Origin of the sequence: Roseovarius sp. 10 (genome assembly GCF_033100315.1) — a bacterium.
Classification (GTDB): domain Bacteria; phylum Pseudomonadota; class Alphaproteobacteria; order Rhodobacterales; family Rhodobacteraceae; genus M30B80.
Window position 1 is genome coordinate 228,866 of record NZ_JAWLVH010000002.1, and the last position, 113,251, is coordinate 342,116.

General features: G+C 56.4%; 113 protein-coding genes (2 of these 113 cut by a window edge). 54 read left to right on the forward strand and 59 right to left on the reverse strand.

Translation table 11 applies throughout. The features are described 5' to 3' along the window. Positions 1-681 carry the 5' portion of a 5-dehydro-4-deoxy-D-glucuronate isomerase gene (kduI, locus tag RYZ18_RS08360; RefSeq protein ID WP_317656153.1) on the reverse strand. The gene continues 144 nt to the left of window position 1, outside the view, so 681 of the gene's 825 nt are visible here — the first part of the coding sequence; the start codon lies at positions 679-681; its stop codon lies off the left edge, out of view. Positions 682-694: 13 nt separating this feature from the next. Continuing rightward, positions 695-2,098, reverse strand: a complete 1,404-nt coding sequence (gene uxaC, locus RYZ18_RS08365) for a glucuronate isomerase (protein ID WP_317656155.1) — start codon at positions 2,096-2,098, stop codon at positions 695-697. A gap of 83 nt (positions 2,099-2,181) precedes the next feature. Here uxaC and RYZ18_RS08370 point away from each other — a divergent pair, with 83 nt between their 5' ends. The 3 genes from RYZ18_RS08370 to RYZ18_RS08380 are packed head-to-tail and all read left to right on the forward strand — an operon-like array spanning position 2,182 to position 4,746. Beyond that, positions 2,182-2,928, forward strand: a complete 747-nt coding sequence (locus RYZ18_RS08370) for a GntR family transcriptional regulator (RefSeq protein WP_317656157.1) — start codon at positions 2,182-2,184, stop codon at positions 2,926-2,928. Beyond that, a complete protein-coding gene (locus RYZ18_RS08375; protein ID WP_317656158.1) occupies positions 2,928-3,806 on the forward strand; it encodes a phytanoyl-CoA dioxygenase family protein in 879 nt (292 codons plus the stop codon). Before RYZ18_RS08370 ends, RYZ18_RS08375 begins: the two co-directional genes overlap by 1 nt. 28 nt (positions 3,807-3,834) lie before the next feature. Beyond that, complete coding sequence (locus tag RYZ18_RS08380) at positions 3,835-4,746, forward strand: AEC family transporter (protein ID WP_317656159.1); 912 nt, start codon at positions 3,835-3,837, stop codon at positions 4,744-4,746. On the opposite strand, the gene RYZ18_RS08385 is transcribed toward RYZ18_RS08380, so the two are convergent. Beyond that, a complete protein-coding gene (locus RYZ18_RS08385) occupies positions 4,743-5,726 on the reverse strand; it encodes an aldo/keto reductase (RefSeq protein WP_317656161.1) in 984 nt (327 codons plus the stop codon). The two genes, RYZ18_RS08380 and RYZ18_RS08385, sit on opposite strands and share 4 nt — an antisense overlap. Positions 5,727-5,876: 150 nt before the next feature. Between RYZ18_RS08385 and RYZ18_RS08390 the strand changes: the two genes are divergently transcribed. From RYZ18_RS08390 to RYZ18_RS08405, 4 genes are all read left to right on the forward strand, one after another. After that, the gene (locus RYZ18_RS08390; protein ID WP_317656162.1) at positions 5,877-6,656 is read left to right on the forward strand and encodes an SDR family oxidoreductase; all 780 of its coding nucleotides are present in this window, start codon (positions 5,877-5,879) and stop codon (positions 6,654-6,656) included. A gap of 78 nt (positions 6,657-6,734) precedes the next feature. Then, positions 6,735-7,667: a 3-keto-5-aminohexanoate cleavage protein gene (locus tag RYZ18_RS08395; RefSeq protein ID WP_317656163.1), complete on the forward strand. Its 933-nt coding sequence runs from the start codon at positions 6,735-6,737 to the stop codon at positions 7,665-7,667. Next, positions 7,654-8,400 carry an SDR family oxidoreductase gene (locus tag RYZ18_RS08400; protein ID WP_317656164.1) on the forward strand — a complete coding sequence of 249 codons (747 nt, stop codon included), beginning with the start codon at positions 7,654-7,656 and terminating at the stop codon, positions 8,398-8,400. Before RYZ18_RS08395 ends, RYZ18_RS08400 begins: the two co-directional genes overlap by 14 nt. A 117-nt stretch (positions 8,401-8,517) precedes the next feature. After that, on the forward strand, positions 8,518-9,774 hold the full coding sequence (locus tag RYZ18_RS08405) for a glycosyltransferase family 2 protein (protein WP_317656165.1): 1,257 nt from the start codon (positions 8,518-8,520) through the stop codon (positions 9,772-9,774). Between the two features lie 5 nt (positions 9,775-9,779). Here RYZ18_RS08405 and RYZ18_RS08410 read toward each other — a convergent pair whose 3' ends face one another. Continuing rightward, on the reverse strand, positions 9,780-10,244 hold the full coding sequence (locus RYZ18_RS08410) for a DUF1178 family protein (RefSeq protein ID WP_317656166.1): 465 nt from the start codon (positions 10,242-10,244) through the stop codon (positions 9,780-9,782). Between the two features lie 85 nt (positions 10,245-10,329). After that, the gene (locus RYZ18_RS08415; protein WP_317656167.1) at positions 10,330-10,806 is read right to left on the reverse strand and encodes an NUDIX hydrolase; all 477 of its coding nucleotides are present in this window, start codon (positions 10,804-10,806) and stop codon (positions 10,330-10,332) included. 181 nt (positions 10,807-10,987) lie between these two features. Between RYZ18_RS08415 and RYZ18_RS08420 the strand changes: the two genes are divergently transcribed. Further along, entirely contained in the window at positions 10,988-11,521 is a 534-nt protein-coding gene (locus RYZ18_RS08420; RefSeq protein ID WP_317656169.1) for a glutathione peroxidase, read from the forward strand. Positions 11,522-11,526: 5 nt separating this feature from the next. Next, the gene (locus RYZ18_RS08425; protein WP_411567100.1) at positions 11,527-12,660 is read left to right on the forward strand and encodes an acetoin utilization protein AcuC; all 1,134 of its coding nucleotides are present in this window, start codon (positions 11,527-11,529) and stop codon (positions 12,658-12,660) included. 54 nt (positions 12,661-12,714) lie between these two features. Here the strand turns inward: RYZ18_RS08425 and RYZ18_RS08430 are convergent, their stop codons facing one another. Both RYZ18_RS08430 and RYZ18_RS08435 read right to left on the reverse strand, forming a co-directional pair. Further along, positions 12,715-14,202 carry an NAD(P)(+) transhydrogenase (Re/Si-specific) subunit beta gene (locus RYZ18_RS08430; RefSeq protein WP_317656170.1) on the reverse strand — a complete coding sequence of 496 codons (1,488 nt, stop codon included), beginning with the start codon at positions 14,200-14,202 and terminating at the stop codon, positions 12,715-12,717. Positions 14,203-14,220: 18 nt separating this feature from the next. Then, positions 14,221-15,795, reverse strand: a complete 1,575-nt coding sequence (locus RYZ18_RS08435; RefSeq protein ID WP_317656171.1) for a Re/Si-specific NAD(P)(+) transhydrogenase subunit alpha — start codon at positions 15,793-15,795, stop codon at positions 14,221-14,223. A 235-nt stretch (positions 15,796-16,030) separates the two neighbouring features. Between RYZ18_RS08435 and kynU the strand changes: the two genes are divergently transcribed. The 3 genes from kynU (at position 16,031) to moaA (ending at position 19,675) form a co-directional block, all read left to right on the forward strand. After that, positions 16,031-17,221, forward strand: a complete 1,191-nt coding sequence (kynU, locus tag RYZ18_RS08440; RefSeq protein ID WP_317656173.1) for a kynureninase — start codon at positions 16,031-16,033, stop codon at positions 17,219-17,221. A gap of 127 nt (positions 17,222-17,348) precedes the next feature. Further along, positions 17,349-18,623: a DUF3422 family protein gene (locus RYZ18_RS08445; RefSeq protein WP_317656175.1), complete on the forward strand. Its 1,275-nt coding sequence runs from the start codon at positions 17,349-17,351 to the stop codon at positions 18,621-18,623. 41 nt (positions 18,624-18,664) lie between these two features. Beyond that, positions 18,665-19,675, forward strand: a complete 1,011-nt coding sequence (gene moaA / locus RYZ18_RS08450) for a GTP 3',8-cyclase MoaA (protein ID WP_317656177.1) — start codon at positions 18,665-18,667, stop codon at positions 19,673-19,675. A 10-nt stretch (positions 19,676-19,685) separates the two neighbouring features. Here moaA and RYZ18_RS08455 read toward each other — a convergent pair whose 3' ends face one another. Beyond that, a complete protein-coding gene (locus tag RYZ18_RS08455) occupies positions 19,686-20,849 on the reverse strand; it encodes a M20 aminoacylase family protein (RefSeq protein ID WP_317656178.1) in 1,164 nt (387 codons plus the stop codon). An 85-nt stretch (positions 20,850-20,934) separates the two neighbouring features. Next, positions 20,935-22,293: an exodeoxyribonuclease VII large subunit gene (gene xseA, locus RYZ18_RS08460; RefSeq protein WP_317656180.1), complete on the reverse strand. Its 1,359-nt coding sequence runs from the start codon at positions 22,291-22,293 to the stop codon at positions 20,935-20,937. Between the two features lie 86 nt (positions 22,294-22,379). Here xseA and purD point away from each other — a divergent pair, with 86 nt between their 5' ends. Beyond that, the gene (gene purD / locus RYZ18_RS08465) at positions 22,380-23,642 is read left to right on the forward strand and encodes a phosphoribosylamine--glycine ligase (protein WP_317656182.1); all 1,263 of its coding nucleotides are present in this window, start codon (positions 22,380-22,382) and stop codon (positions 23,640-23,642) included. 21 nt (positions 23,643-23,663) lie between these two features. Here the strand turns inward: purD and phaR are convergent, their stop codons facing one another. The 3 genes from phaR to phaC all read right to left on the reverse strand — a co-directional run bounded on the left by phaR (position 23,664) and on the right by phaC (position 26,754). Further along, the gene (phaR, locus tag RYZ18_RS08470) at positions 23,664-24,224 is read right to left on the reverse strand and encodes a polyhydroxyalkanoate synthesis repressor PhaR (RefSeq protein ID WP_317656183.1); all 561 of its coding nucleotides are present in this window, start codon (positions 24,222-24,224) and stop codon (positions 23,664-23,666) included. A 170-nt stretch (positions 24,225-24,394) separates the two neighbouring features. Then, positions 24,395-24,850, reverse strand: coding sequence for a Phasin (locus tag RYZ18_RS08475; protein ID WP_317656184.1), 456 nt, complete (start codon positions 24,848-24,850; stop codon positions 24,395-24,397). A gap of 131 nt (positions 24,851-24,981) precedes the next feature. Further along, complete coding sequence (phaC, locus tag RYZ18_RS08480; RefSeq protein WP_317656185.1) at positions 24,982-26,754, reverse strand: class I poly(R)-hydroxyalkanoic acid synthase; 1,773 nt, start codon at positions 26,752-26,754, stop codon at positions 24,982-24,984. Between the two features lie 158 nt (positions 26,755-26,912). Between phaC and phaZ the strand changes: the two genes are divergently transcribed. Beyond that, positions 26,913-28,169 (forward strand): polyhydroxyalkanoate depolymerase, encoded by a 1,257-nt coding sequence (gene phaZ, locus RYZ18_RS08485; RefSeq protein ID WP_317656187.1) that lies wholly within the window; start codon positions 26,913-26,915, stop codon positions 28,167-28,169. Here phaZ and RYZ18_RS08490 read toward each other — a convergent pair. Further along, on the reverse strand, positions 28,166-28,936 hold the full coding sequence (locus tag RYZ18_RS08490) for an alpha/beta hydrolase (RefSeq protein WP_317656188.1): 771 nt from the start codon (positions 28,934-28,936) through the stop codon (positions 28,166-28,168). The genes phaZ and RYZ18_RS08490 overlap by 4 nt on opposite strands. A 135-nt stretch (positions 28,937-29,071) precedes the next feature. Between RYZ18_RS08490 and thrS the strand changes: the two genes are divergently transcribed. Then, a complete protein-coding gene (gene thrS / locus RYZ18_RS08495) occupies positions 29,072-31,024 on the forward strand; it encodes a threonine--tRNA ligase (RefSeq protein ID WP_317656190.1) in 1,953 nt (650 codons plus the stop codon). A gap of 1 nt (position 31,025) precedes the next feature. Here thrS and RYZ18_RS08500 read toward each other — a convergent pair whose 3' ends face one another. Continuing rightward, positions 31,026-31,355, reverse strand: coding sequence for an arsenate reductase family protein (locus tag RYZ18_RS08500; protein WP_317656191.1), 330 nt, complete (start codon positions 31,353-31,355; stop codon positions 31,026-31,028). Between the two features lie 227 nt (positions 31,356-31,582). Between RYZ18_RS08500 and RYZ18_RS08505 the strand changes: the two genes are divergently transcribed. Continuing rightward, complete coding sequence (locus tag RYZ18_RS08505) at positions 31,583-31,789, forward strand: cold-shock protein (RefSeq protein ID WP_317656193.1); 207 nt, start codon at positions 31,583-31,585, stop codon at positions 31,787-31,789. Between the two features lie 50 nt (positions 31,790-31,839). On the opposite strand, the gene RYZ18_RS08510 is transcribed toward RYZ18_RS08505, so the two are convergent. From RYZ18_RS08510 to RYZ18_RS08520, 3 genes are all read right to left on the reverse strand, one after another. Then, a complete protein-coding gene (locus RYZ18_RS08510) occupies positions 31,840-32,244 on the reverse strand; it encodes a DUF2177 family protein (protein WP_317656195.1) in 405 nt (134 codons plus the stop codon). Positions 32,245-32,313: 69 nt separating this feature from the next. Beyond that, a complete protein-coding gene (locus RYZ18_RS08515) occupies positions 32,314-32,790 on the reverse strand; it encodes a dihydrofolate reductase (RefSeq protein WP_317656196.1) in 477 nt (158 codons plus the stop codon). Positions 32,791-32,800: 10 nt separating this feature from the next. Next, positions 32,801-33,619, reverse strand: coding sequence for a thymidylate synthase (locus tag RYZ18_RS08520; RefSeq protein ID WP_317656197.1), 819 nt, complete (start codon positions 33,617-33,619; stop codon positions 32,801-32,803). Positions 33,620-33,780: 161 nt separating this feature from the next. Here RYZ18_RS08520 and RYZ18_RS08525 point away from each other — a divergent pair, with 161 nt between their 5' ends. The 4 genes from RYZ18_RS08525 (at position 33,781) to RYZ18_RS08540 (ending at position 37,444) form a co-directional block, all read left to right on the forward strand. Continuing rightward, positions 33,781-34,209 (forward strand): VOC family protein, encoded by a 429-nt coding sequence (locus RYZ18_RS08525; protein WP_317656198.1) that lies wholly within the window; start codon positions 33,781-33,783, stop codon positions 34,207-34,209. Next, entirely contained in the window at positions 34,176-34,874 is a 699-nt protein-coding gene (locus tag RYZ18_RS08530) for a DUF1194 domain-containing protein (protein ID WP_317656200.1), read from the forward strand. Before RYZ18_RS08525 ends, RYZ18_RS08530 begins: the two co-directional genes overlap by 34 nt. 81 nt (positions 34,875-34,955) lie before the next feature. Beyond that, positions 34,956-35,411, forward strand: a complete 456-nt coding sequence (locus RYZ18_RS08535; protein ID WP_317656202.1) for an Lrp/AsnC family transcriptional regulator — start codon at positions 34,956-34,958, stop codon at positions 35,409-35,411. Between the two features lie 62 nt (positions 35,412-35,473). Beyond that, positions 35,474-37,444 (forward strand): cation:proton antiporter, encoded by a 1,971-nt coding sequence (locus tag RYZ18_RS08540; RefSeq protein WP_317656203.1) that lies wholly within the window; start codon positions 35,474-35,476, stop codon positions 37,442-37,444. Here the strand turns inward: RYZ18_RS08540 and cobT are convergent. Next, the gene (gene cobT, locus RYZ18_RS08545; protein WP_317656204.1) at positions 37,441-38,451 is read right to left on the reverse strand and encodes a nicotinate-nucleotide--dimethylbenzimidazole phosphoribosyltransferase; all 1,011 of its coding nucleotides are present in this window, start codon (positions 38,449-38,451) and stop codon (positions 37,441-37,443) included. The genes RYZ18_RS08540 and cobT overlap by 4 nt on opposite strands. Before the next feature lie 87 nt (positions 38,452-38,538). Here cobT and RYZ18_RS08550 point away from each other — a divergent pair, with 87 nt between their 5' ends. Beyond that, complete coding sequence (locus RYZ18_RS08550) at positions 38,539-39,303, forward strand: adenosylcobinamide-GDP ribazoletransferase (RefSeq protein ID WP_317656205.1); 765 nt, start codon at positions 38,539-38,541, stop codon at positions 39,301-39,303. Positions 39,304-39,360: 57 nt separating this feature from the next. Here RYZ18_RS08550 and RYZ18_RS08555 read toward each other — a convergent pair whose 3' ends face one another. The 5 genes from RYZ18_RS08555 to RYZ18_RS08575 form a co-directional block, all read right to left on the reverse strand. Continuing rightward, entirely contained in the window at positions 39,361-39,873 is a 513-nt protein-coding gene (locus tag RYZ18_RS08555) for a CarD family transcriptional regulator (RefSeq protein ID WP_317656207.1), read from the reverse strand. A gap of 318 nt (positions 39,874-40,191) precedes the next feature. Next, positions 40,192-40,527, reverse strand: a complete 336-nt coding sequence (gene fdxA, locus RYZ18_RS08560; protein ID WP_317656208.1) for a ferredoxin FdxA — start codon at positions 40,525-40,527, stop codon at positions 40,192-40,194. 57 nt (positions 40,528-40,584) lie between these two features. Further along, positions 40,585-40,959 carry an RNA-binding S4 domain-containing protein gene (locus RYZ18_RS08565; protein ID WP_317656209.1) on the reverse strand — a complete coding sequence of 125 codons (375 nt, stop codon included), beginning with the start codon at positions 40,957-40,959 and terminating at the stop codon, positions 40,585-40,587. Next, the gene (locus RYZ18_RS08570; protein WP_317656211.1) at positions 40,956-43,754 is read right to left on the reverse strand and encodes a helicase-related protein; all 2,799 of its coding nucleotides are present in this window, start codon (positions 43,752-43,754) and stop codon (positions 40,956-40,958) included. Before RYZ18_RS08570 ends, RYZ18_RS08565 begins: the two co-directional genes overlap by 4 nt. A gap of 46 nt (positions 43,755-43,800) precedes the next feature. Then, a complete protein-coding gene (locus RYZ18_RS08575) occupies positions 43,801-44,400 on the reverse strand; it encodes a tetratricopeptide repeat protein (protein WP_317656213.1) in 600 nt (199 codons plus the stop codon). Between the two features lie 89 nt (positions 44,401-44,489). On the opposite strand from RYZ18_RS08575, the gene RYZ18_RS08580 reads away from it, so the two are divergent. Beyond that, positions 44,490-44,783: an SCP2 sterol-binding domain-containing protein gene (locus RYZ18_RS08580; protein WP_317656214.1), complete on the forward strand. Its 294-nt coding sequence runs from the start codon at positions 44,490-44,492 to the stop codon at positions 44,781-44,783. Further along, the gene (locus RYZ18_RS08585) at positions 44,780-45,697 is read left to right on the forward strand and encodes an alpha/beta fold hydrolase (RefSeq protein WP_317656215.1); all 918 of its coding nucleotides are present in this window, start codon (positions 44,780-44,782) and stop codon (positions 45,695-45,697) included. The genes RYZ18_RS08580 and RYZ18_RS08585 overlap by 4 nt, the downstream gene beginning before the upstream one ends. On the opposite strand, the gene RYZ18_RS08590 is transcribed toward RYZ18_RS08585, so the two are convergent. The 9 genes from RYZ18_RS08590 to RYZ18_RS08630 all read right to left on the reverse strand — a co-directional run bounded on the left by RYZ18_RS08590 (position 45,694) and on the right by RYZ18_RS08630 (position 54,216). Beyond that, positions 45,694-46,386: an ABC transporter ATP-binding protein gene (locus RYZ18_RS08590; protein ID WP_317656216.1), complete on the reverse strand. Its 693-nt coding sequence runs from the start codon at positions 46,384-46,386 to the stop codon at positions 45,694-45,696. The genes RYZ18_RS08585 and RYZ18_RS08590 overlap by 4 nt on opposite strands. Further along, complete coding sequence (locus tag RYZ18_RS08595; protein ID WP_317656217.1) at positions 46,379-47,692, reverse strand: lipoprotein-releasing ABC transporter permease subunit; 1,314 nt, start codon at positions 47,690-47,692, stop codon at positions 46,379-46,381. The genes RYZ18_RS08590 and RYZ18_RS08595 overlap by 8 nt, the downstream gene beginning before the upstream one ends. A gap of 33 nt (positions 47,693-47,725) precedes the next feature. After that, positions 47,726-48,298: a peroxiredoxin gene (locus RYZ18_RS08600; RefSeq protein WP_317656218.1), complete on the reverse strand. Its 573-nt coding sequence runs from the start codon at positions 48,296-48,298 to the stop codon at positions 47,726-47,728. 11 nt (positions 48,299-48,309) lie between these two features. Next, entirely contained in the window at positions 48,310-49,665 is a 1,356-nt protein-coding gene (gene proS / locus RYZ18_RS08605) for a proline--tRNA ligase (RefSeq protein WP_317656219.1), read from the reverse strand. A 110-nt stretch (positions 49,666-49,775) separates the two neighbouring features. Further along, positions 49,776-50,102 (reverse strand): DMT family transporter, encoded by a 327-nt coding sequence (locus RYZ18_RS08610; protein ID WP_317656221.1) that lies wholly within the window; start codon positions 50,100-50,102, stop codon positions 49,776-49,778. Between the two features lie 30 nt (positions 50,103-50,132). Then, entirely contained in the window at positions 50,133-51,341 is a 1,209-nt protein-coding gene (locus RYZ18_RS08615) for a peptidoglycan DD-metalloendopeptidase family protein (protein ID WP_317656223.1), read from the reverse strand. A 132-nt stretch (positions 51,342-51,473) separates the two neighbouring features. Continuing rightward, positions 51,474-52,115 carry a protein-L-isoaspartate(D-aspartate) O-methyltransferase gene (locus tag RYZ18_RS08620; protein WP_317656224.1) on the reverse strand — a complete coding sequence of 214 codons (642 nt, stop codon included), beginning with the start codon at positions 52,113-52,115 and terminating at the stop codon, positions 51,474-51,476. Between the two features lie 6 nt (positions 52,116-52,121). After that, positions 52,122-52,907, reverse strand: coding sequence for a 5'/3'-nucleotidase SurE (surE, locus tag RYZ18_RS08625; protein WP_317656226.1), 786 nt, complete (start codon positions 52,905-52,907; stop codon positions 52,122-52,124). A gap of 91 nt (positions 52,908-52,998) precedes the next feature. After that, positions 52,999-54,216, reverse strand: coding sequence for a multidrug effflux MFS transporter (locus RYZ18_RS08630; RefSeq protein ID WP_317656228.1), 1,218 nt, complete (start codon positions 54,214-54,216; stop codon positions 52,999-53,001). 214 nt (positions 54,217-54,430) lie between these two features. Between RYZ18_RS08630 and RYZ18_RS08635 the strand changes: the two genes are divergently transcribed. The 5 genes from RYZ18_RS08635 to RYZ18_RS08655 all read left to right on the forward strand — a co-directional run bounded on the left by RYZ18_RS08635 (position 54,431) and on the right by RYZ18_RS08655 (position 59,343). Beyond that, a complete protein-coding gene (locus RYZ18_RS08635; protein WP_317656229.1) occupies positions 54,431-55,963 on the forward strand; it encodes an acyl-CoA carboxylase subunit beta in 1,533 nt (510 codons plus the stop codon). 159 nt (positions 55,964-56,122) lie between these two features. Next, positions 56,123-56,269 carry a hypothetical protein gene (locus RYZ18_RS08640; RefSeq protein ID WP_317656231.1) on the forward strand — a complete coding sequence of 49 codons (147 nt, stop codon included), beginning with the start codon at positions 56,123-56,125 and terminating at the stop codon, positions 56,267-56,269. A 54-nt stretch (positions 56,270-56,323) separates the two neighbouring features. After that, positions 56,324-56,698 carry a hypothetical protein gene (locus tag RYZ18_RS08645; RefSeq protein ID WP_317656232.1) on the forward strand — a complete coding sequence of 125 codons (375 nt, stop codon included), beginning with the start codon at positions 56,324-56,326 and terminating at the stop codon, positions 56,696-56,698. Positions 56,699-56,978: 280 nt separating this feature from the next. Further along, a complete protein-coding gene (locus RYZ18_RS08650; RefSeq protein WP_317656234.1) occupies positions 56,979-57,185 on the forward strand; it encodes a hypothetical protein in 207 nt (68 codons plus the stop codon). 112 nt (positions 57,186-57,297) lie between these two features. After that, a complete protein-coding gene (locus RYZ18_RS08655; protein ID WP_317656236.1) occupies positions 57,298-59,343 on the forward strand; it encodes an acetyl/propionyl/methylcrotonyl-CoA carboxylase subunit alpha in 2,046 nt (681 codons plus the stop codon). A 21-nt stretch (positions 59,344-59,364) separates the two neighbouring features. Here the strand turns inward: RYZ18_RS08655 and RYZ18_RS08660 are convergent, their stop codons facing one another. Further along, entirely contained in the window at positions 59,365-59,796 is a 432-nt protein-coding gene (locus RYZ18_RS08660) for a DUF4174 domain-containing protein (protein ID WP_317656237.1), read from the reverse strand. A gap of 134 nt (positions 59,797-59,930) precedes the next feature. Here RYZ18_RS08660 and scpA point away from each other — a divergent pair, with 134 nt between their 5' ends. From scpA to RYZ18_RS08690, 6 genes are all read left to right on the forward strand, one after another. Beyond that, the gene (scpA, locus tag RYZ18_RS08665) at positions 59,931-62,060 is read left to right on the forward strand and encodes a methylmalonyl-CoA mutase (RefSeq protein ID WP_317656238.1); all 2,130 of its coding nucleotides are present in this window, start codon (positions 59,931-59,933) and stop codon (positions 62,058-62,060) included. Positions 62,061-62,156: 96 nt separating this feature from the next. Continuing rightward, complete coding sequence (locus RYZ18_RS08670; RefSeq protein ID WP_317656239.1) at positions 62,157-63,224, forward strand: AI-2E family transporter; 1,068 nt, start codon at positions 62,157-62,159, stop codon at positions 63,222-63,224. 1 nt (position 63,225) lies between these two features. Further along, positions 63,226-63,900, forward strand: coding sequence for a DnaA ATPase domain-containing protein (locus RYZ18_RS08675; RefSeq protein ID WP_317656240.1), 675 nt, complete (start codon positions 63,226-63,228; stop codon positions 63,898-63,900). Between the two features lie 52 nt (positions 63,901-63,952). Beyond that, positions 63,953-66,130: an RNA degradosome polyphosphate kinase gene (locus RYZ18_RS08680; protein WP_317656242.1), complete on the forward strand. Its 2,178-nt coding sequence runs from the start codon at positions 63,953-63,955 to the stop codon at positions 66,128-66,130. 33 nt (positions 66,131-66,163) lie between these two features. Then, on the forward strand, positions 66,164-67,750 hold the full coding sequence (locus tag RYZ18_RS08685) for a Ppx/GppA family phosphatase (protein WP_317656244.1): 1,587 nt from the start codon (positions 66,164-66,166) through the stop codon (positions 67,748-67,750). Next, positions 67,747-68,196, forward strand: a complete 450-nt coding sequence (locus RYZ18_RS08690) for an NUDIX domain-containing protein (RefSeq protein ID WP_317656246.1) — start codon at positions 67,747-67,749, stop codon at positions 68,194-68,196. The genes RYZ18_RS08685 and RYZ18_RS08690 overlap by 4 nt, the downstream gene beginning before the upstream one ends. On the opposite strand, the gene RYZ18_RS08695 is transcribed toward RYZ18_RS08690, so the two are convergent. Genes RYZ18_RS08695 through RYZ18_RS08705 form a run of 3 tightly spaced genes read right to left on the reverse strand, consistent with a single transcriptional unit; the run spans position 68,193 to position 71,874 of the window. Continuing rightward, positions 68,193-69,062: a DMT family transporter gene (locus tag RYZ18_RS08695; protein WP_317656248.1), complete on the reverse strand. Its 870-nt coding sequence runs from the start codon at positions 69,060-69,062 to the stop codon at positions 68,193-68,195. The genes RYZ18_RS08690 and RYZ18_RS08695 overlap by 4 nt on opposite strands. Next, positions 69,059-70,201 (reverse strand): alpha-D-ribose 1-methylphosphonate 5-triphosphate diphosphatase, encoded by a 1,143-nt coding sequence (locus RYZ18_RS08700; RefSeq protein ID WP_317656249.1) that lies wholly within the window; start codon positions 70,199-70,201, stop codon positions 69,059-69,061. Before RYZ18_RS08700 ends, RYZ18_RS08695 begins: the two co-directional genes overlap by 4 nt. A 5-nt stretch (positions 70,202-70,206) precedes the next feature. Further along, positions 70,207-71,874: an NAD+ synthase gene (locus tag RYZ18_RS08705; protein ID WP_317656250.1), complete on the reverse strand. Its 1,668-nt coding sequence runs from the start codon at positions 71,872-71,874 to the stop codon at positions 70,207-70,209. A 173-nt stretch (positions 71,875-72,047) separates the two neighbouring features. Between RYZ18_RS08705 and RYZ18_RS08710 the strand changes: the two genes are divergently transcribed. Then, entirely contained in the window at positions 72,048-73,532 is a 1,485-nt protein-coding gene (locus RYZ18_RS08710) for a 2-isopropylmalate synthase (protein ID WP_317656251.1), read from the forward strand. A 2-nt stretch (positions 73,533-73,534) separates the two neighbouring features. On the opposite strand, the gene RYZ18_RS08715 is transcribed toward RYZ18_RS08710, so the two are convergent. Then, positions 73,535-75,241, reverse strand: a complete 1,707-nt coding sequence (locus RYZ18_RS08715) for a bifunctional sulfate adenylyltransferase/adenylylsulfate kinase (protein ID WP_317656252.1) — start codon at positions 75,239-75,241, stop codon at positions 73,535-73,537. A 209-nt stretch (positions 75,242-75,450) separates the two neighbouring features. Continuing rightward, positions 75,451-76,416 (reverse strand): thioredoxin-disulfide reductase, encoded by a 966-nt coding sequence (gene trxB / locus RYZ18_RS08720; RefSeq protein ID WP_317656253.1) that lies wholly within the window; start codon positions 76,414-76,416, stop codon positions 75,451-75,453. Between the two features lie 245 nt (positions 76,417-76,661). Here trxB and RYZ18_RS08725 point away from each other — a divergent pair, with 245 nt between their 5' ends. Further along, positions 76,662-77,162, forward strand: coding sequence for an Lrp/AsnC family transcriptional regulator (locus tag RYZ18_RS08725; protein ID WP_317656254.1), 501 nt, complete (start codon positions 76,662-76,664; stop codon positions 77,160-77,162). A gap of 11 nt (positions 77,163-77,173) precedes the next feature. On the opposite strand, the gene RYZ18_RS08730 is transcribed toward RYZ18_RS08725, so the two are convergent. The 4 genes from RYZ18_RS08730 to lgt form a co-directional block, all read right to left on the reverse strand. Next, positions 77,174-77,314 carry a hypothetical protein gene (locus RYZ18_RS08730; protein ID WP_317656256.1) on the reverse strand — a complete coding sequence of 47 codons (141 nt, stop codon included), beginning with the start codon at positions 77,312-77,314 and terminating at the stop codon, positions 77,174-77,176. A 128-nt stretch (positions 77,315-77,442) separates the two neighbouring features. Beyond that, complete coding sequence (pgeF, locus tag RYZ18_RS08735; protein ID WP_317656257.1) at positions 77,443-78,219, reverse strand: peptidoglycan editing factor PgeF; 777 nt, start codon at positions 78,217-78,219, stop codon at positions 77,443-77,445. 1 nt (position 78,220) lies between these two features. Further along, positions 78,221-79,309: a class I SAM-dependent methyltransferase gene (locus RYZ18_RS08740; protein WP_317656258.1), complete on the reverse strand. Its 1,089-nt coding sequence runs from the start codon at positions 79,307-79,309 to the stop codon at positions 78,221-78,223. After that, positions 79,309-80,235: a prolipoprotein diacylglyceryl transferase gene (gene lgt, locus RYZ18_RS08745; protein ID WP_317656259.1), complete on the reverse strand. Its 927-nt coding sequence runs from the start codon at positions 80,233-80,235 to the stop codon at positions 79,309-79,311. Before lgt ends, RYZ18_RS08740 begins: the two co-directional genes overlap by 1 nt. Positions 80,236-80,376: 141 nt before the next feature. On the opposite strand from lgt, the gene RYZ18_RS08750 reads away from it, so the two are divergent. The 4 genes from RYZ18_RS08750 to RYZ18_RS08765 all read left to right on the forward strand — a co-directional run bounded on the left by RYZ18_RS08750 (position 80,377) and on the right by RYZ18_RS08765 (position 82,590). Further along, on the forward strand, positions 80,377-80,622 hold the full coding sequence (locus RYZ18_RS08750) for an accessory factor UbiK family protein (protein ID WP_317656693.1): 246 nt from the start codon (positions 80,377-80,379) through the stop codon (positions 80,620-80,622). 280 nt (positions 80,623-80,902) lie between these two features. Further along, entirely contained in the window at positions 80,903-81,406 is a 504-nt protein-coding gene (locus tag RYZ18_RS08755) for a YbjN domain-containing protein (RefSeq protein WP_317656260.1), read from the forward strand. A gap of 30 nt (positions 81,407-81,436) precedes the next feature. Beyond that, a complete protein-coding gene (gene proC, locus RYZ18_RS08760; protein WP_317656261.1) occupies positions 81,437-82,249 on the forward strand; it encodes a pyrroline-5-carboxylate reductase in 813 nt (270 codons plus the stop codon). Between the two features lie 5 nt (positions 82,250-82,254). Further along, positions 82,255-82,590 (forward strand): tRNA-binding protein, encoded by a 336-nt coding sequence (locus tag RYZ18_RS08765; RefSeq protein ID WP_340243381.1) that lies wholly within the window; start codon positions 82,255-82,257, stop codon positions 82,588-82,590. On the opposite strand, the gene RYZ18_RS08770 is transcribed toward RYZ18_RS08765, so the two are convergent. After that, on the reverse strand, positions 82,582-83,172 hold the full coding sequence (locus tag RYZ18_RS08770) for a thymidine kinase (RefSeq protein ID WP_317656263.1): 591 nt from the start codon (positions 83,170-83,172) through the stop codon (positions 82,582-82,584). The genes RYZ18_RS08765 and RYZ18_RS08770 overlap by 9 nt on opposite strands. Before the next feature lie 141 nt (positions 83,173-83,313). On the opposite strand from RYZ18_RS08770, the gene RYZ18_RS08775 reads away from it, so the two are divergent. Continuing rightward, positions 83,314-83,760 carry a YHS domain-containing (seleno)protein gene (locus RYZ18_RS08775; protein ID WP_317656264.1) on the forward strand — a complete coding sequence of 149 codons (447 nt, stop codon included), beginning with the start codon at positions 83,314-83,316 and terminating at the stop codon, positions 83,758-83,760. 8 nt (positions 83,761-83,768) lie between these two features. Here the strand turns inward: RYZ18_RS08775 and carB are convergent, their stop codons facing one another. The 4 genes from carB to RYZ18_RS08795 all read right to left on the reverse strand — a co-directional run bounded on the left by carB (position 83,769) and on the right by RYZ18_RS08795 (position 89,109). Beyond that, on the reverse strand, positions 83,769-87,098 hold the full coding sequence (gene carB, locus RYZ18_RS08780; RefSeq protein ID WP_317656265.1) for a carbamoyl-phosphate synthase large subunit: 3,330 nt from the start codon (positions 87,096-87,098) through the stop codon (positions 83,769-83,771). A 175-nt stretch (positions 87,099-87,273) separates the two neighbouring features. After that, on the reverse strand, positions 87,274-88,350 hold the full coding sequence (locus RYZ18_RS08785; protein WP_317656267.1) for a 5-(carboxyamino)imidazole ribonucleotide synthase: 1,077 nt from the start codon (positions 88,348-88,350) through the stop codon (positions 87,274-87,276). Further along, positions 88,340-88,831 carry a 5-(carboxyamino)imidazole ribonucleotide mutase gene (purE, locus tag RYZ18_RS08790; RefSeq protein WP_317656268.1) on the reverse strand — a complete coding sequence of 164 codons (492 nt, stop codon included), beginning with the start codon at positions 88,829-88,831 and terminating at the stop codon, positions 88,340-88,342. Before purE ends, RYZ18_RS08785 begins: the two co-directional genes overlap by 11 nt. 59 nt (positions 88,832-88,890) lie before the next feature. Then, positions 88,891-89,109, reverse strand: a complete 219-nt coding sequence (locus RYZ18_RS08795) for a YdcH family protein (protein WP_317656269.1) — start codon at positions 89,107-89,109, stop codon at positions 88,891-88,893. Positions 89,110-89,314: 205 nt separating this feature from the next. Here RYZ18_RS08795 and RYZ18_RS08800 point away from each other — a divergent pair, with 205 nt between their 5' ends. Next, on the forward strand, positions 89,315-89,770 hold the full coding sequence (locus tag RYZ18_RS08800) for an Hsp20 family protein (protein ID WP_317656271.1): 456 nt from the start codon (positions 89,315-89,317) through the stop codon (positions 89,768-89,770). Continuing rightward, positions 89,767-89,994 (forward strand): DUF1150 family protein, encoded by a 228-nt coding sequence (locus RYZ18_RS08805; RefSeq protein ID WP_317656272.1) that lies wholly within the window; start codon positions 89,767-89,769, stop codon positions 89,992-89,994. Before RYZ18_RS08800 ends, RYZ18_RS08805 begins: the two co-directional genes overlap by 4 nt. A 91-nt stretch (positions 89,995-90,085) precedes the next feature. Here RYZ18_RS08805 and groL read toward each other — a convergent pair whose 3' ends face one another. Both groL and groES read right to left on the reverse strand, forming a co-directional pair. Beyond that, positions 90,086-91,729, reverse strand: a complete 1,644-nt coding sequence (groL, locus tag RYZ18_RS08810) for a chaperonin GroEL (protein WP_317656273.1) — start codon at positions 91,727-91,729, stop codon at positions 90,086-90,088. Between the two features lie 53 nt (positions 91,730-91,782). Further along, complete coding sequence (gene groES / locus RYZ18_RS08815; protein ID WP_317656274.1) at positions 91,783-92,070, reverse strand: co-chaperone GroES; 288 nt, start codon at positions 92,068-92,070, stop codon at positions 91,783-91,785. A gap of 272 nt (positions 92,071-92,342) precedes the next feature. Between groES and RYZ18_RS08820 the strand changes: the two genes are divergently transcribed. The 6 genes from RYZ18_RS08820 to RYZ18_RS08845 all read left to right on the forward strand — a co-directional run bounded on the left by RYZ18_RS08820 (position 92,343) and on the right by RYZ18_RS08845 (position 97,343). Then, positions 92,343-93,266, forward strand: a complete 924-nt coding sequence (locus tag RYZ18_RS08820) for a manganese-dependent inorganic pyrophosphatase (RefSeq protein WP_317656276.1) — start codon at positions 92,343-92,345, stop codon at positions 93,264-93,266. 110 nt (positions 93,267-93,376) lie between these two features. Continuing rightward, positions 93,377-94,267, forward strand: a complete 891-nt coding sequence (locus RYZ18_RS08825) for a TIGR01459 family HAD-type hydrolase (RefSeq protein ID WP_317656277.1) — start codon at positions 93,377-93,379, stop codon at positions 94,265-94,267. A 124-nt stretch (positions 94,268-94,391) separates the two neighbouring features. Further along, on the forward strand, positions 94,392-94,844 hold the full coding sequence (locus tag RYZ18_RS08830) for a MaoC family dehydratase (RefSeq protein ID WP_317656279.1): 453 nt from the start codon (positions 94,392-94,394) through the stop codon (positions 94,842-94,844). Positions 94,845-94,915: 71 nt separating this feature from the next. Then, the gene (locus RYZ18_RS08835) at positions 94,916-95,842 is read left to right on the forward strand and encodes a bifunctional riboflavin kinase/FAD synthetase (RefSeq protein ID WP_317656281.1); all 927 of its coding nucleotides are present in this window, start codon (positions 94,916-94,918) and stop codon (positions 95,840-95,842) included. Beyond that, positions 95,839-96,291 carry a YcgN family cysteine cluster protein gene (locus tag RYZ18_RS08840; protein ID WP_317656283.1) on the forward strand — a complete coding sequence of 151 codons (453 nt, stop codon included), beginning with the start codon at positions 95,839-95,841 and terminating at the stop codon, positions 96,289-96,291. Before RYZ18_RS08835 ends, RYZ18_RS08840 begins: the two co-directional genes overlap by 4 nt. Next, the gene (locus RYZ18_RS08845; RefSeq protein ID WP_317656285.1) at positions 96,288-97,343 is read left to right on the forward strand and encodes a threonine aldolase family protein; all 1,056 of its coding nucleotides are present in this window, start codon (positions 96,288-96,290) and stop codon (positions 97,341-97,343) included. Before RYZ18_RS08840 ends, RYZ18_RS08845 begins: the two co-directional genes overlap by 4 nt. Here RYZ18_RS08845 and RYZ18_RS08850 read toward each other — a convergent pair. Then, positions 97,340-97,939: a 2-hydroxychromene-2-carboxylate isomerase gene (locus RYZ18_RS08850; protein ID WP_317656286.1), complete on the reverse strand. Its 600-nt coding sequence runs from the start codon at positions 97,937-97,939 to the stop codon at positions 97,340-97,342. The genes RYZ18_RS08845 and RYZ18_RS08850 overlap by 4 nt on opposite strands. Before the next feature lie 104 nt (positions 97,940-98,043). Here RYZ18_RS08850 and RYZ18_RS08855 point away from each other — a divergent pair, with 104 nt between their 5' ends. Next, positions 98,044-99,072 carry a ribose-phosphate pyrophosphokinase gene (locus RYZ18_RS08855; RefSeq protein ID WP_317656288.1) on the forward strand — a complete coding sequence of 343 codons (1,029 nt, stop codon included), beginning with the start codon at positions 98,044-98,046 and terminating at the stop codon, positions 99,070-99,072. A gap of 106 nt (positions 99,073-99,178) precedes the next feature. On the opposite strand, the gene RYZ18_RS08860 is transcribed toward RYZ18_RS08855, so the two are convergent. The 6 genes from RYZ18_RS08860 to RYZ18_RS08885 form a co-directional block, all read right to left on the reverse strand. Next, positions 99,179-99,595 (reverse strand): F0F1 ATP synthase subunit epsilon, encoded by a 417-nt coding sequence (locus RYZ18_RS08860; protein ID WP_317656289.1) that lies wholly within the window; start codon positions 99,593-99,595, stop codon positions 99,179-99,181. Between the two features lie 12 nt (positions 99,596-99,607). Then, positions 99,608-101,032: a F0F1 ATP synthase subunit beta gene (gene atpD / locus RYZ18_RS08865; protein WP_317656290.1), complete on the reverse strand. Its 1,425-nt coding sequence runs from the start codon at positions 101,030-101,032 to the stop codon at positions 99,608-99,610. 18 nt (positions 101,033-101,050) lie between these two features. Further along, a complete protein-coding gene (locus tag RYZ18_RS08870) occupies positions 101,051-101,929 on the reverse strand; it encodes a F0F1 ATP synthase subunit gamma (RefSeq protein ID WP_317656291.1) in 879 nt (292 codons plus the stop codon). 12 nt (positions 101,930-101,941) lie between these two features. Further along, the gene (gene atpA, locus RYZ18_RS08875) at positions 101,942-103,480 is read right to left on the reverse strand and encodes a F0F1 ATP synthase subunit alpha (RefSeq protein ID WP_317656293.1); all 1,539 of its coding nucleotides are present in this window, start codon (positions 103,478-103,480) and stop codon (positions 101,942-101,944) included. After that, complete coding sequence (locus RYZ18_RS08880) at positions 103,480-104,040, reverse strand: F0F1 ATP synthase subunit delta (protein WP_317656294.1); 561 nt, start codon at positions 104,038-104,040, stop codon at positions 103,480-103,482. The genes atpA and RYZ18_RS08880 overlap by 1 nt, the downstream gene beginning before the upstream one ends. A gap of 296 nt (positions 104,041-104,336) precedes the next feature. Continuing rightward, the gene (locus RYZ18_RS08885) at positions 104,337-105,125 is read right to left on the reverse strand and encodes a methyltransferase domain-containing protein (protein WP_317656295.1); all 789 of its coding nucleotides are present in this window, start codon (positions 105,123-105,125) and stop codon (positions 104,337-104,339) included. A 63-nt stretch (positions 105,126-105,188) separates the two neighbouring features. Between RYZ18_RS08885 and gloB the strand changes: the two genes are divergently transcribed. The 3 genes from gloB (at position 105,189) to RYZ18_RS08900 (ending at position 109,460) form a co-directional block, all read left to right on the forward strand. After that, a complete protein-coding gene (gene gloB, locus RYZ18_RS08890; protein ID WP_317656695.1) occupies positions 105,189-105,977 on the forward strand; it encodes a hydroxyacylglutathione hydrolase in 789 nt (262 codons plus the stop codon). Positions 105,978-106,140: 163 nt separating this feature from the next. Beyond that, positions 106,141-108,477, forward strand: coding sequence for an ATP-dependent Clp protease ATP-binding subunit ClpA (clpA, locus tag RYZ18_RS08895; RefSeq protein WP_317656296.1), 2,337 nt, complete (start codon positions 106,141-106,143; stop codon positions 108,475-108,477). Positions 108,478-108,515: 38 nt separating this feature from the next. Then, on the forward strand, positions 108,516-109,460 hold the full coding sequence (locus tag RYZ18_RS08900; RefSeq protein ID WP_317656297.1) for a M23 family metallopeptidase: 945 nt from the start codon (positions 108,516-108,518) through the stop codon (positions 109,458-109,460). Here the strand turns inward: RYZ18_RS08900 and RYZ18_RS08905 are convergent. From RYZ18_RS08905 to RYZ18_RS08915, 3 genes are all read right to left on the reverse strand, one after another. Next, positions 109,457-110,950 (reverse strand): peptidoglycan -binding protein, encoded by a 1,494-nt coding sequence (locus RYZ18_RS08905; protein ID WP_317656299.1) that lies wholly within the window; start codon positions 110,948-110,950, stop codon positions 109,457-109,459. The genes RYZ18_RS08900 and RYZ18_RS08905 overlap by 4 nt on opposite strands. Then, positions 110,950-112,152: a biopolymer transporter ExbB gene (locus RYZ18_RS08910; protein ID WP_317656300.1), complete on the reverse strand. Its 1,203-nt coding sequence runs from the start codon at positions 112,150-112,152 to the stop codon at positions 110,950-110,952. Before RYZ18_RS08910 ends, RYZ18_RS08905 begins: the two co-directional genes overlap by 1 nt. Positions 112,153-112,232: 80 nt before the next feature. Continuing rightward, positions 112,233-112,799 (reverse strand): gamma-glutamylcyclotransferase, encoded by a 567-nt coding sequence (locus tag RYZ18_RS08915; RefSeq protein WP_317656302.1) that lies wholly within the window; start codon positions 112,797-112,799, stop codon positions 112,233-112,235. 59 nt (positions 112,800-112,858) lie between these two features. On the opposite strand from RYZ18_RS08915, the gene RYZ18_RS08920 reads away from it, so the two are divergent. Continuing rightward, positions 112,859-113,251, forward strand: partial view of a DUF2125 domain-containing protein gene (locus RYZ18_RS08920; protein WP_317656303.1) — the start only. The gene runs 615 nt beyond the window's last position; only the first 393 of its 1,008 coding nucleotides appear in the window; it begins with the start codon at positions 112,859-112,861; the stop codon falls past the right edge of the window.

The window sequence follows — 113,251 nt, forward strand, 5'->3', positions numbered from 1 at the left end:
CACAACCAGATGACGGGTTTCTTGCGGTTCCCCCATCAGATGCAGCACCCGCGCCTCGGGCGCCATATCCCAATAAAGATAGGCTTCCATGCGCCGATCATGCGTGTGTGGCGGCATCGTGTTCCAGACTGATCCTTGACCCAAAGTGGTATAACCCATGACCAATTGGCAGCTTTCCATCACCAAAGGATGGATGAATTGGTTGATCACGCGCTCATTGGCCGTCTCAGCCGCGCCCAAGGCCACGCGGTTGCTGTCTTTCGGTGTGAGATGACGATGTGGATAGCGGTGATGCGCGGGGGCGGAGGTAATGTAAAACCGCCCTGCCCCTGAGAAGGTCACATCACCCGCACCCATGCCCAGATAAAGCACATCGCCCTGCGCCATCTCCCACAGCTGACCATCCGCGCTGACTTGGCCTGTGTCCCCAATATTGACGATGCCCATTTCACGGCGCTCCATGAAACTGGCCGTGCGCGTCTGTGCAATTTTATCGAGGCGCAGACTGCCACCGTTAGGCACAGCGCCGCCAAGGGTGAAGCGGTCATAATGCGTGTAACACAGCTTGATCTTGCCGCTCTCAAACAAACCTTCGACCAAAAAGGACGCGCGCAACATTGCCGTGTCCATACCCTTTGCGTGATCAGGGTGAATGGCATGGCGGGTTTCAACCTCGATCATCAGGGCAGTCCTTTCAAAGTTTATAAGCACGGCGCGTTAGCCCCGTGGTTAATTCCTGCATCAGATCACCCGCTTCGCTTTCGTCCAAGCGTCCCGTGACAATCAATTCCGCCAAATAGGCCGCATCGACCCGCCGGGCGACATCGTGGCGCGCGGGGATCGAGCAAAAGGCACGCGTGTCATCATTGAACCCTGCAAGGTTATAGAAGCCTGCGGTTTCCGTAACCGAACGGCGAAAGCGCATCATCCCTTCATAGCTGTCATGGAACCACCAAGGCGGGCCGAGAAACAGACAAGGATAGACCCCCGCTAAAGGTGCCAGTTCGCGGGCGTAGCTGCTTTCGTCCAAGGTGAATAGGATCAGGTGAAATCCGTCCGCGCGGCCAAATTCCTGCAACAAAGGGCGCAGCGCGGTGACGTAATCGGTGCGTTGTGGGATGTCGTAACCCTTATCCCGACCAAAGCGCGCCAAGACCCAATCGGAATGATTGCGCTGTGATCCTGCATGTATTTGCATCACCAAACCATCTGCAACCGACATGCGCGCCATCTCTGTCAGCATTTGCGCGCGAAACAACTCGCGCGTGGCGGGATCAGCCTTGCCTGTCATGACATCGTCAAACAGGGCCGCGGCATCGGCCTGCGAGAGATTGGCGGTGTTGGCCGTTGGGTGGCCATGATCAGTCGCAGTTGCACCCAAAGATGCAAAATACGCACGGCGCGCATGATGGGCCGCGAGATAACTCTCCCATGTTACAGCACCGCCACCATGCGCACAGAAAGCTTCGACATTGCCTGTGAACCCATCAAAATCGGGATCAATAACCGCGTCAGGCCGATAGGTGGTGATTACACGACCCTGCCATCCGCTGTCGCGGATCCTGCGGTGATGGGCCAAGTCATCAAGCGCGCTTTCCGTGGTTGCGAGAACCTCTAAGTTGAACCGCTCAAATAGGGCGCGGGGCCGAAAGGCGGGGCTTGCTAATTTCTCGTTGATGGCATCAAAATCCGCGTCTGCCGTCTCTGGCGATAGTCTTTGATCTAGGCCAAACAAATCTTGCAGCGCGTGGTCAATCCACATCCGCGAAGGGGTCGCTGCAAAAAGGCGATAGTGCCGCGCAAACAACCGCCAGATTTTGCGCGAGTCCGTTTCGACCGCACCACCATCGGCACGCGGCACGCCTAAATCGTCTAGCGCGACACCTTGGGAATGAAGCATCCGAAACACATAGTGATCGGGCGTGATGAACAGTTTGGCGGCGTCTTCAAAGGGTTCATTCTGCGCGAACCACTGGGGGTCGGTATGACCATGGGGTGAGATGATCGGCGCATCTTTGACCTGCGCATAAAGCGCACGGGCCAGCGACCGCGCTGTAGGCTCTGAAGGAAACAGGCGGTCTTCGCTTAAAAAGCCCATAGGCGGCCCCTTTTGGTTAATCTTCTTGCAAACTGATATGCTAGTATATAACCTAGGTCAATCAGACAGGGATTGGTCCTGAAATGACCCAAGATATGCCACTCATATCGCTTGACCGAACCGCCCGCCCTGCGATCGCGGATTTGGTCTATGGGGAATTGCACAAACAGGTGCTCAACCTTGACCTGAAACCCGGTGAGAAGCTGTCAGAAGCTGAGATCGCAAAACGGTTTGAAGTCTCCCGTCAACCCGTGCGCGATGCGTTCTACAGGCTTTCGAAAATGGGCTTCCTGCTGATCCGCCCGCAACGCGCCACATTGGTGTCGTTGATCTCCACCCGGGCGGTGATGCAGGCCCAGTTCATTCGCATCGCGCTTGAGGCTGAGGCCGTGCGCCATGCGGCCACGCGGCTTACTGCGGCAGATATTCAAGCATTGGAGGGGCTGATCGCAGAACAGGCCGCCGCCAAAGACGCGGGCGACAAGCTGCGGTTCCATGCCGCCGATGACGCCTTCCACCGCGAAATCTGTTTGCGGGCGGGGCTAGAATTTACATGGGATCTGATTGCCGAAAACAAAGGCCATATGGATCGGGTCAGAATGCTGTCTTTGGCGTTTTCATCGCAAACGGCATGGGATGATCATATCGCGCTGACCCGCGCCTTAGCTGATCGTGATCCTGATGGCGCGGCAGAGATCATGCGCGCGCATCTCTCCCGCATTCATGAACAACTGATCCGTATTCGGGCCGAGCATGAAGCCTATTTCGAAGATGACGACCCAAGCGAGGCATCCCTGCCCCTTGGATTACGGGAAAAGAGGATGCCCTGATGCAAGAACCTGCCGCACGCAACGGAACCCATCTCGCCCCTGATATGATCGCGCGCTACTGGGAGGATGGGTTTCTTTTTCCAATAGATGTTCTGTCACGCGATGAGGCGCAAACCTATCGTACCCAACTAGAATGGGTCGAGCGCGATTGGTTAGAGGGTGATTTGCCCCTGCCCCTGAACACCTATAAGCGCGTCAATGCGCAACTGGTGATGCCCTTTGTGCATGAGATCGCCACCAAACCACAGGTTTTAGATGTGATTGAGGGCATCCTCGGCCCTGATATTTTGATCTACAGCGCAGAATTTTTCATCAAGAACGCGCAAAGCGATCAATATGTCTCGATGCATCAAGACCTGACCTATTGGGGCATGGGCACCACCTCGGAGATGGTCACAGCTTGGATCGCCCTTTCGCCCGCAACACGGGCAAGTGGCTGTATGGATTTCGTCAAAGGCAGCCATAAATCCGAAATTCTACCGCATACCGATACGTTCAATGAAAAAAACCTATTGTCGCGCGGCCAAGAGATTGCGGTCGATGTGGCCGAAGAAGACAAAACCGCGATTGAGCTTATGCCGGGGCAAATGTCGCTTCACCATGGGCTGACCATTCATGGCTCTGGCCCGAATATATCGGATGATCGGCGCATCGCGGTGGTTGTGCGATATGTGACGCCGCAAGTGGCGCAGAATATGGCGGATCGGGATTACGCAATGCTTGCGCGTGGCATTGATCGGGTGGGCAAATTCATCCATTATACCGCCCCCCAAACCCTATTCGAGCCGCGCGCAGTTGATCTCTACGATGAAATCAGGCAGGCGCGCGCCAAGGCCATGATGGCAGGCGCCAAAGCGCAAAAAGGCATCTACGCCTAAGGCCCCCTAGACACAGAAAGCCCTCCCCATGCTTGCGATGCTGCATGTTCTGACACATGACATTTTGCCAGTCTTCTCCATGATGGCGCTTGGCTTTCTCTTGGGGCGGGCCAAGGTGATCAGTGGCGCGGATGCAAGCGTGTTGAACCGCGTGGCCTTTCTGACGTTGCAACCCGCGCTTTTGTTCCCGCTGATCAACAAGCTTGATTGGCACGCCTTTCAATTTGACGCGATTGGGCTCTATGCCGCCTGTCAGGTGATTGTATTTAGTCTGACCTATGTGGTTTGCCGCTATGCCCTGCGGCGCGAGAGGTTGGAGGCGTGGCTGCTGGCAATGGCCACGATTTTCGTCAACACGCTGCTCTATATTTGGCCAATCTCCTATCTGATTTATGGCGAGGTCGCAGCCCTGCCCATCACGGCTATCGTGGCATGGGACGCAACTGTAACTTTTGCGTTTTTCATCATTACAACCGATTTGATGGCAAACCCCGATGCGGGCATTCGCCAATCCCTGCGCCGTATGACACGCAACCCTGTGCTAATTGCCATCGCGTTTGGGGTCGTGACCAATCTGGCGGGTTTAGCAGCACCTGCGCCCATCCTGACGGGGCTTGATTTTGCGGGCGCGGCGGCAGCCCCGCTGACCCTCTTCGCGCTTGGCGTGATCTTGTCAGGCCACCCCTTGACCCCCAACGCCACAGTGATGGTGGTGTCGGGCCTCAAATTGCTGGCGTTTCCCGCTTTGGTTTACGCGGCCCTCCATTTGGGCGACCGCCCCATGCAATGGAACACACTGATTGTGCTATGCGCCGCAGGCCCTGCGGGGGCGATGTCCTTTGCGCTTGCCATGCTGCACGGGGTGCGCACCGATGTGATTGCGCCTGTGATTATCTGGACATCAACCCTGTCGCTGATTTCGCTGGCATGGTTGGCTTAGCAATAACGCTCAATCGTGCGCATATGATGATAGGAATAGCGATCCCCATGGGCAAACCCAACGGGCAGCAACGCCTCGATCTCTGCCATATCTGCATCGGATAGACTGATCTCATCGGCGCGGGCCCATTCCATCAGATGCGCCGCTGTGCGTGTTCCTGGAATAGGCACAAACCCCGCCCCACGCTGCAGCACCCATGCCATAGCCAGCGCGGAAACTGGCACAGATTTCGAATGCGCCAATGCCTTGAAGCGGTCAATCAGCGCCTTGTTCTTGGGGTAATTCTCGGCGGAAAAACGCGGAATATCACGGCGCAAATCACCTTCGGCCATCTGCCCCGTGTCAGGATAGCTTTCACCAAAGACACCGCGGGCCAGAGGTGAAAACGGCACGAAAGTGATCTCCAATTCCGCGCAGGTCTGGATCACCCCCAATTCAGGCAATCGCGACCACAGCGAATATTCGCTTTGCACCGCGAGAGGCGGCAAAATCGCATGTGCCGCACGGATCGTAGAAGGGGCCACCTCTGACAGGCCATAGCCGCCAATCTTTCCTTCTGTGATCAAATCCCCCATCACCCCCACAGCCTCTGCCAGTGGCACATCAGGATCACGGCGGTGAAGGTAGTAAAGCGCCACATGATCCACACCAAGCCGCGCAAGCGACCCTTCAATCTCGGTGCGGATATGCTCGGGGCGGTTATTCACAGGCGCGGCGGGGTCGCGTTGAATGCCGACTTTGGTCGCGAGAACCACATCCCGCGGGGCCTTTTTCAGCCAAGCGCCCAACACCTGTTCCGAGCGGCCCATGCCATAGACATTGGCCGTATCCAGAAAGGTGATCCCCATCTCATAGGCCTGATCAAGGCAGGCGTGGCTTGTGGCCTCATCGGTTTCGCCAAAGACGCCCGCAAAGCTCATGCAGCCCAACCCAATCGCCCCAACCCTTGGGCCATTGGCCCCCAGTTTGCGCTGTTTCATTGCTGCCTCCTGCCTTGCTCTCTTTTTGCCGTGCCTATAGGGCCGCGCGCAGGCCCGCCTGTCAAGGCAGGGCAAAACTTGGCCCTTTTCAAGGCGTTGGAATTTGCCCAAAGTAATCCCATGGGATCAACCAAGGGAGGGGTATGTTCCATGTCCATTCTTGCGTCACTAACGCCACCAAAGGGTCTGCGGGTCTTGATCACTGCAGGGGCGGGCGGCATTGGCAAATGCATTGCAGACGGGTTTGTCGAGACAGGCGCGCGGGTGCATATTTCAGATATCAACGCCGCCGCATTAGACGCCGCGATAGGCGGGGCCATCACGGGCACGCGCGCCAATTCCGCCGATCCCAAAGATACAGAACGCCTCTTTTCTGAGGCTTTGGATCACTTGGGCGGATTGGATGTTGTCATTGCCAATGCAGGTATCGCAGGCCCGACCGCCACTGTTGATGCGATCACCCCCGATGAATGGGATGAGACATTAGAGATCAACCTAAAAGGGGCCTATCTCGCGGCCCATCATGCGCGCTTGGAATTGGTGAAATCTAAGGGACAATTCATTGCGATCTCATCGGTTGCAGGGCGATTGCCCTATGCGTTTCGCACACCCTATGCCGCCTCGAAATGGGGCGTAGTGGGATTGGCAAAATCCCTTGCCGCTGAACTTGGGCCAGATGGGGTGCGCGCCAATGCAATCCTTCCTGGCATTGTGGAAGGCCCGCGTATTGACGGCGTTATTTCCGCCCGCGCCAAGCAGACAGGCGTCAGTTTCGAGGAGATGCGCGAGACATATTTGGGCAAGGTTTCGCTGCGCCGTATGGTCAGCCCCAAGGATATCGCCGCAATGTGCCTGTTCCTGTCTTCCGCAGGGGGCGCGAATATCTCAGGCCAAGCCCTTAGCGTCTGCGGGGGTGTCGAAACCTTATAACCTTGCTTGACCATTGGCCTTCTGGCCCTAGCACTAACCACAACACTGACCCACTACAAAAAACGAGAGCATCCTCAAATGGCTAAGCCGCGTAAAGTCATCATCACCTGTGCTGTCACAGGCGCGATCCATACCCCGTCCATGTCGCCCTATCTGCCTGTCACCCCGCAAGAGATCATTGATGACGGGATCAAGGCCTTCGAGGCAGGCGCGTCTATCCTGCACCTGCACGCGCGCGATCCTGAAAACGGGCGCCCCACACAAGACCCTGAGATGTTCCGCAAATTTCTGCCACAACTCAAACAGGCGACCTCAGCGGTGTTGAATCTCACCACGGGCGGCTCGCCGCATATGACCGTGGCGGAGCGGATGCGCCCCGCCGCAGAGCTGAAGCCCGAAGTGGCCTCTCTCAATATGGGCAGCATGAATTTCGGACTTTACCCCATGCTCAACCGCTTCAAAGAATTCAAACATGACTGGGAGCGCGAGCATCTCGAAAACAGCCGCGACCTTGTCTTCAAAAACACCTTTGCCGATATCGAACATATCTTGCGCACGGGCAACGCGAACGGCACGCGGTTCGAGTTTGAATGCTATGACACAAGCCATCTCTACACTTTGGCGCATTTCGTGGATCGCGGCTTGGTCAAGGCCCCGTTCTTGGTTCAAACCGTCTTTGGCCTCTTGGGCGGCATTGGCGCGCATCCCGAAGATGTCGCGCATATGAAGCGCACGGCAGATCGCTTGTTTGGGGATGCTTATGTGTGGTCGGTTTTGGGTGCTGGCCGCAACCAATTGCCTGTGGCGGCCCAAGCCGCTGCACAAGGGGGGAATATCCGTGTCGGGCTTGAGGACAGTCTTTGGGCCGCCCCAGGACAATTGGCACAAAGCAATGCCGACCAAGTCAAAAAAGCCCGCGCCCTTCTTGAAGGCCTAAGCCTTGAGGTGGCAACGCCTGACGAAGCACGCGAGATGTTGGATTTGAAGGGGGCGGGTGATGTCGCCTTCTGATTTGAAAGGCGCGGTCATCGTCACGGGTGGCTCACGCGGGATCGGGGCTGCAACAGTGCGCCGCTTGGCCCACGCGGGCTATCAGGTTCTGTTCACCTATCACAGCAATGCCGCCGCTGCAGACAGCCTATGCGCAGAGCTTCACGCCAAGGGCGCGCAAGTGATGGCCCTGCAATCCGATGCGGCTGACCCCGCCGCAGCGGAGGCGGTGGTGACCGAATGCATTGCGCGCTTTGGGGCGCCAATTGCGCTCTTTGCCAATGCGGGCATCACGGGCCCTGCCCTGCCATTGCGTGATCTGAACATGGCAGACCTAAAGCGTGTTATTGACACCAATCTTCTTGGGGTCTTTGCAATCACCAAGGCCGCCACTGCCGCGATGCCCGAAGGCGGCTCTGTGGTTTTGATGTCGAGCCGCGCAGCAAAACTGGGCGGTGCAAGCGAATGGGTGCATTACGCCGCTTCAAAGGGGGCGATTGACACAATGACCCTCGGCCTTGCCCGCGAATTGGGGCCCGTTGGCATCAGGGTCAATGCGGTGGCGCCAGGTTTGATCGACACCGAAATCCATGCTGCCGCAGGCGTGGGAGATCGTTTGGTTACAAAGAAAAACGATGTTCCGATGCGCCGTATCGGACGGGCTGATGAGGTCGCGGAAGTTGTCGCATGGCTGATCTCTGACGCGGCAAGCTATGTCACGGGCACCATCGTGGATGTCTCAGGCGGACGCTAAGCGTTAGACTAGGTCACGCAGCCCGCGCCCTGCCGCGCCCTGTCTTGCGCATCAAGGCAGAATGGTGATTTATATTTATCTATAAAAATATAAATCACTGGCGGGTGTCGACTGAAAATGGCGGGCAGCGCAACGATACTGACAGAATTGGCCAAGCGCAAATCACCTCACGGGCGGGTGATGGCGGTTTCCATGATGAAGGATGAGGCGGCCTATCTGCTGGAATGGGTGGCGCATCATCTGGCCGTTGGGTTCACGGATATTCTCGTCTACACCAACGATTGCTCGGACGGGACAGTCGAAATGTTACAGCGCCTTGAGGAATTGGGCCTGTGCTATCACCGCGAAAACGTGATCCCAGAAGGTCACAAACCGCAGCCCTCGGCGCTGAACCATGCACAGGCCGAGCCCTTGGTTCAATCCGCCGATTGGGTGTTGGTGTTTGACGCGGACGAGTTTCTCGCAATTTCGCACCCCTCTGGCACTTTGGATGGGATGATCACCGATGCCGTAAACCGCGGCGCAAATGGCATTGTCATCACATGGCGCATTTTCGGGTCGGGGGGCGTGGTCGATTGGTCACGCGCCCCTGTGACTGAACAATATCTGCGCGCAGCTCCGCCCCTTTGGAACAAGGGTTGGGGGGTGAAGACCCTGTTCAAATTTGATCCAGACTATTGGAAACTGGGCATTCATCGCCCCTCGATTAAGAACAAATGGCTAGAAACCGATTTTCCCGACACGGTGAAATGGCTGAACGGCTCAGGCCTGCCCATGGAGGATTATTTCAAATTTCGGGGCTGGCGCTCCATTCGCCGCACTTTGGGCTATGATTGGGCGCAAATGAACCATTACGCGGTGAAATCTGTCGATGCATACGCAATCCGCAAATTTCGTGGCAATGTGAACAACAAAAAAGCCAAATATGATCTGGCCTATTTCACAATATTTGACCGCAACGAACAGGCCGATGAAGGGCTTGTTAAGCATGGGCCTGCGCTTCGGGCTAAATTGGCGGAATTCCTGAGTGATCCAATTTTGGCGCAGCTCTACCATGACAGCCTTGCTTTTCACGAAGCCCGATTGGCCACGCTAAAATCGAACCCCGGCTATAAGCAAATCATCGCAAGCCTGCGCGCGGCGCATGAAACACCATACAGCGCTCTGAGCAGCGTATTATTCACCCAACCCCTGCCCCCCGTAGCAAAGGATATGGTCGCGCAACTGCGCGCAGGCGGTCATAGCGATCGAGAAATCGCGCAAATGATTGCTCAGTCCCCCCTCATCGCGGCAAAAGAGGCCGAGATTGACGCGGCTGATGCCGCCTTTTATCGCGAGTTGGGGCTTACGCCGATCCGAACGTCACCAGAATAGCGGCGTTAATTTGCCTTTGACTTTGGCAAGAAGGGCAAGGGCGCAATTTGCACCCCGTCCTCAACCAGGGCTTTTGCCTCCTCAGGGGCTGCTTCGCCGTGGATCATGCGTTCGGGCGCGGTGCCATCATGGATTGCGCGCGCTTCTTTTACAAAATTCTTGCCAACATAGGTCGAATTTTCTTCGACATGTTTGCGCATCGCTTGGATCATTTCCTGAAGTTTACCATCGGGGGCGCTTAACGCCCCTGTGGGCGGGGTGCTTGGCACGGGCAGGTTATCTGCAATTTGAGGGCTATCGCCATCGCTTGGGGCGACACGAGGCGCCATGATCGCCTTTGTGACATCAGAAGATCCGCAAACACCACAAGACAGCAATCCCCGCTCCGCCAGATCGTCAAAGGCGGCAGCAGATTGGAACCAACTGTCAAACCCGTGCCCTTCGGCACATTTCAACGCATATCGGATCATAGAAGCCCTAATTGTGGCGAAAACGTCAGATTGCAAGTGGCGCTAAGTGTTACATCCTGCACATTGCCCCCTGCAAGGGCCAAAATTACGCTGCGGGTGGTGGTGGCAGAAACCCTTTCAGGATCGCCTTAAGGTCAGGTTCCCGCACCTTTGACGCGGCCTTTTTCGGGGAAAACCATTTGCGCCGCCGTTCCCCCGCTTCGGGATATTTATCGGCCAAAGATTTCACCTCGACAGGAAAGACGGAGACGATACAGGGCACTGGATCGGCGCTATCAATCTCTTTGGAATAGGAATAAAGCCCGACACAAAGGTCTAGGGTCGTGCCGCGCACACCTGCCTCTTCCCATGCCTCTATCCCTGCGGCTTCGGCGGGGGTTTTGCCATCCATGGGCCATCCTTTGGGGATGATCCACCGTTCACTATCACGCGAGGAGATCAACAAAATCTCAACGCCTTTTTTCTTGCGGCGAAAACACAGCGCTGCGAATTGCGAGCGCGGATCCCGTTTGGATGCCCCCTCAACCCGTAATGGCCCTTGCACTGTGCGAAGATTGCTCATCGCGTTTTATCACCGCTCTTTGTTATGTTCGTTATGCCCCAGTCTGCCGAACTTTCCCAAGAAAAGCAAAACAAACCATGAATTTTTCAAGGGAGGATGGGCGCATGTAGCACCCGCGCCCTTGATCGCTTTGGCATTTCGACTAACTTTTGCACAAATGCCAATCGAAGGAGCAGCATTGATGACAGTCTCAGGGATTTTGGCCAAATCCGTTTTGGTTTGGGCAGTGGCCGCATCAATGGCCATGGCTGTCGAGGATTTCACATTTCCTTCGATTGATGGCGGTGAATATCGGTTTTCAGACTGGCACGGGCAGCCAATTTTGGTGGTAAACACGGCATCGCAATGCGGCTTCACACCACAATATGAGGGGTTGCAGGCCTTGCATGATCGTTATGCCGATCAGGGATTGATTGTATTGGCCGTGCCTTCCGATGATTTTGGGCAGGAACTGGCCAACGAGGCCGAAGTGGCCGAGTTTTGTGAATTGAATTACAATTTGACCCTTCCGATGACCGAGATCACGCGGATTAAAGCCCCCGATGCACATCCATTTTTCGAATGGCTCGCACGCGAACATAATGCGCGGCCGTCATGGAATTTTTCAAAGTTCCTCATTGGTGGAAATGGTGAATTTGTCGAAGATTGGTCAAGCCTGACAGGCCCGACCAGTGGCGCGATCATTCGGGCGGTTGAGCGCGAATTGGCGCGCTAGTCCCTGTGACCACGCCCGTTTTTCTTGGCTCCGAGATATATCGCGGATCAACCTATGGTTCGTGGCACCCCTTACGCATTCCGCGTGTCTCAACTGTGATGGATTTATGCCGCGCCATGGGGTGGCTCAGCGCCGCGCAATATCGCCAAAGCCCGCGCGCCAAGCCAAAAGCCCTAACGGCATGGCATGACCCCCTCTATATCGAGGCGCTCATGCGCGCTGAAGAAACCCAAGATGTGGATGACGCAACCCGCGCGCGCCATGGCCTTGGGACTGTGGCAAACCCCGTCTTTCCCGAAATGTATCGCCGCCCCGCCACGGGGGCAGGTGGCGCGCTTTTGGCGGTTGAATTGCTGCGCGCGGGCGGTGTTGTGTTTCATCCAGGCGGTGGCACGCATCACGGGCTGCCCGACCGCGCGAACGGGTTTTGCTATCTCAATGACCCTGCGCTTGCGATCACGGCGTTGCGACAGCAGGGGCTGACGCGCATCGCCTATGTCGATATGGACGCCCACCATCCAGACGGGGTGGAGCATGGGTTCAAGGGCGCGTCCGATGTCTTGATGATCTCTGTGCATGAAGAGCGGCGTTGGCCATTTACAGGGGCGCTGGACGATGATGGCGGGGGAAATTGCCTAAACCTGCCCGTCCCGCGCGGGTTTCATGATGCGGAAATGGCACTCATTCGCGATATGCTGATCTTACCCGCACTTGCGGCGTTTTCGCCTGAGGCTATCGTATTGCAATGCGGTGCTGATGCGGTGACCGATGATCCGCTCTCAAGGCTCTGTCTCTCTGCGCAAAGCTATTGGGACATGGTCGCTGCCGTTCAATCGTTACGCTGTCCCCGCCTATTGGTGACAGGGGGTGGGGGCTATAACCCGTGGACAGTCGCCCGCGTCTGGAGCGGGATTTGGGCCACACTCAGCGGGCAAGATATTCCTGACCGCCTCCCACAAGAGGGCGAAGCGGTCTTGCGGGGCCTATCTTGGGCGGGGCATTCGAAAGGGAAATCGCCACCCGCGACATGGTTCACGCAGTTGCATGACAGCCAAGACGAAACACCAATTCGCGACACAATCCGAGATCGCATTGCCCTGCTCTCTGCGCGCCCTGCGGCGCAGGGCGTTTTGCCATAAAAAAGGCGGCCCCGAATAAGGGCCGCCTGATTGTCATTCGCGCACCACAAGGGCTTAGGCGATTTTCGGCAGCAAGCTGTCGATTGAGGCCTTTGCATCGCCGTAGAACATCCGCGTGTTCTCTTTGTAGAAAAGCGGGTTCTCAATGCCCGAATAGCCTGTGCCCTGCCCCCGTTTGGAGACGAAAACCTGCTTGGCTTTCCAGCATTCCAACACAGGCATCCCTGCGATTGGCGAGTTGGGGTCTTCTTGCGCGGCTGGGTTCACGATGTCGTTTGAACCGATCACAATGGCCACATCGGTGGATGGGAAATCCTCGTTGATTTCATCCATTTCCAGAACGATGTCATAGGGCACTTTGGCCTCTGCAAGCAGAACGTTCATGTGACCAGGCAAGCGGCCTGCAACGGGGTGAATGGCGAAACGCACAATTTTGCCCGCCGCGCGCAGCTTGCGTGTAAGCTCGGCCACACCTTGCTGTGCCTGTGCCACCGCCATGCCATAGCCGGGGATGATGATGATGCTGTCGGCCTCGTTCAGCGCATTGGCCACACCATCGCTGTCGATTGCGATTTGCTCGCCCTCAATGGCCTGCTGCTCGCCTTTGGCACCGCCAAAACCACCCAAAATCACGCTGATGAAACTGCGGTTCATGGCTTTACACATGATGTAGCTGAGGATGGCACCCGAAGAGCCCACCAAAGCCCCCACAACAATCAACAGATCATTGCCAAGGCTAAAGCCAATCGCCGCCGCCGCCCAACCTGAATAGCTGTTCAGCATGGACACAACCACGGGCATATCCGCGCCGCCGATCCCCATGATCAGGTGATAGCCGATAAAGAGAGCCAGAACTGTCAAGGCAATCAATGTCCAGCCGCCTGCGCCGCCCAAATACATCGCGGCCAACGCCAAGGATGCGGCAGCGGCAGCAGCGTTCAAGATATGCCCACCAGGCAATTGCTTCGCCGCACTGTTCACACGCCCTGCAAGTTTGCCATAGGCGATGACGGAACCCGTAAAGGTCACGGCACCGATCCAAATCCCCAAGACCAATTCAACGCGCAAAATGCCAACTTCAACGGCGGTTTTCTTGCCCAACAGTGCCGCGAAATTGGACAGGGTGCCAAGCATGTCATAAACAGGCGCCTCAATCGGGCCTTTGGGTTGCGGGAAGGCCATACCTGCCTCGCGCAAAACCTCGCCCACGCTGACCAATTCAAGATGCGCGTTAAAGCCCACGAAAACGGCAGCAAGCCCCACCAAGGAGTGCATGATTGCCACAAGTTCAGGCATTTGCGTCATTTGCACCTTGGTGGCGAGTTGATACCCAACCCCTGCGCCTGCCGCGATCAAGACCAATGACATCAGCCACAGCCCCGAACCTGGGCCGATTAAGGTGGCCGAAATCGCAATGGCCATGCCTGCGATGCCATACCAAACCGCGCGCTTGGCACTTTCTTGTCCCGACAAACCGCCCAGCGAGAGGATGAAGAGGACGCCCGCGACTGCATAAGCCGCAATGGTGAAACCGAAATCCATATCTGATACCCCTGCTGCTTACGATTTCTGGAACATGGCGAGCATCCGCCGTGTCACGAGGAAGCCGCCGAAAATATTTACTGCAGCCATAAAGATACCAAGGGCCGCCAAGATCGTGATCAGCGCAGAGCTAGAGCCGATTTGCATCAGCGCGCCCAAGATCACAATCGAGGAAATCGCATTGGTCACCGCCATCAAAGGCGTGTGAAGGCTGTGCGCCACGTTCCAAATAACTTGGAACCCGATGAACACCGACAGCACAAAGACGATGAAGTGCTGCATAAAGCTCGCAGGCGCAATCAAGCCCACGCCCAAGACCAACGCGGCACCAATCGCCACAAGGGTGATTTGGTTCTTCGTCTGCGCCTTGAAGGCGGCAATCTCTTGCTCCCGCTTTTCTTCGGGCGTCAGTTCTTTGGGCTTTTCACGCTTCTGCGCGGCAATTGCCGCCACTTTGGGTGGGGGCGGTGGGTAAGTGATCTCACCGCTAAACACCGCAGTTGCCCCGCGGATCACGTCATCCTCCATGTTGTGCACGACCTGCCCATCCTTTGCGGGGGTAAGATCGGCCAACATATGGCGGATATTCGTGGCATAGAGGGTTGAGGATTGCGCCGCCATACGGCTAGGGAAATCGGTATAGCCGATAATCACCACGCCATTGTCGCTGACAATCCGCTCATCTGCCTTGGTCAATTCACAATTGCCGCCCCGTTCTGCGGCCAGATCGATGATCACCGAGCCAGGCTTCATCGCCTCGACCATATCCTTCGTCCACAGCAATGGCGCAGGGCGGCCTGGGATCAAGGCCGTGGTGATCACGATATCCATATCTGGCGCGATCTCGCGGAATTTGGCCAATTGCTTGGCTTGGAACTCAGGGCTTTGGGGCGGGGCATACCCACCAGTCGCTGCCCCATCGGGCAATTCGTCATCTGAGAATTCAAGGAACACGAATTCCGCGCCCATGGATTCAATCTGTTCTGCAACTTCGGGACGCACGTCAAACGCATAAGTGATTGCGCCCAGAGATGTGGCCGTGCCGATGGCGGCTAGGCCCGCAACGCCTGCACCAACCACCAAAACCTTTGCAGGGGGAACCTTGCCTGCCGCAGTCACCTGACCTGTGAAGAAGCGGCCAAAGTTATTGCCTGCCTCAATCACCGCGCGATAGCCTGCGATATTCGCCATTGAGGAGAGCGCATCCATTTTCTGCGCGCGGCTGATGCGGGGCACCATATCCATAGCGATCACATTGGCACCTTTACTGCGGGCCAATTCCATCAACGCCTCATTCTGGCCGGGCCAGAAGAATGAAATCAGGGTCTGCCCCTCGCGCAAGCACTTGACCTCAGCCTCTTGGGGCGGGCGCACTTTGATCACAACATCCGAGGCTTTGCACAAGGCCGCCGCTGTTTTCACAACGCTGACGCCAGCCGCCTTGTAGACTGCGTCTGAAAAGCCAGCTGCTGCACCCGCACCTGTTTCGATCACGCATTCATGGCCAAGCTTCTGCAATTGCGCCGCGCTGTCGGGTGTCATCGCAACCCGCGCTTCGCCCTGTTCGATTTCTTTTAAAGCGCCAATTTTCACGCTACATTCCCTCCAGTTTTTGGTGGCTCCCGCCCCCATAACAACTGCCGCAGATGGATACAACGGCCCATTCCGCGACATAATATTTCGTATACAACCGCATACCGCGCAATATCTGTTCAAAACAAGAATTGGCTCAAGTTGCGGCAATGTCCAGAGGCAGAACGCAGCCGCGCCAGATCAATTGACCTCAACAGGCAGATGCGGCAGCAATTCGAAAAGAGGAGAGGCCAAGATGACAGATTTCACCAAAACCCGTGCGGCGTTCCATATTCCCGATGGGGTGATCTATCTTGATGGCAATTCCCTCGGCCCCCTGCCCTTGGCGGCACAAGCAGCAGCCAGCCAAACCTTGACCGACCAATGGGGTGAGATGTTGATAACTGCATGGAACCGCGCAGGCTGGATTGATCTGCCGCGCAAATTGGGGGATCGCATCGCACCACTGATTGGGGCTGAGCCTGAAACAGTTCAAGTGGGCGATACATTATCCCTGAAACTTTATCAGGCGCTTGGGGCCGCTTTGGCGATGACAGATCGCAAGATCATTCTTAGCGATCAGGGCAATTTTCCGTCCGATCTCTATATGGCCGAAGGGTTGATCCAAACCATGGGCCAAGGCCACGAACTGCGCTTGGTTGCACCCGAAGCCGTGGAGGAAGCGCTCAGTGACGAGATCGCCGTGCTGATGCTGACCCAAGTTGATTATCGCACAGGCCGCAGGCATGACATGGCGCGCCTGACGGCTCGGGCACATGAATTGGGGATTATCACAATCTGGGATTTGGCCCATTCGGCGGGGGCGTTCCCCGTGCATCTGGCGCAAACAGGCGCGGATTTTGCCGTTGGATGCAGCTATAAATACCTCAATGGCGGGCCAGGGGCGCCCGCCTTTATCTATATCGCCCCGCAGTATCGTGACCATGCGCATACCGTGCTCAACGGGTGGCTTGGGCACGCAACACCCTTTGCATTTCCGCTAGACTATACACCCGCCACAGGGGTGGATCGAATGCGGATTGGCACCCCTGCGGTGGTGCAGATGCAAATCCTAGATGCCGCCCTTGATGCGTGGCAGGGGGTTGATCTGAATGATCTGCGTGCGGCCTCGGTCGCGCTATCCGAGCGTTTGATTGCGGGCATTGAGGCCAGTTGCCCTGATTTGCGCCTCGCAAGCCCCCGCGACCCCGAGCAACGCGGCAGTCAGGTTTCATTTCATTTTCAAGACGCTTATGCCCTATGCCAAGCCCTGATCGCGCGCGGTATCATCGGAGACTTCCGCGCGCCCGACATTCTGCGATTTGGGATCGCGCCGCTTTATATCGGCACGGCTGACATTGACACAGCCATTGCCGCAATTTCGGAAATCATCAAAGGCCGCCTTTGGGATCGCCCCGAATGGAAGACACGCAACGCGGTGACCTAAGGTTGCCTGATTGCATACCGCGGTGTGCAGATAAACCTTTAAAATACAAATAAATTTTTGGTTTACATATCCAGAAATTTTCGTCAGGTTGAAGCATCTTCCCCCCGCCTGAAAGGCGTGACGGCATATGCTACAAGATCATCCGCTGCGCTATGCGCTTGCCAATGAGTTGCACGCGCGGCCCTTTCCTTCGCTGAACGCGCCTTCGCAGGCTTTGTTCCTCGCGATCAAACAGCCGCAAAATGCCGCCAAGCGCGACCGCGCTCTTGATCGCGCACATCTTATCGCGCTGCTTGATCGATTTGGCGCCGCGCATCCGCAGCCTGATGCCACCCATTATTTCGGTGATATGGGCAAGTTCCGTATCAAATGGGAGATGCATACGGAATTTGTGACCTATACCGTCTTTGTGGACGGGCCAGAAACACGCGCCTTTGATCCTGAGCTGTGGCAGGTCTTTCCCGAGGCGTGGCTAAAATCCGCACCCGGTGCGCGGATCACATCCCTGCATATTCGCGTGGCCAATGCCCCAAGCGATGCCCAAATCGCGCAAGAGATTGACGAGTGGTTCGTTCCAGAAAGCCTAGCCGTAAGTTCGGTTCTCGATGGAAGTGCCGTGATTGCAGGCGATTTTCGTATTGATAGCGGCGGGCATATGCGCTTTGCCGTGTTTGTGGATAGCGAGACAGGTCAACGGCGTATCGGCCGCGTGGTGCAGCGTATTTGCGAAATCGAAACCTATAAAACCATGTCCATGCTCGGCCTTCCGCGCGCGCGCGATATTGGCGCAAGGATGGGAGAGTTGGACGAAACCCTGTCGCAACTTGTCGCTGATATGAATGGTGACTTGGCACAGCCCGAAGACACGCTTGATCAACTTCTCTCCATCGCCGCGGAATTGGAGAAATTACAATCCGAAAGCGCGTTTCGCTTTGGGGCCACCACCGCCTATAACGCGCTCGTCAATCAACGCATCAATGTGCTGCGCGAAGAGCGGTTCGCGGGGCGGCAAACCTTTGCGGAATTTATGATGCGCCGCTTTGACCCCGCTATGCGAACAGTCAAGGCGAATGAAAACCGCCTGCAACAGATCACAGATCGCGCCATTCGCGCGGGCGATTTGTTGCGGACACGAGTCGATGTGGGACGGTCAGCGCAGAACCAATTGCTGCTGGAAAGCATGAACAAACGCGCGGATCTGCAGTTGCGGCTGCAAAAAACGGTTGAGGGTCTTTCGGTCGTGGCCATCAGCTATTACGCCATCAATCTGGTGGCCTATCTTTTGGCCCCTTTGTCCGAACCTTTGGGGATTTCCAAAACCACACTCACAGCCGCTGCGGTGATCCCTGTGATCGGGCTTGTCTGGTTTGTGATCAACCGCCTGCGCCGCCATATCGAATGAGGGCTTGCGCAGGGTTTATGCGCTGATTTAGGCTTGTGCGCATGAACACCACCGCGCCTTTAATCGACCCATTTGCCCGCGCGATTTCCTATCTGCGCGTCTCCGTCACGGATCGCTGCGATTTTCGCTGCGTTTACTGTATGGCGGAGAACATGACATTCCTGCCCAAGGCCGAATTGTTGAGCTTGGAAGAGTTGGATCGGCTTTGTTCCAGTTTCGTCAATCTTGGGGTCAAGAAACTGCGGGTCACAGGCGGGGAACCCTTGGTGCGCCGTGGCATCATGACCTTTTTCGAGGCGATGGGACGGCATCTGGAAGCAGGCGCGCTCGAGGAATTGACCCTCACCACCAATGGCAGCCAACTGAGCCGCTTTGCGCAGCCGCTTTATGATTTGGGGATGCGGCGGATCAATGTCTCGCTTGATACGCTGAAGGATGACAAATTCGCCGCCATCACCCGATGGGGCCGCCTGCCCCAAGTCCTCGCCGGGATCGAGGCCGCGCGCGCCGCGGGTCTGCGTGTCAAAATCAATGTGGTGGCCCTTAAAGGGTTCAATGAGGATGAGTTATTCGACATCCAATCCTGGTGCGCGCAGCACGATATGGATCTGACCTTTATCGAGGTGATGCCAATGGGCGATCTGGGAAATGAAGACCGCTTAGACCAATATTGGCCCCTGTCGGATTTGCGCGCACGTCTGGCCACGCGCTTCACCCTGACCGATCTGGCCGAACGCACAGGCGGCCCTGCCCGCTATGTCCGCCTTGAGGAGACAGGGCAGAAAATCGGGTTCATCACGCCACTCACGCATAATTTCTGCGAAAGCTGCAATCGCGTGCGCCTGACCTGCACGGGGCAGCTTTATATGTGCTTGGGCCAAGAGGACATGGCCGACCTGCGCGCGCCCTTGCGCAACAGCGATGATGACGCCGCCCTAGAGGCCGCCATCCGCGCCGCCATCGCCCGCAAACCCAAGGGCCATGATTTCGACTATTCCCGCCAAAAAGTGGCGGGGCAGATGTCACGGCATATGAGCCATACGGGGGGGTAGGTTTACCCCTTCAGCCCGCCGCCATCCGCCGCTCTACGATCTCGGCCCACCAGCTGCAGCCTGCGGGGATGGCTTCATCGTTGAAATTGTATTTTGGGTGATGCACGCCTGCGCTGTCACCATTGCCGACCAGAATATAGGCCCCCGGGCGGGAATTGAGCATGAAGGCGAAATCTTCGCCACCCATAATCAGGGGCGCTTCGACACAATCGCCTGAAACGGCGCGGGCGACTTCGGCGGCGAATTCGGTTTGCTCCTCCGAATTGATCATCACAGGATAGCCGTGGTGATACTGCACCTCGGCCTGCCCGCCAAAGCCCTCGGCGGTGGCTGTGGCAATCGCGGTAATCCGCGCTTCGGCCAATTCGCGCAGATCAGGGTCAAGCGTGCGCACCGTGCCGCGCAGATGGATTTTCTCAGGGATCACATTATAGGCCTCGCCCGCGCTGTGCATCGCCGTCACCGACACCACCACCTGTTTCACAGGGTCGGCGTTGCGACTGGCAATGGTTTGCAGGGCAAGCACCAGATGGCTGCCCATCACCACAGGGTCAACCGTGTCTTGCGGTTTGGCGGCATGGCCCCCTTTGCCCGTCAGGTAAATATCGAATTGATCGGTCGCGGCGAAAAATGGGCCGGAGCGGATCGCGAATGCGCCCGTAGGCATCCCCGGCCAATTATGCATCCCGTAGACCTCTTGGATGCCGAAGCGCTCCATCATCCCGTCATCGACCATTTCGCGGCCACCGCCGCCGCCCTCTTCGGCGGGTTGGAAGATGATGGCGACTGTGCCATCAAAATTGCGCGTCTCAGCCAGATATTTCGCGGCACCAAGCAACATGGCTGTGTGCCCGTCATGGCCGCAGGCATGCATCGCACCGGGTGTTTTCGAGGCATAATCAAGCCCCGTTTCCTCATGGATCGGCAGGGCATCCATATCCGCGCGCAATCCGATGCAGCGGCCCGATGCAGTGGATTTGCCTTTGATGATGCCCACAACCCCTGTGCGCCCTAAGCCCGTAACCACCTCGTCACAGCCAAATTCGCGCAACCGCTCGGCCACCACGGCCGAGGTGCGATGGGTTTCAAACAGGATTTCTGGGTTCTCGTGCAGATCGCGCCGCCACGCGGTGACTTCGGGCAGCAATTCGGCAAAGCGGTTTTTGATCGGCATAAGAGGCCCCTTTCTTGTGCATAGGCTGTCTCACGAAAACTATAGCCCGCCGAGATAGGGCAGCAAGCGGATTCCCACCGCCCCGTTACCGGAGCGGCTTAACCTGCGCCTTACCATCGGCCAGTTCAACCTCAACCTCAGACGCCGTTCGCAAAGCCGCGGTTGTGGTGATCAACCCCGTCTCATTGCGCAACACCGCATAGCCGCGCTTGAGCGTTGCCGTGTAACCGAGGCTTTGCCGCATCCGTTCAAGGGCATTCAGTTTCTGCTGTGCATCGGCAATCGCGCGGCTCAGAACCGAGGGGCGCAAATTGGCGCAAGCGCGCTCATAAGGCAGGCGCTTTTGCGCTAAAGCACGATCCAAGGCAGGCACCAGTCGCGCGCCCACAGTTTGCACATGATGGCTGCGGGTTTGCACGGATTGCACCAATGCAGGCTCAAGCCTGTCTGCCACGCGATCAAGGCGCTGCTGCGCAGTCTCAAGCAGTGACGCAGGGCGCGGCAAGGCGCGCGAGAGATCCGCCAGCCGCACGCGGCGCTGCGTAACACCCGCCTGCGCCCCCCGCGAGAGGCGCGCGCCGCAATCTTGAACCCAAGTGAGGATATCCATCCGCACAGGCACCGCACGCTCGGCCGCAGCGGTCGGTGTGGGCGCGCGATAATCGGCCGCAAAATCGATCAAGGTGGTATCGGTTTCATGCCCCACAGCTGAGATCAGCGGGATCCTGCTTTCGGCGGCGGCGCGCACCACGATTTCCTCGTTGAACCCCCACAGGTCTTCAAGGCTGCCCCCGCCCCTCGCCACGATGATCAAATCAGGACGGGGGATGTGCCCCCCCGCGGCGAGGGCGTTAAACCCCCGAATGCCTGCCGCCACTTCTGGCGCACATTTCTCTCCCTGAACCGCGACAGGCCAGATCAAGACCTGCCGTGGAAAACGATCTCGTAGGCGGTGCAAAATATCGCGGATCACCGCCCCAGAGGGCGAGGTAACCACACCGATCACCTCAGGCAAAAAGGGCAGCTCTTGTTTGCGCGCGGCATCAAATAAACCCTCAGCAGCCAGTTTCAGACGGCGTTGTTCCAACATCGCCATCAAGGCACCCGCCCCTGCAGGGCGCATGTCTTCGATCACCAATTGATATTTCGATTGGCCTGCAAAGGTCGTCATGCGCCCCGTGGCGACAACCTCCATCCCCTCTTCGGGTCTGTGGGTGAGGCGCGCGGCTGTGCCCTTCCAGATCACGGCATCCAAATTTGAGCGATCATCTTTCAAGGTCAAATAGATATGACCAGAAGCAGGGCGCGAAATACGGCCCAATTCGCCGCGCACGCGGATATGCGAGAATTCCCCCTCAATCATGCGCTTGACCGCGCCAGAAAGCTCGGTGACAGAGAACTCTGGTGCGTTTCCGCCCTCGGCTTCTTCGATCAAATCCGACATCTGCCCCTCGTCCCTTGGGTTGGCTTGCGTTGATTTCCCTCGCAGCTTAGAACGCGGCAACGAAAAGGCCAAGTGGAGCGGATGCGATGAATATCTTGATTTTGGGCAGTGGTGGCCGTGAACACGCGTTGGCTTGGGCGGTTCTGCAAAACCCCAAATGTGATACGTTGATCGTTGCCCCTGGCAATGCGGGGATCGCGCAAATCGCCGCTTGCGCGGATATCAATATTCTCAACCCTCAGGCGGTTGTGGATTTCGCTGCCGAAAACGCGATTGATTTTGTGATTGTTGGCCCCGAAGCCCCGTTGGCCGAGGGCGTGGTAGATGCCTTGTCACAATCGGGCATCTTGGCTTTCGGCCCAAGCCGAGAGGCGGCGCGGCTTGAGGCCTCTAAGGCCTTTACCAAGGAAATCTGTGATGCGGCCAAGGCACCGACTGCCGCCTACGCGCGGTTCACCGATGCAGCATCCGCGCGGGACTACGTCACAGCACAAGGCGCGCCCATCGTGGTCAAGGCCGATGGTTTGGCGGCGGGCAAAGGCGTGATCGTGGCCATGACCTTGACCGAAGCGTTAGACGCGATTGACGATATGTTCGGCGGCGAGTTCGGCGATGCAGGTGCCGAGGTGGTGATCGAAGAGTTCATGGAAGGTGAAGAAGCCAGTTTCTTCATTCTCTCTGATGGCGCATCCATCCTGCCTATTGGCACGGCCCAAGATCACAAACGCGCCTTTGACAATGATGCGGGGCCGAATACGGGTGGCATGGGTGCCTATAGCCCTGCCCCCGTCCTAAGCGATGAGATCGCCGCGCGCGCCTTGCGCGAGATTGTTCAGCCCACGATTGACGAAATGGCCAAGCGCGGCACGCCCTATCGCGGTGTGCTTTATGCAGGGTTGATGATCAAAGACGGCCAAGCACGCTTGGTTGAATATAATGTGCGCTTTGGTGATCCTGAATGTCAGGTGTTGATGATGCGCCTCGGCGCGCAGGCCTTAGATCTGATGGTGGCTTGCGCGGAACAGAGGCTTGACCAAATGTCGGTCAACTGGGCCGACGATCACGCGCTGAGCGTTGTGATGGCGGCAATTGGCTATCCAGGATCATATGAAAAAGGCAGCGTGATCAACGGGCTTGAGGCGTTGGCGCAAGATAGCAACCACATGGTATTTCACGCAGGCACCAAGGAAGTGAATGGCGCAATCACAGCCGCAGGGGGGCGCGTTTTAAACGTCACCGCCCGTGGCGAAACTTTGGCCGAGGCCCGCAGCCGCGCCTATGACATGGTCAATAAAATTGATTGGCCTGACGGGTTTTGCCGCTCAGACATAGGATGGAGGGCGCTGTAGCACAGCGCACCTCCGATGCCGTCACAGCTTGGAGAGCTTGTTTTGCAATTCCGCAAGCTGGCGTTTGATCTGGCTCAGTTCGTCCTCTTCGCGCGCAGGGGTGGGCGCGTCTTCCTCCTCTGCGCTCGGGCCTGACCACCCTTTTCCCAAACCACCAGTCATGGCCTTCATGAAGGCTTCTTGCTGCGCGCGCATGGCCTCGAACCCGGGCATGGAGGCCATCGGGTTAATCGCGCTCATGTTTTCCATCATCGCGGATTGGCCCTGTTTGAGCATATCAAAGGACATCGCGAGAAAATCGGGAACCACGCTTTGTGCTTGGCTTGTGTAACTGCGCACCAAGTCATTCAGCACGGCGATTGGCAAAACACTTTCGCCGCGTGATTCATGTTCTGCGATAATCTGCAACAGAAATTGGCGGGTCAGATCATCCCCTGATTTCAGGTCAACAATCTTCACCTCGCGCCCTGCGCGGATGAACCCCGCAATATCATCAAGCGTCACATAATCGGAGGTCTCAGTATTATAGAGCCTGCGGCTGGCATAGCGTTTGATCAATAAAGGCTCTTGTGCCTGTGCCATTTCATCCTCCCTGACTTACTGTCACGCGTTCACCCTAGGGATCAGCCTAAGCAGTCGCAGAAAAAAAACAATAATTGTTTTGCAGATGCAAAAAGGGCAGGCGGTGAGGCCTGCCCTTCTTGGGAGCGCGTTGGAAGGGAGGATACCAACGCGGCACAGAAATCTGTAGCTTATGCAGCTGCAGTTGCTGCTTTCTTGGCTGCTGCAGTAACTTCAGCAGTTGCTTTTTTAACAGCTGCAGAAGCTTCTTCAGTTGCAGATTTGCCTGCAGCCATCATCAACTCAACAGTGTCCATCTGAACTTTTTTCGCAACTTCAGCGAAAGCAGCCATGTTTTCAGCTGCGATTTCTGCTTGTGCAGAAGCGAAATCGGTCAGGGCTTTGCTGTAGTCAGCAGGCTCTTCTTTAACTTTGGCAACATCGCCGAGTTTCGCGATGGTGTCTTTTGTCCAACCTGCTTGGATCTCAGCGGATTTCTCAGCGGCTTCAAGAGCAACTTTCGAGAACTTCTCGCCCATCGCGGCAGAGTTTTTGAACGCATCGGTCATTGCCGACATGTCCATTGGGTAAGCCTTCATCATGTCCTGAAGAACTTTTGTGAATTCGTTTGCGGCGGTTTTTGCCATGGTCTCTACTCCAAAAAATATCGCGTGTTTCGCGGGCTGCGTTTGCTGCATGCGCAGTATATGCCATGCTGCACTGCAGCAAGTCAAGCATTTTTCTGCACCGCAGCAAAAGCCAAAAATTTTATGGATTATCAGAGTTCTGGCGTTTCCTTGACATAGGTGCCAGGGGCTTGCGCCAATATTTTATAGCCCGACTCACCCAAGCTGCGCGCAGCAACGCGCTTTCCCGAATGGGTGCGCAACCATGCTTCCCACCGAGGCCACCATGACCCTTCGTGGAATTCAGCCTGCTCGCGCCAGTCTTTCACGGAAAGGCTAAGGTCATCATTTGTATAGTGACCATATTTCTTTTTGTTGGGCGGATTGATGATCCCCGCGATATGGCCCGATTGGGACAAGATAAAGGTTTTATCCTCTGACCCCATTTTTTGCACACCGCGATAACTGTCCTTCCACGCCGCAATGTGATCCGCCTCGCAGGCAATGGCGCAAAGCGGCAGGTCGACATCACTGACCTTGAGCTTCTTTCCCATCAATTCAAACGTGCGCTCCGCAAAATCATTGCTTTGGCAAAGACCTCGCAAATATTGCACAGTCATCTTGCCAGGCAAATGCGTCCCGTCACCATTCCAGTAAAGCAGATCAAAGGCAGGCGGGGCCTCGCCCATCATATAGCTGCGCACCGCAGGGCCGTAGATCAAATCCTTGGCGCGCAAAAAGCTAAAGGTCTTGGCCATATATTTGTTATCTAACACACCATCTTCGGCAACCTGCCGTTCGATGGCATCGACAAAATCATCTTGCAGAAAGACCGTAAATTCACCCTGATCGGAAAAATCCGTCAGCGTGGTGAAGAAGGTAGCAGATGAGATCGGCTTTTGGCGGCGTTTTTTCAGCAGCGAGAGCGTGAGGCTGAGGGTGGTGCCTGCAATGCAATAGCCCACCGCATTGACCGCCTTACTCCCCGTGACCTCTTTAACCACGTCAATAGCCTTGAGATAGCCTTTCTCGATGTAATCTTCGAGGCCCTTATCTGAATAGGATTTATCAGGGTTCTTCCACGACACTACGAACAAGGTATAGCCTTGATCCACAATCCATCGGATCAAACTATTTTCGGGGCGCAAATCCATTACGTAATATTTGTTGATCCACGGCGGGAAGATGATCACAGGTTTTTTGTAGACGGTTTCTGTGGTCGGCGCGAATTGCAGCAACTCCATCATTTCATTGCGATAGATCACGGCGCCTTTTGCGGTTGCAATATTCTTGCCCAATTCAAAGGCCGAACCATCGGCCAAGGTTGGCAAGATCTCACCCTTATGGGCCTCAATATCACGCACGAGGTTCTCTAAGCCTTTCACAAGGCTTTCGCCCTCGGTTTCAACCGCACGCTCTAACGCATCTGGGTTCGTGGCCAGAAAATTTGTTGGTGCAAAAAGATCAACCATCTGTTTTGCAAAGAATTCGATTCTCTGCCGATCTTTATGCTCTAGCCCCTCAAGATCCTTCAACGAAGCCTCTATGGCATTGGCCGAGATCATATATTGCTGTTTGACGTAGTTAAAATAGGGGTGCGTTTTCCACAGCGGATTGGAAAAACGGCGATCATCTGGGGTGTTATCCTCGGGCGGCTCTAGCTTGCCTTGCGCAAGATTCTGTTGAGCTTCGGCGTAATGCGTGACGGAATCAGCCCAAAATTTGACCTGCCGCTCCATTAATTTTGCGGGGTTATTCACCAGTTCCGACCAATACGCCATGCTGGCTTTCATATAGAGATCGGGGCCTGGCCCATTCAGGCCAGGGTCGTTTTGGCCTTTATTTGCGAGGGCTTCAACCAAACGTTGGCTTAACTCTTCCACGCGTTTGAGATTGGTGTTTAACTTTTCTAAATGGTCACCCATGACCCTTGCCTCCTCGCGCGCGGATCGTCACTTTGCTTGATTTTATCCGATAAATGCTGCATTTGCATAGAGAGGCTTTACCAAGGTGAGGGGGTAGGGCTGATTTACCGCAGGGTGCATTGACGGCGCCCAAGCTCAATTTTGGAGATATGCATCCGATGCGACAGCTTCTCACCTATGATTTCATGGAAACCATGCGCGTGACCAATCAATGGCTTGGATCAACCGCGCGGGCGATGTGCTCCTATCCGCAATTCGGGCTTGTAGCCAATCCTGCCATCCAAATGACCGCCGCTTGGGGCGAGGTGATGGAGCGCAGTTTTGCGCGTATGGCCGTAAAACCTGATTGGGGAATTCGCTCCATCACACTCGGCGATGGCCGTGACCACGCTGTCAGTCCAAATGTGGTTCTTCCAAAACCTTTTGGCGATTTGGTGCATTTCGCTGTTGCCGGGCGCGAGGCCATGGCCCGCAAAGTGTTGTTGGTTGCCCCAATGTCGGGCCATTACGCCACGCTTCTGCGCTCGACCGTCATCAGTTTGCTGCCCGATTGTGATGTCTATGTCACCGATTGGCACAATGCCCGCGACATTCCTGTCAGCGCGGGCAAGTTCGATGTCGAGGATTACACTCTCTATCTGGTGGATTTCATGCGCCACATGGGGCCAGACACCCATGTTATCGCGGTCTGCCAACCCGCCCCACTGACCTTAGCGGCAACCGCCTATCTGGCCGAGGAAGACCCCAAGGCACAGCCCCGCTCATTGACCCTGATTGGGGGGCCAATCGACCCGGAAGCCGCGCCAACGGATGTCACCGATTTTGGCAATCGCGTCACCATGGGCCAGTTGGAACAGTCCATGTTGCAGCGGGTGGGGTTCAAATATGCCGGCGCGGGCCGCATGGTCTATCCAGGCTTGCAGCAGCTTAGCTCGTTTATGGCGATGAATGCCGAAAAACACAGCCGCGCCTTCACCGAGCAGATCCTTCGTGTGGCCAAGGGCGAGGCATCTGACAATGACAAGCATAACCGCTTTTATGATGAATATCTTGCGGTGATGGATATGCCTGCGGAATTCTACCTCTCAACCGTGGATCGTATTTTCAAGAAACGCGAAATTGCGAAAAATACCTTCACCGTTGCGGGTAAGCCTGTCGATATCGGCAAAATCACATCGGTTGCGGTGAAAACCGTTGAGGGCGGCAAAGATGATATTTCCGCCCCGGGCCAATGTATTGCAGCCCTAGATCTATGCACGGGCCTGCCAGACAGCAAAAAGGCGAGCCACCTCGAGCCTGATGCAGGCCATTACGGGATTTTTGCAGGCAAAAGCTGGCGCAACAATATCCGCCCGCTTGTTCTGGATTTTATTGACGCCAACAATAAGTCCGCGAAGATCAAAGCCGTCAGTTAAACCGCGCTTTCCAGCATTTCATCCAGCCTGCGCGCCAAAAGATCAAGGCAATGCGGGCTGGAAAAGCGGTGATCTTCGCCTTTGACCAATTCCAAATGCAAATCATCGCACTGCAAATGCGCAAGAAGGCGCAAAGCCACCGCTTGATCTACCGCCTCATCCTCGGTGCCTTGGAAAAGGCGCACAGGGGCATCAATCACCAAAGGGCTGCGCAGAACCAAATTCTTGCGCCCATCTTCAATCATACGCTTGGTGACGATCATCGGCTCCCCGTATTCTGAGGGCAGCGCGGTTTGCCCCTGCCCCATGACTTCAGCGCGTTGATCTTCGGAAAAACTGGCCCAAAACCCATCTTCAGTAAAGTCAGGGGCAGCCGCGATGCCAATCAGCCCTGCAATCCGTTCGGGGTTTCGGCGCGCCATCAACAGTGAAATCCATCCCCCCATGGACGACCCCACCAAAACCACCCGCTTCGGGGCAAGGCGATCTAAAACCTCCGCAGCGTCTTCGGCCCAATCGCCAATACAGCCCTCAGTGAATGCGCCGCTGCTTTCGCCATGGCCAGAGTAATCAAACCGCAGAAAAGCGCGGCCACGGGATTTAGCATATTCCTCAAGGAATACGGCCTTGGTTCCCGCCATGTCTGAGCGCAAGCCGCCCAAAAACACAACCATCGGATGGGTGCCTTCTGTCAGATGATAGGCAATGCGGCGAGATTTCGCGGTGATCAGATGGTAGGGCATGCTTTCGCTTTCATGTGCGGGCATATGCCCCCTCCATGCCAAAAACCTGCCCCCCCGCGCAAGAGTTGACACCACATCAAAGCCGCGCCAAAAGACCAAGCAACACTTAACCCGCAACCGGGCGTTTCGTAGGCGCCAAACTGACGAGGAGCTATGGCGATGCCACAGATTTCCCTAACATTTCCCGATGGCAATTCCCGCAGCTACGAGGCTGGCGTGACAGCCGCCGAGGTGGCCGAAAGCATCGCAAGCTCGCTTGCCAAAAAGGCGATCAGCGCCACAGTGAACGGCGCGCATTACGATTTGGCTTGGCCAATTGATACCGATGCCACCATCGCGATCAACACTATGAAGGACAATGACGCCGAAGCCTTAGAGCTGATCCGTCACGACTTTGCCCATGTGATGGCGCGCGCCGTTCAAGAAATCTGGCCAGATGTAAAAGTGACAATCGGCCCTGTCATAGAAAATGGCTGGTATTACGATTTCGACCGCAAAGAGCCCTTCACCCCAGATGATCTGGGTCGGATTGAAGCGAAGATGAAAGAGATCATCAACGCCCGCGATACCGTGCGCACAGAAATCTGGGATCGTGCACGCGCAATCGCCCATTACGAAGCGGCAGGCGAACCATATAAGGTTGAACTGGTTGGGATGATCCCCGAAGATCAACCCGTGCGGATGTATTGGCACGGGGATTGGCAAGACCTCTGCCGTGGCCCGCATTTGCAGCACACGGGGCAATTGCCCGCTGATGCGTTTAAATTGATGAAGCTCGCAGGCGCATATTGGCGCGGCGACAGCAATCGCCCTATGCTGCAGCGCATCTATGGGGTCGCGTTCAAAAACCGCGATGACCTCAAGGCACATCTGACTTTCTTGGAAGAAGCCGAAAAGCGCGACCACCGCCGCTTGGGCCGCGAGATGAACCTGTTCCATATGCAGGAAGAGGCCCCAGGTCAGGTGTTTTGGCACCCCAATGGGTGGCGCATATACACGGCGCTGCAAGATTACATGCGCCGCCGTCAGCAAGATGGCGGCTATGTAGAAGTTAACACCCCGCAAGTGGTTGACCGCCGTCTTTGGGAGGCCTCGGGCCACTGGGAAAAATACCAAGAGAATATGTTCATCGTGGAAGTGGACGAAGACCATGCCCGCGAAAAGGCCATCAACGCCCTGAAGCCGATGAACTGCCCCTGCCATGTGCAGATTTTCAATCAAGGCATGAAGTCCTATCGCGACCTGCCCTTGCGGATGGCGGAATTTGGATCATGTAACCGATACGAACCATCAGGTGCCTTGCACGGTATTATGCGGGTGCGCGGCTTTACCCAAGATGACGCGCATATCTTCTGCCGCGAAACGCAGATTGAGGATGAAACAAAGCAATTCATCGAATTGCTTTCGGCGGTTTACAAGGATCTTGGGTTCGAGAAATTCCGCGTGAAATTCTCTGACCGCCCCGACACCCGCGCGGGCAGCGATGAGGTTTGGGACAAGGCCGAAGCGGCGCTGAAATCTGCCACCGAAGCGGCGGGATATGCCTATGAACTGAATCCCGGCGAAGGGGCATTTTACGGCCCGAAACTGGAATTCGTGCTGACCGATGCCATTGGGCGCGATTGGCAATGCGGCACGTTGCAGGTGGATTTCGTTCTGCCCGAACGTCTGGACGCCACCTATATCGGTGAGGATGGCGCGAAACACCGCCCCGTCATGCTGCACCGCGCTATTTTGGGCAGCTTTGAGCGTTTCATTGGCATCTTGATCGAGAACTTCGCAGGCCGCCTGCCCTTCTGGTTGGCCCCGCGTCAAGTTGTGGTTGCCTCTATCGTCTCCGAAGCGGATGGGTTTGTGGATGAGATTGTAGCGCTGCTCAAAAAACGGGGCGTGCGCGCCGAGGCTGATAAGCGCAACGAAAAGATCAATTATAAAATCCGCGAGCATTCCACAGGAAAGGTGCCTGTGATTTTGGCCGTTGGACGCAAAGAGATGGAAGATCGCAGCGTGACCTTGCGCCGTTTGGGTGAACACCAAACTTCCGTTCAGCCCTTAGATGCTGTGATCGATGCCTTGGTCGCCGAGGCGATTGCGCCTGATCTGCGCAGCTAATTTATAAAAGCGCGGCTTTTACATCCGCGCCCCATCCCAGATAGAGCGCCCCGTTATCCGCAAGGATGACGGGGCGTTTCATCAGCGCGGCATGGGTCGCCAATAGCGCCTTTGGGTCAGTAGCGCGCGTGTTCTCATCCAAACCACGCCACGTGGTGGATTTGCGATTAATGAGGGCATCCGCCCCAAATTCTGCCAAAAACTGCGAAATCTCAGCATCGCTCAACGGGGTTTCGCGCAGATCACGCAACACGGCGCTATGACCTGCAGCGGTCAATTCCTTCACCGCCTTGCGGCATGTGTCACAATTTTTCAGCCCAATAATCTGCATCTGTGCCTCTTTTTTATTCCATAAACCACAGCATAGGGCCGCAGGCGCTGGGTTCCAGAGAGTTTTTCTTGATTTTTAGCAAAACCAAGGCACTCTCTTGGCGTGCCTCTAGGTCACCTGTTGAACTGCTTTTGAGACGGCAGCAAAGGTATGGTCATCGGCCCTGGCTGCACCCCACGCGCAGACACGCTTGTGGGATCGAGACTTGAGACAGGAAAGATACGAAAATGCCCACTGGCACTGTGAAATGGTTCAACACCACCAAAGGTTACGGGTTTATCGCGCCTGATGGCGGCGGCAAAGATGTGTTCGTGCATATCTCTGCAGTTGAACAAGCGGGGATGAAAGAATTAGCCGATAACACGAAAATCAGCTTTGAGCTTCGTGAAGGCCGCGATGGTCGGGCCTCTGCGGTCGATCTGAAAATTCTCTGACGTCAAAACCCCGCGCGCAAGGCAGCCACACCGCTTTGCGCGCATGGCCCCTAGGCCGTGATGGCGCGCGCGATCATGACCCCACCCCATGCGGCAACCCCTGTCAGCGTGGCGCCCCAAATCACATCCATCACCACCATTTGCGGGTGCCAGTCACGCATTACCGCCCATGACGTGAACTCATAGGTGCCATAGGCCACAAACCCCAAAATTGCGCCATTGATCAGGGCCAGGCTTGGCGTATCTGCGCGCATCGCGGGGGTGGAGGCAAAGTAAAGAATGCCCCCCATATAGGTCAGATAAAACAAGATTGCAGGCAACAGGCGAAACCCACCTTCATAAAGCAAATCGCCAATATGCCGCGCAAAGACAGGCTGTAACACTGTGTTCAACATCACCGCATCGGCGATGAGGAAGATCAAAGATGTCGCCACAAAGAGGATTAAGAGGGTCATCAAGTGCCGCCTTTTCGCGCTACGTCCCGCATGGCATTAGTTAGCGGTGCTTTTGCATAAGGCAAAACCTTAGGCCCGCACCAATTCCCGCACCACGCACGCGGGGCCATCCTCGCGCAAGGAATGCCGCCACGCCTCGCGCCAATCACCTTCGTTGATCTCAGGGAAGTAGGCATCTGCCGCCTCAATCACCAAATCAACCTCGGTGACCAAAAGCCTGTCTGCCATCGGCAGCATTTGCGCATAAATCTGTGCGCCGCCAATCCCGTAAATCCGCGGATACCCTGCGCTTCGGGCCAACTCAATCGCTGCATCCACAGAAGCGACAACCGTATCGTGCAGCGTTTTATCACGGCTGACCACGATATTGAGGCGATTTTTCAGCGGCTTAAACGGTAGGCTCTCCCATGTGTTGCGGCCCATAATCACCGCCCCGCCCAGTGTTTCACGTTGGAAAAAGGCCAAATCTTCGGGCGCATGCCACGGGATTGTGTTGCCTTTACCAATCGCGCCGTTCTGCGCCCGCGCTACCACAAGTGAAATCATGACCGCCTCCCTAAACCGCCACAGGCGCTTTGATGGCGGGATGGGGATCATACCCTTCGATGATGAAATCATCGTAGCGGAAATCGAAAATCGACCCGACATCGCGTGCAAGCCGCAAGGTCGGCGCAGGGCGGCTGTCGCGCGACAGCTGTTCTTTCACCTGATCCATATGGTTCGAATAGATGTGACCATCCCCAATGGAATGCACAAATTCACCAGGCTTATAGCCCGTGACATGGGCCAGCATCACCGCAAGCAAGGCATAAGAGGCAATGTTAAACGGAACCCCTAAAAACATATCTGCCGAACGCTGATAAAGCTGCAGGCTCAGCCGCCCGTTCAAGATTTTCACCTGCCACAGCGTATGGCAGGGCGGCAGGGCCATTTGATCCACCTCGCCAGGGTTCCAAGCAGACACAATCAGGCGGCGGCTGTCAGGCGTGCGTTTGATCATCTCAACCAAATTCGAAATCTGATCAACCGATCCAATCGACACGGCGCCATCTGCGCCACGCGCAACCTTTGGGAAATGTCGCCATTGGTGGCCGTATACAGGGCCAAGATCGCCCTTCTCATCGGCCCATTCATCCCAAATAGACACACCATTTTCTTTGAGATAGCCGATATTCGTGTCGCCCGCGAGGAACCATAACAACTCGTGGATGATGGATTTCAGATGCAGCTTTTTGGTTGTGATGAGCGGGAAAGTCTCGCTCAAATCATAGCGCGCTTGCAGGCCGAAATAGCTGCGCGTGCCCGTGCCTGTGCGGTCGGTTGTATCCACGCCCTTTTCAAGGATCAGCGCCAATTGGTCATGATATTGCTGCATCGCCACACATCCACAGGTTGGGCCATCGTTACGCTATATATTGAAACGATTTTAGCGCAAACCGCAATATCGGGTAGGGCATTTCTTGCCCCAGCCCCCTGTAATTCTGCAAATTTCACGCTAAGCTTGAAGCAACGCGAATTTTCACGAGGGAGACAGCCGTGGCAATCCGATATCTTCATACAATGGTGCGCGTCAAAGACCTTGAAGCAACCCAAAAATTCTTTGCGCTTTTAGGCCTAAAGGAGACGCGGCGCTCTGATTATGAAAGCGGGCGCTTCAGCCTGATCTTCATGGCCCCTGAAGGCCAAGAAGAATGTCCCGTTGAACTGACCTATAACTGGGATGGCGATGATGGGCTGCCATCAGATAGCCGCCATTTCGGGCATCTCGCCTATGAGGTGGATGATATCTACGCGATGTGTCAGCACTTGATGGATCATGGCGTGACAATCAATCGTCCCCCGCGCGATGGTCGTATGGCCTTTGTGCGCTCACCCGATAATATCTCGGTGGAATTGCTTCAAAAAGGGGCGGCACAAGAGCCCGCTGAACCATGGGCTTCGATGCCAAATATCGGTCATTGGTAAGGGCCGCCCTCATAATTGGGGTGGCTTTGCTGCTGCCCCAATCGGCAACAGCTTGCCGCTTGGCCTTGGCCCTTGGGTTGGATGCATCGGCATCGGTTGACAGTGATGAACACAGCCTGATGCGCGCGGGCCTTGCCAATGCGTTGACAAGCCCAGTTGTCATGACCGCACTCTTTGAAAGCGCGGCACCTGTGGCCATCTTCGTGTATGAGTGGTCAGGGAGGAGGCAACAGCAGGTTTTGGTTGACTGGACGATCCTCGACACCCCGACAACCCTCACCGCTGTTGCTGCCGAAATTGTGGCCGCGCCGCGCGGGGATGATGAATTTCCAACCGCACTTGGATACGCGCTTGGCTTTGGAGCCACGCAATTAGCCGCCGCACCTGCCTGTGATTTTTATACGCTCGACATCTCTGGGGATGGTGAAAATAACGAGGGATTTCAACCAAGCCATGCTTTTGCCCATTTCCCCTTTGACGGTGTTACTGTGAACGGGTTGGCGATTGGGGGCGCGGCGGTTGATATTGTCGAATATTACCAACGCGAAATCCTGCGCGGGCCGGGTGCCTTTATCGAACAGGCGCGCGATTACCAAGATTTTGAAGCCGCCATGTTGCGCAAACTCGAACGCGAATTGCGCCCCATGATGTTGGGCGGCCTTTAATCCGCGCGCAAAAGACTTGGAAAGCCCCAAAAAACATGCAAATTATATGCAAGTTTTGAGTATATTTTGGGTGATTTGCGCATGCTTGATCGAACTGACCGCCGCTTATTGCGTGCCTTGCAACAAAATGGCGCAATGACGGCGCAGGAGATGGGGCGCCATCTTGGTCTTTCGACCTCTCAAGCAGGGCGGCGGCGACAAAAGCTAGAACAAACAGGCGTGCTGCGCGCGGTCAGCATAGATATTGCACCAGAGGCCTGCGGCCTCTCCGTGCAGGCGTTTTTGACACTCACCCGCAGCGCCCATGATCCTGCCTTGATGGATGATTTCAAGCGATTGCTGCACAGCACCCCTGAAATCGTTTCAGCCTTTGATGTCACAGGCTCTGCAAACACAATCCTGCGCGTTTGGTGCAGCGATCTAGACGCGCTACGCGAGCTTATTGATACCATCATCTTACCCCATCCGATGGTCGAGAAATTGCACACCGAGATCGTGATGGCGCAAATCAAGCCAGACAGTGCCTTGCCGCTCTGATCCACTCGTGTCAAAGTTGCACTCAAGACGAACGCAACCTCCCCCACGCAAAGGACAGGCCGATGGAAAGCCTGCTTTTACAGGCGACAATCTATCTTTCTGCGATGGTGATCGCTGTGCCCCTGACTGTGCGGTTTGGTCTGGGATCGGTCTTGGGGTATTTGCTTGCTGGCATCGCGATTGGCCCATTGATTGGGTATATCGGCTCGGACACAGATGACCTTCAACATTACGCCGAATTTGGCGTGGTGCTGATGCTGTTTCTGATCGGTTTAGAGCTAGAGCCGCGCAATCTTTGGGATATGCGGCAACGCTTGATTGGTTTGGGCGGGGCGCAGGTTGTTTTGACAACCTTCGCGCTTGCAGGGGTCGCGCTGCTCTTTGGCTTGCAATGGCAATTGGCCTTGGCAACAGGGATGATCTTGGCCCTGTCTTCGACCGCGATTGTGCTACAGACGCTCAGCGAAAAGGGATTGATGAAAACCAACGGCGGCCGCGGCGCGTTTTCTGTGCTTATGACCCAAGATATTGCCGTCATTCCGATGTTGGCGTTCCTTCCCCTTTTGGCCGTGTCGGGCAGTTTAAGTTTTGCGCAAGACGGCTCGATCCAACGCGCCACCGATACGGCGGATCATGGGGCCCATTCCTTCTCACTGGTCGAAGGACTGCCGGGATGGGGGGTGACGCTGGTCACAATTGCCGCCATCGCGCTTGTGATCCTTGCGGGGCATTTCCTATCCCGCCCCCTGTTCCGCTTTATCCACATGGCGCGTTTGCGCGAGGTCTATACCGCGGTGGCCCTCGTGATCGTTGTTGGAATCGCAGCCCTGATGATCTTGGTGGGTCTTTCGCCCGCGCTTGGGGCGTTTATTGCGGGCGTTGTCCTCGCCAATTCCGAATTTCGCCATGAATTAGAGGCCGATATCGCCCCATTCAAAGGCCTGCTCTTGGGGCTATTCTTTATCACAGTGGGCGCAGGTATAAATTTCGGAACGCTATTTTCAGCGCCCCTGACAATCTTGGGTCTGACCTTGGGAATGATGGCCCTCAAAGGCGTGATCCTTCAGGCTATCGGCTTTGCCTTTGGAATGCGGAAAAAAGACCTGTCTCTCTTTACGCTGGGCCTTGCACAAGCGGGCGAGTTTGGCTTTGTTTTGATCTCATTCTCAGTGCAGCAATCGGTGATGACCGATGCGACCGGCCAAATGCTATTGTTGGTTGTGGCGCTGTCCATGCTCCTGACACCTTTGGCCTTCATCCTCTATGATCGGCTTGCCCATCGTTTGGCCGATACAGGCACCGCCCCAGAGGCCGATGAAATCGGGGAAACCGCGCCCATCATCATCGCAGGCGTGGGGCGGTTTGGGCAGGTGGTCAATCGTGTTGTCCAAGGTGCAGGGTTTAAGACGGTGGTGCTCGATGCCGATTTATCGGTCATCCAGCTGATGCGCGGCTTTGGCTTTAAGGCGTTTTTCGGTGACCCGACCCGCCCCGAACTTTTGACCGCGGCAGGGTTAGAAGAGGCCAAGGTTCTTGTCGTTGCGGTCGACAACAAGGAAAGCGCGGTGCGTCTTGTCACCTATGCGCGCCGCATCAGGCCAGATCTCCATATCACCGCACGGGCGCATGATCGGCTGCACGTCTACGAGCTTTATAAGGCAGGTGCAGATCATATCGTGCGCGAGATGTTCGACAGCTCACTGCGGGCCGCGCGCTATGTGCTTGAGGATATGGGCCTGTCTGATTACGAGGCCCATGAAATGGAGGTGGCCTTTTACCGCCATGACCGCCAAAATCTGCGCGATTTGGCGGAACTGTGGAAACCAGGCGTGCCGATTGCCGAGAACCCCGCCTATATGGAACGCGCGCGCGAATTGAACGCGAACCTTGAGGCGGCGCTGCTCAGCGCATTAGACGAAGCCACGCGTGAGAACGCCATGGGGGAAGGCCCGACAGATCGCCGCCGCGCGCGCGGTGATGCCAGCGCACTTTCGGGCAAGCTGTCACGTGGCGGTGCGCGGGATGCCTCTTAACCCGCGCTGACGCCAGCTTCAGCAAAGCTTGCCATGCCTGAGTGGCAGGCAAGCGCCCCTTTAAGAATTTGAATGGCCAAGGCGGCCCCGCTGCCTTCACCAAGACGCAATCCAAGGTTCAGTAAAGGCTGTTTGCCAATCGCGTCCAGCAATTTGCGATGCCCCCCCTCAGCCGAAAGATGGCCTGCCACACAATGATCCAATGCACCCTTTTGGGCCTGCTCCAAACAGGCGGCCGCCGCAGTGCAGATAAATCCATCAAGGATAACAGGGATGCAGTTTGCGCGCGCCGCAGCAATCGCGCCCGCCATGGCAACAATCTCGCGCCCGCCCAAGCATCGCAAAGCCGTCAATGGATCGCTCCGCGCCCCAGGGTTCGCGGCAATCCCCCGCGCCACCACATCCGCCTTGCGCGCAAGGCCCGCATCATCCACACCCGTGCCGCGACCAACCCAATCGCCCCCCGTGCCACCAAACAGCGCACAGGCCATCGCCGCAGCCGCGGTGGTGTTGCCGATCCCCATTTCTCCTACCACCAAAAGATCAGAAGTTGGATCAACAGCCCCCCAGCCTGTTGAGAACGCAGCCAAAAACGCGGCCTCATCCATTGCAGGGCCTTCCGTGAAATCTGCGGTTGGCTGTTCCAGATCAAGCGCATGAACATCCATCTTCGCACCAGCAAGTTTGGACAGTTGATTGATCGCTGCCCCGCCTGCCTCGAAATTAGCAACCATTTGCACTGTGACCTCAGGGGGAAAGGCACTGACACCCTGAGCTGTGATCCCGTGATTCCCTGCAAAGACAATGACCTGTGGGGCGTCAATTTGCGCGCGCGCATTGCCGCGCCACCCGCAATACCAGATTGCCACCTCCTCAAGCCGCCCCAAAGCAGCAGGCGGCTTGGTCAATTGGCCGTTGCGCAGCTCGGCAGCCTCCAACGCGGTTGCGTCAGGTTTGGGGGCTGCGGCAAGGGCCGCGTGAATGTCGGAAAGGGTCTCAAATTGCATGACGAGCTTTGTCCACTAGATCAAAGGATTGCGTGCTGCCCCCCCTATCCGATAGACAATGGCGGGGACAACAGGAACATCGCAAGAATGACCCATAACTTTCTGCATGGAAACCGACCAAAACTAGGCGATATCGCCGTTGCCTTTGCGCTTTTGAGCCGCCTTTCCCTGCCCTTCAAACCCGATTACACGCGCGGCGCAGAGGCCGCATGGGCCTATCCGCTTGTGGGCGCGGCTATCGGCGCGATTGGGATGGGGCTTGGCGGTGCGGCTTTGGGGCTGGGCCTGCCGCTTAGCGTTGCGGGTATAATCGCGCTTGCCGCCCTTATCCTCAGCACAGGCGCGATGCATGAGGACGGTCTCTCGGATGTGGCTGATGGGTTTTGGGGCGGATGGAGTGTGGAAGATCGCCTGACCATCATGAAAGACAGTCATGTGGGCGTATACGGCGTCATTGCCCTGACCTTATCGCTGCTGCTTCGCGCAAGCCTAATCATCACGGTTTTACCGCAAGCCCCCCTTGCCCTGATTGCCATCGCCGCATTGAGCCGCGCGCCCATGGTCGTGCTGATGCGCTTTTTGCCCAACCCCCGCGCCGCGGGACTGTCGCGCAGCGTGGGAACCCCGTCTAACGTCACCACGGGCGGCGCAGCTATTCTTGCCTGTCTGATAACATTGGGCCTGATCGGGCCGCTTTCGGGCCTCTTGGTGATTGGCGTTGCGGCCTTGGCGGCATTAAGCCTTGGTTTGTTGGCTAAGGCCAAAATCGGCGGGCAAACGGGGGATGTGTTGGGGGCAAGCCAACAGATCACCGAAATTGTTGCCTTAGCGGCAATTGCATCTGTCTTATAACGAAAACGCCGCGCGAAGATCCCTTCACGCGGCGCATCGAATGTTTCAAGAAATGGCTTAGGCCGCGCGGGCGGTCAAAACCTCATCCACGCGCTGCTGCGCGCCGCGCTCATCCATGCCTTGCACGGCGGCCAACTCGCGGGTCAAACGCTCGAGCGCTGCTTCATACAGCTGACGCTCAGAATAGCTTTGCTCGCGCTGGTCATCCGCACGATGCAAATCGCGCACCACTTCGGCAATTGCGATCAAATCGCCAGAATTGATCTTTTGCTCATATTCTTGCGCACGGCGCGACCACATGGCCCGCTTCACCCGCGCCTTACCCTTCAGCGTATCTAGCGCCTTGGACACGACATCGGGGCTCGACAGCGAGCGCATCCCGACCTCAGTGGCCTTTGCGGTTGGCACCCGCAGGGTCATTTTGTCTTTTTCAAACGAGATCACGAACAGCTCCAGATTGATGCCAGCAATCTCTTGCTCTTCAATCGAGATGATCTGACCCACACCATGGGCGGGATAGACCACATAATCATTGGGGCTGAATTCTTGCGATTTACGCGACTTGCTCATAAGCAGTGTTTCCTTTGCACGGGCCACCCACGGCAATCAGCCGAAAAAACCGCATGCAGAAAAGAGCTGCTTTTCTACATTGGCGATTGTTACGGAATGTGAGGCGATGGCCTAAGCCCGTGAATATGTTGGTTTGGGCAGTGATTCCAAAAAAGTTTGCAACAGCAATGTAACACAAAATTACGCTGATTCAAAGTTGGCGCAGCAGACCTGCGCCCATATCCCTATTTTTTCAGATAAATTTGCGCACAAATAAAGGCCAGCACAAATAGAACACAGGCGAATCGGTGCCAGAATCGCCGCGCCCTTGTTTGCTATTTAGCCACCTTCACCGGGCTTTTCGGAAAAGAGATCCATTTTGCCAGGCTTGCCATCCATCTCCTCTGCCTCGGGCAGTGGGTCTTTCTTGGTGATGATCACAGGCCATGCTTCTGACCATTTGCGGTTAAACTCAACCCACTGCTCCATATCTGGCTCAGTATCGGGCCGGATCGCATCGGCAGGGCATTCAGGCTCGCAGACGCCGCAATCGATACATTCGTCTGGATGGATGACCAACATATTCTCGCCCTCGTAGAAGCAATCCACGGGGCATACCTCAACGCAGTCTGTATATTTGCAGGCAATGCAATTGTCGGTCACGACATAGGTCATAGGGTCATCACTCTTTTCAAAAGATCATGCGGCATGGGTTTACTGCCCTGCCGCCCATCATTCAAGCACCCCTTGGCGCAAAGAAATAGCCTGTCGCCTTTCGCGTTTTGAGGGGCGTCCATGTCCCTCCATCTGGGGCTTTTCTGGAACAGTTTCTTTGATCTCGCTCAAATCGGCATAACAGGCCTGCGCCTCCGAAGCGGGGCCGCGGCGGACGGGTAAGGATATAACCCGCACCACGCGCACCGTCTGGCCTTGCGCGAAGGTCAGAACATCCCCCGCGCCGATGGCAGTTGCGGGTTTGGTAACCCGCGCGCTGTTCACCCGCACCGCCCCCTCCTCAACAATACGGGTGGCGAGGCTGCGGGTTTTGAAGAACCGCGCATGCCACAGCCATTTATCAATCCGCAAGGTCGGGCGGGGTTGGGTCAACCTTTCTCCTTCAGACCCATCAAGGCCTGCGCAAATGGGTTATCGGGATCAATGCGATCTTTTTTCTCAGGCTTGGCGCTGAAACTGCGCGCGGCCTCAGGCTTGCCGCCCTGACCCTTTCCTTTGGGCCCGCGCTGCGGCTTGCCACCTTTGCGCGGAGGCCGTCCTGATCCATCCGTCTCACCCGCACCTTCGCGGCGCGGGTTTGGTTTACGATCCCGCCGTGGTGGCGCCCATTTGAAGTTATAGAAAACTTCCATCTCTGGCGCATCCTCTGGGGCATCGGGTGCAGCAGCATCTGCCACCTGTGGCACTTCGGCGGTTGGCTCAGGCGTAGTTTCGGCGGGTTCCGCATCCGTGGCGGCATCAGGCGCTGCGATCTCGGCGGGGGCATCAACCACCGCCTTAACCTTCACCCGTTCGCCCCTCTCAGCGCGATAGCCAAGACCTGTCATCAAATCCGCGAATTGCTCCAGCGTGAGGCCTGTGATGGACAGCATATCTGCATTGCCCTCGAACCCTGCGCGGCTGTCTTCCTTGCGCAGCATGTCAGCGAGACGTTCAAGCATATCAATACGGATCGCACGCGTACCAGCGGGACGGTAACCTGACATTGTGAAATACCCCTCTGGCGCTTCTGCGTCATTGGGAATTGTCACGAGCCCCGGAGGGGGGCTTTCGGGGAATTGATCCAACTTGCCCGCCAACGCCCATAGAACCAAGCGCAACCGTGTCGGTGCGGGTTTTAGCAAGGCAGGCATGAACACGGTGAACTGACCAAAGCGCACCCCATGTTTGCGCAAGAGCGCGCGTGCCTCTTGATCAAGGGCTTTGACATCTTCTGCGACATCGCTGCGTGGCAAGATGCCCATGGCCTCAGACAGGCGGAAGGCAAAACCGCGCGCAAGCCCCGTGATGCCCTCATCTTTTTGCATCGCCAACATAGGCTCAAACAGGGCCGCAATTTTGCGATCAATAAAATGCTGCAAGCGCCGCTGCACTTTCTGGATAACCTCAGGGCCAGCATCCTCGTCCACAAAGGCCTCAGCCACGGGGCGTGTTGCGTCACTGCCAAGGGTGAGTTTGCCAACTGCTGATTGGCCCCACATCAGCCCACCTTGCTCGGTGAAGTCAAATTCTGTGTCGGGCGCATTATATAGACGATCTGCGCGCAGATGCAGCTCGGGCTTGAGGGCAGCCACGGCGGCTTGGCGCAAAGTTTTCGCCTCATCAGGGGTGGCGGCACTATCTTGGCGGAAGCGGAACCCGTCCAAACGACCAATGAATTGGCCCTCTACGGTGACTTCCCCGTTTTCATTCACTTCGGCCACAAGGCTCTCCTTCTGTTTCAATCGCCGCATCAAAACCGATGTGCGCCGATCGACAAATCTTTGGGTCAGTCGCTCATGGAGCGCATCTGACAAGCGGTCTTCTACCGCACGGGTTTCCTCGCGCCAATACGCGACATCATCCACCCAAGCAGCACGTTGTGCGACAAATGTCCATGTGCGGATATAAGCCAAGCGTTTCGATAATGTGTCAATGTCGCCATCTTGCCGATCAATCCGCTTTACCTGCCGCGCAAGCCAATCATCAGGCACGCGGCCCAATTCATGCAAATATTGAAAGATACCCGCCAAGAGGCTGCTATGCTCAGCGGGGCTAATCCCCCGAAAATCAGGGATACAGCATACATCCCACAAAAGCCGCACATCTTGGGCATCTCTGATCCGATGGGTCACATCGGCCCGTTCCGAAAGCGTCCGCAGCGCGATGACATCATCTGCTGCACGCGCCCGCGTCAGCCATTCATTGTCGGTTTGCGCCTCTAAAGACATCAAAAGACGCGAAATTGATCCAAATGACAGGCGACTGTTGCGCCATTGCAATTTGCGGATGGGGGCAAAACGATGCTCGGTGATGGCTTTAGCCACTTCATCATCTAATGGGCTTGCCTCGCCCGTGACGCCAAATGTGCCTGGCAAAGTATGACGGCCCGCGCGGCCCGCGATCTGACCCAATTCATTCGGCGCCAAATCGCGCATCTTGCGGCCATCAAATTTGCGCAGACCCGAAAAGGCCACGTGCTTGATATCCAGATTAAGCCCCATGCCAATGGCATCCGTAGCCACCAGAAATTCAACATCGCCGTTTTGATACAAATCGACCTGTGCATTGCGCGTGCGCGGGCTAAGCGCACCCATCACAACCGCAGCACCGCCCTTTTGGCGGCGCAAAAGCTCGGCAATGGCATAGACGTTTTCAACCGAAAACCCGACAATGGCCGAGCGCGGCGACATGCGCGACAGTTTCTTTGAACCAGTATAAGTCAGTTCCGAAAAGCGTTCTCGGCTCAGGAATTGCGCCTTCGGCACAAGCGCCGCGATTGCGCCCCGCATCGTATCTGCGCCCAGAAACAACGTCTCATGCAGGCCCCGCGCATGAAGCAAGCGATCGGTAAAGACATGGCCCCGCTCTGGATCAGCACAAAGTTGGATTTCATCCACAGCCAAAAAATCGCATGCGTGATTTGTGGGCATCGCCTCGACTGTGCAGACCCAATATTGCACGCGATCAGGAATGATGCGTTCCTCGCCCGTGATCAGCGCGACCACGGAAGGGCCGCGTATGGCCACAATGCGATCATAGACTTCGCGCGCCAAGAGGCGCAAAGGCAGGCCAATCACGCCAGTGCGATGCGCCAACATCCTCTCGATGGCGTAATGGGTCTTGCCCGTATTGGTGGGGCCTAATACGGCAGCGATCCGCCCTTGGCCCATCAATGTGCCCGTCATGCCGCCCATCTTGCCCGTTTTAGGCAGAGCCCTGCCCGCCTCCTGCCTAGAGGCTGATTCCTTCAAGCTGGCGCTCCAGCCGCTCCACTGCCTGTTCTAGGTCGGGGCGATGCGGATGTATAGCGCGCGCGGCACGAAAAGCGTCCAAAGCATGGGAATAGGCCTCCACCTGCTCCATGATCATGCCCAATCCCGTGAGCGCCCCAAAATGATTGGGGTTCAAGGCCAAAGTGCGCGCGATATCATCAAGGCTTGGGCCATAATCGCCCATTTCATAAAATAAGGTCGCGCGCGCGTTCCAGCCTTCCGCAAATTCAGGCGCATGATCGGTCAAGGCCGTCAAATGGGTCAATGCAGCGGAATAATCCCCCCGTGCCATGGCCTGCCTGCCACGGCGCAGCAATAAATCCATCGCGGGAGAGCCCGAGCGCGACCAAAGGTTTAGGATTTCGGCTTCGACCCGTTCCCAATCGGGCAAAATGGGGCTTTGCAACTCGCTCAACAGCGAGGCGAGCCTTGCATCGGATGCAGCTTCCTCACTGGGTGCAGCAGGGGCAGATTGTGCGAGGGCAGCACCGCAGAGGGCCGTATTTATTGAAAATACCGCGATCAGGATGTTGAAGCTGATCCGAAATAGCCACATCATAGGTGAGAAGTTAGCAGCCAATCACGCGACATCCAGTCCTGATTTTCAAAATCCTTGCGGTGAGGCCGCGTTATGAAAGAGAAATTCCAATGTCCGATTTGATTGCCGCAGCCGTGGATGCAATCGCCAAAAAACTGGTCAAACCTTACGATGGCGCGGCAAAATTCGTGATCGAGGGGGCGGGCTGCGTGATTATCCAAGGCGCAGACGTGCGCCCCAGTGACGAGGCAGAGCCTGCCGATGTGACCATGCGTGCATCATCAGAGGTGTTCCAAGACATCCTCGCAGGGCGATTAAACCCCGCCATGGCATTTATGTCAGGCAAACTTAAACTTGAGGGCGATATGAGTGCCGCCATGCGCCTTGGTGGGGTTCTGGCGTGACACCTCCCCCGTTTTACGGCGCAGATCGGCCCGAGGATATACGTTGGATCACCGCCGCAGACGGCAAACGCCTACGGGCGGGCCATTGGCCGAAGGGGCAAAAGGGAACAATTCTTTTGTTCACGGGGCGCACCGAATTCCTTGAGAAATACACGGATGCGGCCCAAACTTTTGCCGCGCTAGGATGGGGGATGGCCTCGCTTGACTGGCGGGGGCAAGGCCTCTCGGCGCGGCTGCTAGAAGATCCACAAATCGGTCATGTGGGTGATTTTTCTGAATATCAACGCGATGTGGATGCGTTTCTTGACTATTGCGCGCGTTGCGATTTGCCCAAGCCATGGGTCATGTTCGCCCATTCGATGGGGGGCGCTATCGGCCTGCGCGCCCTTCACAACGGGTTCCGCCCCGCGGCTGCGGTGTTCTCAGCGCCAATGTGGGACATTCAACTGAGCCCCGTCTTGCGGATCTTGGCAAAGCTTGCCTATGTCATCGCTAAGCCGATTGGCCTTGCCGCGCGCTATGCGCCTACGCAAGGCCCGCATGAGCCGATGGTGTTTGAAGGCAATCCCCTAACCCATGATCAGGCGCGTCTCGATTGGATGAAGGAACAAGCTAAGGCAGACCCGCTGCTGACCCTTGGGGGGCCATCCATTTCATGGGTCTATCATGCCTTGACCGAGTGTCAGGCCCTTGCCGCACTGCCTGCGCCAAAAGGTGTTCCGACCCTTGGCTTTGTCGGCACGGATGAGCGCGTGGTCTCGCGCGAGAGAATTGCAGAGATCATGGCGACATGGCCTGATGGTCAGTTTCTTGAAATTGAAGGCGCCGCGCATGAGGTGTTGATGGAAACAGATCCCCTGCGCGATCAAGCCTTGCGCGCCATAGCCCAGATTTTGGGGCGCGTTGCCCCTTAGGGGCGATGCGGGGCAATCTGCCCTTGGGATAGCACCACCACCCGATCCATGCGCGCAGCCAAGGCGTGGTTATGGGTGGCCACAAGCGCGGCCATGTTAGAGGCGCGCACGAGATCAAGCAGCATATCAAACACCATATCCGCCGTATCAGGATCAAGATTGCCCGTTGGCTCATCCGCCAAAAGCATCCGTGGCGCATTGGCCAAAGCACGGCAAATTGCCACGCGCTGCTGCTCACCTCCAGACATTTGGGCGGGGCGATGCTGCGCCCTTTGCGAGAGGTCAACACGATCAAGCAAGGCGGCGGCCCGTGCCCGTGCGGCCCCCTCACCATGGCCAAGGGCCAATTGTGGCAGCACGATATTCTCTAGCGCGCTGAATTCAGGCAAGAGATGGTGAAACTGATACACAAACCCCAGATCACGGCACCGTGCAGCACTGCGCGCCGCATCAGTCGCGCGCGCCATGGCCTGACCGCAGAGATCAACCTGCCCCGCGTCAGGCGTATCAAGCAGGCCCGCGATATGCAAAAGCGTGGATTTACCAGCGCCTGACGGCGCAATGAGCCCAACAATCTCGCCTGCATGAATGCGCAGATCCGCACCCGACAAAACACGCGTCTCATTGGGGCGACCAAGGTTATAGGACTTTTCCACCCCCTCAAGGCGCAGCACAGGCTGATCATTCATAACGCAGTGCCTCCACAGGGTTCATTCGCGCCGCACGGCGCGCAGGGAAAATCGTCACCAAAAATGACAACCCAAGCGACAGGGACATGGCGGAAAGAATATCGCCCATCTCCAATCGGGCAGGCAATTGCGACAGATATCGAACCGAAGGATCCCAGACCCCGCCCCCTGCCATCCAATTCACGGCAGCAAAAATGGGGTCAATATAAATCGCGAAGGCCGAGCCAAGGGCCACGCCACACAGCGTTCCCGCCACCCCTACAGAGGCCCCGCAAATGAAGAAGACGCGCAAAATCGCCCCTTGCGTGAGGCCAACTGTTCGCAAAATCCCAATATCGCGCCCCTTGTTTTTAACCAACATGATAAGGCCCGAAACAATATTGAGCGTGGCAATCATCACAAGGATCGACAAGATGATGAACATCACATTGTCCTCCATTTGCAACGCTTGCAAAAAGGCGCCAGAACTGTCTTCCCAAGTCCACGCTGTGGCCATGGGCCCCGCTGCGCCGAGCACACGGGTCACGGCCGCATTTGCTTGTTCGGGGTCGTCCAGCATCACATCGATGCGATCAACCAGACCTTCGCGGTTAAAATAGGGCTGCGCTTGGTCAAGTGGCATATAGACCCGCACGCGGTCGATATCGAAACGGCCCACTTGGAAAATATAGACCACTTCAGCATTCACAATTCGCGGGCTTGTGCCAAAAGCGGTGCGCGCGCCATCGGGCGAAATCAGGCGGATTTTATCTCCAACCACCACCCCCAATTCCCGCGCCACGCCCGAGCCGATAGCGACACCTTGATCAAATTGATCCAGATTGCCCCATGCGCGTTCAGGGTCCGCGACAAGGGGCAGACTACGCAAATCTGCGCCTGTGATCCCCACAACCTCAACGCCTGCATTTCGGCCAAAAGCGGCGGCCATGACCTGCCCCGTGACCACCGGGGCCACATGGGCCACGCCATCTAGCGTTGCAATTGCCGAAGCAATATCCGTGTAATCTGAAATCTCACGGCTCATCGCGCCTGTTGCACTGTAATTGGGCGCACCATAGACTGAAATATGTGGGTTCGCGCCCAAAATCGTGCCAACAAATTCATGTCGAAACCCCGCCCGCACCGAGAGGGTCGCAATCAACGCCGCCACGGCCAAAGCGATGCCAAGAAAGCTGATCCATGTCATCGCGGACACGCCCCCCTCAGCACGGCGGGCGCGCAGGTAGCGCAAGGCGATCATAAATTCAAACCGCGCAAACGGGCGCGGGGAACGCGGTGCAGGGTTGGCGGTGGCAGCGGTGGTCATGACCACTCCTTCGCAGAGCTTCCTTGCCCTGATTTAGGGCTTCTTAAGGCGCTCTACAACTTGGCTCGCGTTTTCGTCAGGCGGAAACACGGGATAGATCACATCTTCGATCACCCCATCGCGACAGATCAGGGTCAGGCGTTTCAACAACACCTCCCCCGCAACCTCAAAACTGGGCAACCGCAGCGCATCGCGCAGAGCAAGCCCCTGATCCGATAGCATCGCATAGGGCAGATGCAGACGCAGAACCGCCTCAGCCTGATAGGCGCTGTCTTGGGTTGAAAGGCCAAAAAGATGATCGACCCCAAGCGCGCGCAAATCTGCGTAAAGATCACGAAACGCGCAAGATTGGGGGGTGCAGCCCCGCGCACCGGGTATGTCATTCCACCCGTCTGGCAGCGCGACATCAGGTCGTCCCGTGCGCGGATAGGCAAAGACCACGCTCCGCCCCCGAAGCGCCGCCAGAGAGACAACCGCCCCATCGGTGGCAGGCAAAGATACATCAGGCAAGGTCATACCGCGCAAGTGATCTGCCGCACCATCATCAACAGGCGCAGGGATGGTTGACCAATCAATCTCAAGCCCGTGCTTGGCAGATGCAGACATGGCTGCGCTCCTCAGTTCTGGATATGCCCGAAATGCGGGGCGTAAATCTCGACCAAGCGTGCAATCGCATCTTCTGGCTTCATCTCAACGCTTTCGCCCATGCGCCGCGAGGTCAATTCAACCACGCCATTGGCAAGGCCACGCGGGCCAACAGTGATACGCCATGGCAGGCCGATCAAGTCCATCGTGGCGAATTTGCCCCCTGCCCGCTCGGCGCGATCATCATAAAGCGGCTCAAGACCCTTGGCACTGAGCGCCTTGTAAATCTCGTCACAGGCTGCATCTGCGGCAGCATCACCCTGCTTGAGATTGACAATCCCGCAATGGAACGGGGTCACGCCTTCGGGCCAGATGATGCCATTATCATCGTGGTTGGCTTCAATGATCGCACCCAAAAGACGGCTCACCCCGATGCCATGGCTGCCCATATGGACGGGCACACGATTGCCATCACGATCTGAGACAACAGCCCCCATTGCCTCTGAATATTTTGTGCCAAAATAGAAAATCTGGCCCACCTCAATCCCGCGCGCCACGCGCTGACGCGCTTCGGGCACTTGCGCGAAAATCTCGGCATCATGTGTTTCATCTGTGCGCGCATAGCGGCTTGTGAATTCCTCCAGCACGCTTTGGCACTGGTCGACATTGTCGTAATCAATATCCCGATCACCAAAACGCAGATCCGTGATTTCGCTGTCATAGAATACCTCAGACTCGCCCGTCTCGGCCAGAACAAGGAATTCATGGGTGTAATCGCCGCCAATAGGGCCACCATCTGCGCGCATCGGAATGGCTTGCAGACCCATACGCTCATAGCTGCGCAGGTAACTGACCAGATGGCGGTTATAGGCGTGCAGCGCATCCTCTTTGGTCAGGTCGAAATTATACCCGTCCTTCATCAAGAATTCGCGGCCCCGCATGACACCGAAACGCGGGCGGATTTCATCGCGGAATTTCCACTGGATATGATAGAGCGTCAGCGGCAAATCCTTGTAACTGCCGACATGGGCGCGGAAGATATCAGTGATCAATTCCTCATTGGTCGGGCCATAGAGCATATCGCGACCATGGCGGTCTGTGATGCGCAGCATTTCTTGGCCGTAATCATCATAGCGTCCGCTCTCGCGCCAAAGATCGGCAGATTGCAAGGTGGGCATCAGCATTGGAATATGGCCTGCGCGCACCTGCTCTTCATGCACGATCGTCTCGATCCGCTTGAGAACCTTATATCCTAAAGGAAGCCAGCTATAGATCCCCGCGCTGGCCTGTTTGATCATGCCTGCACGCAGCATCAAGCGGTGGCTTGCAATCTGCGCTTCGGAGGGCGTTTCTTTCAGGACGGGCAGGAAATAGCGGGTCAGGCGCATAGCGATCCTCATGGATTATGGTGATGCGCCCTCTCAATCAGGCGCAATACGTTTGACAAAACCGCTTAGGCCATCATCCGCGATGCGGCAAGGGGCCTGTGACCAAGATGCTAATCTGTGCTGTTGGAAAAAAGCTGCACCACCACAATGCCGCCCACGATCATGCCAATCCCAATGATGCCCGCAAGGTCAAGTTTTTGCCCATAAACCCACAGGCCCACCAGTGCGATTGCGGCAATCCCTGCCCCTGACCAAATCGCATAGGCCACGGCCAAATCAAAAACCCGCAAGGCCTGTGAAAGCATGACAAAGGCCAAGCCGTAACTGATCACAACCACCACAGATGGCAAAACCCGTGTGAACCCATCAGAAGCCTTGAGCGCGCTCGTTCCCGCTACTTCTGCGCATATCGCGATAGTAAGATAGATCCAATGCATGGGTTAAGCTGCCTTCTACCCCAGAGCGGGTTAATCAAAGAAGGGCATCGGATCGATGGCTTCGAACCCGCGCCGCACCTCAAAATGCAAGAAGGACGGCGAACCTGGCCCAACCTCGGCAATGGTTTGACCGCGGCTGACACGATCCCCGCGCGAGACGGTGATGTCGCGGATATTGGCGTAAACGGTCAGCAACCCATCGGCATGGCGCAAAACCAAGATCGGCACTTGATCTGTATCTTGGGTAATCGCCGCCACTTCGCCAGCCTCAGCTGCGCGCACGGGCGTGCCAACCGCCGAGGCGATATCAACCCCCTCATTGCTGGCCGAGAAGGCACGGATGATATTGCCCGATACGGGGCGCAACAAAGCCCCCCCTGCATCTGCCACTGCGGGCGCGGCTGCCTGCGGCTGTGCAGCAGGTGCAGGTGCGGGTGCGCTGCTTGGGGTCGCGGGGCGCGGCGCAGGCGCAGTGCTGCTTGCAGGTGCCGCCGCGCTTTGTTGTGCGGGCAGCGTTTCGCTAGTGATGGGGGCTGGCAAAGCTTGGCTTGCAGAAGGCGGCGGGGGTGGGGTCGAGGCACCTGGCACCGCCCCATCGGCAATATTGCCTGTGGCGGTTTCAAGGGCCAATGGGATGATGAGATATTGCCCCTCGCGCACCTCCAGATCGGGGCCAAGCCCATTCCAATCCGACAAGGCGCGCACAGACACGTTGTAAAGGCGCGCAATGGAATAGGCCGTTTCCCCGCGTGTCACGCGGTGGCGCACAGGCTCTTGACCAGATTGCACGGCGGGCGATTGCGGGCTGCGTGTCTCAGCCGCATCAATGGCCGAGCTTGCAATCTGTGTGATGTCACGCCCCGCACCGCCACTGCCCACACGCGCATCGCGCGGCAAGGCCAAAATCTCGTTCGGGCGCAGCGGATCATCCGCAGTGCGGCCATTGAACCGCGCCAAGCTGTCCGCATCAATACCGATGCGCGATGCCACGCTGCGCACTGTGTCACCCGACCGCGCGACAGCAAGCTGATAATTGGGATAGGTGATTAGCCCTTGCGCATCAGGCTCAGGCCGTGGGGCTGTGGCGCTGACATCCGTGTTGGAAATTGCATTTCCACGGAAATCAAAATCTAAATCGCTGACCGCACCAACGCAGCCCGACAACAGCGCAGCGCTCAGCCCGAAGGCGAGAATATTGGTCACAGGCAAGTGGCGCGCCACCGAAAATTTGCGTTTCATCATCTGCTCTTTCAGCTTCTGGCCGCTCAGCCAGAGGGAGGGCATCGGTTTCACCGCTGCACGTTCTTTACGCTCAACTATATATCAAAGATGTGGGTCGTTTCTACCCTTTGTCCCGCGTTATTGCGCGCTTTATGCCTCGGCCAATCCTTCGACAAGCGGAACAAAGCGCACAGGCATCAATTCTTCGTAGTCAAACCCGTCCTCATGGCGCACAACCTTGATCAGGCTTTGCACCTGATCGGACTGCCCCACAGGGAGCACCATGATGCCGCCCACCTTCAACTGCGCCAATAAGGGTGTCGGCGGGTCCTCGGCCGCGGCTGTGACGAGGATACGATCAAACGGGGCTTGTTCCTCCATCCCGAAACACCCGTCCCCGGTCACAACAGTGACATTGGGAATACCGAGCGCCGTGATCACCTCTTGCGCGGCACGGGTCAGGTTGCGATGTCGGTCAATCGTATAGACACGGCGCGCCAGATGCGACAGCACCGCAGCCTGATATCCAGACCCTGTGCCAATTTCCAAAACCTTATCGCGTTCGCTCACCTCAAGGGCTTGGGTCATCAACCCCACCACGGAGGGTTGCGAGATGGTCTGACCCGAGGCAATCGGCAAGGGCATATCTTCATAGGCCCGATCCGCGAAATGGCCGCGCACAAACATGCCGCGGTCGACTTTTTCCATAGCCGCCAAAACACGCGCATTGCTGATCCCCTTGGAGCGCAAGGTGAACAGAAACTGCATTTTGCGTTCGGCCAGATCGCTCATATTGGATCACTCAAGGCGGGATTTCAGATCTGACAGCGCATCATGGGCGGTCAAATCTGCGCGCATTGGCGTGATTGAGATATAACCTGCCAAATTGGCATGGGCATCCGTATCGGGCTGGGTCGGCACATCTTGCGCGCCGCCCTTGATCCACAAAAAGCGGCGCTGGTTGGGGGCGATCATAGCCTCGACTTTAAAGCTTGTTTCGCGGCGGAAGCCCTGCGCAACAACGCGGCGCCCTTTCACATCTGCTGCGGCAACGGGTGGGAAATTCACGTTATAAAACAGCCGATAATCATTTTGATCCCAATGCGCCTGCTGCCACAACGCGCGCAAAAGATCTGCGCCATGCGCCTCGGCAGCCTCAAACGGGTTTTCAAGATGGGCATTTTGCGGCCCGAAATATTGCGACAATGCGATGGCAGGCAAGCCCTGCAAGGCCGCCTCCATCGCACCGCCAATCGTGCCAGAGTAGAGCACGTTCTCAGCAGAATTATTGCCGCGATTGATGCCAGACAAAACCAAATCTGGCGGGCTGTCTTGCAGCACATCGTAAAGCCCTGCCAAAACGCAATCCGCAGGCGTGCCTTCAGCGGCAAATTTTTTCGGGCCAAGTTCAGCGATCATCGTAGGATGCACATAGGAGATACAATGCGCCACACCTGACTGTTCAAAGGCAGGGGCAACCGTCCAAACTTCGCCATCAGGGCCTGCGAGATCAGTTGCGATTTTGTAAAGGCTGGCCAGGCCCGGCGCATTGATGCCATCGTCATTGGTAATCAGAATTCGCATCAATCGCACTCCTTCACGGCTATCGTTCTGTGAGTGTTGTTAGCGAAGGGGGCGGCGCACGACAAGGGCAGAGCTGCGCTGTGGGGATCGTCTAACTGATCCGAAGCGCATGATTGCGCCGCGCCGTGTAGATCGCCGAAGCGGCGGCGCCAATAGCGCAAGCGAGCATCAAATAAATCAGCGGATAGGCCTGATCCGATTGAGACAGAATGACGCCCGAAAGCGCGGAAAGACTGGCCCCACCCGCCAACATAATCGAGCCACCAAGCCCCGAAGCCGTGCCCGCCAGATCAGGTCGGATGGACATCATCCCAGATGTTGCATTCGGCAGCACCATCCCATTTCCAAGGCCCACAAAGGTCATTGAGCCAAAAAAGACCAGTGCGGTCTTATAGCCTAAGAAAAACATACCCAAGCCCGTGCTGAGACCTGCAACGGTGATCAGTGCGCCCCATAGGATCATGCGGTCAACGCCCACGCGCACTGAGAAGCGCCCCGATATAAAATTACCAAAGAAATAACCCAAAGCGGGCGCGCCAAAAAACAGGCCAAGCAATGCAGGCTCTAGACCGAAGATGCGCGCGCCCACCAAAGGAGCACCGCCCAAATAGGCAAAAAAGGCGCCCGAGGCCAAAGTGCTTGATAGGCTGTAGCCCCAAAAGCGGCGCGAAAGCAGCAAAGTGGGATATTGCGCGAATTGATCCCGCAAGCGCCCCTCCCCCTTGCGCGCGGTCTCGCCCAAATCAGCCCATGCCAAGAGCAAGATCACGAGGCCTGCGCCGAATAAGAGCCAGAAATTGGCCTTCCATCCGAAGGCTTGCCCCAAAGCGCCGCCGATGACAGGGCCAACCATTGGAACAATCGCCATACCCATGGTGACATACCCAATCATCGAGGCCGCTTGATCCCGAGGGTAAAGGTCACGCACTACAGCACGTCCCAACACCAAACCCACAACAACGCTGGCTTGTATCATACGAAACACCAGAAAGGTGATGACATCTGGCGCCCAAAGGCAGCCCAAACTGGCCAAGCAATAGATCGCCACCCCAACAAGCATCACAGGTCTGCGGGCATAGCGATCAGAGAGCGGGCCAACCAACAGCTGCAAGGCCGCGTTCACCCCCAAATAAAGCGCCACAGAAAGCTGAACCACACCGTATTCTGCCCCGAAATACTCGGCCATCTGCGGCAAAGACGGCAGAAATACATTCATCGACAACGCGCCCAAGCCCGTGAGCACGATCAATGTGAAAATGGATGGGGCCGTGCTGCGGTCTAAGAACCGCTGCGGAGGGATGTGAGACATAGCCCATCGCTAAGCCTGTTTGACTAAACTGTCTAGTTCAAAATCTACACATGGCGGCAATGCCTCTGATATTTGCAGATTTGCAAAATTATTAAAAGCAAAGCGAAGTAATTTGCAAATATGCCAGAGAAGACTCGCCCGACCCCATCAGATTGCGTAAGGTCAATGGAATTGTGAGACCGCTCCATGACGCGGCACGAAGGAGGATCGCCTGATGAAGGATATTTTGCAACAGCTTGAGGACCGCCGCGCGGAGGCGCGTTTGGGGGGCGGGCAAAAGCGCATTGATGCCCAGCACAGCAAAGGCAAGCTGACCGCACGCGAACGGATCGAACTGTTGCTCGATGAAGGCTCCTTCGAAGAATATGATATGTTCATCACCCATCGCTGCACCGATTTTGGCATGGCCGAAAGCAAGCCACGCGGCGATGGGGTGATCACAGGATGGGGCACCATCAATGGCCGCTTGGTCTATGTGTTTAGCCAAGACTTCACCGTGCTTGGTGGTTCCGTATCAGAAACCCACGCGCAGAAAATCTGCAAAATTATGGATATGGCCATGCAAAATGGCGCGCCTGTGATTGGCATGAACGACTCGGGCGGTGCGCGCATCCAAGAAGGCGTTGCCTCCTTGGCCGCCTATGGCGAGATTTTTCAGCGCAATATTGAGGCCTCAGGCGTTGTTCCGCAGATCAGCTTGATCATGGGGCCCTGTGCGGGCGGTGCGGTCTATAGCCCCGCGATGACTGATTTTATCTTCATGGTCAAAGACAGCTCTTACATGTTCGTCACAGGGCCAGATGTTGTGAAAACCGTGACCAACGAGGTCGTCACAGCCGAAGAATTGGGTGGCGCCTCGACACATACCAAGAAAAGCTCAGTCGCGGATGCCGCCTTTGAAGATGACGTTCAGGCTATCTCAGAAGTGCGCCGATTGATTGATTTCCTTCCGCTATCCAACCGCGAAAAACCCCCAGTCCGCCCTTTCTACGATACGCCCAATCGGATTGAGGAGAGCCTTGATACGCTCGTCCCCGACAACCCCAACACGCCCTACGATATGAAAGAGCTGATCGAAAAGGTCGCGGATGAGGGCGATTTTTACGAGATCCAAGAAAATTTCGCGAAAAACATTATCACGGGCTTTATCCGCCTTGAGGGGCAGACCGTGGGTGTCGTTGCCAATCAGCCGATGGTTCTGGCGGGTGTTCTTGATATCGACTCGAGCCGCAAAGCCGCCCGCTTCGTACGTTTTTGCGACTGCTTCGAGATCCCGATCCTGACCTTCGTGGATGTTCCAGGCTTCCTGCCAGGCACGAAGCAGGAATATGACGGGGTGATCAAGCACGGCGCAAAGCTGCTCTTTGCTTATGGCGAGGCGACCGTGCCAAAAGTCACTGTCATCACCCGCAAAGCCTATGGCGGGGCCTATGTGGTTATGGCCTCCAAACATCTGCGCGCCGATGTCAATTACGCGTGGCCCACCTCAGAGGTGGCCGTTATGGGCGCGAAAGGTGCCACCGAGATCCTCTATCGTTCCGAATTGGGCGATGCCGCAAAAATCGCGCAGCGCACCAAAGATTATGAGGATCGGTTCGCCAATCCTTTCGTGGCCGCAGAGCGTGGCTTCATTGACGAGGTGATCCAACCGCAATCCACCCGCAAGCGCGTTTGCAAAGCTTTTGCCATGCTTCGCAGCAAAAAGCGCAGCATGCCATGGAAGAAGCACGACAATATCCCGCTCTAGGACAGAACGACCCATCATGGGCATGAAAATCATGTTTAATTTATATTGGGAATTTCCTTTGACTGCGTATATGATGCGCGCAAGCCATGAGTTCATGGCCAAAGCGTTGCGCGAATTCGGAAGCGAATTTGCGCCTATAACAAAGTTGAGGAGAGCAAGATGTCAGCGAGCATCAAAATTATTCTGGTTGCGGCAGGTTTGGCCAGCCTTGCAGGCTGTGCGCAACGCGCGCCTGTGCAAGACGAAGTCATCTATGTCGAGCCTGCACCAATCATGCCAGAGCCTGTTTACAACAAATACCGCTGAACCGCGTTATAATCGGTTTGGGTTCACGATGGCCGCTCCTTACGAGGTGCGGCCATGATCAAGCATCGCGGTTTCCCCTCGCGCCTTCCAGGCACCGATTATCACTTCACCATCCGCCGTGAAAGCCGTGAAGGGGCCACCCCCCTTAAGCGCCGCGAGCGTTTTGCGGATCGCAAAGCCGCAGATCGCCGCGCAGATGCAGCTTTCATGGAGGCGTTGTGGCTCTATTTCGGCGAGGCCCCTTTCGAGCGGGGAAATCTCGATGCAGGTCGCCTGTCATGGCTCTTTGGGCGCGAAATTATCGCCGCCGAAGACCCGTTTGATCCAGAAAGCTATGATGCGCTTTTGCGGATTGATGTGGCCCGCGCGCAGGCCGCCTTCCCTGAAGCCTTTGATGGATCAGGCGTTTGGGAGGGGGGATCGGCATGAATCTGCCCATCTTCGACAGATTTCAGCGAATTGCCGCCGATGCCAAATCTGCGCCCGCTTCCCCGCTTGAAGCACGGCAGCCGCCTGCCCATATGATTGATCACGCAACGGATTTTACCTCCTATTCTAGCCGCTGCAGCGGGGCCCATACGGCCCCAAGATGTTCCATCTATTCCCCTTCGAAAGGGTCGGTGCGCCCCGCGCATCGACCCTCTAGGATTGCATGGATAAAACATGTATTATTTTCGCATAGAGGCAGTCATCGGACAGGAGATCCAATATGCAAAAAACACTCAAACTCTTCGGCATCGTTCTTGTGGGCGCAATGCTTTCGGCTTGCGTCTCCTCAGATATTGAGCGCGCGGGCGTTGGCGCCGCTGCGGGGGCTGGTGCAGCTGTTATCTTGGATGGCGACATTGCCACAGGCGCCATTGTCGGCGCAGCAGGCGGTGCGCTTTGTGACGATGTGGGGCTGTGCCGCCGCTAACCCAGCGCAATACGTAAAAATTCAAATCGCCGCGTGTGGGGAAGCGCCCCGCACGCGGCTTTTTGTTTGAGACAGACGGCCAGCTTGGCCCAAAAGGAAGGAACGTGAACCCATGTTCAAAAAAATTCTGATTGCCAACCGTGGCGAAATCGCCTGTCGCGTCATCAAAACCGCGCGCAAAATGGGCATCGCCACTGTGGCGATCTATTCCGATGCGGATCGCAACGCGCTGCATGTGCAAATGGCAGATGAGGCGGTGCATATCGGCCCCGCCCCCGCCAATGAAAGTTATATCGTCATCGATAAGGTGATGGCAGCCATCAAGGCAACGGGTGCCGAGGCCGTGCATCCCGGCTATGGGTTCTTGTCCGAAAATAAGAAATTCGCCGAAGCCCTTGAGGCTGCAGGCGTGGCCTTTATCGGGCCACCTGCAGGCGCGATTGAGGCCATGGGGGATAAGATCACCTCAAAGAAACTCGCCAAAGAGGCAGGAGTCTCAACTGTTCCGGGCTATATGGGGCTGATTGAAGATGCTGAAGAAGCTGTGAAAATCAGCAATGAGATCGGCTATCCCGTGATGATCAAGGCCTCCGCAGGCGGCGGCGGCAAGGGGATGCGCATTGCATGGAATGATGACGAGGCACGCGAAGGGTTCCAATCCTCCAAGAATGAAGCGGCCAATTCCTTTGGGGATGACCGCATCTTTATCGAGAAATTCGTAACCCAGCCGCGCCATATCGAAATTCAGGTTCTCGCCGATGGTCACGGCAATTGCGTCTATTTAGGCGAGCGCGAATGTTCAATCCAACGCCGCAACCAAAAAGTGATCGAAGAAGCCCCCTCGCCCTTCTTGGATGAGGCCACCCGCAAATCCATGGGCGAGCAGGCCGTGGCCTTGGCCCAAGCAGTGAATTACACCAGCGCAGGCACAGTTGAATTTATTGTCGATGGCAATCGCAATTTCTACTTCCTTGAAATGAACACCCGTTTGCAGGTGGAGCATCCTGTGACCGAGTTGATCACGGGCGTTGATCTGGTCGAGCAGATGATCCGTGTCGCCTATGGCGAGAAACTGCCTTTCTCGCAAAAGGATGTGACGCTGACAGGTTGGGCCATGGAAAGCCGCCTCTATGCAGAAGACCCGTATCGGAACTTCTTGCCTTCAATCGGCCGCCTGTCCCGCTATCGCCCCCCTGTCGAAGTGGCTGCGGGGCCGCTGTTGGAAAGTGGCAAATGGCAGGGCGATGCCCCCAAGGGCGATACGGCGACACGCAACGATACGGGCGTCTACGAAGGCGGCGAAATCAGCATGTATTACGACCCGATGATCGCCAAGCTGTGCACTTGGGCCCCAACGCGGGCAGAGTCCATCGAGGCCATGCGCCACGCCCTAGACGGATTCGAGTTGGAGGGGATTGGCCACAACCTGCCCTTCCTCTCTGCCGTAATGGATCATCCGAAATTCGTGTCAGGTGATATGACCACGGCCTTTATCGCCGAGGAATATCCCGAAGGCTTCGAAGGCGTGACCTTGCCTGAGGATCAAATGCGCCGTGTCGTGGCCGCCGCAACCGCAATGTATCGCGTCAGCGAAATCCGCCGCACCCGCGTGTCGGGTCGGATGGACAATCACGAGCGTGTGGTTGGCAATCACTGGGTTGCGCGCATGGGTGAAACAGAATGGTCTGTGACCATTACGGCAGATCATGACGGGGCCACAATTCGCTTTGATGATGGTCAAGACATACGAGTGACATCGGATTGGCGGCCTGGAACGATGTTGGCAAAACTGACTGTTGATGGCAGCCCATTGACTGTGAAAGTGTCAAAAATTCCGCAGGGCTTCCGCGTGCGCACGCGCGGCGCGGATTTCAAACTGTTCATTCGCAGCCCGCGCCAAGCCGAGCTTGCGCGCCTGATGCCTGAAAAGCTGCCCCCAGATACTTCGCGCCTTCTGCTTTGCCCAATGCCAGGATTGATGGTGAAACTCAGCGTTGAGGAAGGCCAAGAAGTGCAAGAGGGTCAGGCCCTTTGCACAGTTGAGGCCATGAAGATGGAAAACATCCTCCGCGCTGAGCGCAAGGGTGTTGTGGCCAAGATCAACGCCGCAGCAGGCGACAGCCTTGCGGTCGATGATGTGATAATGGAGTTCGTATAAATGACCCTTGCCGCCCAAAGCCTAGCGGTTGCGCAACTCGTCCTGACGCAGGGCGAAATTGTCAATCGCGCGGGTCAGTTCGCGCACATCGCGCGGGCTGGGGCGGCGCAGGCCGACACGGCCATCTTTCTGCAAAATCACGACTGCAAAACCACGCGGGCGCAAGGTGCTGCGAATGTCACTTTGGCCATCGGGGTCAGTGTCGATGATCACGACAACATCGCGCTCCAACAACGGGGCGGGGCGCGCCGCAAGCCGCGCCATTTGTTCCGCAAACCGCGGATCGGCCTCGGTGTCGGCGAAAACAATCAGCGGTCGCGCCGTCCACAGATAGTCATCCAGACTGACATCTTCGGCCCGCAAAATCGGCAACTCCCCCCCCTCATCGGCCCATGCGCCATTGGGGGCGAGTGCCATCCAGACTGTAATCACAAAGGAAAGAACCCGTTTCATCACGCCTCCTGCTGATGAAAGACATATAGGGCCTAAGCCACGAAACCAAAGGCCGAAGCTACGAGAAACTGCGCCAAACAAGCATTTCCGCCACAAGGATTTGCGCCGCAGATGAAGGACAGAGGAAGACGGATATGACTGTGACCAAAAAAGACTGGCAAGAGCTCGCCTCGAAAGAATTGCGCGACAAGCCGCTTGAGAGTTTGAACAAGGAAACGCTTGAGGGGATCACTGTCCAACCGCTTTACACCCAAGAGGACATCCAAGACTTGCCCCATATGGGGAATTTACCCGGATTTGCGCCCTTCACGCGGGGGGTAAAGGCCACGATGTATGCGGGCCGCCCTTGGACGATCCGCCAATATGCGGGTTTCTCAACTGCCGAAGAGTCAAACGCCTTCTATCGCAAGAACCTTGCAGCGGGGCAGCAGGGCGTCTCGGTCGCCTTCGACCTCGCCACCCATCGCGGCTATGACAGCGACCACCCCCGTGTCGAGGGGGATGTCGGCAAAGCAGGCGTGGCCATCGACAGCGTTGAAGATATGAAAATCCTCTTTGATGGCATCCCGCTCGATCAAGTGTCGGTGTCGATGACGATGAACGGGGCCGTTATCCCCATCTTGGCCAATTTCATCGTAGCAGGCGAGGAGCAAGGCGTGTCCCGAGCCGCCCTGTCTGGCACGATCCAGAATGACATCCTCAAAGAATTCATGGTGCGTAACACCTATGTATATCCACCAGAGCCCTCGATGCGGATAGTGGCGGATATCATCGAATATACCTCCAATGAGATGCCAAAATTCAATTCGATCTCAATCTCAGGCTATCACATGCAAGAGGCAGGCGCCAATTTGGTGCAGGAATTGGCCTATACTTTGGCCGATGGCCGCGAATATGTGCGCGCTGCGATTGCGCGCGGCATGAATGTCGACAAATTCGCGGGCCGTCTCAGCTTTTTCTTTGCCATTGGCATGGATTTCTTCATGGAAATCGCCAAGCTACGTGCCGCGCGCCTGCTCTGGTCGCGGATCATGGACGAGTTTGACCCCAAAGATCCCCGCTCGAAAATGCTGCGCACCCATTGCCAGACTTCAGGCGTAAGCCTGCAAGAGCAAGACCCCTATAACAACGTGATCCGCACGGCCTATGAGGCCATGTCAGCGGTCTTGGGCGGGACGCAAAGCCTTCATACCAATGCGCTTGATGAAGCGATTGCGCTGCCCACCGAATTCTCGGCGCGTATCGCGCGCAACACGCAATTGGTGCTGCAAGAAGAAACACGCGTGACCGATGTGGTCGACCCGCTTGCTGGGTCTTACTATGTCGAAAAGCTCACCCATGACCTCGCCGAAGCTGCTTGGAAACTGATTGAGGAAGTTGAAGATATGGGCGGCATGACCAAAGCTGTGGCTTCGGGTCTGCCGAAATTGCGGATCGAGGAATCCGCCGCCAAACGCCAAGCCATGATTGATCGTGGCCAAGAGGTGATCGTTGGCGTCAACAAATATCGCAAAGAAAAAGAAGACCAGATCGACATTCTCGAAGTCGATAATGACAAGGTGCGCGCGTCACAAATCGCGCGGCTTGAGCATATCCGCGCCACCCGAGATGGGGCGGCGGTTGAGGCGGCTTTGGCCGAATTGACCCGCCGCGCAGCAGAGGGCGGCAACCTTCTCGAAGCGGCCGTTGATGCGGCACGCGCAAGGGCCAGCGTAGGAGAGATCAGCATGGCGATGGAGAAAACATTCGGGCGTCACCGCGCCGAGGTCAAAACTCTCGCAGGGGTCTATGGCGCGGCCTATGAAGGCGATGCGGGCTTTGCACAAATTCAAAAAGATGTCGAAACTTTCGCAGAGGAAGAAGGCCGCCGCCCCCGCATGTTGGTGGTCAAAATGGGCCAAGACGGCCATGATCGTGGCGCCAAGGTGATCGCCACGGCCTTTGCTGATATAGGCTTTGATGTGGATGTCGGCCCCTTGTTCCAAACGCCCGATGAGGCGGCCCAAGATGCCATCGACAATGACGTCCATGTGGTGGGCATTTCCAGTCAGGCGGCAGGTCACAAGACCCTAGCACCCAAATTGATCGCCGCACTTAAGGCGCAAGGTGCCGAGGAAATCATCGTCATTTGCGGCGGCGTGATCCCGCAGCAAGATTACGACTTCCTCAAGGCTGCAGGGGTCAAGGCAATCTTTGGGCCTGGCACGAACATCCCCGCCGCAGCCGCCGATATTCTGCGCCTTATTCGCGAGGCACGGGGATAGTTTTGCAGCGCGCCTTTGGCGAAACCCCTTGAACCACAGGCAGCAATGCCGCAGATGTGAGGAAAGGGAAGTCTGGTTCAAAGGCGCGCGCAATCAATGGCATTGCCAATCAAACAACAAGCAGCGATTTGGGGTGGCATTATTGCCGTCTTTTTGGCGCTGTTATGGTTCTTGGGTGATGTCATTCTGCCCTTTTTGACAGGGGGGGCGATTGCCTATTTTCTTGATCCTCTCGCAGATCGGCTTGAGAAATGGGGGCTTGGTCGTGCGGCGGCTACAACCGTGATCTCCTTGGTTGCGCTTTTGGTGGTCGTGGCAGGTATTTTTGTGATCGTTCCACTTTTGGTGGCGCAAGCCACGGCGTTAATCCAATCCGCACCGCAAATATTCAGCGAATTGCAGGCCTTTTTGACCCAACAGTTTCCGTCATTGATGGATGATGGATCGCCTTTGCGCCAATCCTTGGTCTCGGTCGGCCAGACCATTCAGGCGCGCGGGGGCGAATTGCTCAATACGGCTCTCAGTTCAGCAATCAACGTAGTAAACGCGATCGTGTTTATGGTCGTTGTGCCTGTTGTCGCCTTTTACATGTTGCTCGATTGGGATCATATGGTGGCCCGTATCGATGAATTGCTGCCCCGCGACCATCGCCCCGTGATCCGTCAAATCGCCGCTGATGTGGATCGCACTTTGGCAGGGTTTGTGCGGGGGCAAGGCACAGTGTGTCTCATCTTGGGCACATTTTATGCCATCGCGCTCATGGTCGTTGGCTTGCAATTTGGGCTTGTGGTGGGTTTGATTGCAGGGCTTTTGACCTTTATCCCCTATGTTGGCGCTTTGGTGGGGGGGCTTTTATCCATAGGGCTTGCCCTTTTCCAATTCTGGGGAGATTGGTGGAGCATCGCAGCCATCGCAATCATCTTTCAGGTCGGACAGATGCTTGAGGGCAATGTATTGACCCCGAAACTGGTCGGCTCCTCCGTTGGGTTGCATCCCGTTTGGCTGATCTTCGCGCTCTCGGCCTTTGGGGCGGTGTTTGGCTTTGTCGGGCTTCTGGTTGCTGTGCCTGTGGCCGCAGTGATCGGCGTTTTGGTGCGCTTTGCCATAACCCGCTATCAGGCAAGCCTGCTCTATCGCGGGCTTGAACCCCCTCAGGACGACTGACATGGCCAAACAGATGCAATTTGATCTGCCCTATCGCGCAGCTATGGGGCGGCAAGATTTCTTTCTTTCCCCCTGCAACGCGGTTGCGGTCGCGGGCATTGACGCGTGGCACCATTGGCCCTTGTCAAAAATGATCTTGATCGGGCCTGAAGGCGCGGGAAAAACCCACCTCGCCCATGTGTTTGCGGCACAATCAGGGGCGCTGATCCACAACGCAACGGGGCTGCAAGAGGCAGACATCCCAAAACTCATGCAAGCCTGTGCTTTGGTGATTGAAGATTGCGACCAAATCGCAGGCGATGCTGCGCGTGAGGAAATGCTGTTTCACCTGCACAACGATGCAGCCACCCGTCAAGCGCCACTCTTGCTGACCGCTCGCGACAAGCCAGAGGCCTGGGGCATCGCCCTGCCCGATCTTGACAGCCGCTTGCGTCAGGCCGATCTGCTGCGCCTTGAGGCCCCAGATGATGCGGCCTTAATGGCGGTCACGATGAAACTGGCCCATGACCGCGGCATCAGCCTGCCTGCATCAGTCCTACATTACGCGCTGCCCCGCATTGAGCGCAGTTTCAAAGCCGTGATCGATTTTGTGATAGAACTTGATCAACAAGCCCTTTCTGAAGGAAAATCCCCAAGCCTTTCGCATGCCCGTGCAATCCTTGGGATGGAGGGGTGAGCCAATGTTGACTGTCATTGAATTGTGATAGAGAGCCAGTAAAGACGCAGGCATGACACATTTTACAGATTTCCTGAATGCCCCCATGCCTGATCCCGTGACCCTTCCTGAGCGGGAGATCACGGGGCCTAGCCGTTATTTCAACCGCGAATTGAGTTGGTTGGCCTTTAATTGGCGCGTTTTGGATGAGGCGGAAAATCCGCGTGTTCCCCTGCTTGAGCGGGTGCGCTTTGTGTCAATCTCGGCAAGCAATCTGGACGAGTTCTACACTGTGCGCGTGGCAGGTTTGCGCGAATTGGCCCATAGTGGCAACACAACCCCATCTGACGATGGGCGCACTGCGATTGAACAGCTCAAGCTCATCAACGCAGATGCGCGCAAATTGATGACCTATCAACAACAGGTGTGGCGCAAGCTGAAATCCGAATTAGAGGCCGAAAAGATCACGGTCTGCACCCGCGCCAATCTCAAGGCGCGCGACAAGGCAGATCTTGAAGAGATTTTCATCCGCCGCGTCTTTCCAATCTTGTCGCCCTTGGCGATTGACCCCGCGCATCCGTTTCCCTTCATCCCAAACGAGGGGTTTGCCCTCGCCCTCCAGATGAAGCGTAGCAAAGATGGGCGGATGTTATCGGCGCTGCTGCCAATCCCTGCGCAAATTGATCGCTTCATTCGACTGCCCGCCGCAGAAGGCCAAGCGCGGTTCTTGCCCCTTGAAGAGCTGCTGCTGCTGCATCTTGGCAAATTATTTCCTGGCTATGAGTTGACAGGTTCCTGCACCTTCCGCGTCCTGCGCGACAGCGATTTGGAGGTTGAGGAAGAAGCCGAAGATTTGGTGCGTGAATTTGAAACCGCCCTCAAACGCCGCCGCCGTGGCGAAGTGGTGCGCCTTCAAATCAGCGCGGGCGCGCCCGAAGATCTGCGCGATGAGATCATCGACCAATTGGGCGTGGATGACACTGAGATTGTCGAAGTGCGCGGCATGATTGGCCTTGTGCATCTCAAGGAGTTGGTGATTGACGAGCGGCCCGATTTGCTGTGGCCCGCCTTTGCCCCGCGCGTGCCAGAACGGGTGCAGGATTTTGAAGGCGATATGTTCGCCGCAATCCGCCAAAAAGATATGCTTTTGCATCATCCCTATGAAACCTTTGACATGGTGATCCGCTTCCTCGCACAGGCCGCGCGCGACCCGAATGTTGTGGCGATCAAACAGACGCTGTATCGCACCTCAAATGAAAGCCCGATTGTGGCGGCCCTGTGTGAAGCGGCGGAAAACGGCAAGTCAGTTACGGCCCTTGTGGAGTTGAAAGCCCGTTTTGACGAGGCCGCCAATATTCGGCAGTCACGCAAACTCGAGCGCGCAGGCGCCCATGTGATCTATGGCTTCATCAACTATAAAACCCATGCCAAGATCAGCTCGGTTGTGCGCCGTGAGGGTGACCGATTGGTGACCTATACCCATTATGGGACAGGCAATTATCACCCGATCACGGCGCGAATTTACACTGACCTTAGCCTCTTTACCTGTGACGATTCTTTGGGGCGCGATGCGGTCAAAGTGTTTAATTATGTAGGCGGCTATGCCGAACCTGAGGGGCTGGAAAACCTGTCCATCTCGCCCATCAACCTAAAATCGCGCATCTTAGAGGAAATCGATGCCGAGATTGCCCATGCAAAAGCGGGTCGCCCTGCGATGATGTGGGCCAAGATGAACAGTCTCATCGATCCCGATGTGATTGACGCGCTCTATCGCGCATCTCAGGCTGGGGTGCGAATTGATCTGGTGCTGCGCGGCATTTGCGGCTTGCGTCCCAATATCAAAGGGCTGTCTGAAAATATCCGCGTCAAATCTATCGTGGGCCGCTTTCTCGAACATTCCCGTATCGTTTGCTTTGGAAATGGGGCGGGGCTGCCTTCGAAAAAGGCGCGGGTCTATATTTCTTCAGCTGACTGGATGGGCCGCAATCTCGGTCGCCGCGTAGAGACTTTGGTCGAATGTAAAAACCCGACTGTAAAGGCGCAGATTGTCAGCCAAATTATGGCGGCGAATATGGCAGATGTCGCGCAATCTTGGATGTTGCAGCCTGATGGAAGTTTCCTGCGCCCTGACCTCAGCGTGATTGACCAACCCTTCAACTGTCACCGCTTTTTTATGGAAAACCCATCCCTTTCAGGGCGGGGGTCTGCGGGGGCAAATGATGTGCCCGAATTGACCCATACAGAAGATTGACGCAAGACCACGCTTTGTGAAACAACCAATTCCATGAGTATCGTGGCGCCCGCTGAGAAATCCGAATTGGTGGTTGAGGATCATCCTGAATGGGGGCCTTTCGGCGCGCCCCTTTTTGATGCCGATCATGCCCGTTCGCTCTCTCGGGTGGGGGTTATCGACATCGGCTCAAACTCTGTGCGGATGGTAGTGTTTGATGGGGCCGCCCGCAGCCCTGCCTATTTCTACAATGAAAAAATTCTCTGTGGTTTAGGGGAAGGCTTTGCAGAAACGGGGCGCTTAAACCCAGAAGGCCGCCAGCGCGCCCTTGTCGCGCTGCGCCGCTTTGCCACGCTGTGCAAGGGCATGGGGGTGGCACCTCTTTTGACTGTGGCCACTGCGGCGGTGCGCGATGCTCAAGATGGCGCGGACTTCCGCAAAGATGTGCTTGATCAAACAGGCCTCGCGATCCGCATCGTAACAGGCGAAGAGGAGGCCCGTCTTTCTGCGCAGGGCGTTCTCTTGGGGTGGCCCGGAGCCTATGGGTTGATCTGCGATATTGGTGGCTCATCAATGGAATTGGCCGCCCTTGAAGGCGGCGGCAGCATCGGGCGGCGCAGATCGGTGGATCTTGGGCCGCTGAAGCTGATGGGGATCACAGGCGGCAAACGCGCAATCAAGGCGCATATCAAAGCACGCATTGCGGAGCTCAAGGCTGAATTTCCCGAAGATCACCAAAGGCTGTTCTTAGTCGGCGGATCATGGCGCGCTATCGCGCGGATCGATATGGAGCGGCGCGGCTACCCGCTTAAGGTTTTGCATGAATATCGCATGACGCCAAAGGCCATTCTTGAAACGATTAAATATATTGCCAAGACCGATATCGAGACGCTGCGCGCACAGACAGGCACCAGTCTTGAACGTCTGCGCCTTGTGCCCCTTGCGGCGATCGTGCTGAAGGAATTGCTGCGGCAGTTGAAACCACGCGATGTGGCCATCTCAAGCTATGGTATCCGCGAAGGTCTGCTCTATGAACAAATGTCCGAAGAGCTGCGCCAACGCGACCCGCTGATCGAGGCCGCCCGCCACGCCGAGGCCATGTCAGCCCGCATTCCAGGGTTTGGGCGCAAACTCTATCATTTTGTTGAGCCGCTTTTTCCACGGGCAAAGCCCGCAAAAAAGCGACTGATCCGTGCGGCATGCTTGCTGCATGATGTCTCATGGCGCGCGCATCCCGACTATCGGGCCGAGACATGTTTTGACAATGCAACGCGCGCCAATTTGGGCGGGCTCGCCCATTGGGAACGCGTCTATTTGGGTCTTGCCCTGTTGCATCGGTATAAATCGAACCGCGAGGCGACACATTTTGACACCAATCTCTTGACCCTCTTGCCCGAGACCGAGGTGCAAGAGGCCGAGATTTTGGGGCGCGCCATGCGCTTTGGAGCGATGCTGACCTTGGAAAAACCGCTGGATCATTGCTATCTCGAAGTGAACAGGCGGCGCAAAAAATTGATCCTACATTTGCTCAGCGATGCGGCGGATGACCTGTTTGGCGAAGTCGCCCAAGCACGTTTCGGGGCTTTAGCCTTGTCTATGGGTCTTACGCCCGCCGTCACCGATGAGCGCAACAGCCGATGATCCGCGCCAAACCCCGTTTGGCCGTGCGCGGCCTGTTGGTGGTGGCAGATAAGCTGTTGCTTGTGAATGCCTATAAGGGGCGTGAAGGGGCGCTGTATTGCGCCCCAGGCGGTGGGGTTGAGGCAGGCCAATCCCTGCCCGAAAACCTGCAGCGCGAGTTTCACGAAGAAACGGGGCTGACAGTTGAGGTAGGGGCACCCTGCTTGGTCAACGAGTTCCACGACCCTCACGGCACATTTCATCAGGTCGATATTTATTTTCATGTGACCCATATCGCAGGCAATCTTACGGGAGAGTGGCGCGATCCAGAGGGTGTGGTGAGCGAAAGGCGCTGGGTGACGCGTGCAGAGCTTGCGACCCTAAGGGTGAAACCTGATAGTCTTGCACGCGTTGCATGGGATGGCGAGATCATGATCTATGACGCGCTAGAGCCAATTCTGCGCTAAGGCGCTTTATGCGCGCCCGTCAGACCATAGGCCACGCCACCAATGACCACGAGGCTTGCAGCGATCAAATGCAGCGTCAAAACCTCGTCCAACAGCAGCACACCGCCCAAAATTGCCAAAGGCGGCACACTGAGCTGCGCAAGCCCTGCGCGGGCGGCACCCAGATGCGGCAAGATCGTATACCACAGCGCATAACCCATTCCCGAAGTCACCGCACCTGACAGGATCGCCAAACCCCGCCCCGTTGCATCGGCAGTCTGACCTTCGGGAAGGGGAAACAAGAACAGGGCCAAGGCGCAAAGGCCAAAGGCAATCCAAAAATTCACGGCTGTTTCAGGGATCGGGTCGCGGGCCTTTCGCCCCAAAAGCGAATAGCCCCCCCATCCTAACCCTGCGACCGCAATTGCAGTGACCGCATCTAGCGGCAAAGTGATCTGCCCTTCTGGCAGAAGCAGCCAAACCAACCCTGCAAGCGCGACAGCCGCGCCCCCCAAGCGGCGGGGTGACACCCCCTCCCCCAAAAGGAGCGATCCTGAAAACATGGTCAATTGCACCGCGCCGAAGAGCAGCAAAGTGCCCAAGCCTGCATCCAATTTCAAATAGGCCAATGAAAAGCCCAACATATAGGTCGCAAGGCAAAACCCGCCCGCAAGGCGCATCTTGGGATTGGCGCGCGCAATCGTCAGAAACGTCCGCCCGCGTAAAATCACACTCAGGCCAAGCAGCGTCACAGCGCCCGCAGCCACACGCCAAATTGCGAAATCCCCAACGCTGATATGCCCCCCCGCCACGGCCATACGGTTCAGCACCGAATTGGCAGCAAAGGCAATCAAGGTCAGAAGGGCCGCGAAGATCAACCGCGTCATGACAACAGCCTTTGCACAATATCCCCGCGCGCATAGGCAATCTGCCCGCCCGCGATTGTGGCAGCCACCGCATGGCTTTTGGCATCTAGGATGACAAAATCGGCGCGCTTGCCCGTGGCAATCACACCACGATCCTCCAAACCCAAAAGCCGCGCGGGGCCAGAGGACACGAGCGCCCAAGCCTCTGTCAAACCCATTCCCCCTTGCCACAAAGTCAGCGCGGCGCGCAGCAAAGCAGGGTAGTGGTAATCTGACGCCAACGCATCGACCAAACCCGCTTCGACCAAAAGCCGCGCAGAGACCTTGCCCGCATGCGACCCGCCACGCAGAACATTGGGCGCCCCCATCACCACGCCATGGCCTTCTGCGCGCGCGGCCTCTGCGGCTTCGACTGTTTCAGGAAATTCCGCCAAGCTGACGCCAATCTCCGAGAATTGCGCATGTGCGGCGGGGGTTGCGTCATCATGGCTGCCCATCACCACCCCAAGTTCAGAAAGCTGTCCCGCCAGATCACGCAAGGCAGGCATCACTTCGGGCTTTCGGTCATGGAGGCTGTGCAGAAACGCGAGATGTGCCTCAGGCGAGCGGCCCGCCTTAAGCGCCTGCCCCGTCAAACGTGGCGGGCGTTTTCCCGCCGCTAAAGCCTCATGCGGCAGATGATCATTAAACACCACGCACGCGATTTGGTGATCGCGCACCAAGTCTAAAATCGCGGCGAAATGGTCGACCATATTCATCTCAACGCGCAATTGCAGACGCAAATCACAGATCAAGCCCTGCGCATCTTGCAAGGCGCGGGCCATGGCGGCGGCGAAATCGGGGCCGCGCATCCCCCCCTCCCAAGAGTAGAATTGTGCAAGCATAGCTGTCGTTATCCCATTGGCCGCCAACTCCGCTTCGATGGGACGTATCCCCTCGCGCGGGTCAACAACGGCCCCACGGCGGGGCGCAACATGGCGTTCGAACCCATCGCCATGGAAATCGACCAATCCCGGCAAGATGATATAGCCAGATAGATCAATACAGCGCGGGCCTTGATCTTGGGTGATAACCCCCTCCGCTATGCTCACAGGGCGCGGCGCAAGCCCCTCAGGGCCCAAGACCTCAGCCCCCATTAGCGTTAGGTTCAGACCCAGCATGCGCCCTATTCCGCAGATGGATCGCGCCAGCGATTGACGATTGGATAGCGCCGATCCAACCAGAATGCGCGGGACGTCAGCCGCGCCCCCGGTGCGGATTGAAAGCGCTTATATTCCGAAATGTAGATCAGATGCTCAACCCGCTTGACTGTCGCGGCATCAAACCCTTGTGCAACCAAATCTGCAACGCTTGCCTCATGATCTATCAGCCCCTCAAGGATGGCATCCAAAACCTCATATGTCGGCAGGCTATCCTCGTCTTTTTGATCATCGCGCAATTCCGCCGATGGCGGCTTTTCAATCACTGACACAGGCATCACAGGCCCGTCTGGCCCTTTCATCCAAGCGCGGTGGTTGGCATTGCGCCAATGGCATGTTGCAAAGACGCGCGTTTTGTAAAGGTCTTTGATCGGGTTATAGCCCCCCGCCATATCGCCATAGATGGTGGCATAACCTACCGCGACCTCGGATTTATTGCCTGTGGTCAACAACATTTCGCCGAATTTATTCGACAACGCCATCAGAAGAACCCCGCGCAAACGGGATTGGATGTTTTCCTCGGTCAAATCTCGATCGCGGCCTGCAAAGAGCGGGGCAAGCGTGGCCTCAACCGCCTCTTTCGGGGCCTCAATCGGCAAACTGTCAAGCCTGACCCCAAGCATCTGGGCCACATCGCGGGCATCATCAAGCGAAGCCTGCGAGGTATAGCGCGAAGGCAGCATCACGCAATGCACGTTTTCAGGGCCAATGGCATCGGCGGCAATGGCCGCAACCAAGGCCGAATCCACCCCACCCGACAGGCCCAAAACCGCGCGAGAAAACCCTGCCTTGGCCATGTAATCACGCAGACCCAAAACCATCGCGTGATAATCCGCCTCGATGTCATCGGGCAGGCGCGTCAGGTCAGTCTTGTCAATCTGCCAGCCCTCAGCCCCCTCTTGAAGTGTCAGATGGGTCAGTCCTTCTTCAAAGGCGGGCATCTGCGCCACCAAGGCCCCGCCTTGGTTCAAGGCGAAACTGGCCCCATCAAAAATCTGATCATCTTGCCCACCGACAAGGTTCAGATAGATCAATGGCAGGCCCGTCTCGATCACGCGCGCGACCATATGGGTCTGCCGCAATCCCATCTTGCCGCGATGATAGGGCGAGCCATTGGTGACAAGCAAAACCTCTGATCCCGCTTCGGCGAGCGTCTCGGTAATGTCCTCATGCCACGCATCTTCACAAATCGGGATGCCGATCCGCACAGGGCCAATGCGCACGGGGCCAGACGGATTGCCTGACTTGAAATACCGCTTTTCGTCAAAAACGCTGTCATTAGGCAAATGATGTTTATTGATCCGCGCAATCTGCACGCCGCCTTGCAAAATGACATAGGCATTGTTGATACCCCCGCCTTCGGCAGGCAAAGGCACGCCAATCCCACAGGCAGGGCCATCCTTGGTGGCCTCTGCCAAATCTTCTAAGGCCTGCACGACTGAGGCCAAAAAAGCGGGCCGCGTGACAAGGTCTTGCAGCTGATAGCCCGTCAGCGCCATTTCGGGGAACACCACCAAATCAGCCCCCGCATCCCGCGCTTCGGCCCAATAAGCCAAGACCTTTTGTGCATTGCCTGCGAGATCACCGACTGTGGGGTTAATCTGCGCAACACTCAAACAAAACCGAGACGCCATTTAGCTGTGCCTTCCCTACTCACTCACCCGAGGTTCTAGCAGATCAAACCCGCAGGCCAAGGCCATTGCGCATATTGATCGCACCCAAAGGCGCAAAAGACGTTGCGAGATGAGGCGGGCTTCAATAGTTTCTTTGACAAGGCCAGAGGAAGCAGATGGGACATTTGCTAAATATGCGAAATAAAATGCGCCCCTTGGAAAGGACAGCACAGGCAGCTTTGCTTGGTCTTTTTTTTGGATTAGCGCCGCAGAGCGGGCTTGCCCAAGAGGGCGAAATCATCCGTGACGAACAGCAATATGACAATGGCGCGATCTATCGCGGGCAATTCCGCAACGGGCTGCAACACGGGACGGGCACCTATACTTTGCCCAACGGGTATGAATATACGGGGCAGTGGGTTGATGGCCAAATTATGGGCGAAGGCCGCGCAACCTTTCCTGATGGGTCGGTCTATGAAGGCTCGTTTGTGGCGGGCAAACCCAATGGCCAAGGCACGATCACCTTTGTCGATGGATCAACATATACAGGCACTTGGGCAGACGGCCTCATGTCGGGCGAAGGGCGCGCCTTTTATTCCAACGGAATGACCTATACGGGCAGCTTTGTCGCAGGCCTTCAAGAGGGACAGGGGCGGCTGTCTAACACTGATGGTTACGTCTATGAAGGTGGGTGGCAATCTGGCCAGAAGCATGGCCAAGGAAGCCTCACTTTCCCAGATGGCTCAACATATGTGGGGGAATTTCTCAACGATATGCGCCACGGCGCAGGACGTTTGGAAACCTCGGATGGCATGGTGTTTGAGGGCGAATGGGAAAATGATCAGATCAACGGTCAAGGCAGCCTGACCCAACCCAATGGCGATATATATGAGGGCGGTTTGGTCAATGGCGCGCGCCAAGGCCAAGCCGTAGTGCGCTATGCGAATGGCGATCTCTATGAGGGCGAATTTCTCAATGACCGCCGCCATGGCCAAGGTCGTTTCACAGGGCATCAGGGGCTTGTTTATGAAGGCCAATGGGTCGAAGGGCGCATTGAGGGGCAAGGCGTGATGACCTACCCAGATGGGGTGGTCTATGCTGGCGGATTTGAAAATGATTTGGCCCATGGGACGGGAACCATAACCTATCCTGACGGCACCAAATACGAGGGCGATTGGGTCGCGGGGGCGATGCAAGGCTTTGGCATTGCGGAATATGCCGATGGGTTGCGCTATGAGGGCCAATTCCTCAATGGGCGCCAACACGGCCAAGGGGTCATGACCTCAACCAACGGCTATCGCTACGAGGGCGGATGGAACGCAGGCCTGCGCGAGGGGGAAGGGATCACAACCTATCCTGATGGCAGCAGCTATCGTGGGCAATTCGTAGGCGGGGCGCGCGAAGGCATAGGCCGCCTCGAGATGGCCGATGGGTTTACCTATGAGGGCGCTTGGCGCGCAGGTGAAATCACAGGTCAAGGCGTGGCGCGCTATCGCTCGGGCGATGTTTATGAAGGGACGTTTGAAAACGGAACCCGCCAAGGTCAAGGGCGACTGACCTACGCCACGGGCCAAGTGGTAGAAGGACTGTGGGAAAACGGCCAATTCGTGGGCGCGGGGGCGGCGGATTTGCCACCTGCCCCCGAAACCCCTGATGTCAGCGAACCGCAATCGCAGTAAAATCAGGCTGCAATCAGCCCCATGCTTTCGAGTTTCAACAGCACCTGCTGCGCGCAGTAATCCACCTCTGTGCCTTCGGTATCGACCACCAATTCTGCGGCGGTTGGGGCCTCGTAAGGATCAGAAATCCCAGTGAATTCCTTGATTTTGCCCTCGCGCGCCAATTTATAGAGACCCTTGCGGTCACGGCGCTCGCATTCTTCAAGGCTGGTGGCCACATGCACTTCAACAAAAGCGCCAAAGCTTTCAACCATCTCGCGCACTGAGCGGCGGGTCGCTGTATAAGGCGCGATGGGGGCGCAAATGGCGATCCCGCCATTCTTCGTGATCTCCGAAGCGACATAGCCAATGCGGCGAATATTGATATCGCGGTGTTCCTTGCTAAACCCCAATTCCGAGGAGAGATGCTTGCGCACCACATCCCCATCAAGCAGCGTCACAGGACGGCCGCCCATTTCCATCAGCTTGACCATCAGGGCATTCGCAATGGTCGATTTGCCCGAGCCTGAAAGCCCCGTGAAAAACACTGTAAAGCCCTGCTTGCTGCGCGGTGGAGAGGTGCGGCGCAATTCCTTAACCACCTCAGGGAAGGAGAACCATTCGGGAATTTCCAACCCCTCGCGCAGACGGCGGCGCAGTTCCGTGCCCGAAATATCCAGAACAGTGTCGCCCTCTGGTACCTCATTGGCGGGGTAATATTGGGCCTTTTCTTGCACATAGACCATGTGCTTGAAATCCACCATCTCAAGGCCAATTTCATCTTGGTGCTGCTTGAACAGCTCCTGCGCGTCATAGGGGCCATAGAAATCTTCGCCGTTTGAATTCTTTCCTGGCCCCGCGTGATCGCGCCCCACGATGAAATGGGTGCAGCCATGATTGGCGCGGATCAAGCCGTGCCAAACCGCCTCGCGCGGGCCAGCCATGCGCATGGCAAGGTTCAGCAAGCTCATGGTTGTGGTTGCGGCAGGGTATTTATCAAGCACAGCCTCGTAGCAGCGCACACGGGTAAAGTGATCCACATCGCCGGGCTTAGTCATGCCAACCACAGGATGGATCAGTAGGTTTGCCTGTGCCTCTTTGGCGGCGCGGAAGGTCAATTCCTGATGCGCGCGGTGCAGCGGGTTGCGGGTTTGGAAGGCAACAATCCGCTTCCACCCCAATTTGCGGAAATAGGCCCGCATCTCGTTGGGCGTATCACGGCGTGCGCGGAAATCGTAATGCACGGGCTGTTGGATCCCCGTGATCGCCCCGCCCAAATAAACGGGGCCTGCCACATGATGCAGATAGTTTACCGCAGGATGGGCCAGATCATCTGCGCCAAACACCTTTTCTGCCTCGCGCGCCTTATTGGGCACCCATTTGTCAGAGATAGAGAGGATCGCAAGGATCACCCCCTCCTGATCGCGCAGTGCGATATCTTGGCCCGTCTCGACCTTGGCGGCGAAGTCCTCGGAAATATCAAGCGTGATCGGCATCGGCCAAAGCGTGCCATCTGCCAGACGCATGGTCTCGACCACGCTGTCATAATCCTCCTGCCCCAAAAACCCTTTGAGCGGGTTGAACCCGCCATTCATCAGCAATTCCAAATCGCAGATTTGGCGCGGGGTCAGATCCCATGAAACCAACTCCGCGGCCTCAAGCTTGAGCTTCTGCGCGGAGTCGTAAGAAACATAAAGTTCAGGGATCGGGGCGTGAAATTGGGCAGCCATCAAGTTTACTTTCCAACAAGGGTCAAAACATTAGGGGCCGCAAAAAACGACACGGCCCCGCATTCAGCGCCGCCATAGACCCCGAATGTGGCGAAATTCAAGCAAAGCTGTCTTTTTCAAAGAAAAAAGAAACAGCGTGATTGCCGATCCGCCGCAAACGAAATGGCGGTGCTGAAAAATCGGCAATCACGCAGCCCCTGTTCTTAGCCCTATTCGGCGGCTTTCACATCACCTGCCGCTTGTTCCGCCAACCACCGCTCGGCATCCAAAGCGGCCATACAGCCCATGCCCGCGCTTGTGACCGCTTGGCGATAGGTGTGGTCGGTCAAATCCCCCGCCGCAAAAACGCCAGGGATCGAGGTGCGGGTCGTGCCGGGTTCAACCCAAACATAACCGCCCGAATGCAGCTTAAGCTGATCCTTGATCAAATCGCTGGCAGGTGCATGGCCAATGGCCACGAAAAACCCTTTGCAAGGCACTTCGGTGATGGCGCCAGTCTCGACATGGCGCGCTTTGACCGCCTCAACACCACGGGGGGCATCTGTCCCGACCACCTCATCCACCTCGTGGTTCCAGATCACCTCGATTTTCGGATTTTTGAAAAGGCGATCTTGCATGATCTTTTCCGCACGCAGGCTATCGCGGCGGTGGATCAATGTGACCTTTGAGGCGAAATTGGTGAGAAACAGCGCCTCCTCAACGGCTGTATTGCCGCCACCGATAACCACCACCTCTTGCCCGCGATAGAAGAACCCATCACAGGTCGCACAAGCCGACACGCCAAAGCCCTTGAAATGCTCTTCAGAGGGCAAGCCCAACCACCGCGCCTGCGCGCCTGTCGCCAGAACCACAGCATCGGCCGTATATGTTGTGCCTGTATCGCCCGAAGCGCGGAAAGGGGGCTGCGATAAATCGAGATCAGAAATATGATCCGAGATGATCTCTGCCCCCATCTCGCGGGCGTGGTTCTCCATCCGCACCATGAGATCAGGCCCCATGACGGAGGCATCACCCGGCCAGTTTTCAACATCCGTTGTGATGGTCAACTGTCCGCCCGGTTGGATGCCTTGCACCAAAATCGGCTCGAGCATAGCACGGCTGGCGTAAACCGCCGCCGTATAGCCCGCAGGGCCAGAGCCAATAATCAATAGACGGGTATGGCGGGTTGCACTCATGAGATGGATCCTTCATTAAACCTGTCACGCGCCGCCATCGCAGCATGGGCAATGACACCCGAACGACACAGCGCGACACTTATCTTAATCCTGATATAACCACCGATCGCCCGCGATGAAAGCCCCGCCTAAGCCTTGCAAAGCGGCGCTCAATATTCCATATATTGCGCGGGTGCGAAATAAAATTGCGTATTTCTGGCATTATCGCTCAGGATCGCAAAGTCGCGAGCGAGAGGATAACAATAATGCCAACGACCAAACTCGATCCGATTGACCGCAAGATTCTTGCGGAACTGCAAAATGACGGGCGGATGACCAATGTGGAATTGGCCAAACGCGTTGGGATTTCTGCACCCCCTTGCCTACGGCGCGTGCGCACTTTGGAGGAGTCGGGCTATATCCGCGGCTATCACGCAGATGTCGATGCGCGGATGCTTGGGTTCGAAGTTCAGGTTTTCGCCATGGTGGGCCTGCACAGTCAGGCTGAGGCTGATTTGGTCGCCTTTGAAAACCGCTGTGCCGAGTGGCCCCTCGTGCGCGAATGTCATATGCTGAACGGCGAGATTGATTTCATCTTGAAATGCGTGGCGCCTGACCTGTCCACATTCCAAAGCTTCCTCACCGAACACCTAACCGCCGCCCCGAATGTTGCAAGCGTGCGCACATCGCTTGTCATTCGTGGGGCTAAGGATCAACCAGGCGTACCCTTCGAAGTTCTCGAAGACCGACTGGCTAAGATGGATTAAGGCGAAGCGGATTATCCTGCCCGTTTCAAGCCAATTTCTGCACGATCCGTCATCGCTGGTCGCTGCACTTCGGTTTCTTCGCGCATCCAAGGCATGCGTGGCGCTTCGTGCTCGGTCATCGCGATCACCGACTCCATCCAACGTGTTTTCATCTCAGACCCTCCAAAAAGATTCGCGCAACATTGCGCTTCGATGGGTCTAAAGTCGCGTCCAAATCTGTCAAAGATTGGACGAAATCCCGTCAGCTTGGGGAAAGAAAAAGGTGATTGCGCGGCAAAGCCTAAAGGCGAATAGCCGAAATGAGGCGCCCGTAATCCGCCTCGCCCCGATGTGTGGCGCGGCGGTAGGAGAAGAACAGCTCTTCGTCACGATAGGTGCAATGCCCACACCATTCTGCCTGCCCGATGCCCGCGTTGCGCAGGCGCGTTAATCCGTAGCTTGGTAAATCAAAGAGATATTTATCAGGTGCTGCCCCGTTGATAAAAAACCGCGCAGACTCCGGATCATCATCTACGAATTCCTCAAAGAATTCTTGCCCGACCTCATAATTGGCTTGGCTGATCGTAGGGCCAATCACCGCGTTGATTTTTTCGCGCACCGCCCCTTGTGCAACCATCAAGTCAATCGTGGCCTCAAGCACCCCTGCCCGCGCGCCCTTCCAACCCGCATGGGCAGCGCCAATCACGCCTGCCTCCGCTTCATGAAACAGGACGGGCTGACAATCGGCTGTGAGAATCGCAATGGCCAAATCCTTGCTGCAGGACACCAGACCATCTGCCTCAGGGGTGCCACCACCAATCGGGCCTTCAACCAAGACAACATCCGCGGAATGCGTTTGATACACCGTCACAAGGCAATCTTCCGCCACCCCCATCTCACGCGCCACGCGCGCGCGGTTGATTTCGACCAAATCCGATTGATCAGATGATCCCGCACCACAATTCAGACTGCTAAAAATGCCGCTAGATGCACCACCCTTGCGTGTAAAAAAACCATGCTTTGCTGCCCCCAAAAGCGGCGATGTGATCGGGTCAATTGGAGCAAAATGCGCAGCCATCTCACATATCCCTTATTTCAAGATCATCCAAACCTGGCAGGGCGGGCGCAGACTGTTGTGTAAGACCCAGCACTTTGAATAGCTGTCCCATTTCTTCGGGGTGGGTCAACCTACGATGCGCGGCAATGTGCGATTGAAGCGCGTCACCGTGCAATTTTTGCGCAAGCGCCTGCGCCCGTGCGGTGATCCCAAGACGCTCAAGAAACAGACCTTGCGTCTGTAGCGGTGCCGCGCGGGCGGGTGCGGCACTGGCCGCCAAAGGCTGAAACGCCACATGGGCGGTCAGATCGGATGTGCCAATATCCACCAATGGATCAGCGTATCTGTGATCTTTGACGGCTTGAAAGGTGTCGCCTGCGCTGATCCAATCCCCGTAATCAATCAAAAGCGCCGCGCCGCCATGCGCATCAATGCGCCGCCCTATATCTGATGCAATCGCCTCGGCCGCAGCATTAACCTCGACAATCGCACCCTCTGGCATGTCACCAAAACGGGCCGTTAGCCAATCGGGCGCAATGACAGGGCCAAGCCCCCATATGAGCGCGCCCTGATCTGCACCAATTTGGCGTTCATGCCATCCGTCACGCCCTTTTTGAAATTGCCGAATGGGCAAAGCATCAAAAAATTCATTCGCGACCAAATAAAGCGGCCCGTCAGGTAGGGTGGCAATAGTGTCGTGAAATTGCGGTTGATACTGTCCCAAAGCCTCTGCTTGGGCTGCGCGCATCAAGGGCGAGGCTTCGACCATGTGCAATCTGATCGTTTGGGTGAATTCGGGCAGCAGTTTTGCAGCGCGCAAAATATCGGCCATAAACGTCCCACGCCCGCCGCCAAGCTCGACCAAATTTACATCGGATGGTCTGCCTTGGTCAGACCAAACCTGCAGGAACCACAACCCAATCATCTCGCCAAAGATTTGCGAGACTTCGGGTGCCGTCACAAAATCCCCGCCCCGACCGATGGCGGGTTTCTTCATGTAATACCCAAATTCAGGGTGAAGCAGCGCCTCGGTCATAAACTCGGCCACAGAAAGCGGGCCTGACTGCGCGATACGGCGCAACAGCCGATCCTGCGCGCGCCCTGCCCCCATTAGGCACCTGCCTTACGCCGCGCGACCTGCCGCGCGACCAAGATCACCGCTAGCCCCACAATGACCATGGGCAATGACAAGATCTGCCCCATGCTCAGACCAATATCATCAGACAGCCACAGCGCATAACCGCGCGGATGGTTCACGAAGAACTGTGCATCAGGTTGGCGGAAATATTCGACAATAAACCGCCCCACCCCATAGCCTGCAAGAAACAGACCCGCCACTTGCCCTGGCACCCGCAACGCCCCTTGGCGATGGATCACATACAGGATCACAAGCCCCAAGATGAGCCCCTCAAGCAGCGCTTCGTAAAGCTGTGACGGGTGGCGCGCGCAAACTTGCATGCCTGCGTCCATCACAATCCCCACAGGGCCCGAACAGTCCTGTGCCGCGGCCCCGGGAAAGATCACGCCCCAAGGCGCATCGGTGGGTCGCCCCCATAGCTCGGCATTAATGAAATTTGCGCTGCGCCCCAGAAAGAGCGCAGGCGGGGTGGCCAAGGCTAACAGGTCGGCAAGGCTGGCTATGCTGACCTTGTGGACACGACAAAACAAAAGCCCCGCGATGACAACACCCAAAAAGCCACCATGAAAAGACATCCCCCCCTGCCAAACCTGCAAAATCTCAGTAGGGTTTTGCAGGTAATAGCTTGGCTGATAGAACAGCACATATCCAAGCCGCCCCCCAAGGATCACACCCAAGACCATCCATGTCAAAAGCGGTTCTACAACTTCGGGGGACATCGGGGCGGTGGCATGTCTCCACAGCGTGGATTTGCGCAAATGCCGTCCGATCATCCATGCAGCGATGAGAAACCCAGCGATATAGGCCAGCGCATACCACCGCAGGGCAAAGTGAAACCCACCAAAATCAATTGAGAAGAGCGCAGGCGAGATATCTGGAAACGGTATCGCGTAAAACATAGCGGCCCTTTTAGATGCGCGTGGGAACCCTTGTTGGATAGACCCCCATGCGGCGATGTCAACCTTGAAGCGGCGCGCCATTTACCCCATATCAAGGTCGAACGTATGAACGCGCCCCGCCGCGAGACAAGAGGACAGCCTATGCAAACCCGCAATAAGATGATGGATGACATCAGCCAATTGATGACCAACGCCATGGGTGTGGCCCAAGGCGCACGCGAGGAAGCGGAAAATGCGATGAAATCGCTGATGGATCGCTGGCTTGCGGATCGCGACTTTGTCACCCGCGAGGAATTTGATGCCGTGCGCGCAATGGCCCAAAAAGCGCGCGAAGAAAATGAGGCGCTGTCTGCGCGGCTAGAGGCATTGGAAAAGAAAAAGAAATAAGCGCGGTCACAGCGCAGTTGAACAAGGGCGGGTTTGGCCAGACCAAACCCGCCCTATCTTTATGCACAGCCCCCAATTTCTTGTGGACAGGATTAGGAAAACCGCAATTTCTGGGTGCGTCATCAAAATATTGCTTTACAGGTGAAGAAAGTAACCGCACCATATTTGGTATGGGGCCGCGCAAATCAGCCGACCCTTAGTGGAGACACCCAGCCTTAGTGGGCAAATTGGGATTGAACCCAACGCCCGCAACAGGCTGCCAAGAATGAGGCCTAGGGCAATGTCACTTTCCGAGCAGTATATGGATGTCGAAGACCTCCATCCCATCGATATCGTTGAAACCCTTGCCACACGGCATGAATGGGATTTCGACCGTGTTGCCGATGATCAAATCGCAATGGCCCTCGAGGGGCAGTGGCGCACCTATTCGGTGACGCTGGCATGGTCGAGCTATGACGAAACGCTGCGGATGATCTGCACCTTCGACATGGATCCACCCGCCGAATCTATGGGCAAGCTTTACGAGACATTGAACCTTGCCAATGACAAATGCTGGGCGGGTGCGTTCAGTTTCTGGGCCGAGCAAAAGATGATGGTCTATCGCTACGGCTTGGTTCTCGCAGGGGATCAACTGGCAAGCCCTGAGCAGATTGCCTGCATGGTTGAAACCGCGATTTTGGCAAGCGAGCGCTATTACCCCGCCTTCCAATTGGCCTGTTGGGGCAGCCAATCACCGAGCGAAGCAATCCAAGTGGCCATTGCCGAAGGGTTCGGTCGCGCCTAACCTGTTGCAAACCGCAACAGGGGATGAGTGATGACGTATGACGATATTGCCGCGCGCGGCATGGTGATTTTCGGCTGTGGGAAAATGGGCTCTGCAATGTTGGCAGGGTGGCTTGCACGAGGAATACCACCTGCCTGCGTGACCGTAATTGACCCGCACCCCTCTGATTGGCTCAAGGCTGCGGGGGTAAATCTCAACACGCCCCTGCCCGCAAATGCCGCTGTGGCCATTATCGCGGTAAAACCGCAGATGATGGGCGAAGCTTTACCCAATCTTGCGGCGCATATGGGCCGTGAGACATTGGTGATCTCTGTGGCGGCAGGCACACCAATCGCCAGATTTGAAGCCGAATTTGGCGCATCCACCAAAATTATCCGCGCTATGCCCAACACCCCCGCCGCAATCGGGCGAGGGATCACCGCGCTTATTGGCAACGGGCAATGCAGCCAAGCCGATCTTGCGCTTGGCGAAACCCTGTTATCTGCGGTCGGTCAGGTGGTGCGTCTTGAAACGGAAGATCAGATTGACGCTGTGACAGGCGTCTCGGGCTCTGGCCCTGCTTATGTATTCTATATGATTGACTGTCTCGCTGCTGCCGCGCGCGCCGAAGGCCTGCCTGACGCGATGGCGATGGAATTGGCAAAGGCCACAGTCGCGGGCGCAGGGGCCTTGGCCCGAGAGGCCAGCGAAAGCCCAGAACAATTGCGCATCAACGTGACATCGCCCAATGGCACCACGCAGGCGGGGCTAGAGGTTTTGATGGATGAGACAAGCGGCCTCGCCCCCCTCATCCGCGAAACAGTCAAGGCTGCGGCGGCGCGATCCCGCGCGCTGAAAGGATAAGCCTGATGGAAACCGATTTTGAAACATTCCTGAAGGTCGACATTCGCGTGGGGCGCGTCACCCGCGCCGAGCCCTTTCCCGAGGCCCGCAAACCTGCAATCAAGTTATGGGTGGATTATGGGCCAGAGATTGGGGTCAAAAAAAGCTCGGCCCAAATCACCGCGCATTATGCGCCCGAGGCATTGGTGGGCAAGCTTGTTATGGGGGTGGTGAATTTCCCACCCCGCCAGATCGGCCCCTTCATGTCCGAGGCGCTTGTGCTTGGATTTCATGATGCGGGCGGGGATGTGGTTTTGGCCGTGCCCGACAAGGATGCGCCCCTTGGCGCGCGACTATGCTGACGGGCTATCGCCGACCGCTTCGCGCCAGTGACGGCGGCACAAGCTGACATAGGTTTCATTGCCGCCGATTTGCACCTGCTCCCCCGATTTGGCAACGCTGCCATCAGGAGATTTTCGCACCACCATCGTGGCTTTGCGCCCGCAATGGCAAATCGTTCTGATCTCACGCAAATCATCCGCCAAGGCCAAAAGCGCGGCGGAGCCTTCGAATAATTCACCACGGAAATCGACCCGAAGGCCGTAGGTCATCACGGGCAGCCCCAAATCATCAGCCACGCGCGCCAATTCCCAGACCTGTGCCTTTGTGAGGAACTGCGCTTCATCCAGAAAGACGCAATCAATCGGCTGCGCTCTGTGCGCCGTCTCGATAAGCGCGAACAAGTCCGTATCAGGGGCAAAGGTTACGGCCTCTTTCGACAGCCCAATGCGGCTTGCAATAAGGCCTTGGCCTGCGCGCGTATCGTGATGCGCCGTCAGCAGAAATGGGGTCTGGCCGCGTTCGCTATAATTATGGGCCGCTTGCAAAAGCAGGGTCGACTTGCCCGCATTCATAGTCGAAAAATTGAAATATAGCTTGGCCATGGCGCGCCCTGTTGTTCCTTTGTCGCCATATGCCAATAGATGCGCCCGCCTTGCAAGCGCGCCCTCTCACGCGAAGTTCAAAACCCGTGATCTAAAAACAGGCTATACCCAAGCCAAGTTTTGGCAACAGGAGCACCCACTATGATCACCCGCCGCGCAGTCATAAAGTCAGGCTTAGCACTGCCGCTCGTCACACAGCCTCTGCTTGCTCAGGCCGTCTTCCAACGTGATGGCGTGGCTTTGCGGGGATATGATCCTGTGGCCTATTTCACCAATGGCGCCGCCACCAAAGGTGCGGCAGACTTCGCCGCGCACTGGGACAACGCCATATGGCATTTTGCATCAGCAGCCAACCGCGCGCAATTCTTGAACAGCCCCGAAGCCTTTGCCCCGCAATATGGGGGCTATTGCGCTTGGGCCGTGTCGCAAGGTTACACGGCCCCGATTGACCCTGATGCATGGCGCATTGTTGACGGAAAATTATACCTCAACGCCAACCGGCGCATTCAACGCCGTTGGGAACAGGATGTTGCGGGGCATATTGCCCGCGCAGACGCCAATTGGCCAAACCTCCGCGCGGGGCTGTAACTAGGGCTTTACCCCTGCAGCGAACGCACCGCCAATTCACCCTCACGTGCGGCTTTCATGGCCAAGGCTGCCGCATGGCTGCCTGCAAGCGTGGTGTAATAGGGAATCTTGTCATAGAGCGCGACTGTGCGCATCGAGCGGCTGTCTTCCACCGCTTGCGCGCCTTCGGTCGTGTTCAAGACCAGATCAACCATCCCGTCCTTCATCATATCGACAATCGTGCGCCCACCTTCATAGGCCTTGTTGACCACATCAGATGAAATCCCGTGATCGGCCAAGAATTTCGCCGTGCCTGAGGTGGCCAAAATCTTGAGGCCCAAATCGGTCAAGGTTTGCGCAGTCTCCACCAAGAGCGGCGATTTATCCGCATCTTTGATCGACAAGAACACTGTGCCTGCCGTTGGCAAAACAGTTCCCGCGCCAAGCTGCGCCTTGAGGAAGGCACGCGCAAAGCTGCGATCCCACCCCATAACCTCGCCCGTTGACCGCATTTCTGGCCCAAGCAGCGTATCCACGCCAGGGAAACGGGCAAAGGGCAGCACCGCTTCCTTGACCGAGAACCACGGCGTGCGGAAATCTGACAGGCTCATCGGATCGCCCATCGGGATAGACGCGTTATCATCCACAGGTTGATGAGGCGCGGCCTTGGGGAAAACCGAAAGTTTCTCTCCCGCCATCAAGCGCGCTGCGATAGAGGCAATTGCGCTATCCGTGGCCTTGGCCACAAAGGGCACAGTGCGCGAAGCGCGTGGATTGACCTCAATCAAATAGATATCATCGCCTTTGACCGCGAATTGAACATTCATCAAACCAACCACATTGAGCGCGCGCGCCAGTGCCTCGGTCTGGCGGGTGATCTCTGCGATAATCGCATCGCTAAGCGTATGAGGCGGCAAAGAACAGGCACTGTCGCCCGAATGCACGCCCGCCTCCTCAATATGCTGCATAATGCCCGCGACATGAACCGCGTCACCATCGCACAGCGCATCCACATCAACCTCGGTCGCGCCATCAAGATAGCTGTCAAGAAGCACAGGGCTGTCGCCAGACACCACCACAGCCTCTGCGATATAGCGGTTAAGCTGTGCCGTATCGCGCACGATCTCCATTGCGCGCCCCCCCAGAACGTAAGAGGGGCGGATCACCAAAGGATACCCCAAGGCCTCAGCCGCGGCTTTTGCTTCCTCGTCAGAATGGGCAATCGCATTTTCGGGCTGCTTAAGCTCGAGCTTTTGAACAAGCTGCTGGAACCGCTCGCGATCCTCCGCCAAATCAATCGCATCGGGCGATGTGCCAAGGATTGGGATACCTGCCTCATGCAGCGCGTTGGCCAATTTCAGCGGGGTCTGACCGCCAAATTGCACGATAACCCCATGCAATGTGCCTGCGTCCTGCTCCACGCGCAGAATTTCCATCACATGCTCGTAGGTGAGAGGCTCGAAATACAGGCGGTCGGATGTATCGTAATCTGTTGAAACCGTCTCTGGGTTGCAGTTGATCATGATGGTTTCATAGCCTTGCGCGGTCAGCGCAAAACACGCGTGGCAGCAGCAATAATCAAATTCGATCCCCTGCCCAATGCGGTTTGGCCCGCCGCCCAAAATCATAACTTTTTTTGCATCCGAGGGACGCGCCTCGCATTCCACATCGCCCATCGCAGGGGCCTCATAGGTGGAATACATATAGGGGGTCTGCGCCTCAAACTCGGCCGCGCAGGTGTCGATCCGCTTAAATGCGGCAACAATCCCTGCACTGGTGCGATCAGCCCGCACAGAGGCCTCGCTGCGGCCCGTCAGTGTCGCCAAACGCGCATCGGTGAAGCCCATCATCTTGATCTTGCGCAAGGCATCCGCCTCGCGCGGCAGGCCATTGGTGCGAATATCTTCCTCGACATCCACGATCTCGCGAATGCGGGCCAAGAACCATGGATCAAATTTGGTGACATGACCGATCTCATCATTGGTCAGACCATGGCGCATGGCTTGGGCGATCACACGCAGACGATCAGGCGTCTGCAGGCTGAGCGCCTTCGTGATGGCGGCCTTATCAGGCGCGCCGGCAATCTCGATCTCGTCAAAGCCAGACAGACCCGTCTCAAGACTGGCCAAGGCTTTTTGCAAACTTTCGTGGAAGCTGCGGCCAATGGCCATTGCCTCGCCAACGGATTTCATCGCCGTGGTCAATTCAGGCTTAGAGCCGGGGAATTTCTCAAAAGCAAAGCGTGGAATCTTGGTGACAACATAATCGATGCTTGGCTCAAAGCTGGCCGGGGTGACACGGGTGATGTCATTGTCCAACTCATCCAATGTGTAACCTACGGCCAATTTCGCCGCGATTTTCGCAATCGGGAACCCCGTGGCCTTAGAGGCAAGCGCCGATGAACGCGACACGCGCGGGTTCATCTCGATCACCACCATCCGCCCATCGGCAGGGTTAATCGCCCACTGCACGTTGGAGCCGCCCGTCTCAACGCCAATTTCGCGCAATACAGCAATCGAGCCGTTGCGCATGATCTGGTATTCTTTATCGGTCAGGGTCAACGCGGGCGCGACTGTGATACTGTCGCCCGTATGCACACCCATCGGATCTACGTTTTCGATGGAACAGACGATGATCGCGTTATCCGCTTTGTCGCGGACGACCTCCATCTCGTATTCTTTCCAACCAAGCAGCGATTCATCGACCAAAATCTGCGCCACGGGCGAGGCCTCAAGCCCAGAACGGCAGTAATACTCATATTCTTCGCGGTTATACGCCACACCGCCGCCTGTGCCGCCCAAGGTAAAGGCGGGGCGAATGATGGCGGGCAGACCGATGTCTTCCAAGGCCTCCATCGCATCGCGCAGACCTGCGGCGATGTCGAATTTGCCGTTCTCTTTTTTCGGCGCCGCAACGATCGTGGCGCGCGGGTTTTCAAGGCCAATACGTTCCATCGCCTCGCGGAACAGCTTGCGGTCTTCGGCCATTTCAATCGCAGGGCGCTTTGCCCCAATCATCTCGACCCCGAATTTCTCCAACACACCCGCTTCTTCAAGTGAGAGAGCGGTGTTCAGACCCGTCTGGCCGCCCATGGTGGGCAACAGCGCATCGGGGCGCTCTTTTTCGATGATCTTTGCTACAACATCGGGGGTGATTGGCTCGATATAGGTGGCATCGGCCAATTCTGGATCGGTCATAATGGTCGCGGGGTTAGAATTGACCAGAATAACGCGATATCCTTCTTCGCGTAGGGCCTTACAGGCTTGTGCGCCCGAATAGTCAAATTCGCAGGCTTGCCCAATGACGATTGGCCCCGCGCCGATGATCATGATGGAGCGGATATCGGTTCTTTTGGGCATCGGATAACCTCGGTATTGGCTGCGGGCCTACAAACGGCGAAACATCAGGGTGCGACCGCGCACGCAAAGGCGCGCTTCGAGAGCGGTGCAAATTGATGGCGTTATAGTCAAGCGAGAGCGCGGCGCAAGGGCAGAAGCGCGGCAAAATTTCCTACACCCTTCCCAAGAGGCAGGATCACGCTGGGCCTGTCACTCGATTAACATGGCCCATCTTACGGCCTGCACGGGTTTCAGCCTTACCATATAGGTGGATTTGAACGCCTTTTGTCTCGGCCATTTCAGCCGCGCGCGCCACATCATCACCGATGAGATTCTCCATCACAACATTCGCGTGACGGCTGCCATCCCCTAAAGGCCAGCCAGTGATGGCCCGGATATGCTGCTCGAACTGATCGACTGCGCAGCCTGCTTGCGTCCAATGGCCAGAGTTATGCACCCGTGGTGCAATCTCATTGACGACCAAGCCCTCAGGCGTGACGAACAGCTCGACCCCCATGACACCCACATAATCCAAAGCCGTGACAATTTTTGAGGCCAGCAAAACTGCATCAGCGCGCAGCATGGCAGGCAAGTCAGCAGGGATAGTGGTGGTTGCAAGAATGCCATCGCGGTGGATGTTTTCACCTGGATCATAGGCCGAGACACGGCCATCGCGCCCGCGCGCAATGATCACCGAAACCTCTCGGCTAAACTTTACAAAGCCCTCGGAAATTGCAGGCGCCCCATTGAGACTAGCATAAGCGGCATCCGCCTCGGACGCGGCCATAACCCGCGCTTGCCCCTTGCCGTCATACCCAAAACGGCGGGTCTTGAGGATCGCGGGACAGCCCGTTTTTTCAAGCGCCTGCGCCACGCCCTCGGCCGCATCAATCGCACAATATGGCGCGGTTTTCAGACCAAGACTGTTGAGAAAATCCTTCTCCACCAAGCGATCCTGAGACACTTCAAGCGCCGTGCGTGCAGGAAAGAGCGGGCGCGTATCTTCGAGCAGGGCCAAGGCCGCGCTTGGGATATTTTCAAATTCAAAGGTCAACACATCGCAAGACAGCGCAAAGGCCTTGAGCGCCTCATGATCATCATATCCCGCTTGCGTCACGGATATTGCCACATCACCCGCAGGGGGCTGTGCGCCTGGTTCGAAAATCCGAACTTTATATCCAAGGCGTGCTGCGGCCATAGCAAGCATACGCCCCAATTGACCGCCCCCCAAAATACCAATCACGCTGCCATTGGGCAGAACCTCATGCGTCATCTTGAGGTTCCTCGGGGATCGAAGCGGAGAGATCGGCGCGCCATTGATCCAGACGCGCGGCAAGATCTGCGTCATGCACGGCCAAAATGGCCGCCGCCATCAGCCCGGCATTGGCCGCCCCCGCAGCGCCAATCGCCATGGTCGCGACAGGAAATCCGCGCGGCATTTGCAAAATCGAATAAAGCGAATCAACCCCAGACAAGGCCTTGGTTTGCACGGGCACGCCGATGACGGGCACCCGCGTCTTTGACGCCATCATACCCGGCAAATGCGCGGCCCCACCTGCGCCTGCGATAATCACCTTCAAGCCACGGCTTGCGGCGGTTTTACCATAGTCCCACAGCCGATCAGGTGTGCGATGCGCAGAAACGATTTTGGTTTCGTAAGGAACGCCCAACGCGTCAAGCATTTCGGCGGCTTCGCGCATGGTGGGCCAATCAGACTGGCTGCCCATGATGATGCCAATTTCGATATCCGCCATGGGGAGGATCCTTTGCAATAAGCCTTGTGAGAGGGGCGCACTATAGCGAGATCAAACCGCTATGCAATGATGTCAGGGGTGAGTTCATCCTCAATGCGGGTGATCGCATCTTTGAGGGACAACTTCTGCTTTTTCAGACGACGCAGCGTCAATTGATCAGGGCTTGGCCGTGTCTCAAGGGCGGCAATCGCCTCGTCCAAATCCCGATGCTCGCGCTTAAGCACCTCCAAGCGGATGCGCAGCACGTCTTCGTGGCTCATTTCGGTCGGGGCGTTCATGGGGCGCTTATGTCTTTCTGAATCTGGGGTGGTGCCGCACCATACTGTGACATTGCACGCCACGCAAAGGAAATGGCGCGCCTGCGTGCGCCAGATGCAAACAGGGCTTGCAGGGGGACTGGGCAGGCCCCATATTTACCTCAGATCCAGTTGCCGAATTACGGGGCTGGCGCTTGCACAGATCGCTTATCAAAGGATGTGCCTTATGACGAAACTAACCCTAGGGACGCACCCGTTTCTGTTGGGCTTTGATCAACTCGAACGTTTGGTCGAACGCACTGTGAAATCTGGGAATGATGGTTACCCCCCCTATAATATCGAACAACGCGGCGACACGGCTTATCGCATCACTTTAGCGGTGGCAGGCTTTGCCGAAACAGATCTCTCAATCACAGAAGAAGATCGCCAATTGGTGATCCGTGGCCGCCAATCAGATGAGGATGCGGAGCGCATCTTTTTACATCGTGGGATTGCGGCGCGGCAATTTCAGCGCAGCTTTGTCTTGGCCGATGGGGTCGAGGTGACAGGCGCCACGATGGAGCATGGGCTGTTGCATATCGACCTGCATCGCCTGCAGCCCGATAGCGTTGTGCGCAAGATTGAGATTTCAAATTCTGGTGCAGCCTCAAAATCGCTGCAAACGAAAGGGGGAAGATCATGACCAATCCCGAACACCCAAAGAGCAAGTCCGAGCGGCCTATCGTTTATATCCGCCCCGTTGATGTGGCGAGCCTCCCTTCGGAGATCCGCGCCCAAGCGGGTGCGCGCGAACAACTTTACGCAATTGGAACCGAGGAAGGCACGCAATTGGCCCTCGTCAAAGATCGCGCCTTGGCCTTCGTTGTGGCGCGCCAAAATGATCTGACACCTGTAAGCGTCCATTAACACGCAACGGTTTCATTTAGCCCAAATGAAAAAAGGCCCGCATGACGCGGGCCTTTCTTTTGTCCAAAGCCACAGGGCCTTGGGGGCATGATTACATCATGCCGCCCATGCCGCCCATGCCGCCCATGTCAGGCATTGCAGGTGCGTCCTCTTTCTTTGGCTTGTCGGCCACCATTGCTTCGGTGGTGATCAAGAGGCCTGCAACAGAAGCTGCATCCTCAAGCGCAGTGCGCACCACTTTCGCAGGGTCGATCACACCGAATTTGAACATGTCGCCATATTCTTCGGTCTGAGCGTTGAAGCCAAACTTGACGTCTTTGGATTCGCGGATTTTGCCCGCAACAACCGCACCGTCAACGCCTGCGTTTTCCGCAATCTGGCGCAGTGGCGCTTCAAGCGCACGGCGCACGATGGCGATACCTGCGTCTTGATCCGCGTTTTCACCAGACAGGCCGTCCAGGGCTTTTGCACCTTGAACGAGGGCAACACCGCCGCCCACAACGATACCTTCTTGAACGGCAGCGCGGGTTGCGTTCAACGCGTCATCCACGCGGTCTTTGCGCTCTTTCACTTCGACTTCGCTCATGCCGCCGACTTTGATAACCGCAACACCACCTGCCAATTTGGCAACGCGCTCTTGCAGTTTTTCTTTGTCGTAATCGGAAGAGGTTTCTTCGATCTGCTGACGGATCTGCGAAACGCGTGCTTCGATTTCGGCCTTATCGCCTGCGCCGTCAACGATGGTGGTGTCGTCTTTCTTGATCATCACCTTCTTCGCGGAGCCGAGCATATCAAGCGTAACGCTTTCCAGCTTCATGCCGAGATCTTCGGAGATCACCTGACCACCGGTCAAAATGGCGATATCCTGAAGCATCGCTTTGCGGCGATCGCCAAAACCAGGTGCTTTCACCGCAGCGATTTTCAGACCGCCACGCAGCTTGTTGACCACGAGGGTCGCCAAGGCTTCGCCTTCTACATCTTCAGCGATGATCAGAAGAGGCTTCTGAGACTGGATCACAGACTCGAGCAGTGGAACCATTGGCTGCAAGGAAGACAATTTCTTCTCATGCAACAGGATCAAGCAGTCGTCCAACTCTGCAACCATTTTGTCAGGGTTGGTGACGAAGTAAGGCGAAAGGTAACCGCGGTCGAACTGCATGCCCTCTACGACCTCAACATCGGTCTCAAGGCCTTTGTTCTCTTCAACAGTGATCACGCCGTCATTGCCGACTTTCTGCATCGCGTCCGCGATCATGCGGCCGATTTGCGCCTCGCCATTTGCCGAGATCGTGCCGACCTGCGCAACCTCATCGGAATCTGCAACAGGGCGTGCAGATGCTTTGATGCTGTCGATGACTTTCGTCACTGCGCTGTCGATGCCGCGCTTCAGATCCATTGGGTTCATGCCCGCCGCAACCGACTTCATGCCTTCGCGCACAATGGCTTGGGCCAGAACAGTTGCAGTGGTGGTGCCGTCACCCGCTTCGTCATTGGTGCGCGATGCCACTTCTTTGACCATCTGCGCGCCCATGTTTTCGAACTTATCTTCCAGTTCGATTTCCTTCGCCACGGAAACACCATCTTTGGTGATGCGTGGTGCACCGAAGGATTTTTCAAGAACCACATTGCGGCCTTTTGGGCCGAGAGTCACCTTTACCGCATTGGCAAGGATGTTGACGCCTTTGAGCATACGGTCGCGGGCATCGGTATTGAATTTGACTTCCTTGGCAGCCATTTCAGGGCTCCTCCTTGGATGAAATCAGGTTAAAAATTCGATCAGGAACGGTCTCAGGCGATGATGCCGAGAATGTCCGATTCCTTCATGATCAGCAGTTCTTCGCCATCAACCGTGACTTCGGTGCCAGACCATTTGCCGAACAAGACGCGGTCGCCAGCTTTGACGCTCATTGCGATCAGCTCGCCCGAGTCCTTGCGTGCGCCTTCGCCAACGGAGACGATTTCGCCCTCTGCGGGTTTCTCTTTTGCGCTATCGGGGATGATCAGACCGCCTTTGGTCTTTTCGTCGCTCTCTACGCGGCGAACCAGCACGCGGTCATGCAGTGGTTTCAATGCCATCTGTCGAACACTCCTTAAGGTTCGTATGTTTCACTGTATTAGCACTCAGTCTATGCGAGTGCTAACGAAAGGCAGATAGGCAGGGGATGCGGAGGTGTCAACGGGCCGCAGGCGGAAAATTTCGAAAAAAGTTTCTGCGCGCGAGAACCCTGCCGAAATTATGGAAATTAAAGCCTAAGCCGCGACAAATTCCCGCCTTTGCCCCCCGTGACATGGCCAAAGCCCTGCCCTATAAGGCGCGCGAGTTTTCACATAAATAGATGGATAATGACATGAGCACCTTGGTCTTTGGCCACAAATCGCCAGACACAGATTCCACTGGCTCCCCGATTTTGTGGGCATGGTATCTTAATGAGGTGAAAGGCGTAGAGGCTGAAGCCGTTCTTTTGGGTGAGCCAAACACCGAAGCCGCCTTTGTTTTGCAGAAATGGGATTTGCCAAAACCGCGTCTTATTGACGATGTTGCAGAAGGTCAGGCGTGCGTTGTGGTCGACACCAACAACCCTGCAGAACTGCCTGCCTCAATCAACGCTGCCGATGTTCAGGCCATCATTGACCACCATAAACTGGTGGGCGGGCTTGAGACGAAAGGGCCGATTGATATCACCATCCGCCCCTTGGCCTGCACAGCGACCTTGATGATTGACCTGATGGGTGATGATGCGGCGAAAATGCCAAATTGGGCGAAAGGTGCTGCCTTGTCCTGCATCCTGTCTGATACGTTGGAATTCCGCTCCCCGACCACAACCGATCATGATCGCGCCGTGGCCGAAGGCCTCGCTGCTGATCTGGGCGTGTCTATCCCCGATTATGCTGCTGAAATGTTTGCGGCGAAATCTGATGTCTCGCGCTTTTCTGATGCAGAATTGCTGCGCATGGACAGCAAAACCTATGAGGTGGGGGGCAAGACCTTCCGTGTTTCCGTTCTGGAAACAACTGCGCCCGCAACGGTTTTGTCTCGCAAAGCAAGCCTGATGGACAGCATGATCACAGTCGCCAAAGAGGACGGCGCCGATCAGGTTTTGTTGTTTGTCATCGATATTTTGCGCGAAGAAGCCACGCTTTTGGTGCCAAACGATCTGGTGCGCCAAGTGGCCGAGAAAAGTTTTTCCACTGTTGTGGGCGATGCCGATCAGGTCGTGCTGCCAGGGATTGTGAGCCGCAAAAAGCAGATCATCCCGAACCTCGCGCTTTGATCAGATGAAAGTTTGATGAAAGGGCGGCCTGAGGGCCGCCCTTTTCCTTTTATCCCATCGCAGGGCGCGGTAAGAGAGGCGCGAAGAGCCTCAAAGAGAAAGCACGCCCCATGAGCCATAGCGCAGACGCCCCCGCGATCATCTCTCACCTCTCCGAGATTTCCGACCGCTATGACGCGCTTTTTTGCGACCTTTGGGGCTGCGTGCATAATGGCATCGCCCCTTTTCCTGACGCGATTGCGGCGCTGCAGGCCTTTCGCACCAAAGGGGGTGTTGTGGTTTTGGTCACCAATGCCCCACGTGCCCATGTCGAGATTGCCAAACAGTTGGATGCAATGGGGGTTCCCCGCGATGCATGGGACATGATCGCAACCTCTGGCGACAGCGCACGGGCGGCGATGCTAACGGGGGCAGTTGGCGAGAAGGTCTATTTCATTGGCGAGCCGCGCGATGACACATTTTTCGCACCGATGAAACTGATTGAAAACCCTGTAACCCTGACCAAGGTCGATGTGGCCGACGCCGAAGGGATTGTTTGCACAGGCCCGTTTGATCCCCATGCCGAACCTGATGTGCTGCGCCCGCAATTGCTTTTGGCGAAAACACGCGGGCTCAAGCTTCTCTGCGCAAACCCTGACATCGTGGTGGACCGTGGAGAAAGCCGCGAATATTGCGCTGGCGCAGTGGCGAAACTTTACACCGAGATGGGCGGCGAGAGCCTTTATTTCGGGAAGCCCCACCCCCCCATCTATGATCTGGCACGGCGGCGCTTGGTGCAAAATGGCCATGATATCAGTGACGAGCGAATCTTGGCCGTTGGAGATGGCATCTTTACCGATGTGCAGGGCGGGATTGGCGAAGGCATTGATACCCTGTTTATCACAGGCGGTTTGGCCCGCGAAGAAACAGCGACAACCGATCAGCCAAATCCAGAAAAACTTGCTCAATATCTGAAAGATAGCGGTCAAAATCCAACATTTAGCATTGGGTTCTTACGCTAATCGGGCAAATTGTCGCGCAACAAAATTACAACATTTGCGCGCCTGAGTTAATTTAATTGTTGCTGCATTGCAGAAATTTGCTATGGTCAGTTCCAAGCGAAGGGCATTTCTCTTGGAGACTGGAATGTTGGACACGAGTCATAACCTCCCCCGTGGGACGATCTGCATCGAAGATATCGAATTGGGGATGACGCGGCATTTGACCAAAACTGTCAGCGACCGCGATATTGAGCTTTTCGCAGAGGTCTCAACCGACCGAAACCCCGTTCATCTTGACGATGATTACGCCCGTGACACGATTTTTGAGGGGCGCATCGCCCATGGGATGCTAACCGCAGGGCTGATTTCAGCCGTTATCGGCGAACAACTGCCAGGGCATGGCACTGTTTACTTAGGTCAAACGCTGAAATTCATGGCACCCGTGCGCCCTGGTGATCAAGTGCGGGCCGAGGTGGAAGTGACCGCGATTGACCACGCGAAGCGCCGTGTGACCCTTGAGACGCGCTGCCTGATTGATGGCAAACCTGTCCTCAAAGGCGAAGCAGTCGTCCTCGCCCCGTCACGGAAATTCGATTAACCTCGCAGCGGCGCAGGATTTTTACCGACCCGATGCTTGCCCTAGATCGCGGGCTTGGATATTCGGGCAGTATGCGTATCGTTCGTGACCATCAATTTGTCCGACCCGAAAACCGTGGCGCCTCTGTGGCCATTGGGAATTTTGATGGTGTGCATCTGGGTCACGCGCATTGCATCGACCTTGCCCGCGGTCATGAGGCCCCTTTAGGGGTTTTGACCTTCGAGCCGCATCCGCGCGAATTCTTTAACCCTGACGCCCCGCCATTTCGGCTGATGAATGCCGAAGCCCGCGCCAATCGCCTTGAGAAAATGGGGGTGGAGATCCTCTATGAGCTGCCCTTCAATCGCACCCTTTCCGCACTTGATGCAGAAGATTTCATCCGCGAAGTGGTGGTTGAGGGGCTGGGTCTGAAGCATCTGGTCGTGGGTGCGGATTTCTGTTTTGGCAAAGGCCGCAAAGGCACAACCGATATGCTGCGCGCCTTCGGGGCGCGTTATGGGTTTGATGTGACCGTGGTCGATCTGCTGAATTCGGGCGGTGTGGCCGTGTCATCCACCGCTATCCGAGACGCGCTCAGCTCGGGTGATCCGCGCCAAGCCCGCGACATGCTTGGCCACTGGCACCGCATCGAAGGCCCCGTGATCCATGGCGAGAAACGGGGGCGCACATTGGGCTACCCGACCGCCAATATGTCATTGGATGGCCTGCACGTTCCCAAACTTGGCGTTTACGCAGTTTTGGTTGAATTGCGCAGCGGGCCATATGCGGGCCAGTATCACGGCGTGGCCAGTCTTGGCGTGCGGCCCATGTTCAATGGGCAAGAGCCAAATCTCGAAACCTTCATCTTTGATTTTTCGGGCGATATTTACGGCATGGATATGTCTGTCGGTCTGGTCGAGTTTCTGCGTGGTGAGGAGAAATTCGACAGCCTTGAGGCCTTGATCGCCCAAATGGATCGCGACAGCCAGATGGCGCGCGAGATCCTTGCTGCGTTATGACCAAGAAAGCCCCCTTTTGGAAACGCAAATCCTTGGCCGATATGACGGCACAAGAATGGGAAAGCCTCTGTGATGGGTGCGGGAAATGTTGTCTCAACAAGCTAGAAGATGCCGATACGGGTGAGGTGGCCCTGACACGGGTTGCATGTCGCCTGTTTGATGATGCAACCTGCCGATGCGGACAATATGAGATTAGAAAGACACTTGTGCCCGAGTGTATCCAATTGACCCCTGAGGGCATGAAGGATGTCGCCTATTTCATGCCTGAAACCTGCGCCTATAGATTGCTGCATGAGGGCAAGGATTTGTATTGGTGGCACCCTTTGGTGTCAAGGGATCCTGAAACTGTGCACCAAGCGGGGATTTCCGCGCGCGGGATCACGGTTGCCGAATTCGACATTCCAGAAGAAGACTGGGAAGATTACATTATCGAGGAGCCAGGATTATGAACTTTGCCTCCGACAATACAGGCCCCGCCCATCCAGATGTGATTGCGGCCATTACAGCGGCCAATGAGGGCTATGCTATGCCCTATGGCGCAGATGACGCCATGGCACGCGTGCGCCAATCCATCCGCGACCTGTTCGATGCCCCAGAGGCGGCGGTTTATCTCGTCAGCACGGGCACAGCCGCCAATGCTTTGGCCTTGTCGGTGATGGTGCAGCCGTGGCAGTCGATCTTCTGCCATCGCATCGCCCATATCGAAGAAGATGAATGCGGCGCACCTGAGTTCTATGCCAATGGCGCGAAACTGGCCTTGGTCGAAGGCGAAGGGGGCAAGATGACCCCTGATGGCTTGGCGCAGACCATTGCACATACGGGCGACAAAGGTGTGCATGGCATGCAGCGCGGCCCTGTGAGCCTAACCAATATCACCGAAGTTGGCACCGCCTATAGCCTAAGCGAGATCAAGGCGCTCAGTGATGTTGCAAAATCCTATGACCTGCCCGTTCATCTTGATGGCGCGCGTTTTGCCAATGCCTGCGCGGCCCTTGGCTGCCGCCCTGCCGATATGACATGGAAAGCGGGTGTGGATGCAGTCAGTTTTGGCGGCACAAAGAACGGCTGCATGGGTGTTGAGGCCGTGATCCTGTTCGACCCGAAAAAGGCGTGGGAATTTGAATTGCGCCGCAAGCGTGGCGCACATCTATGGTCAAAGCACCGCTTTCTCTCGGCACAGATGGAGGCCTATACGCGTGATGATCTCTGGCTGCGATTGGCGCAATCCGCCAATGCGCGCATGGCAGAATTGCGCGCAGGTTTGGCGCAGATCGAGGGGGTGCATATCGCGCATGAACCTGCGGGCAATATGCTGTTTGCGCATCTGCCCCGTGCAGCCCATAAACGCGCTTTTGCGGCGGGGGCGCAATATTACCTCTTTCCCTTCAACGCCACGCTTGAGGGGCCAGAGGATGAGTTGATCCTCTGCCGCCTCGTCACCGATTGGTCATGCTCACAGAGCAAGGTTCAGGCTCTATTGGACTGCTTTAAGGCGGGCTAAAGCTTACCCTCTAAATGGAGCGCAAGATCGTCTAGGCGGTCTTGCCCCCAGAAATGCGTGGCCCCATCCACCACATAGAAGGGCGCGCCAAAAACACCTGCCTCAACCGCGGTTTCGAGATTGGCAGCATATTCTTCGGCCCCTGATAACAGCCCGCGATCTGCCAAGTTGGGGTCAAAGCCTGTCGCCGTCAGAGCAGCGCGGATCACATCATCCTCTGCAATGTTCTTTTCCTCGCGCCACACCGCGCGCGTTACCCCGTGAACCAGTTCGGCCAAATCCCCGCCACCTTCGTTTTGGGCGGCAATAATGGCATAAGATGAAGGCGCAGAATTGGTTGGGAAAAATGCAGGCTTCAGCGTAAGGGCAAGCCCCGTCTTTTTAGACTGGCGCTGCAGCTCTTGAAGGCGATAGGCCTGCCGTGCGGGGTGGCGTTCGGCGGGTGGTGTGCCGCCCGTGCGCGCAAAAAGGGCGATAATATCCAAAGGTCGATACCGAATTGTCGCCCCATGTGCGGCGGCAATCTCCTCAAGTCGCTTTCCCGCGAGATAGGTGTAGGGAGAGATGGTCGAGAAATAATAATCAATATGCGACATTTCGCGGATCCTTTTTGGCTTTGCGTCACGTTGGCCTGAGTGCTAGGGGGTGTCAACGCGCCAAATGGGGCGCGCCCTGCACAGATCAAGGACTTTGCGAAAAGATGAGCGCCTCAGACCCAAAACTGATTTCTGGTAACGCCAATCGCGAATTGGCCAAGACGATTGCAAAACGGATGTCGATGCATCGCGGCATGAAAGTCGGTCTTGTGGATGCCCGCGTGGAACGCTTCAACGACCAAGAAATTTTCGTAGAAGTTTACGAGAACGTGCGCGGCGAGGATATGTTCATCGTCCAACCCACATCGAAGCCTGCCAATGACAACTTGATGGAGCTGTTGATTATCGCTGACGCGCTGCGCCGCTCATCTGCTGCACGTATCACGGCGGTGATCCCCTATTTTGGATATGCCCGCCAAGACCGCCGCACCAAGGCGCGCACGCCAATCTCTGCGAAACTTGTAGCGAACCTGATTGCCGAAGGCGGCGTTGAGCGCGTATTGACCATGGATTTACACGCCGCACAGATCCAAGGCTTTTTCGATATCCCCGTGGACAACCTTTATGCGAGCCCGATTTTCGCGCTGGATATCTTGCATCAATTTGAGGGCAAGGTGGATGATGTCATGGTGATCTCGCCTGATGTTGGTGGCGTGGCGCGTGCGCGCGAACTTGCCACGCGTATTGGCGCGCCTTTGGCAATCGTGGACAAGCGCCGCGAAAAGCCAGGTGAGGTTGCTGAAATGACCGTGATCGGGAATGTCGAAGGCAAGCGATGCTTGATCGTGGATGATATGTGCGACACCGCTGGCACATTGTGCAAAGCGGCCGAAGTGTTGCTTGAACATGGTGCGACCGAAGTGCATGCCTATATCACCCACGGCGTGATGTCTGGCCCTGCGGTAGAGCGCGTGACCAAATCGGTTATGAAATCGTTGGTCTTGACCGACACGATCGAGCCAACCGAAGCTGTCAAAAACTGCCCCAATATTCGCATCGTTCCAACGGCGCCCATGTTTGCGCAGGCGATTTTGAACATTTGGAATGGCACAAGCGTCTCATCCCTGTTTGAGACGGAAACCCTCGTGCCGATCTATGAAGGGCTGTATCCCAACGGAATGTGGGGCCGCTAAGCGGCCACATTCTGGCATAACACACTCAACAGCGCGCCCATGAAAAAAGGCGCGCCTTTTTTATAGGCGCGCCTTTTCTAAATTGCGTCCTCAAGGGGACAGGGAATCACAGGTTGATGTGATCGCCCAATGCCACCATGTCAGACAGAAGCTTGGCCGCGTCATCCACGGGGCCAGGCTCGTTTTTGAATGTCTCTTTCGCAGTCTCATGTGCCTTGCGATACTCTTCCACCATTTCGGCATAGAGTTCTTTAGTCACTTCCGCGCGGGGCAATGCACGCTCTGCAAGAACAGTGACCTTATCGGCGCTGATCTCGGCAAAGCCACCCAGAACGATGTAATCGTCCTGACCGCCCGCATGGATGACCTGCAGCAAACCCGGACGCAGCGTGGTGATCGTAGGCGCGTGGTTTGCCATCGCCGTCATATCACCCCCTGCACCAGGGATTTGCACCTCGGTTGCATCTAACGAGGCCAAGCGGCGCTCGGGAGAGACGAGGTCAAATTTGAACGCTTCGGCCATTCGGCCCTCCTATCAGGCTGCTTCTGCTGCCAGACGCTCGGCCTTGGCTTTCACGTCTTCGATACCGCCCACCATGTAGAACGCGGCTTCTGGCAGGTGGTCATATTCGCCTGCAACAACCGCCTTAAAGGAGGCAATCGTGTCTTCCAATGGAACCTGAATACCATCAGAGCCAGTGAAGACCTTCGCCACGTCAAATGGCTGCGACAAGAAACGCTGGATCTTACGTGCGCGAGACACTGTCAGCTTATCTTCTTCACTCAATTCGTCCATGCCGAGGATGGCGATGATGTCCTGCAGCGATTTGTAACGCTGAAGGATACCCTGAACGTCACGAGCCACGTTGTAATGCTCCTCACCAATGACAGCAGGGTCAAGCAGGCGCGAGGTCGAGTCGAGCGGGTCAACCGCAGGGTAGATGCCCAATTCCGAAATCGCACGGCTGAGAACCGTGGTTGCGTCAAGGTGCGCAAACGAGGTTGCAGGTGCAGGGTCGGTCAAGTCGTCCGCAGGAACGTAGATCGCCTGAACCGAAGTAATCGAACCAGCTTTGGTCGATGTAATCCGCTCCTGCAGCGCGCCCATGTCGGTCGCAAGTGTTGGCTGGTAGCCCACCGCAGAAGGAATACGGCCCAAAAGCGCCGACACCTCAGAACCCGCCTGCGTGAAGCGGAAGATGTTGTCCACGAAGAACAGAACGTCTGTGCCCGACTGGTCACGGAACTGTTCCGCCAAGGTCAGACCCGTCAAAGCCACACGCGCGCGCGCCCCTGGAGGTTCGTTCATCTGGCCGTAGACCAAGGCCACTTGGCTTTCGCTCAACGCGTCTGGCTTGATAACGCCAGATTCGATCATCTCGTGGTAAAGGTCATTGCCTTCACGGGTGCGTTCACCCACGCCCGCGAACACCGAGAAGCCCGAGTGCACTTTTGCGATGTTGTTGATCAATTCCATGATGAGAACGGTTTTACCCACGCCCGCACCACCGAACAGACCAATTTTACCACCCTTCGCGTAAGGCGCGAGAAGGTCGATCACCTTGATACCTGTGACGAGGATTTCAGACTCGGTGGACTGTTCCGCGAACTCAGGCGCAGGCTGGTGAATGGCGCGGGTTTCATCCGCTTTCACAGGGCCTTTTTCGTCAATGGGCTCGCCCACAACGTTCATGATGCGGCCCAATGTGGCGTTGCCCACTGGAATGGTGATTGGCGCGCCCATATCGGTCACTTTCGCGCCGCGCACCAAACCCTCGGTTGCGTCCATCGCGATGGTGCGCACGGTGTTTTCACCCAAGTGCTGCGCCACTTCGAGGATCAGTTTCTTGCCATTGTTCTCGGTCTCAAGCGCGTTCAGGATCTCCGGCAGGTGATCTTCGAACTGCACGTCAACGACAGCGCCGATGACCTGAGTAATTTTGCCGACTGCTTGTGCCATGTCGTGTCTCCGGTTTCCTTAGAGCGCTTCCGCGCCCGAGATAATTTCAATCAATTCATTGGTGATCACAGCCTGACGCGAGCGGTTAAACTCAATCGTCAGTTTGTCGATCATGTCGCCTGCGTTGCGGGTTGCGTTATCCATTGCGGACATACGCGCCCCTTGCTCCGAGGCCCCATTTTCGAGAAGCGCTGTAAAAATCTGCGTTGTCACGCCAATGGGCAGCAGATCAGACAGGATTGCCTCTTCGGAAGGTTCATAGTCATAGGGCGTTTCTGCCCCAACATCTTCTGCAGCATCTTCAAAAACAGCAGGGATGATTTGCTGCGCAGTTGGGATCTGAGAAATCACCGACTGGAAGCGATTGTAGAAGATGGTGGCGACATCAAATTCGCCCGCATCAAAGCGTGCCATCACATCCTTTGCGATGGCTGCTGCGTTTTCGTAACCCACGCGCTTCACTTCCGAGAGGTCAACGTGACCAATCAAAAGGTTTGCATATTCGCGGCGCAGTTGTTCACGGCCTTTTTTGCCGACAGTCAAAACCTTCACAGTTTTGCCCTGTGCGGTCAGCTCGGCAATGCGCGCTTTTGCAAGACGCGCGATGGAGGAGTTAAAGCCCCCACACAAACCGCGCTCGGCTGTCATGACAACGAGCAGATGTGTCTGGTCTTGACCCGTCCCTGCCAAAAGGCGCGGGGCACTGTCCGACCCACCGACCGAAGCGGCCAGCCCGCCAATCACCGCTGCCATTTTCTCGGCATAAGGCCGCCCAGCTTCGGCTGCTTCCTGCGCACGGCGCAGTTTTGCAGCAGCCACCATCTGCATGGCCTTGGTGATCTTGCGGGTCGATTTGACCGACTCGATCCGTGTTTTCAGATCCTTGAGACTTGGCATAAACCCGTCCCCTTACGAGAAATCTGCGGCGAATTCTTCGATGACTGCCTTCAGTCGGTCGGCTGCATCACCTTTGATCTTTGGATCTTCATTGGTGATCCAATCGAGAACATCCTTGTGCTTCCCACGCAGATGCTGAAGCAGACCCTGCTCAAAGCGGCCAACTTCGCGCACGGCGATCTTGTCAAGGAAGCCAGAGATACCCGCGAAGATCACACAGACGATTTCTGCGTTGGTCAGCGGTGCATATTGTGCCTGCTTCATCAACTCGGTCAGACGCGCGCCGCGGTTCAGCAAACGCTGTGTCGCCGCATCAAGGTCAGACCCGAACTGCGCGAAGGCCGCCATTTCGCGATACTGCGCCAGTTCCAGTTTCACCGAACCTGCCACCGATTTCATCGCATTGGTTTGGGCCGAAGAGCCCACGCGAGACACGGACAGACCTGTGTTCACAGCAGGGCGAATACCCTGATAGAACAAGTCGGTTTCAAGGAAGATCTGGCCGTCTGTGATCGAGATCACGTTGGTCGGAATAAACGCCGAAACGTCACCGCCTTGGGTTTCAATCACGGGCAGAGCGGTCAAAGACCCTGCACCAAGATCTTCGTTCAGCTTCGCCGAACGCTCCAACAAACGAGAGTGGAGGTAGAAAACGTCACCAGGATAGGCTTCACGTCCTGGGGGACGGCGAAGCAGCAAGGACATCTGGCGGTAAGCAACAGCTTGCTTGGACAGATCATCATAGATGATCAGCGCATGCTTGCCGTTGTCACGGAAATACTCGGCCATAGCGGTCGCGGAATATGGCGCAAGGAACTGCATCGGGGCAGGGTCAGACGCGGTCGCGGCCACAACGATGGAATATTCAATCGCGCCTGTCTCTTCGAGCTTCTTCACCAACTGCGCCACAGTCGAACGCTTCTGGCCAACCGCAACATAGATGCAGTAAAGCTTCTTGCTTTCGTCTTTGCCAGCCGCTTCGTTATAGCTTTTCTGGTTCAGGATCGCGTCCAAAGCCACGGCAGTTTTGCCTGTCTGACGGTCGCCAATGATCAATTCGCGCTGACCACGGCCGATGGGGATCATCGCGTCAACAGCCTTGAGGCCTGTTGCCATAGGCTCATGAACAGATTTACGCGGGATAATGCCAGGCGCTTTGACGTCCGCAACGCGGCGCTCTTTCGACTTGATCGGGCCTTTGCCATCAAGTGGGTTGCCCAAGCCGTCTACAACGCGGCCAAGCAATTCTGGGCCAGCAGGAACGTCCACGATTGAATTCGTGCGCTTAACAGTGTCACCTTCTTTGATGTCACGGTCAGAGCCGAAGATCACGACACCTACGTTGTCGGCTTCAAGGTTGAGGGCCATGCCCATAATTCCACCTGGGAATTCGACCATTTCACCCGCTTGAACATTATCAAGCCCGTGAACGCGGGCGATCCCATCGCCAACACTCAGCACGCGGCCAACTTCGGCCACTTCTGCATCCTGACCGAAACTCTTGATCTGTTCCTTCAGGATCGCGGAAATCTCTGCAGCTTGGATCGCCATTATCCGACCTCTTTCATGGTGTTCTGGAGGGAGTTGAGCTTGGAGCGGATCGAGCTATCGATCATCTTCGAGCCAACCTTTACGATAAGACCGCCAATGAGGCTTTCATCAACGGTCGCATTCAAATTAATTTTCTTGCCCACGGAAGCTGACAAGGCTTTTGCCAGTTTATCCGCTTGGGTTTTGGTCAGGGCCTTGGCAGATACGACCTCTGCGGTCATCTCGCCACGGCTTTCTGCGATTTGGGCGCGCACGGCGCGCAGCACCATCGGCAGAACGAAGAGACGGCGCTTTTGCGCCATAACTTGCAGCGTGTTGGTTGCGACCATACCCAATTTCATCGCCTTGGCGACAGCGCCAACGGCAGCCTGAGACTCGTCACGGCGGTAGATCGGGGAGGAGATCAAATCGCGCAGGTCTGCGCTTGCGGCCAATGCGGCTTCGAGCGCGTCAACATCTTTGGCCAGCGCATCAATCGCTGCCGCCTCGGTGGCTAGGTCGAACATCGCGGTCGCGTAGCGCGCGGCGATGCCAGTTGAGATCGAAGCCGATTCGGACACGTCCACCCTTTCAACAATTTGGCTCGGGCAGCGTGAGGATCACGCCCGAGCAGTTCGTTCTTCGCGACTTGGAGATGCCGCCGTTCCTCAGATTTGGCGGTCGTTTAGCAGAGGGTTTAATTTGCTGCAACCGCCGATGGCGCAAACATGATTTTGACAAAATCCTTGTTTTTCAGAGGTTAACCAAATCTTTCTGCAGATGCGACGCTTTGAAGCTAAAAAAAAACGCGCCCATGGAGACGATTTTGCCCCTAATTTAGGCGCAAACGTCCCGAGTTGGCCTCTTTTGGCCCACCTTAGCGATTCTGCATCTGCGAAATAGAGGGGCCTTTTTGGCGGCGCACGCGGCCTGTTGCAGGGCTTGGAACACCATCAAGGATGCGCAAGGGATTGCGCATGCGTGCGGCGTGACCCCGTTTTGTAGGGGCAAAGACTTGCTTACTCGCTTCAACCATGATCACACCGCCTGCATAGTGCGAACTCATCCAGCGCCCCGCGCGTTCCATCATATCGGCAGACCTGAGCCAGAACCGCGCATGGCTTGGCGGCGCAAAAAGTGCGGCACGGTGACGTTCTGGCACAAAGCCATGGTGGCGCAATTGTGCCTCAAGCTGGCTGAGGCTGTAGGGCCGCCCATAGCCGAAGGGCGTGGCATCGCTGCGCGCCCACAAGCCACCGCGATTTGGCACAATGAACAAAGCCCGCCCCCCTGCGCCAAGCGCGCGGGCGGCTTCATCCAACAGCGCCGCAGGATCATCGCTTGTCTCAAGCCCATGCAGCATGACCAAGCGGTCTGCCATCCCCTCAGACAAGGGCCAACGCGCATCTTCGCACAGGGCCGCAACATTCGACATCCCAGCAGGCCAAGGCATCACCCCCTGCCCTTGCGGCATCAAGCCAATCACGCGGCGCGATTGATCGAGATACGGGCGCAACAGTGGAACAGCAAAGCCAAAGCCCACCACAGTCTGCCCACTTGCATTAGGCCAAAGTGACAACATCGCATCGCGCACAGCCTTTTGCGCAATTCGCCCCAATCGGGTGCGATAGTAAAATTGACGCAAATCAACGACATCAAGATGCATTGCAAAAGCCAGTCCGCTGCGATTGTCTTAGGCCATATGTGCCACGAAGCTGAGGAGATTGCCATGACCACCACCGCGCCCGTCACTGAAATTATGACAATCCCCTGCCTCAAGGACAATTATGCCTTTGCGTTGCATCTACGCGAAACGGGTCAAACCTTGATCGTAGACGTGCCAGAAGCCGCGCCCATTGTTGCCGAATGTGCGCGGCGCGGATGGGTGATTACAGACGTTCTCTTAACCCACCACCATTGGGATCATGTGGACGGCTTGCCCGATCTGCATGCGGCGACCGACAGCCCAATTCGCGTTTGGGGGGCCGCCGCAGATGCCCACCGACTGCCCGCGCTTGACCACGCGCTCTACGAAGGCGATGTCATGGAAATCGGGGCCTTGCGTGGCACGGTTTATGATGTGTCTGGCCATACTGTCGGGCACATCGCCGTTCATTTCCCACAGGCGGGCGTAATCTTTACCGCTGACAGCCTCATGGCGCTTGGCTGTGGTCGCCTGTTTGAGGGCACACCCGCTCAGATGTGGCAAAGCCTGTCAAAACTGACCGCACTTCCGCGTGATACGCTTGTCTGTTCGGGTCACGAATACACCCAATCAAATGCGCGGTTTGCCTTGACCATTGATCCCGAAAACAAGGCGCTCCAAGCTCGCGCCACCCGCATTGACGAGGCGCGCGCAAAAGGCTTGCCAACAGTGCCAAGCAGCCTTGGCATGGAATTGGACACAAACCCATTCCTGCGCGCCAATGATCCCCAAATCAAAGCACATTTAGGGATGACACAAGCCAGTGACGCAGAATGCTTTGCTGAGATCAGGCAGCGCAAAGATCACTTCTGATGGATTTTCACGCAAATTTGCGCCGATCACAGGTTTTTTTTCAAGTTTAGCTTGAAACTGGCAAAATAAAACCGAAGCTTAATACCATGAGGCTATGGCTAGACTCAGTGGAGGCGGGCCGAACCCGCTTGCGCCTCTGGCCGCAACGAAAGGAGCACTTATCGTGCCGTCGTTTTCAAATACCCTAGAGCAGGCCATCCATGCGGCTTTGGCGCAGGCGAATGCGCGCAAGCATGAATTGGCAACATTGGAACATCTTCTGCTGGCGCTGTTGGACGAGCCTGACGCGGCCAAAGTCATGCGCGCCTGTAGCGTAGACATTGATGCCCTGCGCGAGACGCTTATCACCTTCATTGATGAAGAATTGGCCACGCTTGAGACAGATATCGAGGGCTCTGAGGCAGTGCCGACCGCGGCCTTCCAGCGGGTGATCCAACGCGCTGCGATCCATGTGCAATCCTCGGGTCGCACCGAGGTCACAGGGGCAAACGTCCTTGTCGCGATTTTCGCAGAGCGCGAGTCAAACGCAGCCTATTTCCTGCAAGAGCAGGATATGACCCGCTATGACGCGGTGAATTTCATCGCCCATGGCGTGGCGAAAGATCCGTCTTTTGGGGAAAGCCGCCCTGTTTCAGGCGCGACTGATCCGATGGACGAGGGCGGTGAAACAAGTGGCAACCCGCCCGAGGGTAGTGATGCCAAGGAATCCGCCCTTGCCAAATACTGCGTTGATCTGAACAAAAAGGCGCATGATGGCGATGTTGACCCGCTGATAGGTCGCCATGATGAGGTGGAACGCTGCATTCAAGTGCTGTGCCGCCGCCGCAAAAACAACCCGCTCTTGGTCGGCGATCCCGGTGTTGGCAAGACTGCCATTGCCGAAGGTCTGGCGAAAAAGATTGTCGAGGGCGAAACGCCTGAGGTTTTGGCGAAATCCACCATTTATTCGCTCGACATGGGCGCGCTTTTGGCAGGCACACGCTATCGCGGTGATTTTGAAGAACGGCTGAAGGCCGTGGTCAACGAATTGGAAGACCATCCTGACGCGGTTCTTTTCATCGATGAAATTCATACTGTCATCGGGGCGGGTGCGACATCGGGTGGGGCCATGGATGCCTCAAACCTGCTTAAGCCCGCGTTGCAGGGCGGCAAATTGCGCTGCATGGGATCGACAACCTATAAAGAGTTCCGTCAACATTTTGAAAAAGACCGCGCGCTCTCGCGCCGCTTCCAGAAGATTGACGTCAATGAACCATCCGTTGAGGATTCGGTGAAAATCTTGCGGGGGCTGAAGCCTTATTTCGAAAGCCACCATGATGTGAAATACACCGCCGATGCGATCCGCACCGCGGTGGAACTGTCGGCGCGCTATATCAACGACCGCAAATTGCCCGATAAAGCAATTGACGTGATAGACGAGGCCGGTGCGGCACAGCATCTGCTGCCAGATAGCAAGCGGCGCAAGACCATTGGCCCAAAGGAAATCGAAGCCGTGGTCGCCAAAATCGCGCGCATCCCGCCAAAGAACGTCTCAAAGGACGATGCAGAAGTGCTGCGCGATTTGGAAAAAACACTCAAGCGCGTGGTGTTCGGCCAAGACAAAGCGATCGAGGCCTTGGCCTCTGCGATCAAATTGGCCCGCGCGGGTCTGCGGGAACCAGAAAAGCCGATTGGCAACTATCTCTTCGCGGGGCCAACAGGTGTTGGTAAAACCGAAGTGGCCAAACAACTGGCAGATACCCTTGGGGTCGAGTTGCTGCGTTTTGACATGTCCGAATACATGGAGAAACACGCAGTATCCCGCCTGATTGGCGCGCCTCCGGGATATGTCGGGTTCGATCAGGGCGGACTTCTGACTGATGGTGTGGATCAGCATCCTCATTGCGTGCTGTTGTTGGACGAAATCGAAAAAGCCCATCCTGATGTGTTCAACATCCTGTTGCAGGTCATGGATCACGGTACGTTGACCGATCACAATGGACGTTCAGTCGATTTCCGCAATGTCGTCTTGATCATGACCTCAAACGCAGGCGCAGCCGAACAGGCGAAGGCGGCTATTGGATTTGGTCGCGACCGCCGCGAAGGTGAGGATACCGCCGCGATTGAGCGCACCTTCACCCCTGAATTCCGCAACCGCTTGGACGCGGTGATCAGTTTCGGCGCACTGCCAAAAGATGTAATCCTGCAGGTGGTTGAGAAATTCGTGCTGCAACTTGAGGCGCAGCTGCTTGATCGCAATGTGACGATCGAGCTGACCAAACCCGCAGCTGAACTTTTGGCCGATTTGGGCTATGATGATCGTATGGGCGCGCGCCCATTGGGCCGTGTCATCCAAGAACAAATCAAAAAGCCACTGGCCGAAGAATTACTGTTTGGCAAACTGGCCAAGGGTGGCAATGTGAAGGTTGGTGTTAAAGACGGCAAAATCGACCTGCGCATTGAAAACGGTGCGCCACCGCGGATCAGTTCGAAAAAGCCACCGCTGCTCACGGCAGAATGACCTGCGGCGCAGCGTTAACATCAAAAGCGACCCCCTTTTTGAGTGGGGTCGCTTTTTTCTGCGCCTCTTTTGCAGGTAATGCCACCCCGCCGAGCCTCAGCTTTCCTGTCGACTGCCGATTGGGTGAGACCTGTTTCATTCAGCAATATGTCGACCATGATCCAAGCATAGCGGCGCGCGATTACACCTGCGGCCCCCAAAGCTATGACGGGCATCAAGGCACTGATTTCCGCCTTTCTGATCTGGCAGCCCTAACGCGCAATGTCGCCGTTCTGGCTACGGCGGATGGTATTGTGCAGGCCACGCGAGATGGGGTTCTCGATCAAGGCATCGCCGCCATGCCCAAGGGGCAGGATTGCGGAAACGGTGTTGTGATTGACCACGGCGATGGATGGCAAAGCCAATATTGCCACCTTGCCCAAGGCAGCATCGCCGTGACCCACGGGCAAAATGTTCAAGCCGGCGCGCGGCTTGGGGTGATCGGGCTGTCAGGGCGCACCGAATTTCCGCATCTGCATTTCACCTTGCGCCACAATGGCACGGTGATTGATCCTTTCAATCAAAGTGCTGAGGGGCATTGCGGCCTCGACACGGCCCAACTCTGGCACCCTGCATTGCCCGCGCCCACCGCAGATGTCATGGCAGCAGGTTTTTCCGATGCCCTGCCCGATTATGATGCAATTCGCGCAGGGCGCGCGCATCTGCCCATGGCCACCCGCAGCGCAAGCGCCTTGGTGGTCTGGGGCTTTGCCCATAGTGGGCAGATCGGCGATCGTATGGAGTTTGAAATCACAGGGCCGAACGGGGCGCTTCTGCACGAAAACAGTGTCACATTAGAGCGCGCCCAAGCGCAGTTTTTTCGCGCCTCTGGCCGCCGCGCGCCAAACGGGGGATGGGGCGCGGGACGATATATCGGGGAAATCCGACTGATCCGCGAAGGTGAACTTATCTCAATCCGTCAAACAGAAATCGAGCTGCGCTAACGCTCAGTCAATTTAAGTTCTATCCTGCGGTTTTGCGCCCGCGCTGCGGCGCTATCCCCTTCGGCTACGGGGTGGAATTCACCAAACCCTGTGGCGGCCAATCGCTCGGACGGAATGCCCAATTCCTCGCTCATATAAAGAACCACGGACAAGGCGCGCGCCTGCGACAATTCCCAGTTGCTCGAAAATTCCGCATTGGCTGATAGGGGGACATTATCGGTATGGCCATCAACACGAATGATCCAATCGATGGTATCTGGAATTTCATCGGAAACCTGCAACAGCAATTCTGCCACATTGGCAATTTGTGCGCGCCCCTCAGGGCTCAGATCAGCGCGGGCGCTGTCAAACAAGACCTCAGACGAAAACACGAAACGGTCGCCCACGATCCGCACGCCATCACGCCCCTCAAGCACCTCTCTCAGGCGACCAAAGAAATCGGATCTGTAGCGTTCCAAACGCTGCGCTTCTGCGGCTTCGAGATCAGCACGCGCGCGCTGCTCGGCCGCTACTTGCGCCAGAGCCGTGTTCAATCGCGTTCCTAGCGCGTCAATTTGGACTTGTGCCGCCTCATCGCGCGCCTCGGATTCGTCCAATGTAGTTTCAAGCGCGGCGAGCTGCGCGCGCAGGGCTGCAAGCTGCTCATTTAGCACAACCACACGCCGCTGCGCTTCGGTCGATTGCGCCTGCGCCGTGGCAAGCTCGGCATTGGCGACCGCTAAAAGGGCCTCTCGCTCAGACAGTTGGGATTGCAAATCTTCAACGGCGGGTAGGTTTTCTTGCGCCGCCCGCGCGGCGGCCAACAGGGTCAGCGTTTCTTCGGCCCTTGCGCGCTCCTCCTCTAATGCGAGGGTGAGCGCGGTCAATTCTGCGTCAGAATTGGCCAATCTCTCGCGTAGGGCTTCGGCTGCCGCGGCATCGGCCATGCGTGCGGCTTCTTCTTCAGACAGTTGGGTTTGCAGATCGCTGTTCTCACGGCGCAAATCTGCCAACAATGCCTCAAGCGCCTCACGCCGCGCTGCTGCTAGGCGCGCGGCCTCAGCGGCGCTGTCAATCTCGCTGCGCGCTTGTGCAAGCGCAAGGTTCAACGCCTCCTCGCGGGAGAGTGTTTCTGCAAGTTCAGCGCGCGTGCTGTCCACTTGAGCGCGCAAATCAGCCTGACGCGCCAAGAGACTGGCCACCTGCTCCTCAAAGGAGGCGATGCTTGCCTGTGCCTCGGATAACTGGCCGCCCAATGTGGCAAGGCGGGTTTCCAGATCGCTGGAGCGGGCCTGTTCCAACCCAAGCGCATCGCTGAGCGCATTCAATTCTGCATTGAGCGCATCAAGCTCATTATCCTTCGTAGCAATCTGATCGCTTAGAACGAACTGCACTACCATGAAAATGGTCAGCACAAAAATCATCACCATCAGCAATGCGGTGATGGCATCCACAAAACCCGGCCAAATCGCGGCAGAAAACCGATTGCCTGTTCTGCGGTGAAACGCCATCAGGCTTGCCCTTCCCCGTTTTCATCCGTCTCGGTCACACGCCGAATAGCCGCGGTCAGTGCCGCCATCTCACGGCGTAACGCGCGCACTTCGCCATCGCCTTCAGACGATTGGTTCACCCGCGCGGCCATTTGTTCAAAAATTTGCACAAGCTGCAGGTCAATCGACCGCATCCGCGCGCGGGCTTCATCGTCAAATCCGCAGAGACTACCCAGAATTTCCAATCGCTCGACCAGTTGTTCTTGAGCTTGGGCCTGACGCGCCGCGATTTCTTGCGATTGCGGGGTCATCCGTTCAGCTAAGGCCACAACCGCGCCTGTCATCTCTACCATCCGCGCTTCAACTTCGGCCTGCCGAGCGTTGGATTGCGTGAACATCGCCTGCAAGCTGTCGATCTGGTCAACCATGTGATCCAAGACTGTGGCCACGGCCGCACGATCCACCCCACCGCCGTCCCCATCAGCATCTGACGAGGAAAAACTCATCCGCGTGATGGAGGACAGCCATTCTTCCATTTCACGGTAAAATCGGTTCTGGCCATGTCCCGCGAAAAGTTCCAAAAGCCCCACAACCAAAGAACCCGCGAGCCCCAAAAGCGAGGAGGCGAAGGCCGTGCCCATCCCGCCCAACTGGCTTTCAAGCCCCGTCATCAGCCGCGCGAAAACCGCAAGCCCGTCTTCATCGGCACTGGGCTGTAGACCGCGAATTGTATCTACAACTGCAGGCACTGTTGTGGCCAATCCAAAAAACGTGCCCAAGAGCCCGAGAAAAATCAGCAAATTCGCCAAATAGCGGGTGATGTCGCGGCTTTCTTCCATCCGCGCGCCCACGGAATCCAAGACCGAACGGGTCGTCATGGTCGACAGTTGCATCCGTGCACCGCGCCCTTGCAAAGCGGCGGCCAAAGGCGCCAATAGTTCGGGACGCCGTTGATCTGTCAAACCTTGCTGCGCCGCGCCTTCGATCCAGCGCACCGAAGAAAATAACTGCAGCACCTGCCAGAAACAGGCCATCACGCCGACCAAGAACACCACGCCTATCGTGCCATTGAGGTATGGGTTAGAGAGGAAAACAGGCAGCACCATAGGATAAACCACTGCGCCCCCTGCCGCGACCAAGCCGCATATGATCATCATCAGGAAAATCTGGCGGGTGGGGCGTGTGAAACTAGACTGCGCCCCGCTTCTGTTGCTGCCGCTCATCAAAAACTCTCCTGCCCCGTGGCCTCGCTTGGGCCCAACCTACCGCCCTTCCATGGCTCTGCCAACAGGGGGGCGCAAGATCACGATGGTTTTATCTCTGCTTTTATCTCGGCAACGCGTGATTGCAGCCACGATAATTCGGCATCAGGAACGCCGATTTGGTGCAAATGCTCGGCTGTGTTGATCAGATATTCATCGTTTGGCCCCCGCCCACCCACAGCGCGCGCGATAATCTGGGCTTGGGTCTCAAGGTCAAGATCGCCGCGATATTGGCAATGGTCGGGGTCAATGACAAAAGTCAGCACATTCTCAAGCGTCCCACCCGCTGACAGATGCACCGTTTGGCGCGTCTCAAGATAGGCAGAGCTGACCAACTCACGCTCGCGCAAATATTCCAAGGTTGCGCTTTCATGACCATCAGTCACGCGAAACGCTACCCCGTCACAATGGGCATTTTCGGCCTGATCCAAGGCCAAAACCAACCCTGGTGCCTCGGGCGTGCCGCGGTGGTGAATAGAGGACATGCAAAACGACCGCCGCCAGCCCATAAGCCGCGCATGCGCGGTCTGCGCCACAGGAAAGCCCGGGTTCCAGATTAGGCTGCCATAGCCAAAGACCCAAAGAGGTTCAAACTGTGCCTCAGACATGAGATGCCACCTCGCTTTGGCGCTTGGCAGTCCTGACGCGCAGCGTTAAGGAATAGCGCATGAAAAAGGTTCTTATCATCATCGCGGCCCTTTGCCTGTTGGCCAGTGGGGTTTGGTTTGGGCTTGCCGCAGCAAGCAAATCGACCCTCGCAGCATGGTTTGAAGCACGCCAAGCCGATGGGTGGCTTGTCTCACATGATCCGATTGAGGTGAAGGGCTTTCCCCTCAGCCTGAATGCCACAATCCCGAATTTGGAACTGGCTGACCCTGAAACAGGGTGGCTTTGGTCAGGCCCAGCAATCTTGATTGATCAGGCCTTGCTGTCTGCAGGGGACATATCCGTTACATGGCCAAGCGCCCATGTTTTTGCCACGCCCGAAGCACGTTTCGATATCGCCTCGGCGCAGTTTCAGTCCAATTTGCAGCTTGAACCAACCCGCAATCTGGCAGTG

Coding starts and splice junctions, on each gene's coding strand:
- RYZ18_RS08610 (WP_317656221.1), bottom strand. CDS start 50,102: ATGCATTGGATCTATCTTACTATCGCGATATGCGCAGAAGTAGCGGGA.
- RYZ18_RS08620 (WP_317656224.1), bottom strand. CDS start 52,115: ATGAGCGATCTGGCCGAACGCAAAATGCAGTTTCTGTTCACCTTGCGC.
- uxaC (WP_317656155.1), bottom strand. CDS start 2,098: ATGGGCTTTTTAAGCGAAGACCGCCTGTTTCCTTCAGAGCCTACAGCG.
- xseA (WP_317656180.1), bottom strand. CDS start 22,293: ATGTCGGATTTGATCGAAGAAGCCGAGGGCGGAAACGCACCAGAGTTC.
- RYZ18_RS08800 (WP_317656271.1), top strand. CDS start 89,315: ATGACGAAACTAACCCTAGGGACGCACCCGTTTCTGTTGGGCTTTGAT.
- purE (WP_317656268.1), bottom strand. CDS start 88,831: ATGGCGGATATCGAAATTGGCATCATCATGGGCAGCCAGTCTGATTGG.
- RYZ18_RS08755 (WP_317656260.1), top strand. CDS start 80,903: ATGTCACTTTCCGAGCAGTATATGGATGTCGAAGACCTCCATCCCATC.
- RYZ18_RS08860 (WP_317656289.1), bottom strand. CDS start 99,595: ATGGCCGAAGCGTTCAAATTTGACCTCGTCTCTCCCGAGCGCCGCTTG.
- proS (WP_317656219.1), bottom strand. CDS start 49,665: ATGCGCCTGACCCGCTATTTCCTGCCCGTCCTGAAAGAAACGCCCTCC.
- atpD (WP_317656290.1), bottom strand. CDS start 101,032: ATGGCACAAGCAGTCGGCAAAATTACTCAGGTCATCGGCGCTGTCGTT.
- RYZ18_RS08840 (WP_317656283.1), top strand. CDS start 95,839: ATGACCAAGAAAGCCCCCTTTTGGAAACGCAAATCCTTGGCCGATATG.
- phaZ (WP_317656187.1), top strand. CDS start 26,913: ATGCGACAGCTTCTCACCTATGATTTCATGGAAACCATGCGCGTGACC.
- RYZ18_RS08795 (WP_317656269.1), bottom strand. CDS start 89,109: ATGAACGCCCCGACCGAAATGAGCCACGAAGACGTGCTGCGCATCCGC.
- RYZ18_RS08740 (WP_317656258.1), bottom strand. CDS start 79,309: ATGGGGGCAGGGCGCGCGCAGGATCGGCTGTTGCGCCGTATCGCGCAG.
- pgeF (WP_317656257.1), bottom strand. CDS start 78,219: ATGGCTGCGCATTTTGCTCCAATTGACCCGATCACATCGCCGCTTTTG.
- RYZ18_RS08695 (WP_317656248.1), bottom strand. CDS start 69,062: ATGACGCGGTTGATCTTCGCGGCCCTTCTGACCTTGATTGCCTTTGCT.
- RYZ18_RS08520 (WP_317656197.1), bottom strand. CDS start 33,619: ATGCAGCAATATCATGACCAATTGGCGCTGATCCTTGAAAAGGGCGTG.
- RYZ18_RS08400 (WP_317656164.1), top strand. CDS start 7,654: ATGTCGCCTTCTGATTTGAAAGGCGCGGTCATCGTCACGGGTGGCTCA.
- RYZ18_RS08700 (WP_317656249.1), bottom strand. CDS start 70,201: ATGCTGGGTCTGAACCTAACGCTAATGGGGGCTGAGGTCTTGGGCCCT.
- RYZ18_RS08835 (WP_317656281.1), top strand. CDS start 94,916: ATGCGTATCGTTCGTGACCATCAATTTGTCCGACCCGAAAACCGTGGC.
- RYZ18_RS08680 (WP_317656242.1), top strand. CDS start 63,953: ATGACACATTTTACAGATTTCCTGAATGCCCCCATGCCTGATCCCGTG.
- RYZ18_RS08410 (WP_317656166.1), bottom strand. CDS start 10,244: ATGATCCGATATGCGTTGAAATGTGCCGAAGGGCACGGGTTTGACAGT.
- RYZ18_RS08830 (WP_317656279.1), top strand. CDS start 94,392: ATGTTGGACACGAGTCATAACCTCCCCCGTGGGACGATCTGCATCGAA.
- RYZ18_RS08595 (WP_317656217.1), bottom strand. CDS start 47,692: ATGACCACCGCTGCCACCGCCAACCCTGCACCGCGTTCCCCGCGCCCG.
- cobT (WP_317656204.1), bottom strand. CDS start 38,451: ATGCAATTTGAGACCCTTTCCGACATTCACGCGGCCCTTGCCGCAGCC.
- RYZ18_RS08370 (WP_317656157.1), top strand. CDS start 2,182: ATGACCCAAGATATGCCACTCATATCGCTTGACCGAACCGCCCGCCCT.
- RYZ18_RS08645 (WP_317656232.1), top strand. CDS start 56,324: ATGATCAAGCATCGCGGTTTCCCCTCGCGCCTTCCAGGCACCGATTAT.
- RYZ18_RS08805 (WP_317656272.1), top strand. CDS start 89,767: ATGACCAATCCCGAACACCCAAAGAGCAAGTCCGAGCGGCCTATCGTT.
- trxB (WP_317656253.1), bottom strand. CDS start 76,416: ATGAGTGCAACCCGCCATACCCGTCTATTGATTATTGGCTCTGGCCCT.
- RYZ18_RS08535 (WP_317656202.1), top strand. CDS start 34,956: ATGCTTGATCGAACTGACCGCCGCTTATTGCGTGCCTTGCAACAAAAT.
- RYZ18_RS08580 (WP_317656214.1), top strand. CDS start 44,490: ATGTCCGATTTGATTGCCGCAGCCGTGGATGCAATCGCCAAAAAACTG.
- RYZ18_RS08850 (WP_317656286.1), bottom strand. CDS start 97,939: ATGTCGCATATTGATTATTATTTCTCGACCATCTCTCCCTACACCTAT.
- RYZ18_RS08705 (WP_317656250.1), bottom strand. CDS start 71,874: ATGGCGTCTCGGTTTTGTTTGAGTGTTGCGCAGATTAACCCCACAGTC.
- RYZ18_RS08855 (WP_317656288.1), top strand. CDS start 98,044: ATGAGCGCCTCAGACCCAAAACTGATTTCTGGTAACGCCAATCGCGAA.
- RYZ18_RS08505 (WP_317656193.1), top strand. CDS start 31,583: ATGCCCACTGGCACTGTGAAATGGTTCAACACCACCAAAGGTTACGGG.
- RYZ18_RS08825 (WP_317656277.1), top strand. CDS start 93,377: ATGAGCCATAGCGCAGACGCCCCCGCGATCATCTCTCACCTCTCCGAG.
- scpA (WP_317656238.1), top strand. CDS start 59,931: ATGACTGTGACCAAAAAAGACTGGCAAGAGCTCGCCTCGAAAGAATTG.
- fdxA (WP_317656208.1), bottom strand. CDS start 40,527: ATGACCTATGTCGTGACCGACAATTGCATTGCCTGCAAATATACAGAC.
- RYZ18_RS08445 (WP_317656175.1), top strand. CDS start 17,349: ATGCTACAAGATCATCCGCTGCGCTATGCGCTTGCCAATGAGTTGCAC.
- RYZ18_RS08415 (WP_317656167.1), bottom strand. CDS start 10,806: ATGAGCAATCTTCGCACAGTGCAAGGGCCATTACGGGTTGAGGGGGCA.
- RYZ18_RS08490 (WP_317656188.1), bottom strand. CDS start 28,936: ATGCCCGCACATGAAAGCGAAAGCATGCCCTACCATCTGATCACCGCG.
- RYZ18_RS08905 (WP_317656299.1), bottom strand. CDS start 110,950: ATGGCGTTTCACCGCAGAACAGGCAATCGGTTTTCTGCCGCGATTTGG.
- RYZ18_RS08420 (WP_317656169.1), top strand. CDS start 10,988: ATGACAGTCTCAGGGATTTTGGCCAAATCCGTTTTGGTTTGGGCAGTG.
- RYZ18_RS08915 (WP_317656302.1), bottom strand. CDS start 112,799: ATGTCTGAGGCACAGTTTGAACCTCTTTGGGTCTTTGGCTATGGCAGC.
- RYZ18_RS08390 (WP_317656162.1), top strand. CDS start 5,877: ATGTCCATTCTTGCGTCACTAACGCCACCAAAGGGTCTGCGGGTCTTG.
- RYZ18_RS08600 (WP_317656218.1), bottom strand. CDS start 48,298: ATGTCTGCATCTGCCAAGCACGGGCTTGAGATTGATTGGTCAACCATC.
- gloB (WP_317656695.1), top strand. CDS start 105,189: ATGACCACCACCGCGCCCGTCACTGAAATTATGACAATCCCCTGCCTC.
- RYZ18_RS08550 (WP_317656205.1), top strand. CDS start 38,539: ATGACCCATAACTTTCTGCATGGAAACCGACCAAAACTAGGCGATATC.
- purD (WP_317656182.1), top strand. CDS start 22,380: ATGAATATCTTGATTTTGGGCAGTGGTGGCCGTGAACACGCGTTGGCT.
- moaA (WP_317656177.1), top strand. CDS start 18,665: ATGAACACCACCGCGCCTTTAATCGACCCATTTGCCCGCGCGATTTCC.
- groL (WP_317656273.1), bottom strand. CDS start 91,729: ATGGCTGCCAAGGAAGTCAAATTCAATACCGATGCCCGCGACCGTATG.
- proC (WP_317656261.1), top strand. CDS start 81,437: ATGACGTATGACGATATTGCCGCGCGCGGCATGGTGATTTTCGGCTGT.
- thrS (WP_317656190.1), top strand. CDS start 29,072: ATGCCACAGATTTCCCTAACATTTCCCGATGGCAATTCCCGCAGCTAC.
- RYZ18_RS08765 (WP_340243381.1), top strand. CDS start 82,255: ATGGAAACCGATTTTGAAACATTCCTGAAGGTCGACATTCGCGTGGGG.
- RYZ18_RS08845 (WP_317656285.1), top strand. CDS start 96,288: ATGAACTTTGCCTCCGACAATACAGGCCCCGCCCATCCAGATGTGATT.
- RYZ18_RS08530 (WP_317656200.1), top strand. CDS start 34,176: ATGGGCTTCGATGCCAAATATCGGTCATTGGTAAGGGCCGCCCTCATA.
- RYZ18_RS08670 (WP_317656239.1), top strand. CDS start 62,157: ATGGCATTGCCAATCAAACAACAAGCAGCGATTTGGGGTGGCATTATT.
- RYZ18_RS08715 (WP_317656252.1), bottom strand. CDS start 75,241: ATGGCTGCCCAATTTCACGCCCCGATCCCTGAACTTTATGTTTCTTAC.
- RYZ18_RS08885 (WP_317656295.1), bottom strand. CDS start 105,125: ATGCATCTTGATGTCGTTGATTTGCGTCAATTTTACTATCGCACCCGA.
- RYZ18_RS08870 (WP_317656291.1), bottom strand. CDS start 101,929: ATGCCAAGTCTCAAGGATCTGAAAACACGGATCGAGTCGGTCAAATCG.
- RYZ18_RS08405 (WP_317656165.1), top strand. CDS start 8,518: ATGGCGGGCAGCGCAACGATACTGACAGAATTGGCCAAGCGCAAATCA.
- surE (WP_317656226.1), bottom strand. CDS start 52,907: ATGCGAATTCTGATTACCAATGACGATGGCATCAATGCGCCGGGCCTG.
- RYZ18_RS08475 (WP_317656184.1), bottom strand. CDS start 24,850: ATGGCAAAAACCGCCGCAAACGAATTCACAAAAGTTCTTCAGGACATG.
- RYZ18_RS08640 (WP_317656231.1), top strand. CDS start 56,123: ATGTCAGCGAGCATCAAAATTATTCTGGTTGCGGCAGGTTTGGCCAGC.
- RYZ18_RS08540 (WP_317656203.1), top strand. CDS start 35,474: ATGGAAAGCCTGCTTTTACAGGCGACAATCTATCTTTCTGCGATGGTG.
- RYZ18_RS08555 (WP_317656207.1), bottom strand. CDS start 39,873: ATGAGCAAGTCGCGTAAATCGCAAGAATTCAGCCCCAATGATTATGTG.
- RYZ18_RS08455 (WP_317656178.1), bottom strand. CDS start 20,849: ATGCCGATCAAAAACCGCTTTGCCGAATTGCTGCCCGAAGTCACCGCG.
- atpA (WP_317656293.1), bottom strand. CDS start 103,480: ATGGCGATCCAAGCTGCAGAGATTTCCGCGATCCTGAAGGAACAGATC.
- RYZ18_RS08655 (WP_317656236.1), top strand. CDS start 57,298: ATGTTCAAAAAAATTCTGATTGCCAACCGTGGCGAAATCGCCTGTCGC.
- RYZ18_RS08575 (WP_317656213.1), bottom strand. CDS start 44,400: ATGATGTGGCTATTTCGGATCAGCTTCAACATCCTGATCGCGGTATTT.
- RYZ18_RS08570 (WP_317656211.1), bottom strand. CDS start 43,754: ATGACGGGCACATTGATGGGCCAAGGGCGGATCGCTGCCGTATTAGGC.
- kynU (WP_317656173.1), top strand. CDS start 16,031: ATGACAGATTTCACCAAAACCCGTGCGGCGTTCCATATTCCCGATGGG.
- carB (WP_317656265.1), bottom strand. CDS start 87,098: ATGCCCAAAAGAACCGATATCCGCTCCATCATGATCATCGGCGCGGGG.
- RYZ18_RS08785 (WP_317656267.1), bottom strand. CDS start 88,350: ATGACGCATGAGGTTCTGCCCAATGGCAGCGTGATTGGTATTTTGGGG.
- RYZ18_RS08690 (WP_317656246.1), top strand. CDS start 67,747: ATGATCCGCGCCAAACCCCGTTTGGCCGTGCGCGGCCTGTTGGTGGTG.
- RYZ18_RS08770 (WP_317656263.1), bottom strand. CDS start 83,172: ATGGCCAAGCTATATTTCAATTTTTCGACTATGAATGCGGGCAAGTCG.
- RYZ18_RS08615 (WP_317656223.1), bottom strand. CDS start 51,341: ATGAAACGCAAATTTTCGGTGGCGCGCCACTTGCCTGTGACCAATATT.
- RYZ18_RS08775 (WP_317656264.1), top strand. CDS start 83,314: ATGATCACCCGCCGCGCAGTCATAAAGTCAGGCTTAGCACTGCCGCTC.
- RYZ18_RS08380 (WP_317656159.1), top strand. CDS start 3,835: ATGCTTGCGATGCTGCATGTTCTGACACATGACATTTTGCCAGTCTTC.
- RYZ18_RS08820 (WP_317656276.1), top strand. CDS start 92,343: ATGAGCACCTTGGTCTTTGGCCACAAATCGCCAGACACAGATTCCACT.
- RYZ18_RS08430 (WP_317656170.1), bottom strand. CDS start 14,202: ATGGATTTCGGTTTCACCATTGCGGCTTATGCAGTCGCGGGCGTCCTC.
- RYZ18_RS08710 (WP_317656251.1), top strand. CDS start 72,048: ATGCGAAATAAAATGCGCCCCTTGGAAAGGACAGCACAGGCAGCTTTG.
- RYZ18_RS08630 (WP_317656228.1), bottom strand. CDS start 54,216: ATGTCTCACATCCCTCCGCAGCGGTTCTTAGACCGCAGCACGGCCCCA.
- phaC (WP_317656185.1), bottom strand. CDS start 26,754: ATGGGTGACCATTTAGAAAAGTTAAACACCAATCTCAAACGCGTGGAA.
- RYZ18_RS08395 (WP_317656163.1), top strand. CDS start 6,735: ATGGCTAAGCCGCGTAAAGTCATCATCACCTGTGCTGTCACAGGCGCG.
- RYZ18_RS08725 (WP_317656254.1), top strand. CDS start 76,662: ATGCCAACGACCAAACTCGATCCGATTGACCGCAAGATTCTTGCGGAA.
- RYZ18_RS08750 (WP_317656693.1), top strand. CDS start 80,377: ATGCAAACCCGCAATAAGATGATGGATGACATCAGCCAATTGATGACC.
- RYZ18_RS08515 (WP_317656196.1), bottom strand. CDS start 32,790: ATGATTTCACTTGTGGTAGCGCGGGCGCAGAACGGCGCGATTGGTAAA.
- RYZ18_RS08500 (WP_317656191.1), bottom strand. CDS start 31,355: ATGCAGATTATTGGGCTGAAAAATTGTGACACATGCCGCAAGGCGGTG.
- RYZ18_RS08375 (WP_317656158.1), top strand. CDS start 2,928: ATGCAAGAACCTGCCGCACGCAACGGAACCCATCTCGCCCCTGATATG.
- RYZ18_RS08635 (WP_317656229.1), top strand. CDS start 54,431: ATGAAGGATATTTTGCAACAGCTTGAGGACCGCCGCGCGGAGGCGCGT.
- RYZ18_RS08590 (WP_317656216.1), bottom strand. CDS start 46,386: ATGAATGATCAGCCTGTGCTGCGCCTTGAGGGGGTGGAAAAGTCCTAT.
- RYZ18_RS08910 (WP_317656300.1), bottom strand. CDS start 112,152: ATGAGCGGCAGCAACAGAAGCGGGGCGCAGTCTAGTTTCACACGCCCC.
- RYZ18_RS08510 (WP_317656195.1), bottom strand. CDS start 32,244: ATGACCCTCTTAATCCTCTTTGTGGCGACATCTTTGATCTTCCTCATC.
- groES (WP_317656274.1), bottom strand. CDS start 92,070: ATGGCATTGAAACCACTGCATGACCGCGTGCTGGTTCGCCGCGTAGAG.
- RYZ18_RS08660 (WP_317656237.1), bottom strand. CDS start 59,796: ATGAAACGGGTTCTTTCCTTTGTGATTACAGTCTGGATGGCACTCGCC.
- RYZ18_RS08385 (WP_317656161.1), bottom strand. CDS start 5,726: ATGAAACAGCGCAAACTGGGGGCCAATGGCCCAAGGGTTGGGGCGATT.
- RYZ18_RS08650 (WP_317656234.1), top strand. CDS start 56,979: ATGCAAAAAACACTCAAACTCTTCGGCATCGTTCTTGTGGGCGCAATG.
- RYZ18_RS08675 (WP_317656240.1), top strand. CDS start 63,226: ATGGCCAAACAGATGCAATTTGATCTGCCCTATCGCGCAGCTATGGGG.
- lgt (WP_317656259.1), bottom strand. CDS start 80,235: ATGTTTTACGCGATACCGTTTCCAGATATCTCGCCTGCGCTCTTCTCA.
- RYZ18_RS08730 (WP_317656256.1), bottom strand. CDS start 77,314: ATGAAAACACGTTGGATGGAGTCGGTGATCGCGATGACCGAGCACGAA.
- phaR (WP_317656183.1), bottom strand. CDS start 24,224: ATGGCACAGGCACAAGAGCCTTTATTGATCAAACGCTATGCCAGCCGC.
- RYZ18_RS08685 (WP_317656244.1), top strand. CDS start 66,164: ATGAGTATCGTGGCGCCCGCTGAGAAATCCGAATTGGTGGTTGAGGAT.